100 protein-coding genes, 1 tRNA gene and 1 pseudogene (1 of these 102 running past the window's edge) are annotated in these 115343 nt (G+C 62.3%); 42 read left to right on the plus strand and 60 right to left on the minus strand.

Annotated features, from left to right (window positions below; translation table 11 throughout):
* A protein-coding gene (locus FHX10_RS27870; protein WP_063475316.1) for a VOC family protein crosses the window boundary here: on the plus strand, nt 1-321 show its 3' portion. The gene continues 78 nt to the left of window position 1, outside the view; 321 of the gene's 399 nt are visible here — the last part of the coding sequence; the start codon falls outside the window, past its left edge; its stop codon occupies nt 319-321.
* A gap of 15 nt (nt 322-336) precedes the next feature.
* Here the strand turns inward: FHX10_RS27870 and FHX10_RS27875 are convergent, their stop codons facing one another.
* From FHX10_RS27875 to FHX10_RS27940, 14 genes are all read right to left on the minus strand, one after another.
* The gene (locus FHX10_RS27875) at nt 337-825 is read right to left on the minus strand and encodes a MaoC family dehydratase (RefSeq protein WP_028756868.1); all 489 of its coding nucleotides are present in this window, start codon (nt 823-825) and stop codon (nt 337-339) included.
* Between the two features lie 90 nt (nt 826-915).
* On the minus strand, nt 916-2895 hold the full coding sequence (glgX, locus tag FHX10_RS27880; protein ID WP_063475317.1) for a glycogen debranching protein GlgX: 1980 nt from the start codon (nt 2893-2895) through the stop codon (nt 916-918).
* Nucleotides 2896-2907: 12 nt separating this feature from the next.
* On the minus strand, nt 2908-4539 hold the full coding sequence (locus tag FHX10_RS27885) for an alpha-D-glucose phosphate-specific phosphoglucomutase (RefSeq protein ID WP_028756866.1): 1632 nt from the start codon (nt 4537-4539) through the stop codon (nt 2908-2910).
* A gap of 6 nt (nt 4540-4545) precedes the next feature.
* Nucleotides 4546-5988 (minus strand): glycogen synthase GlgA, encoded by a 1443-nt coding sequence (glgA, locus tag FHX10_RS27890; protein ID WP_063475318.1) that lies wholly within the window; start codon nt 5986-5988, stop codon nt 4546-4548.
* Nucleotides 5989-5991: 3 nt separating this feature from the next.
* A complete protein-coding gene (glgC, locus tag FHX10_RS27895; RefSeq protein ID WP_028756864.1) occupies nt 5992-7254 on the minus strand; it encodes a glucose-1-phosphate adenylyltransferase in 1263 nt (420 codons plus the stop codon).
* A 19-nt stretch (nt 7255-7273) separates the two neighbouring features.
* Nucleotides 7274-9481: a 1,4-alpha-glucan branching protein GlgB gene (gene glgB / locus FHX10_RS27900; RefSeq protein WP_063475319.1), complete on the minus strand. Its 2208-nt coding sequence runs from the start codon at nt 9479-9481 to the stop codon at nt 7274-7276.
* Nucleotides 9478-11940 carry a glycogen/starch/alpha-glucan phosphorylase gene (locus FHX10_RS27905; protein ID WP_063475320.1) on the minus strand — a complete coding sequence of 821 codons (2463 nt, stop codon included), beginning with the start codon at nt 11938-11940 and terminating at the stop codon, nt 9478-9480. Before FHX10_RS27905 ends, glgB begins: the two co-directional genes overlap by 4 nt.
* 276 nt (nt 11941-12216) lie before the next feature.
* Nucleotides 12217-13437, minus strand: a complete 1221-nt coding sequence (locus FHX10_RS27910) for a TadE/TadG family type IV pilus assembly protein (RefSeq protein WP_063475321.1) — start codon at nt 13435-13437, stop codon at nt 12217-12219.
* Between the two features lie 115 nt (nt 13438-13552).
* Nucleotides 13553-14431 (minus strand): transglutaminase domain-containing protein, encoded by an 879-nt coding sequence (locus FHX10_RS27915; RefSeq protein WP_063475322.1) that lies wholly within the window; start codon nt 14429-14431, stop codon nt 13553-13555.
* Between the two features lie 5 nt (nt 14432-14436).
* Complete coding sequence (locus FHX10_RS27920; RefSeq protein WP_047616384.1) at nt 14437-16851, minus strand: circularly permuted type 2 ATP-grasp protein; 2415 nt, start codon at nt 16849-16851, stop codon at nt 14437-14439.
* Between the two features lie 39 nt (nt 16852-16890).
* Nucleotides 16891-20217, minus strand: coding sequence for a DUF2126 domain-containing protein (locus FHX10_RS27925; RefSeq protein ID WP_063475323.1), 3327 nt, complete (start codon nt 20215-20217; stop codon nt 16891-16893).
* A gap of 112 nt (nt 20218-20329) precedes the next feature.
* Nucleotides 20330-21712: a sensor histidine kinase gene (locus tag FHX10_RS27930; protein WP_063475324.1), complete on the minus strand. Its 1383-nt coding sequence runs from the start codon at nt 21710-21712 to the stop codon at nt 20330-20332.
* Nucleotides 21709-22386, minus strand: a complete 678-nt coding sequence (locus FHX10_RS27935) for a response regulator transcription factor (RefSeq protein WP_025570656.1) — start codon at nt 22384-22386, stop codon at nt 21709-21711. The genes FHX10_RS27930 and FHX10_RS27935 overlap by 4 nt, the downstream gene beginning before the upstream one ends.
* A 193-nt stretch (nt 22387-22579) precedes the next feature.
* On the minus strand, nt 22580-24448 hold the full coding sequence (locus FHX10_RS27940) for an adenylate/guanylate cyclase domain-containing protein (protein ID WP_025570654.1): 1869 nt from the start codon (nt 24446-24448) through the stop codon (nt 22580-22582).
* A 427-nt stretch (nt 24449-24875) separates the two neighbouring features.
* On the opposite strand from FHX10_RS27940, the gene FHX10_RS27945 reads away from it, so the two are divergent.
* From FHX10_RS27945 to FHX10_RS27970, 6 genes are all read left to right on the plus strand, one after another.
* Nucleotides 24876-25745, plus strand: coding sequence for an ornithine carbamoyltransferase (locus FHX10_RS27945; protein ID WP_063475325.1), 870 nt, complete (start codon nt 24876-24878; stop codon nt 25743-25745).
* A gap of 62 nt (nt 25746-25807) precedes the next feature.
* Nucleotides 25808-26854, plus strand: coding sequence for an ABC transporter substrate-binding protein (locus tag FHX10_RS27950; RefSeq protein WP_063475326.1), 1047 nt, complete (start codon nt 25808-25810; stop codon nt 26852-26854).
* 286 nt (nt 26855-27140) lie between these two features.
* The gene (locus FHX10_RS27955; RefSeq protein ID WP_025570433.1) at nt 27141-28085 is read left to right on the plus strand and encodes a Bug family tripartite tricarboxylate transporter substrate binding protein; all 945 of its coding nucleotides are present in this window, start codon (nt 27141-27143) and stop codon (nt 28083-28085) included.
* Nucleotides 28082-28573 carry a tripartite tricarboxylate transporter TctB family protein gene (locus FHX10_RS27960; protein WP_063475327.1) on the plus strand — a complete coding sequence of 164 codons (492 nt, stop codon included), beginning with the start codon at nt 28082-28084 and terminating at the stop codon, nt 28571-28573. The genes FHX10_RS27955 and FHX10_RS27960 overlap by 4 nt, the downstream gene beginning before the upstream one ends.
* Before the next feature lie 87 nt (nt 28574-28660).
* Complete coding sequence (locus FHX10_RS27965) at nt 28661-30178, plus strand: tripartite tricarboxylate transporter permease (protein WP_025570437.1); 1518 nt, start codon at nt 28661-28663, stop codon at nt 30176-30178.
* A gap of 258 nt (nt 30179-30436) precedes the next feature.
* The gene (locus FHX10_RS27970; protein WP_088930351.1) at nt 30437-30607 is read left to right on the plus strand and encodes a hypothetical protein; all 171 of its coding nucleotides are present in this window, start codon (nt 30437-30439) and stop codon (nt 30605-30607) included.
* Between the two features lie 98 nt (nt 30608-30705).
* On the opposite strand, the gene FHX10_RS27975 is transcribed toward FHX10_RS27970, so the two are convergent.
* Nucleotides 30706-31797 (minus strand): DUF475 domain-containing protein, encoded by a 1092-nt coding sequence (locus tag FHX10_RS27975; protein WP_063475328.1) that lies wholly within the window; start codon nt 31795-31797, stop codon nt 30706-30708.
* Nucleotides 31798-32150: 353 nt separating this feature from the next.
* Between FHX10_RS27975 and FHX10_RS27980 the strand changes: the two genes are divergently transcribed.
* Nucleotides 32151-32381 carry a hypothetical protein gene (locus tag FHX10_RS27980; protein WP_025570441.1) on the plus strand — a complete coding sequence of 77 codons (231 nt, stop codon included), beginning with the start codon at nt 32151-32153 and terminating at the stop codon, nt 32379-32381.
* 58 nt (nt 32382-32439) lie between these two features.
* Nucleotides 32440-32619: a hypothetical protein gene (locus FHX10_RS27985; RefSeq protein WP_029868306.1), complete on the plus strand. Its 180-nt coding sequence runs from the start codon at nt 32440-32442 to the stop codon at nt 32617-32619.
* A gap of 53 nt (nt 32620-32672) precedes the next feature.
* On the opposite strand, the gene FHX10_RS27990 is transcribed toward FHX10_RS27985, so the two are convergent.
* Entirely contained in the window at nt 32673-33185 is a 513-nt protein-coding gene (locus FHX10_RS27990; protein WP_029868307.1) for an MgtC/SapB family protein, read from the minus strand.
* Nucleotides 33186-33416: 231 nt separating this feature from the next.
* On the opposite strand from FHX10_RS27990, the gene FHX10_RS27995 reads away from it, so the two are divergent.
* Nucleotides 33417-34142 carry a hypothetical protein gene (locus FHX10_RS27995; protein WP_029868308.1) on the plus strand — a complete coding sequence of 242 codons (726 nt, stop codon included), beginning with the start codon at nt 33417-33419 and terminating at the stop codon, nt 34140-34142.
* A gap of 129 nt (nt 34143-34271) precedes the next feature.
* Here FHX10_RS27995 and FHX10_RS28000 read toward each other — a convergent pair whose 3' ends face one another.
* From FHX10_RS28000 to cpdR1, 4 genes are all read right to left on the minus strand, one after another.
* Nucleotides 34272-34763, minus strand: coding sequence for a hypothetical protein (locus FHX10_RS28000; protein WP_245294586.1), 492 nt, complete (start codon nt 34761-34763; stop codon nt 34272-34274).
* A 121-nt stretch (nt 34764-34884) separates the two neighbouring features.
* Entirely contained in the window at nt 34885-35079 is a 195-nt protein-coding gene (locus FHX10_RS35625) for a hypothetical protein (RefSeq protein ID WP_028755908.1), read from the minus strand.
* Nucleotides 35080-35257: 178 nt separating this feature from the next.
* Nucleotides 35258-35332, minus strand: a tRNA-Val gene (locus FHX10_RS28010).
* Nucleotides 35333-35416: 84 nt separating this feature from the next.
* On the minus strand, nt 35417-35779 hold the full coding sequence (gene cpdR1, locus FHX10_RS28015; protein ID WP_003542883.1) for a response regulator CpdR1: 363 nt from the start codon (nt 35777-35779) through the stop codon (nt 35417-35419).
* A 187-nt stretch (nt 35780-35966) separates the two neighbouring features.
* On the opposite strand from cpdR1, the gene FHX10_RS28020 reads away from it, so the two are divergent.
* Nucleotides 35967-36848, plus strand: coding sequence for an N-formylglutamate amidohydrolase (locus FHX10_RS28020; protein ID WP_025570459.1), 882 nt, complete (start codon nt 35967-35969; stop codon nt 36846-36848).
* Nucleotides 36849-37125: 277 nt separating this feature from the next.
* Nucleotides 37126-37899, plus strand: coding sequence for a histidinol-phosphatase (gene hisN / locus FHX10_RS28025; RefSeq protein WP_028755893.1), 774 nt, complete (start codon nt 37126-37128; stop codon nt 37897-37899).
* A 65-nt stretch (nt 37900-37964) separates the two neighbouring features.
* Here the strand turns inward: hisN and FHX10_RS28030 are convergent, their stop codons facing one another.
* Nucleotides 37965-38939, minus strand: coding sequence for an alpha/beta fold hydrolase (locus FHX10_RS28030; RefSeq protein WP_028755892.1), 975 nt, complete (start codon nt 38937-38939; stop codon nt 37965-37967).
* A 420-nt stretch (nt 38940-39359) separates the two neighbouring features.
* Between FHX10_RS28030 and FHX10_RS28035 the strand changes: the two genes are divergently transcribed.
* Nucleotides 39360-39830 carry an Hsp20 family protein gene (locus FHX10_RS28035; RefSeq protein WP_028755891.1) on the plus strand — a complete coding sequence of 157 codons (471 nt, stop codon included), beginning with the start codon at nt 39360-39362 and terminating at the stop codon, nt 39828-39830.
* 129 nt (nt 39831-39959) lie between these two features.
* On the opposite strand, the gene FHX10_RS28040 is transcribed toward FHX10_RS28035, so the two are convergent.
* Nucleotides 39960-40964 carry a bile acid:sodium symporter family protein gene (locus FHX10_RS28040; protein ID WP_028755890.1) on the minus strand — a complete coding sequence of 335 codons (1005 nt, stop codon included), beginning with the start codon at nt 40962-40964 and terminating at the stop codon, nt 39960-39962.
* Nucleotides 40965-41055: 91 nt separating this feature from the next.
* Between FHX10_RS28040 and FHX10_RS28045 the strand changes: the two genes are divergently transcribed.
* Nucleotides 41056-41910, plus strand: coding sequence for a LysR substrate-binding domain-containing protein (locus FHX10_RS28045; protein ID WP_028755889.1), 855 nt, complete (start codon nt 41056-41058; stop codon nt 41908-41910).
* Nucleotides 41911-41930: 20 nt separating this feature from the next.
* On the opposite strand, the gene FHX10_RS28050 is transcribed toward FHX10_RS28045, so the two are convergent.
* Nucleotides 41931-42983 (minus strand): threonine aldolase family protein, encoded by a 1053-nt coding sequence (locus FHX10_RS28050; protein WP_028755888.1) that lies wholly within the window; start codon nt 42981-42983, stop codon nt 41931-41933.
* 539 nt (nt 42984-43522) lie between these two features.
* Between FHX10_RS28050 and gltB the strand changes: the two genes are divergently transcribed.
* Together gltB and FHX10_RS28060 are read left to right on the plus strand one after the other, a co-directional pair.
* Entirely contained in the window at nt 43523-48247 is a 4725-nt protein-coding gene (gene gltB / locus FHX10_RS28055; RefSeq protein WP_176707375.1) for a glutamate synthase large subunit, read from the plus strand.
* A gap of 223 nt (nt 48248-48470) precedes the next feature.
* Nucleotides 48471-49925, plus strand: coding sequence for a glutamate synthase subunit beta (locus FHX10_RS28060; protein WP_028756675.1), 1455 nt, complete (start codon nt 48471-48473; stop codon nt 49923-49925).
* 445 nt (nt 49926-50370) lie between these two features.
* Here FHX10_RS28060 and FHX10_RS28065 read toward each other — a convergent pair whose 3' ends face one another.
* Entirely contained in the window at nt 50371-51606 is a 1236-nt protein-coding gene (locus tag FHX10_RS28065) for an SGNH family hydrolase (RefSeq protein ID WP_028756674.1), read from the minus strand.
* A 171-nt stretch (nt 51607-51777) separates the two neighbouring features.
* Nucleotides 51778-53001 (minus strand): lytic murein transglycosylase, encoded by a 1224-nt coding sequence (locus tag FHX10_RS28070; RefSeq protein ID WP_063475330.1) that lies wholly within the window; start codon nt 52999-53001, stop codon nt 51778-51780.
* 204 nt (nt 53002-53205) lie between these two features.
* Here FHX10_RS28070 and galU point away from each other — a divergent pair, with 204 nt between their 5' ends.
* Nucleotides 53206-54093 (plus strand): UTP--glucose-1-phosphate uridylyltransferase GalU, encoded by an 888-nt coding sequence (galU, locus tag FHX10_RS28075; protein ID WP_063475331.1) that lies wholly within the window; start codon nt 53206-53208, stop codon nt 54091-54093.
* Nucleotides 54094-54153: 60 nt separating this feature from the next.
* On the opposite strand, the gene FHX10_RS28080 is transcribed toward galU, so the two are convergent.
* A complete protein-coding gene (locus FHX10_RS28080; protein WP_097595161.1) occupies nt 54154-55698 on the minus strand; it encodes an outer membrane beta-barrel protein in 1545 nt (514 codons plus the stop codon).
* Between the two features lie 143 nt (nt 55699-55841).
* Between FHX10_RS28080 and FHX10_RS28085 the strand changes: the two genes are divergently transcribed.
* A complete protein-coding gene (locus FHX10_RS28085) occupies nt 55842-56837 on the plus strand; it encodes an SIS domain-containing protein (RefSeq protein ID WP_047616405.1) in 996 nt (331 codons plus the stop codon).
* Nucleotides 56838-56865: 28 nt separating this feature from the next.
* On the opposite strand, the gene FHX10_RS28090 is transcribed toward FHX10_RS28085, so the two are convergent.
* From FHX10_RS28090 to FHX10_RS28140, 11 genes and pseudogenes are all read right to left on the minus strand, one after another.
* On the minus strand, nt 56866-57321 hold the full coding sequence (locus FHX10_RS28090) for an NfeD family protein (RefSeq protein WP_028756670.1): 456 nt from the start codon (nt 57319-57321) through the stop codon (nt 56866-56868).
* 3 nt (nt 57322-57324) lie between these two features.
* Nucleotides 57325-58365, minus strand: coding sequence for an SPFH domain-containing protein (locus FHX10_RS28095; protein WP_028756669.1), 1041 nt, complete (start codon nt 58363-58365; stop codon nt 57325-57327).
* A gap of 180 nt (nt 58366-58545) precedes the next feature.
* Nucleotides 58546-59580 carry a ferrochelatase gene (gene hemH / locus FHX10_RS28100; RefSeq protein ID WP_028758602.1) on the minus strand — a complete coding sequence of 345 codons (1035 nt, stop codon included), beginning with the start codon at nt 59578-59580 and terminating at the stop codon, nt 58546-58548.
* Between the two features lie 125 nt (nt 59581-59705).
* A complete protein-coding gene (locus FHX10_RS28105) occupies nt 59706-61649 on the minus strand; it encodes a bifunctional metallophosphatase/5'-nucleotidase (RefSeq protein ID WP_063475333.1) in 1944 nt (647 codons plus the stop codon).
* A 176-nt stretch (nt 61650-61825) separates the two neighbouring features.
* Nucleotides 61826-62146 (minus strand): hypothetical protein, encoded by a 321-nt coding sequence (locus tag FHX10_RS28110; RefSeq protein WP_028756666.1) that lies wholly within the window; start codon nt 62144-62146, stop codon nt 61826-61828.
* A 27-nt stretch (nt 62147-62173) separates the two neighbouring features.
* Complete coding sequence (gene omp10 / locus FHX10_RS28115; protein WP_028756665.1) at nt 62174-62542, minus strand: outer membrane lipoprotein Omp10; 369 nt, start codon at nt 62540-62542, stop codon at nt 62174-62176.
* Nucleotides 62543-62713: 171 nt separating this feature from the next.
* Nucleotides 62714-64165, minus strand: coding sequence for a homospermidine synthase (locus tag FHX10_RS28120; RefSeq protein WP_063475334.1), 1452 nt, complete (start codon nt 64163-64165; stop codon nt 62714-62716).
* Between the two features lie 188 nt (nt 64166-64353).
* Nucleotides 64354-64638, minus strand: coding sequence for a YciI family protein (locus FHX10_RS28125; protein ID WP_047616412.1), 285 nt, complete (start codon nt 64636-64638; stop codon nt 64354-64356).
* Between the two features lie 8 nt (nt 64639-64646).
* Nucleotides 64647-65270 (minus strand): annotated as a pseudogene (locus FHX10_RS28130) (aminotransferase class IV family protein); the annotation flags it as partial.
* The gene (locus FHX10_RS28135; RefSeq protein WP_210294485.1) at nt 65267-66373 is read right to left on the minus strand and encodes an aminodeoxychorismate synthase component I; all 1107 of its coding nucleotides are present in this window, start codon (nt 66371-66373) and stop codon (nt 65267-65269) included. The pseudogene FHX10_RS28130 and the gene FHX10_RS28135, both read right to left, overlap by 4 nt.
* Nucleotides 66374-66667: 294 nt before the next feature.
* Entirely contained in the window at nt 66668-68521 is a 1854-nt protein-coding gene (locus FHX10_RS28140) for a M3 family oligoendopeptidase (protein WP_029867998.1), read from the minus strand.
* Nucleotides 68522-68832: 311 nt separating this feature from the next.
* Between FHX10_RS28140 and FHX10_RS28145 the strand changes: the two genes are divergently transcribed.
* Together FHX10_RS28145 and FHX10_RS28150 are read left to right on the plus strand one after the other, a co-directional pair.
* Entirely contained in the window at nt 68833-70380 is a 1548-nt protein-coding gene (locus tag FHX10_RS28145; RefSeq protein WP_028755997.1) for a sigma-54-dependent transcriptional regulator, read from the plus strand.
* Nucleotides 70381-70558: 178 nt separating this feature from the next.
* Nucleotides 70559-72415, plus strand: coding sequence for a DUF882 domain-containing protein (locus FHX10_RS28150; RefSeq protein WP_028755996.1), 1857 nt, complete (start codon nt 70559-70561; stop codon nt 72413-72415).
* 166 nt (nt 72416-72581) lie between these two features.
* Here FHX10_RS28150 and FHX10_RS28155 read toward each other — a convergent pair whose 3' ends face one another.
* The 3 genes from FHX10_RS28155 to FHX10_RS28165 form a co-directional block, all read right to left on the minus strand.
* Nucleotides 72582-72845, minus strand: coding sequence for a DUF2312 domain-containing protein (locus tag FHX10_RS28155; RefSeq protein ID WP_008533181.1), 264 nt, complete (start codon nt 72843-72845; stop codon nt 72582-72584).
* A gap of 91 nt (nt 72846-72936) precedes the next feature.
* Nucleotides 72937-73242: a DUF1244 domain-containing protein gene (locus FHX10_RS28160; protein ID WP_028755995.1), complete on the minus strand. Its 306-nt coding sequence runs from the start codon at nt 73240-73242 to the stop codon at nt 72937-72939.
* Between the two features lie 15 nt (nt 73243-73257).
* Nucleotides 73258-74046 (minus strand): N-formylglutamate amidohydrolase, encoded by a 789-nt coding sequence (locus FHX10_RS28165; protein WP_028755994.1) that lies wholly within the window; start codon nt 74044-74046, stop codon nt 73258-73260.
* Between the two features lie 202 nt (nt 74047-74248).
* Here FHX10_RS28165 and FHX10_RS28170 point away from each other — a divergent pair, with 202 nt between their 5' ends.
* The 3 genes from FHX10_RS28170 to FHX10_RS28180 all read left to right on the plus strand — a co-directional run bounded on the left by FHX10_RS28170 (nt 74249) and on the right by FHX10_RS28180 (nt 76948).
* Nucleotides 74249-74734, plus strand: coding sequence for a DUF1036 domain-containing protein (locus tag FHX10_RS28170; RefSeq protein ID WP_017967841.1), 486 nt, complete (start codon nt 74249-74251; stop codon nt 74732-74734).
* Entirely contained in the window at nt 74734-76173 is a 1440-nt protein-coding gene (pyk, locus tag FHX10_RS28175) for a pyruvate kinase (RefSeq protein ID WP_028755993.1), read from the plus strand. The genes FHX10_RS28170 and pyk overlap by 1 nt, the downstream gene beginning before the upstream one ends.
* Before the next feature lie 139 nt (nt 76174-76312).
* Nucleotides 76313-76948, plus strand: a complete 636-nt coding sequence (locus tag FHX10_RS28180) for a LysE family translocator (protein ID WP_028755992.1) — start codon at nt 76313-76315, stop codon at nt 76946-76948.
* 2 nt (nt 76949-76950) lie between these two features.
* Here the strand turns inward: FHX10_RS28180 and FHX10_RS28185 are convergent, their stop codons facing one another.
* The 3 genes from FHX10_RS28185 to FHX10_RS28195 are packed head-to-tail and all read right to left on the minus strand — an operon-like array spanning nt 76951 to nt 78325.
* Nucleotides 76951-77508, minus strand: coding sequence for a DUF4865 family protein (locus FHX10_RS28185; RefSeq protein WP_028755991.1), 558 nt, complete (start codon nt 77506-77508; stop codon nt 76951-76953).
* Nucleotides 77505-77909, minus strand: a complete 405-nt coding sequence (locus tag FHX10_RS28190; RefSeq protein WP_028755990.1) for a cupin domain-containing protein — start codon at nt 77907-77909, stop codon at nt 77505-77507. Before FHX10_RS28190 ends, FHX10_RS28185 begins: the two co-directional genes overlap by 4 nt.
* The gene (locus FHX10_RS28195; RefSeq protein WP_028755989.1) at nt 77906-78325 is read right to left on the minus strand and encodes a tautomerase family protein; all 420 of its coding nucleotides are present in this window, start codon (nt 78323-78325) and stop codon (nt 77906-77908) included. The genes FHX10_RS28190 and FHX10_RS28195 overlap by 4 nt, the downstream gene beginning before the upstream one ends.
* Before the next feature lie 117 nt (nt 78326-78442).
* On the opposite strand from FHX10_RS28195, the gene FHX10_RS28200 reads away from it, so the two are divergent.
* Together FHX10_RS28200 and FHX10_RS28205 are read left to right on the plus strand one after the other, a co-directional pair.
* Entirely contained in the window at nt 78443-79339 is an 897-nt protein-coding gene (locus FHX10_RS28200; RefSeq protein WP_028755988.1) for a LysR substrate-binding domain-containing protein, read from the plus strand.
* A gap of 230 nt (nt 79340-79569) precedes the next feature.
* Nucleotides 79570-80376: a phytanoyl-CoA dioxygenase family protein gene (locus FHX10_RS28205; protein ID WP_028755987.1), complete on the plus strand. Its 807-nt coding sequence runs from the start codon at nt 79570-79572 to the stop codon at nt 80374-80376.
* A 93-nt stretch (nt 80377-80469) separates the two neighbouring features.
* On the opposite strand, the gene FHX10_RS28210 is transcribed toward FHX10_RS28205, so the two are convergent.
* The 3 genes from FHX10_RS28210 to FHX10_RS28220 form a co-directional block, all read right to left on the minus strand.
* The gene (locus FHX10_RS28210; protein ID WP_028755986.1) at nt 80470-81444 is read right to left on the minus strand and encodes a threonine/serine dehydratase; all 975 of its coding nucleotides are present in this window, start codon (nt 81442-81444) and stop codon (nt 80470-80472) included.
* A 154-nt stretch (nt 81445-81598) separates the two neighbouring features.
* On the minus strand, nt 81599-83335 hold the full coding sequence (ggt, locus tag FHX10_RS28215) for a gamma-glutamyltransferase (RefSeq protein ID WP_028755985.1): 1737 nt from the start codon (nt 83333-83335) through the stop codon (nt 81599-81601).
* Nucleotides 83336-83408: 73 nt separating this feature from the next.
* Entirely contained in the window at nt 83409-84263 is an 855-nt protein-coding gene (locus FHX10_RS28220) for a helix-turn-helix transcriptional regulator (RefSeq protein WP_028755984.1), read from the minus strand.
* A gap of 116 nt (nt 84264-84379) precedes the next feature.
* Between FHX10_RS28220 and FHX10_RS28225 the strand changes: the two genes are divergently transcribed.
* Entirely contained in the window at nt 84380-85096 is a 717-nt protein-coding gene (locus tag FHX10_RS28225; protein WP_028755983.1) for an SDR family oxidoreductase, read from the plus strand.
* A gap of 25 nt (nt 85097-85121) precedes the next feature.
* Here FHX10_RS28225 and FHX10_RS28230 read toward each other — a convergent pair whose 3' ends face one another.
* From FHX10_RS28230 to FHX10_RS28255, 6 genes are all read right to left on the minus strand, one after another.
* Nucleotides 85122-86177 carry an alpha/beta fold hydrolase gene (locus tag FHX10_RS28230; RefSeq protein WP_029867997.1) on the minus strand — a complete coding sequence of 352 codons (1056 nt, stop codon included), beginning with the start codon at nt 86175-86177 and terminating at the stop codon, nt 85122-85124.
* 118 nt (nt 86178-86295) lie between these two features.
* Nucleotides 86296-86910, minus strand: coding sequence for a tetratricopeptide repeat protein (locus FHX10_RS28235; RefSeq protein WP_028755487.1), 615 nt, complete (start codon nt 86908-86910; stop codon nt 86296-86298).
* Between the two features lie 112 nt (nt 86911-87022).
* The gene (ykgO, locus tag FHX10_RS28240) at nt 87023-87148 is read right to left on the minus strand and encodes a type B 50S ribosomal protein L36 (RefSeq protein ID WP_003582204.1); all 126 of its coding nucleotides are present in this window, start codon (nt 87146-87148) and stop codon (nt 87023-87025) included.
* Between the two features lie 164 nt (nt 87149-87312).
* Nucleotides 87313-88389: a 5-(carboxyamino)imidazole ribonucleotide synthase gene (locus FHX10_RS28245; RefSeq protein WP_029867995.1), complete on the minus strand. Its 1077-nt coding sequence runs from the start codon at nt 88387-88389 to the stop codon at nt 87313-87315.
* Nucleotides 88386-88880 carry a 5-(carboxyamino)imidazole ribonucleotide mutase gene (gene purE / locus FHX10_RS28250; protein WP_028755489.1) on the minus strand — a complete coding sequence of 165 codons (495 nt, stop codon included), beginning with the start codon at nt 88878-88880 and terminating at the stop codon, nt 88386-88388. Before purE ends, FHX10_RS28245 begins: the two co-directional genes overlap by 4 nt.
* An 18-nt stretch (nt 88881-88898) precedes the next feature.
* Nucleotides 88899-89102: a YdcH family protein gene (locus tag FHX10_RS28255; protein ID WP_017968168.1), complete on the minus strand. Its 204-nt coding sequence runs from the start codon at nt 89100-89102 to the stop codon at nt 88899-88901.
* Nucleotides 89103-89330: 228 nt separating this feature from the next.
* Here FHX10_RS28255 and FHX10_RS28260 point away from each other — a divergent pair, with 228 nt between their 5' ends.
* Complete coding sequence (locus FHX10_RS28260; protein ID WP_003542831.1) at nt 89331-89504, plus strand: YdcH family protein; 174 nt, start codon at nt 89331-89333, stop codon at nt 89502-89504.
* Nucleotides 89505-89778: 274 nt separating this feature from the next.
* On the opposite strand, the gene FHX10_RS28265 is transcribed toward FHX10_RS28260, so the two are convergent.
* The gene (locus tag FHX10_RS28265) at nt 89779-90039 is read right to left on the minus strand and encodes an ArsR/SmtB family transcription factor (RefSeq protein WP_017962043.1); all 261 of its coding nucleotides are present in this window, start codon (nt 90037-90039) and stop codon (nt 89779-89781) included.
* A gap of 121 nt (nt 90040-90160) precedes the next feature.
* Complete coding sequence (locus tag FHX10_RS28270) at nt 90161-90925, minus strand: sulfite exporter TauE/SafE family protein (protein WP_028755490.1); 765 nt, start codon at nt 90923-90925, stop codon at nt 90161-90163.
* Between the two features lie 107 nt (nt 90926-91032).
* Here FHX10_RS28270 and FHX10_RS28275 point away from each other — a divergent pair, with 107 nt between their 5' ends.
* A complete protein-coding gene (locus FHX10_RS28275) occupies nt 91033-91686 on the plus strand; it encodes a thiamine phosphate synthase (RefSeq protein WP_028755491.1) in 654 nt (217 codons plus the stop codon).
* A 10-nt stretch (nt 91687-91696) separates the two neighbouring features.
* The gene (locus FHX10_RS28280; protein ID WP_028755492.1) at nt 91697-92779 is read left to right on the plus strand and encodes a tetratricopeptide repeat protein; all 1083 of its coding nucleotides are present in this window, start codon (nt 91697-91699) and stop codon (nt 92777-92779) included.
* A 19-nt stretch (nt 92780-92798) separates the two neighbouring features.
* Here the strand turns inward: FHX10_RS28280 and FHX10_RS28285 are convergent, their stop codons facing one another.
* Nucleotides 92799-94547, minus strand: coding sequence for a hypothetical protein (locus FHX10_RS28285; protein ID WP_028755493.1), 1749 nt, complete (start codon nt 94545-94547; stop codon nt 92799-92801).
* A gap of 341 nt (nt 94548-94888) precedes the next feature.
* Between FHX10_RS28285 and FHX10_RS28290 the strand changes: the two genes are divergently transcribed.
* From FHX10_RS28290 to FHX10_RS28350, 13 genes are all read left to right on the plus strand, one after another.
* The gene (locus tag FHX10_RS28290; RefSeq protein ID WP_028755494.1) at nt 94889-95218 is read left to right on the plus strand and encodes an STAS domain-containing protein; all 330 of its coding nucleotides are present in this window, start codon (nt 94889-94891) and stop codon (nt 95216-95218) included.
* A complete protein-coding gene (locus tag FHX10_RS28295; protein WP_028755495.1) occupies nt 95215-95583 on the plus strand; it encodes a response regulator in 369 nt (122 codons plus the stop codon). The genes FHX10_RS28290 and FHX10_RS28295 overlap by 4 nt, the downstream gene beginning before the upstream one ends.
* Nucleotides 95580-97634 (plus strand): chemotaxis protein CheA, encoded by a 2055-nt coding sequence (locus FHX10_RS28300; RefSeq protein WP_028755496.1) that lies wholly within the window; start codon nt 95580-95582, stop codon nt 97632-97634. Before FHX10_RS28295 ends, FHX10_RS28300 begins: the two co-directional genes overlap by 4 nt.
* Complete coding sequence (locus FHX10_RS28305) at nt 97631-98140, plus strand: chemotaxis protein CheW (RefSeq protein ID WP_028755497.1); 510 nt, start codon at nt 97631-97633, stop codon at nt 98138-98140. Before FHX10_RS28300 ends, FHX10_RS28305 begins: the two co-directional genes overlap by 4 nt.
* A 31-nt stretch (nt 98141-98171) precedes the next feature.
* Nucleotides 98172-99881 (plus strand): methyl-accepting chemotaxis protein, encoded by a 1710-nt coding sequence (locus FHX10_RS28310; protein ID WP_183845191.1) that lies wholly within the window; start codon nt 98172-98174, stop codon nt 99879-99881.
* Nucleotides 99882-100104: 223 nt separating this feature from the next.
* Nucleotides 100105-102027 (plus strand): methyl-accepting chemotaxis protein, encoded by a 1923-nt coding sequence (locus FHX10_RS28315; RefSeq protein ID WP_028755499.1) that lies wholly within the window; start codon nt 100105-100107, stop codon nt 102025-102027.
* A gap of 220 nt (nt 102028-102247) precedes the next feature.
* Entirely contained in the window at nt 102248-104053 is a 1806-nt protein-coding gene (locus FHX10_RS28320) for a methyl-accepting chemotaxis protein (RefSeq protein WP_184390638.1), read from the plus strand.
* Entirely contained in the window at nt 104050-104532 is a 483-nt protein-coding gene (locus tag FHX10_RS28325; RefSeq protein WP_028755501.1) for a chemotaxis protein CheW, read from the plus strand. The genes FHX10_RS28320 and FHX10_RS28325 overlap by 4 nt, the downstream gene beginning before the upstream one ends.
* Nucleotides 104533-104562: 30 nt before the next feature.
* On the plus strand, nt 104563-105417 hold the full coding sequence (locus FHX10_RS28330; protein ID WP_028755502.1) for a CheR family methyltransferase: 855 nt from the start codon (nt 104563-104565) through the stop codon (nt 105415-105417).
* 120 nt (nt 105418-105537) lie between these two features.
* A complete protein-coding gene (locus tag FHX10_RS28335) occupies nt 105538-106635 on the plus strand; it encodes a chemotaxis response regulator protein-glutamate methylesterase (RefSeq protein WP_028755503.1) in 1098 nt (365 codons plus the stop codon).
* 245 nt (nt 106636-106880) lie between these two features.
* Entirely contained in the window at nt 106881-107681 is an 801-nt protein-coding gene (locus tag FHX10_RS28340; RefSeq protein ID WP_097630729.1) for an inositol monophosphatase family protein, read from the plus strand.
* 111 nt (nt 107682-107792) lie between these two features.
* Nucleotides 107793-108896, plus strand: coding sequence for a hypothetical protein (locus tag FHX10_RS28345; RefSeq protein WP_028755505.1), 1104 nt, complete (start codon nt 107793-107795; stop codon nt 108894-108896).
* Between the two features lie 3 nt (nt 108897-108899).
* Nucleotides 108900-109931, plus strand: coding sequence for a peptidoglycan -binding protein (locus FHX10_RS28350; RefSeq protein ID WP_028755506.1), 1032 nt, complete (start codon nt 108900-108902; stop codon nt 109929-109931).
* Here the strand turns inward: FHX10_RS28350 and FHX10_RS28355 are convergent, their stop codons facing one another.
* The 5 genes from FHX10_RS28355 to FHX10_RS28375 all read right to left on the minus strand — a co-directional run bounded on the left by FHX10_RS28355 (nt 109932) and on the right by FHX10_RS28375 (nt 115152).
* The gene (locus FHX10_RS28355; protein WP_097630730.1) at nt 109932-111170 is read right to left on the minus strand and encodes an RNA polymerase sigma factor; all 1239 of its coding nucleotides are present in this window, start codon (nt 111168-111170) and stop codon (nt 109932-109934) included.
* A 7-nt stretch (nt 111171-111177) separates the two neighbouring features.
* Nucleotides 111178-111516, minus strand: coding sequence for a YciI family protein (locus tag FHX10_RS28360; RefSeq protein ID WP_028755508.1), 339 nt, complete (start codon nt 111514-111516; stop codon nt 111178-111180).
* Between the two features lie 270 nt (nt 111517-111786).
* The gene (locus tag FHX10_RS28365) at nt 111787-111975 is read right to left on the minus strand and encodes a YegP family protein (protein ID WP_028755509.1); all 189 of its coding nucleotides are present in this window, start codon (nt 111973-111975) and stop codon (nt 111787-111789) included.
* A 237-nt stretch (nt 111976-112212) separates the two neighbouring features.
* Nucleotides 112213-113205 carry a Bug family tripartite tricarboxylate transporter substrate binding protein gene (locus FHX10_RS28370; protein ID WP_097630732.1) on the minus strand — a complete coding sequence of 331 codons (993 nt, stop codon included), beginning with the start codon at nt 113203-113205 and terminating at the stop codon, nt 112213-112215.
* Nucleotides 113206-113349: 144 nt separating this feature from the next.
* Nucleotides 113350-115152 carry an ABC transporter transmembrane domain-containing protein gene (locus tag FHX10_RS28375; RefSeq protein ID WP_097630733.1) on the minus strand — a complete coding sequence of 601 codons (1803 nt, stop codon included), beginning with the start codon at nt 115150-115152 and terminating at the stop codon, nt 113350-113352.
* Between the last annotated feature and the right edge of the window lie 191 nt (nt 115153-115343).

Below are 115343 nucleotides of genomic sequence, written 5' to 3' on the forward strand. Positions count from 1 at the left end.
GGTTACGTCAGGGTCTGGGACGATATCCGGCCGGGGCAAACGGGGCAGGCAATCGGCTATGGCCTTCCCGGCGGCGGGGACAAACTGGCGATCAAGCATCGCCCGGATGGCCAGCGTCCAGCCGGCCCGGGTTTTCATCTGGCTTTTGCCGCCCCGAACCGCCAGGCGGTCGATCGGTTTCATGCGGCGGCCATCGCGCATGGCGGCGGTGACAATGGCCGGCCCGGCCTGCGGCCCCATTACGGTGAGCACTATTACGCGGCGTTCGTCACGGATCCCGACGGACATGCTCTCGAAGCTGTGTTCAATTCGGCCGAGTAGCAAAAGCAGTTTTGCTTAGACGTCCTCGGGACGGTCCTTCGGGTCGAATTGGATGATGGTGATCCATTTTGCCGTCAGCGCCGGCTTCTTCTCGTTTTCGATCTCGATCGAGACGTCATAGGTGGTCATCAGCATGCCGGCGCCGCGGAAGCGGGCCTCGGAGAGCAGGAAGCGGCCGCGGACGCGGGCGCCGCTCTTCACCGGCGTCATGAAGCGGACGCGCTCGAAGCCGTAGTTGATGCCCATGGTCTGCTCGCGCACTTTCGGCAGGCAGTTGTAGTTCATCGTCGACAGCAGAGACAGTGTCAGGAAGCCGTGAGCGATGGTGCCGCCGAAGGGGCTCTCGGCTGCCGCGCGTGCGGGATCAACGTGAATGAACTGATGATCGTCGGTCGCCGCCGCGAAGGCATCGATCATCGACTGGTCGACGGTGATCCAATCCGATAGGCCCGTTTCCATGCCGATCAATCCCCGCACGTCGGAGAGTGAAATTTCCGTGACCATAAATTCCTCGTGAAACAAGCCGTCGCGGCAAAGCCTTATCGCGCATTTGTGACGATTGCGACAAGGATTTGCGCAAGCGAAGGCAGGCGGTCAATTTTCTACGAAAAAGGCGACGGAGCGCGGCTCGACGGCTGCACTCTTGCCGGCTTTCTGCGCTCCTTCAGGCGTCAACTGGCGCCAGCCCGGTTCGCCCCGGGAAGGGAGCGTGAAAAATTGGCGGCTCCCCGAGCGGTTGAAAAGCACGGCAAGCCGGGTCTGCCTGCCGCCGGCGGAGCGGTCCTCGGTCGACAGAAGCATGCCGAGGGTGGAAAGCGACGGCGTCTCCCATTCGGCAACGGTCATCGGCTCGCCGGAGAGCGAAATCCATTCGACGTCGCCATTTCCTGACAGGAAACCCGTTTCGGAGAAGACGGTGAAGCGGCGGCGCAGTTCCGCAACGAAGGCGGTGTGGGCGATGAGATTCCCGTCCAACGCGTTCCAGTCCAGCCAGGTGATCTCGTTGTCCTGGCAATAGGCGTTGTTGTTGCCGTGCTGGCTGCGGCCGCCCTCGTCGCCTGCCGTCAGCATAATGCTGCCGCGGGTGGCAAAGAGGGTTGATAGCAGCGCCATCACGTCGTCACGGCGACGCTTGCGGATGGTGGGATAGAGGGTTTCCCCCTCGACGCCGTTGTTCCAGGAGTGGTTTTCGTTGTGGCCGTCGCGATTGTGTTCGCCGTTGGCATCGTTATGCTTTCCGGCGTAGGAGACGAGATCGATCAGCGTGAAGCCGTCATGGGCGGCGAGGAAGTTGACGCTGCGCGTTTGCCTGCCGTCGTTGCGGGAGAAGATGTCGGAGGAGCCGGCGAGTGCGGTTGCCAGCGCGCCGGTCTTCCAATCGTCGCCGCGCCAGTAACAGCGCAGGTCGTCGCGGACCCGGTCGTTCCATTCCAGGAAGGACGCCGGGAAATTGCCGAGCTGATAGCCGCCCGGGCCGATATCCCAAGGTTCGGCGATCATGATCCGGTCGGCAAGCACATCGTCGGCGAGGATCGCGGCAAGCGTTCCGCCGTCGCGCTCGAAGCCCGTTGCGGTGCGGCCGAGCACGGGGGCGAGATCGAAGCGAAAACCGTCGACGCCAGCGTTGAGCACGAAATGGCGCAGGCTGTCGATGACGAGGCGGCGGACCTCGGGATGATCGCAGGCAAGCGTGTTGCCAGTGCCTGTGTCGTTGATGAGCTCGCCCGGCCAATTCTGGGCGTGGCGATAATAATGCAGATTGTCGAGGCCGCGCAGCGACAGCGTCGCGCCGTAACGGTCGCTCTCGCCGGTATGGTTGAAGACGAGGTCGAGGATGACGGCGATGCCTTCGGCATGGAGGGCCGCGACCGTCTCGCGCAGCTCCGTCATGCCGCCGGGGACAAGCCGCGGATCGAGCGCCATGAAGGCGACGGGATTGTATCCCCAGCCGTTGGTGAGGCCGAGCGGCGGCAGGTGGCGCTCGTCGATCCAGGCGGTGATCGGCATCAGTTCGACGGCGTCGACACCGATCCGCTTCAGGTGTGCGATGACGGAGGGATGAGCAAGGGCTGCAACCGTGCCGCGCTCTGCCTCCGGCACGTCGGGATGGAGAATGGTGAAGGGCCGCACCGCCACCTCATAGATAAAGCCGCCCGGATTGAAGAGCGGCTTGCTGACCAAGGCGGGTATATCGGCAGTGACGATCGCCTTCGGCATCAGATCCTGGCTGTCTTCGCCATAGATGCCGAGACGGGGATCGTAGCGGAACGGCCTGTCGATCTCCTTGGCATAGGGATCGATCAACAGTTTGGAGGGGTCATACCAGAGACCGTTATCGGGCGCGTAGATGCCATCGGCGCGATAACCATAGCGCGCGCCGGCCTTCAGCCCGTCGACAAAGAGACGATGGATGTGATTGCTGTCGCGCGCCATCGGCAGGCGCGCGAATTCCCTGTTGCCGTCATCCTCGAAGAGGCAGAGCTCGATCTGTGCGGCATCACGCGACCACACCGCAAATTCGACGCCGGTCTCGAAAACGATCGCGCCGGCTTGCGCCGCACTGCTTCCCCGCATGTTCCCCCCGGATCAGGTGATCACGGTTGGCGCGTCGCGTCCCGTGCGTTCCCGAATGCTGGCAATGCTTTCGGCGGCCGCGATCAGATCGGCGAGCGCTTCCTGCGTTTCGATGTTGTGGCGAGTCGAATCCGGCTCGTAACGCTCGATATAGACACGCAAGGTTGCGCCAGACGTGCCAGTGCCGGACAGGCGGAAGACGACGCGGGAGCCGCCCTCGAAGAGCACGCGGATACCCTGATGTTCGCTGACCGATTTGTCGATCGGATCGTGATAGGCGAAGTCGTCTGCCTTCTCGACCTTCAGGCTGCCGAAGCTCTTGCCGGCCAGGGTGGAAAGCTGGCTGCGGAGATTGTCGACCAAGCCGTTTGCCGCATCGGTGTCGAGGCCTTCATAGTCATGGCGCGAATAATAGTTGCGGCCGTAGGTCTGCCAGTGCTGGGTGACGATATCGGCGACACTCTCGCCGCGCACGGCAAGAATATTCAGCCACAGCAGCACGGCCCAGAGGCCATCCTTTTCGCGGACATGATTGGAGCCGGTACCGGAGCTTTCCTCACCGCAGATCGTCGCCATGCCGGCATCGAGCAGGTTGCCGAAGAATTTCCAGCCGGTTGGCGTCTCGTACATACCGATGCCGCGCTTTTCGGCGACGCGGTCGGCAGCACCCGATGTCGGCATCGAGCGGGCGATGCCGGCGAGGCCGCCGGAATAGCCGGGGGCGAGATTGGCGTTGGCGGCAAGGATCGCCAGGCTGTCGGACGGCGTGACGAAGATGCCGCGGCCGATGATCAGATTGCGGTCGCCGTCGCCGTCGGAAGCGGCGCCGAAATCGGGCGCATCATCGCCCATCATCTCGTCGAAGAGTTCCTTGCAGTGAACCGGGTTCGGGTCGGGATGATGGCCGCCGAAATCCGGCAGCGGCATGAAGTTGCGCACGGAGCCCGAGGGAGCGCCGAGACGATTTTCGAAGATTTCCTTGGCATAGGGGCCGGTGACGGCGCTCATCCCATCGAAGGCAATGCGGAAGCCGAGGCTGATCAGGTTGCGGATGGCGCCGAAATCGAACAGTTCTTCCATCAGTGCGGCATAGTCCTCGACCGGGTCGATGACCGAGAGGATCGTGCCGCCGGGAAGCTCGTCCTTGCCGATGCGGTCGAGATTGACGTCGGCGAAATCGGCGATCTTGTAGCTGTCGATCGTCTTGGAACGCGCATAGATCGCGTCGGTGATCTTTTCCGGCGCCGGGCCGCCATTGTTGATGTTGTATTTGATGCCGAAGTCTTCGGTCGGGCCGCCGGGATTGTGGCTGGCGGAGAGGATGATGCCGCCGAAAGCCTTGTATTTGCGGATGATGTGGGAGGCGGCCGGCGTCGACAGGATGCCGCCCTTGCCGACCATGACCTTGCCGAAGCCATTGGCAGCGGCCATCTTGACGGCCTTCTGGATGACTTCGCGATTGTAGTAGCGTCCGTCGCCGCCGATGACGAGGCACTTGCCCTGATAGCCTTCCAGCGAATCGAAGATCGACTGGATGAAGTTCTCCGCATAATTCGGTTGCTGGAAGACTGGAACCTTCTTGCGCAGGCCCGACGTGCCGGGTTTCTGGTCCAGATAGGGCGTGGTGGGTACGGACTTGATCATTTTAGGTCACATGCCTTTCGAGACGAGGCTTGAATAGAGGGCAGCGTAGCGTTCGGCGCTCTTCTCCCAGGAGACATCCGATTTCATGCCCTGCTTTTGCAATTGGGTCCAGAGTTTTCGGTCCTGGTAAAAATGCATCGCACGGCGGATTGCCTGTAGCATGCCTGTTTCTGTCACGGGGGCAAATTGTATGCCGGTTGCGACTTTCGCTGCAAGTGCGGCGTGATTGGCGTCGATCACCGTGTCATTCAATCCGCCGGTGCGGGCGACGATCGGCACGCAGCCGTAACGCAGCCCGTAAAGCTGGGTCAGGCCGCAGGGTTCGAAGCGCGAGGGGATGATGATCGCATCGCAGCCGGCCTGCATCAGGTGCGACATCGGCTCGTTATAACCGATCGAGACGCCGATGCGGCCGGGATGGCGGCTGGCGGAGGCGAGCAGCGCGCCTTCAAGCGCCGCTTCACCGGAGCCGAGCACGACGAGCTTGCCGCCCATGGCGACGATCTCATCGGCGACGTTGGCGACGATATCCATGCCCTTCTGCCAAGTGAGACGGCTGATGACGCAGAAGATCGGGGCGTCGTCATTGTCGAGATGGAAGAATTCGGCGATCGAGCGACGGTTCTCCTCGCGGTTCTTGAGCGTCGTCGGGCCGTAATGGGTGTGGACGACGGGATCGGTCGCCGGGTTCCAGACATCGGTGTCGATGCCGTTGACGATGCCGTGCAGATTGTCGATGCGGCTGGCGATGACGCCCTCGAGCCCCATGCCGAATTCCGAGGTCAGGATCTCATCGGCATAGGTCGGGCTGACCGTCGTGATCGCATGAGCGGTCTTGAGGCCGCCCTTGAGGAAGCCGACAGTGCCGTAATATTCGATGCTTTCGGTGGCAAAGGCATGGGCGGGCAGGCGCAGGCCGGGAAAGATCTCGGAACCGAACTGGCCCTGGAAGGCGATATTGTGGATGGTCAGCACGCTCGGCAGTTCCGGCGTCGGGTAATAGCGCATATAGACCGACGTCAGCGCCGCCTGCCAGTCGTGGGTGTGGACGAGATCCGGCCGCCACCCGGGCATCAGGCCGGCGGCAATCTCGGAGGCGGCAAGCGACAGAGCGGCAAACCGGCGCCAGTTGTCCGGATAGTCCTTGCCGAGCGGATCGAGATAGGGGCCGCCCGGCCTGTCGTAATAGGCCGGCGCATCGAGGATGAGCAGATCGAGGCCTTCGTGCTCAACCTCGAGCACCGTCGCCCGCTCGCCGAGCAGGTCGGCGAATTCGAGCCTGGCGACCGGGTTGCGAATGACCTTCATGACGGCGGGATAGCCGGGCAGAAGGGTCTTGGTCTCGACCCCGAAGGCTTTGAGAGTAATCGGCAGGGCGCCTGACACATCGGCCAGGCCCCCTGTCTTGATCAAAGGGAAGACTTCGGACGAAACCGAAAGAACTTTCATAAGTCAGATATCCAGCTTGTCGATCATCGGTTGCGTGATCAGGCAGATGCCGCTTTCCGTCCGCCGGAAACGCTTGGCGTCGAGCTCGGGATCCTCGCCGACAACCAAGCCTTCCGGAATGACGACACCATGGTCGATCACCACATTCTTGAGCTGCGCGCGCCGTCCGATCTTTACGTTCGGCAGGATGACGGCGCCTTCCATCTTGGAGAAGGAGTTGGCCCTGACACCGGTGAAGAGCAGGCTGTTGTTCAGGCTGGCGCCGGAGATGATGCAGTCGCCCGATACGACGGAGGAGGTGGCCGAGCCGCGGCGATCCTCGTCGTCATGGACGAATTTCGCCGGCGGGGTGATCTCGGCATAGGTCCAGATCGGCCAGGACTTGTCGTAGATGTCGAGCTCCGGAACGATCGCCGTCAGGTCGATATTGGCCTGCCAATAGGCGTCGATCGTGCCGACGTCGCGCCAGTAAGGCTCGTGCTCGAAATCGGACCGGACGCAGGACTTGGCGAAGCGGTGGGCGACCGCCTTACCGTTCTTGACGATATAGGGGATGATGTCCTTGCCGAAGTCGCGGCTCGAGTTCGGATCGGCGGCGTCGCGGCGCAGCGCATCGAGCAGGAACTTGGTGTGGAAGACGTAGATGCCCATCGAGGCGAGGGCGAAATCCGGCTTGTCGGGAATGGGCGGCGGATCGGCCGGCTTCTCGACGAAGGCGATGATCTCGTCCTTCGCGTTGACATGCATGACACCGAAGCCGGTCGCTTCCATGCGCGGCACTTCCAGGCAGCCGATGGTGACGTCGGCGCCGGAATCGACGTGCTGCTGCAGCATCCATTCATAGTCCATCTTGTAGACGTGGTCGCCGGCAAGCACGACCATGTATTCGACGCCGTAATCCTGGATGATGTCGATGTTCTGATAGACGGCGTCGGCGGTGCCCTCGTACCATTGCGTCTCGGAGACGCGCTGGCTGGCGGGCAGGATGTCGAAGCTCTCGTTGCGCTCGGGGCGGAAGAAGTTCCAGCCACGCTGCATGTGGCGGATCAGCGAATGCGCCTTGTATTGCGTGGCGACGCCGATGCGGCGGATACCGGAATTCAGGGCGTTCGACAGGGCGAAATCGATGATGCGAGCCTTGCCGCCGAAATAGACGGCCGGCTTGGCACGCCGGTCGGTGAGTTCCTTGAGACGGCTTCCCCTACCGCCCGCCAGAACATAAGCCATTGCATCGCGGGCAAGTGGCTGAACGCGTTTTTCTACCATTTTCTCCTCCCACCAGTCACTAATTTTCAGGTTCAAGCATGATTGTCGCCAAGGGCGGCAAGGTGATCGAGCAGGTGATGTTGCCGCCGGCATCGACGGCCTGCACGCGCCCGCCATTGCCCTTGCCGCTGCCGCCGTAGATGTCGGCATCGGTGTTCAGGATTTCCCGCCAGCGGCCTGCGGACGGCAGGCGGATCGAGTAGTTCTCGCGGTAGACAGGGGTGAAATTGGTGATGACGGCGACCGGCTTCTGGCCCGGCGCCTTGCGCAGCCAGGCAAAGACGGAATTCTGATGGTCGTCGGCGACCAGCCATTCGAAGCCTTCGCCTTCGCAGTCACGCTCATGCAGAGCCGGCTTGCTGCGATAGGTGAAATTGAGGTCGCGCACCAGGCGCCGCATGCCCTCGTGCATACGATACTGAAGCAGGTTCCAGTCGAGCGACTTCTCCTCGCTCCACTCGCTCCACTGGGCGAATTCCTGGCCCATGAACAAGAGCTTCTTGCCGGGATAGCCCCACATATAGGCGTAGTAGGCGCGCAGATTGGCGAATTTCTGCCAGTCGTCGCCCGGCATCTTGGCGATCAGCGAACCTTTTCCATGGACGACCTCGTCATGCGAGAGCGGCAGGACGAAATTTTCCGAATAGGCGTAGAGCAGGCCGAAGGTCAGCTCGTTGTGATGGTGCCCGCGGTAGATGGGATCGCGGCTCATGTAGCTCAGCGTGTCATGCATGAAGCCCATGTTCCACTTGAAGCCGAAGCCCAGGCCGCCTTCATGAACGGGCTGCGAGACCTTCGGCCAGGAGGTCGATTCCTCGGCGATGGTCATGACGTTGGAATGCTGGCCGTAGATGCGGATGTTGAGATCCTGCAGAAAGCGGACCGCTTCGAGGTTCTCGTTGCCACCATATTCGTTGGGGATCCATTCGCCGTGTTTGCGCGAATAATCGAGATAGAGCATCGAGGCGACGGCATCGACGCGCAGGCCGTCGAGATGGAATTTTTCGGCCCAGTAAAGCGCATTGTTGACGAGATAGGAAACGACCTCGGTGCGGCCGAAATTGTAGATCGCCGTGCTCCAGTCGGGATGGAAGCCCTTGCGCGGGTCTTCGTGCTCGTAGAGTGCGGTACCGTCGAACCAGCCGAGGCCGTGTTCGTCGGTCGGGAAATGCGCCGGCACCCAGTCGAGAATGACGCCGATGCCGACCTTGTGGCAGCCGTTGACGAAACGGGCGAAACCTTCCGGTTCGCCGAAACGAGCGGTCGGCGCGTAGAGGCCGGTCGTCTGGTAACCCCAGGAGGGGTCGTAGGGGTGCTCGGTGATCGGCAGGAACTCGATATGGGTGAAGCCCATATCGGCGCAATAGGGGATGAGGCTGGAGGCGAGCTCGTCCCAGGACAGCATCGTGCCGTCCTGCCGGCGCTGCCAGGAGGCGGCATGCACCTCGTAGATCGAGATCGGCTGGCGGCGCTTGTCGGTTTCGCGCCAGTGCTTGAGGTGGGCTTCGTCTTCCCACTCCTGCACCAGTTCGGCGGCGGTGATGGAGGCGGTCTTCGGCCGGAGTTCGCTGCGCCGCGCGAAGGGGTCGGCTTTCAGGGGCAGCAATACGCCATCCTGGCCGCGGATCTCGAACTTGTAGCCAACGCCGATCGGCACATCCGGGGCGAAGATTTCCCAGATGCCGCTATCGGCGCGGAAGCGCATCACGTGGCGGCGGCCGTCCCAATTGTTGAAATCGCCGACGACCGAGACGCGCTGCGCATTCGGGGCCCAGACGGCGAAATGGATACCCTGGGCGCCATCATGCTTGATGAGATGGGCGCCCATCTTGTCGAACAGCCGCAGGTGCGAGCCCTGGCGGGCGAAATAATCGTCCATCGGCCCGAGCACCGGACCGAAACTGTAAGGATCGGTGACAGCCCATTCGGCATCGCCGCGCCGGGCGCGATAGCGCACCGGCTGGAGCTTGGTCAGGGAAACCGGGCCGGCGAAGACGCCGTCGGCATGGAGCTGTTTCAACTCGCCGATGACGCTGCCATCGAGCGTCATGGCGGTCACTTCCTCGGCGCCCGGGATGAAACACCGGGCGACGAAAACGTCGCCGGCCTGGTGCACACCGAGGACGGCAAAGGGATTGGAATGCGAGCCGGCAAGGATCGCCGCGATTTCATCTGCCGAAATTTCCCAGGAAAGCTTTACTTCAGGGACGGTTTTCGGCGTTTTCATCCGGCTCTCCAGATTTCGTCTGCATATTGCCTGATCGTACGGTCGGAAGAAAACCAGCCCATCCGCGCCGTATTGTTGATCGTCTTTGTGTACCAGGCGGACTGGTTGGTCCAGATCTGGTCGACTTCGCGCTGTGCCTGGGCATAGGCGTCGAAATCGGCGGCGACCATGAACCAGTCGTGCGAATAGATGCCGTCGATCAGTGCGGTGTAGCGATTGCGGTCATCAGGCGAGAAGACGCCGGAGCCGATGGCGGCGAGCGCCTGGGCGAGCTCGCGCGACCCCTCGATGATGGCGCGGGGATTGTGGCCATCACTGCGGACCTTCGACACCTCGTCGGCCTTGAGGCCGAAGATGACGATGTTGTCCTCGCCGACATTGTCGCGCATCTCGACATTGGCGCCATCGAGCGTGCCGATCGTCAGTGCGCCGTTGAGGCCGAACTTCATGTTGCCGGTGCCGGATGCTTCCATGCCGGCGGTCGAAATCTGCTCGGACAGGTCGGCGGCCGGAACCATGACTTCGGCGAGCGAAACATTGTAGTTCGGTACGAAGACGACCTTCAGGAGGCCGCGGACCGACGGGTCGTTGTTGATCGTGCGGGCGACGTCGTTGATCAGCTTGATGATCAGCTTGGCATTGTAATAACTCGGCGCTGCCTTGCCGGCGAAGAGTTTTACACGCGGCACCCAATCCAACTCCGGATGCGAGCGGATCTGGTCGTAGAGCGCGACGGCCTCGATGATGTTCAGCAGCTGGCGCTTGTATTCGTGGATGCGCTTGATCTGGATGTCGAACATCGCCGAGGGATCAAGCTTCACGCCCATGCGGCTGGCAACGAGATTGGAGAGCGCTACCTTGTTGGCCCGCTTCACCGCGGCGAACTTCTGCTGGAAGGTCGGGTCGGAGGCGAACTTGTCGAGCGGCGTCAGCTTCTCGGCATCGTCAAGGAATTCGTCGCCGATCGCCTCGCGAATCAGGCTGGTGAGACCCGGATTGCACTGCTGCAGCCAGCGGCGCGGCGTGATGCCGTTGGTCTTGTTGTTGATACGGTCGGGATAGAGCTTGTGCAGGTCGGCAAAGACCGTGACCTTCATCAGGTCGGTGTGCAGGGCCGAGACGCCGTTGATCGAATGCGAGCCGACGAAAGCGAGGTTGCCCATGCGCACGCGGCGGTCGCCGCTTTCATCGATCAGCGAGATCGAGCGGATTTCCCCATCGGTGAAATTCTTGCCCTTGCGCGCGTCGATCAGGATCTTGGCATTGATCGCATAGATGATCTGCATGTGGCGCGGCAGCAGACGCTCGAACAGCGGCACCGACCAACTTTCCAGCGCTTCGGGCAGAAGTGTGTGGTTGGTGTAGGAGAAGGTATGGCGGGTGATTTCCCAGGCCTGGTCGAAATCCATTCCGTGGACGTCACAGAGCAGGCGCATGAGTTCGGCGACCGAGACGGCGGGATGGGTGTCGTTCAGCTGGATTGCCACCTTGTCCGGCAGCGAGGTGAAATCGTCATATTGCTGCAGATGGCGGCGCAGGATGTCCTGCAGCGAGGCCGACGAGAAGAAGAATTCCTGGCGCAGGCGCAGTTCCTGACCGGCCGGGGTGGCGTCGGCGGGATAGAGAACCCGGGTCAGGCTTTCGGCCTTGTTGCTTTCACGCAGCGCTCCGATGTGGTCGCCGGCGTTGAAGGCATCGAGCAGGATCGGATCGATCGGCTGCGCCGACCAGAGGCGCAGCGTGTTGACGCGCTTGCCGCGCCAGCCGACGGCCGGCGTGTCGAAGGCGGCGGCGATGACGCGCTCGGCCGGTTTCCAGACGTAGCGCGGCTGGTCGTCATGGGTGGTGATGAATTCGACGGCGCCGCCGAAGCCGATTTCATAGGAGCTTTCGCGGCGCTCGAACTCCCAGGGATTGCCGTGGGCGAGCCAGTTTTCCGGCAGTTCCACCTGCCAGCCGTCGGCCATCTGCTGGCGAAACAGGCCGTGGACATAGCGGATGCCGTAACCATAGGCGGGCACGTCGACGGTTGCCATGCTTTCCATGAAACAGGCCGCCAGACGACCGAGGCCGCCGTTGCCGAGTGCGGCATCCGGCTCCAGCCCGGCGATGACGTTGACGTCGACGCCGAGCGAGGCGAGGGCATCGCGCACCTCCTCCATCAGGCCGAGGTTCGAGACGGCGTCGCGCATCAGGCGGCCGATCAGGAATTCGAGGGAGAGATAATAGACGCGCTTGGCGCCGGTCGCATAAACCTCGCGGGTGGAGGCCATCCACCGATCGATGATGCGGTCGCGGACCACCAGGATCGTCGCCGTCAGCCAGTCATGCGGCTTTGCCACCTTGGCGTCCTTGCCGATGCGGTAGGTCAGGCGTTCGATGATTTCTTCGGCGAGAATTTCCGGCCTTGAACTGCGGGGAGCGGGAGAGGGGATAACCGGCTTGGAAACGGTATTCATGGTCAGATCTCGCCAATTTTAATTTGGTTTCAGGATGTTATGCCTGATTTAATCGATTTGTCGCCTGTGCTCCGACAGTTTATGCATCGTTAGGAAGCACTTGCAACAAAGGATTTGGACAAACGAAAAATTTGCGAAACCTTCATATTCACGGGGCTTGAGGGTATTGATTTCAATCGCTTTTCCCGATCAGATGGGGTTGGACGAGAATAACGAAAAGCCGCGCCGGTTTGTTCCGGAGCGGCTTTTCCTTTGCCCTTTTTCGTAGCGGTATGCTCAGTTCGTCAGACGTGTCAGCTGAGCGGAGGCTTTCGCACCGATCGCCTGAAAGGCCGCAAGGAGGTCTTCCATTTTTTCAGCCTGGAAATAATGGGAGTCGTCGGAGGCGCAATAATGCAACAGCGCCTGTCCGCCTGCGGGTGCCATAAAGGCAATCGTATAGATTTCGATGCCTTTAGATTTCGCGTCGTCGCATGTCTTCTTCGTCGCGGTGTCGTAGGAACGGCCGCCGCCGCTATCATTGTTATTGTCGCCGTCGGTCATAAAGACGATGTACTTCTTGGGCACTTGCCCGGTCTTCTGCCGGTGGGCGGCGTCTTCGGCGTCATTGCCCGCGGCGTTCTTGGCGGTGAGAGACGTGTAAGCCGTGTTCACTGCGCCGCTGGAATTCGTGCCACCTCCCGACTGAAGCGCGTTGACATAGCTCGTGACAGCGGCAGTTCCCCAGGCGAGGCTGCTGGCGGGGTATTCAACAATATCATAGGATACCGCGCCTGTGCGCACATATTCGGCATTGGGATCCGCGCTATCGAGCTGACCAAAGAGTTTGTCGGCGGCGAGCTTCAGCGCTTCTATCTTTGTGTAATAACGCGTACGCGTGCCGGTGCAGGTGTCGTAGATTGTCTTACCGTTTTTGTTGGGGTGAGGGTTGCATTTGTAGGTGTACGATTCCGTCGTGAGGGTCGCGGTATCCTCTCCCATCGACCCCGACTTATCGAGTGCGAGGAACATAGAGATCGAGCCCTGGGTCTGTGAGTGACCACCGACCGTCGTGCCTGACGTCGAGAGATGCTGCGTGCTGAAGCCGACCGCCTGCATCAGCGGGTTGACCGTGAGGTCGTAACTCGGTGAAACCGTCACCTGATAGGATGTCGACTTGCCCGATGTCGTCGTCTGGACACTGACGCTCGTCGTGTTCTTGATATCGGTGCCGCTCTGCAGGTAATTCGCCATTTGCCCGGCAACGAAATTCTGCGCAAAGGCCTCGGCCTGCGACGTTTGGATCGTGCCGTTCGCCAGGGCGGTGGCGGTCGCGAGCGCCGCCGAATCAGCGGCCTCCTGCAACTGCTGCTTCGAGAGCAGCATATCGCCCACCTGGATCGCCATGCCGGCTGCTCCGAAAAGGACGGGCAGCAGGATAGCCGTCATCATACCGAAATTACCGCCACGGTCGCTCAACATGCGACGCAGGCAGGGATGCAAAAAGGAGGTGCTCATCATGTTCACCCAACTGGAAACCCTGTGAGGTGATATTAGGCACGTCTCTCCTTTCCGCGGGCCTTACGGCGTCAATAGAATTTTAACGAATCGGCGGATTTTTCCAGTTTTGGGATTATTTCAGCGGGATGACGTCGACCGCCTGGACAGCGCGCTGGCCGCCATAGCTTTTCAGCACGCCGATGACGGGAACGACGTCGGAATAGTCCCGGCCATAGGCGACGACGATGTGGTCCATGCCAGCGGGGATGTTGTTGGTCGGGTCGAGTTCGATCCAGCCGATCGTCTCGCCGCACCAGATCCGCACCCAGGCATGCATGGCGTCGGCCCCTTCCAGCCGCTCCTTGCCGGGTGGCGGGATGGTGCGCAGGAAGCCGGAGACGTAGCCGGCCGGAATGCCGAGGCTTCGAAGCGCCAGGATCATGATGTGGGTGAAATCCTGGCAGACGCCGCGCTTCAATCGGAACGCCTCGAGCGGTGTCGTGTCCACCGTCGTCGCATCGGGATCATAGGTGAAATCCTTGTTGATGCGGGCACAGAGCGCATGGGCGATCTGCATGGCTGTCAGCGTCGGCAGGGCACAGCCTCGCGCATAGTCGCTGATCTCGCGTGCCTGGGTGAGGCGCGGGCTGTCGCCAAGGAAGTGGTGCGGCGAATCCGGTGCCAACGACCAGATGCCTGATATCTCCTCCGGCAGGTCGGCAAGCAGCGGCGAGAAATCGGCGGCGATCGGCTGGCTTTCCACCTGCACGCGGGCCTGCATGCGAATGTCGAGTGTTTCGTGCGGCGCACGCAGCATGAAGGAGGTGGCGGGATGATGGAAGAAATCGACGAAATGCGCCTGCTCATCCGGCGTCGGCGAGACGGTGATCGAGCCGGCGACCAGGCGCTGGCGGTTGGTCAGCGACAGCGGCATCAGCCGCATGACGTGGCGGGCGCCGGAGGCCGGCACGTCGTAGCTGTAACCCATGCGGAGAGTGAGATCGTAGAGCATTGATGTCACCCGAGATAGGTCTGGGCGAGCAGATCGGAAAGCTGTTCCAGTTCGCGTTCGAGCCGTTGATAGACCTCGACACCCATGCCCTCCGGGGTCATCACCGCCAGGCCGGAATGGAGCCGCATCGCTTCGCGGTAGAAGGGTGACATCTGGCCGTTGATCAGGGCATTGGGCAACTGCTCGACCTCGTGGTGGATCTCGTTCACCTGGAAGAGGACCGAGCGCGGGTTGAGGGGGTCGAGCGCCAAGAGGTCGGTGACCGTCAGCCGCGCCGTGTTGACGTTGTAGCGGCGGCGGTGGGTCATGACGCTGTCGCCGATCTCGAGCAGCATGTCGAGGGCGCCGTCCGGCGCTTCCGGGCCGGACATGTGGCCGAGCAGGCGCGTCATGTGCAGGCCGCGCTCGATATAGCGGCCGAGCGAGAGGAAGCGCCAGCCGGTGAAGCGGTACATGTTCTCGTGCACAAGGCCGGCGAAGCCCGCGAGCTTGCGCAGAAGGATCGTCATCGCATGGCTGGCGTCATCGCCGGCAGAGACGGTGACGTGAAAGCGGCGGGCGGTCTTGGCGAGGTCGTTGAGGGCCAGCCAGCCGTCCGGCGAGAAACGGTCGCGGATGTTGCTTGCCGAATAAACGGCGCTGTCGATGTTGCGCAGGAGCGTTTCCGGCACGGGTTCGGCGGTATCGATATCGACGGCCGTCAGATATTCGGAGACATCGGCTAGCAGCGGCTGGCTTGGATCGGCGGCTTCGGCGAAACGTGCATGCCAGGCGCGCAGGATGCGCAGCGCCCCTTCGGCGCGTTCGATGTAACGGCCGAGCCAGAACAGATTGTCGGCCGCCCGGCTCGGCAAGCTGCCCGGCATGTTGCGGGTGAAGCTGCCCTCGGCCGGCAGCAGCGTGTGGCGTTCGACCGGCTTGTCGCTGACGATCCAGACGTCGGCGGCCGCGCCGCCCGACTGCATGGCGATCGCCGCGACATCGGCGCCGGAGCCGATACGGGCAAAACCGCCGGGCATGATCTGCCAGCCGTTTGCCGTGCGGGCGGCGAAAACGCGCAGCGACATCGGCCGCGGCACGAGCTTGCCGTCCACCCAGGCGGGCGTGGTCGAGAGCGTGACGACTTCCTGGCCGACCAGTTTCGGGCCGTCCGAACTCAGCCAGTCGGTGATGGAATCCTTGGCCGTCGCACGCAGCGACGAGCCGAGCACGGATTCGCCGTTGTCGTCGAAGAAGGGTGCCCGGGAATAGGCCGGGCCGATCACCATCTTCTCGATGTTTTTTGCGACGTGCTCGCGCTCTTCCTTCTGGCCGCACCACCAGGTGGCGATCGAGGGGAGGTGCAGATCCTCGCCCAGCAGGCGGCGACAGATGGTCGGCATGAAGGCCAGAAGCGCCCGGGTTTCGAGAACCCCGGTGCCGAGCGCATTGACGATGGTGACGCTTTCGGCGCGCAGCGCTTCCACGAGGCCGGGCGTGCCGATATGCGAATTCTGGTTCAACTCCAGCGGGTCGGCAAAGGCCGAATCGAGACGGCGCCAGAGCACGCCGATCGGCTTCAGGCCGGCGACGGTGCGCACCATGACGCGGCCCTTGACGACGGTGAGGTCCTCGCCCTCGAGCAGCATGAAGCCGAGGTAGCGTGCGATGTAGGCGTGCTCGTAATAGGTCTCGTTGGCGGGGCCGGGCGTCAGCACGGCGATGCGGTCGTCGCCCGAATGTTTCATGCCCTGCAGCGCGTCGCGGAAGGCGCCGAAGAAGGAGGCGAGGCGGTGGACCGGCGTTTCGGCGTAGATATCCGAGAAGGCCCGGGTCGTCGCAACGCGGCTTTCCAGCGCGAAGCCGGCGCCTGACGGCGCCTGCGTCCTGTCGGCCAGCACCCACCAGTTGCCGTCAGGTCCGCGGCCGATCTCGAAGGCGCAGAAATGCAGATAGTGGCCGGAACCCGGCCGGATGCCGGCGAGCGGTCGCTGGAATTCGGGATTGGCGGCGATCAGTGCCGGCGGCAGGACGCCTTCCTCCACCAGCCGGTTGTCGCCGTAGATATCGGCAACGATCGCCTCCAGCAGGTCGGCGCGCTGGACGAGGCCCGCCGACAGCGTCTGCCATTCGCGCTCATCGATCAGCACGGGGATGTGCGAAATCGGCCAGGCGCGTTCGCCGGTGCCCTTGCTGCCATAGGCGCGGTAGAAGACGCCGGCATCGCGCAGGTAGCGGTCGGCGCGGGCGAAGCGCTCGGCGAGATCCTTTTCCGGCATTGCGCTCAGATGCGAGAGGAAACGCTGCCAGACGGGGCGGACCACGCCTTTGTTGTCGACCATCTCGTCAGCGGTACCAGGAAGCGGCGCATAGTCGAAGGCCGCATCCTTGATGCGGTCCTCTGCCTCTCCCCTGCGTTCCACTGCCGGCCTCTTACCCATCAAAACCCAAGCCCTAAACCCCCGGCCCTCACCTCAGCCTTAAATTCCGGCGGGCCGCCGCAGATCCAGCGTCAGCGGGAATTCAAGCGAACCCGTCTCGGCGCGCGGGATATAGCCGCCCGCCGTATGTCCCCACGGCTCGAAGCGGGCGAGCCGCCTTGCTTCCGCCTCGTTGCCGTTGACCGGGAAGGTGTCATAGGTCCGGCCGCCCGGATGGGCAACATGATAGATGCAGCCGCCGATCGAACGCTTCGACCATGTATCATAAATGTCAAAAGTCAAAGGTGTGTTGATCGGCAGGACGGGATGCAGGCCGGAGGCAGGCTGCCACGCCTTGTAACGGACGCCGGCGACCGACACGCCCGACGTGCCGGTTGGTGTCAGCGGCAGGGTGCGGCCATTGCAGGTGACGGTATAGCGCGCCGTATTGCTGGTTTCGAGCCGCACCTGAAGGCGTTCGACAGAGCTGTCGACGTAGCGCACGGTGCCGCCCGGCGCGCCTTCCTCACCCATGACGTGCCAGGGCTCCAGCGCCTGGCGCAGTTCCAGCTTCGAGCCCTCATATTCGACTTCGCCGCAGAAGGGGAAGCGGAATTCAAGCTGGGCCTTGAACCATTCCGGGCTGACGTCGAAGCCGTTTTCGCGAAGGTCGGCCAGCACGTCGAGGAAATCGGTCCAGACGAAATGCGGCAGCATGAAACGGTCGTGCAGGGTCGTGCCCCAGCGGACGAATTTGCCGTCGACGGGATTGACCCAGAAGCGGGCGATCAGTGCCCGCACCAGCAATTGCTGGGCAAGCGACATGCGGGCATTCGGCGGCATCTCGAAGCCGCGGAACTCGATGAGGCCGAGCCGTCCGGTCGGGCCCTCGGGCGAGAACAGCTTGTCGATGCAGATCTCGGCGCGATGGGTGTTGCCGGTGACGTCGGTCAACAGGTTGCGGAACAGGCGATCGACGAGCCAGGGCAACGGCTGCTGGCCGCGGCCGGGGGCAGCGATCTGCGCCATGGCGATCTCCAGCTCGTAGAGGCTGTCGTGACGGGCCTCGTCGATGCGCGGCGCCTGGCTGGTCGGCCCGATGAACATGCCGGAGAAGAGGTAGGAGAGCGAGGGATGGCGCTGCCAGTGGAGGACGACGCTCTTTAAGAGATCGGGACGGCGCAGGAAGGGACTATTGTTCGGATTGGCGCTGCCGACGACGACGTGGTTGCCGCCGCCGGTGCCGGTGTGGCGGCCGTCGATCATGAACTTGTCGGCGCCGAGACGGGTGGCGCGCGCCTCTTCGTAGATCGCCGTGGTGATATCGACGCACTCCTTCCAGTTCGATGCCGGATGGATGTTGACCTCGATGACGCCGGGATCCGGGGCGACGCGGATGACGTTGATGCGCTCATCCTGCGGCGGCGGATAACCTTCGATATGGACGGGAAGCTTGAGTTCGGCGGCGGCGTTTTCGGCAGCGGCAATCAGCTCGAGATAGTCTTCGATGCGTTCGACCGGCGGCATGAAGACGCAGAGCCTGCCGTCGCGCGGCTCGACCGACATGGCGGTGCGCACGGCGCCGCCGATTTCACCGAGCGTCTGTTCGATGCGGCCGCGATTGCTCTCGTCGGCGTGGAAGGAGGCTTCCGGCATGGCGCGACCGGCCGGCACGAAAACATCGGGCAGCGGTTCGCGCGGGATGGTCGGATCGGCGGGGTGGATATAGGGATAACGCGCCGGGGGAACATAGGGCAGCGTGCCGAGCGGCAGGCGGTAACCGATCGGGCTGTCGCCTGGAACGAGGAAGATCTTGCCGCGGCGAGTGCGCCATTTCTCGCTGATCCAGACGCGTGTTTCGGCCGCCCTGGCGTTCCATGCCTGAACCGGAAGGAGGTAACCTGTGGGGACGGTGAGGCCACGGGCAAAGACGCGAGCGATGCGGTTGCGCTCCTCGGGATCTTTCAGTTTCGAATTCGCGGGATCGACATTGTCGGGAAGATTGCCTTCCTTGATAATCCAGTCGGCAGTATCCTCATAGGCCGGCTGCACCATGTCAGGCTTGATCGCCAGTTCCTTGGCGATCGCCGTCAGGAGCTTTTCGGCATCCTCGGCCGCAACACCGGTATCCTTGCCTTCGGCGGCGACCAGATCGAGGTTCTGCCAGATCGGCTTGCCGTCGCGGCGCCAGTACAGCGAGAAGGTCCAGCGCGGCAGACTTTCGCCCGGATACCATTTGCCCTGGCCGTAATGCAGGAAGCCGCCGGGGGCGAAGCGTTCGTGCAGCCGGCGGATCAGGCTGTCGGCCTTTTCGCGCTTGGTCGGGCCGACGGCGGCGGTGTTCCATTCCTCGGACTGGAAGTCGTCGATCGAAACGAAGGTCGGCTCGCCGCCCATCGTCAGATGCACGTCCTCGGCTTCGAGGACACGGTCGACCTTCTCGCCGAGTTCGTTGAGCTCGTCCCAGCTTTCATCGGAGAAGGGCTTGGTGATGCGCGGGTGTTCGGCAACGCGCGAGACCTTCATGTCGAAGGCGAATTCGGTTTCGGCCTCGCCGAAATAACCGCCGGAGATCGGAGCGGCGTTGCGGTAATGCGGCGTGGCGGCAAGCGGGATATGGCTTTCGCCGGTCAAGAGGCCGGAGGTCGGATCGAGGCCGACCCAGCCGGCGCCGGGCAGATAGACTTCCGCCCAGGCATGCAGGTCGGTGAAATCGACTTCGGTGCCGGAGGGCCCGTCGAGCGCCTTCAGATCAGGCGTCAGCTGAATGAGGTAACCGGAAACGAAGCGGGCGGCCAGGCCGAGATGGCGAAGGATCTGCACGAGCAGCCAGCTGGTGTCGCGGCAGGAGCCTTTGGCGCTTTCCAGCGTCTCCTCCGGCGTCTGCACGCCGGTTTCCATGCGGATGACATAGCCGATCTGCCGCTGCAGACGGGCATTCAGGCCGACGATCATATCGACCGTCGGCTGACCGGGCGACCAGTCGAGCGTCGGCAGCAGCGCCTTCAGGCGCGGGCCGGCCGGCTCCGGCGTCATGTAGATCGACAGATCCTCCTGGATCGTTTCCGGATATCCGAAGGGCCACTTGGTCGCCTCTTCCTCGACGAAGAAGTCGAAGGGATTATAAACCGTCATGTCGGCGACGAGATCGACCTCGATCTTGAACTCCGTCACCGGATCCGGAAAGACGTAGCGGGCAAGGTAATTGCCGTAGGGATCCTGCTGCAGGTTGACGAAATGGTTGGAGGGCGTGATCTTCAGCGAGTGGCTGAGCACCCGTGTCTTCGAATGCGAGGCAGGTTTCAGCCGGATGATCTGTGGGCCGAGGCGGACCGGCTTGTCATAGGTGTAATGCGTCAGATGATAGATGCTGGCTTTGATCGACATATTTCTCTTTTTATCCGGCTCGCATCGTCGTGCGGCTTGCTGTTCCCGAAAATCAGTGTGTGCAATGCAGCGAAAGAAAGCAAGGTGGAAAGGTCAAACGAGCCGAAGGCTTTTACGCTGCCTTGGCGAAGGTGACGGCCGCCTTCAGGCCCTTGCCGTCCGTACCCGGCTCCAGCGTCAGGTCGGCATTGAAAAGATTGGCGATTTCTTCGACGATCGGCAGGCCGAGGCCGGCGCCGGGCGCGCCGGAATCATGGCCGCGCGAAAAACGCTGGCGTACCGCCTCCAGCTTCTCGCGCGGAATGCCGGGGCCATTATCCTCGACTTCGAGGCGGATCGTCTCTGACGCAGCGATAATGCGGACGGTGACCTCAGCCCCGTTGCCGGCATAGGCGATGGCATTGCCGGCGAGGTTGCGCAGCATTTCGCCGATCAGCAGCGGCTCGGCGCGGATCATCGCCGGGCTCTCGCCCTCGAAGCCGAGATCGATGCCGGCGACGGCCGCCGTCGGGATCTGCTCGCCGGTGATTTCCTGGGCGATTGCGGCAAGATCGATGGCGGAGGCGGTCAGCGCTTCCTTGGCTGTGGCGGCGTCGATCTTGGCCATCAGGAGCAACTGGGCGAGGATGCGCTCGGCATGCGCCACCGCCTGATCGCCCTTCAGCGCCGCCGCCTGCGCCTCATCCAGCGAGCCGGCGCGGGCGGAAAGAGCAAGCTGGGTGCGGATGATCGCCAGCGGTGTGCGCAGCTGATGGCTGGCATTGCCGGTGAAATGGCGCAGCGCATCGAGCGCCGATTGCAGGCGGACCATGAAGGAATTGACCGTATCGACCAGCGGCTCGACCTCGCTTGGCACAGTCTGCTTGATCGGATGCAGGTCATCGGGGCTGCGTTCGCCGATGGCGTCGCCGAGCTTATAGAGCGGGCGGAGCGCCACCGTGACCGAAATCCAGACGATGACGGCCGCGCCCGCAATCATGAAGGCGAGGCGCAATGCCGAGCGGACGAGGATTGCCCGCGCCAGCTGGCGGCGGGCGATGGTGGTTTCGGCGACCGTTACCACGAAGGGCACGGAGCGGATGCCCGTCGAGGCTGAGCGTTCGAGTGTGGCGACACGGATCGGCTCGCCGCGGAAGGTGTCGTCGGCGAAGGCGGCAGCATTGGGCGGCGTCTTCTTCAGGACCGGCAACGACTGGTAGCCGGTGATGAATTGGCCCGGCGGGCCGTCGACGCGATAGAAGACGCGATCCTGCGCGGCAGAGGTCAGCATTTCAAGCGCGACATAGGGGATATCGACCTGCAGCGTGCCGTCCTCGGCGACGACGACGCGTTCGGCGATCGCCAGCGCCGAACCGGCGAGCACGCGGTCGGAGACGATGTTCGAGGTCTGGACCGCCTCGCGATAGGTATCGGCAAGCGCCAGCGTGCCGATCACGGCGGTGGAGACGAGCAGCCAGAAGAGCAGCCGGCGCCGGAGGGAATAGGCGGCTTTCATGAGGCCTCGGGCAGCTTGTCGAGATAATAGCCGATGCCGCGGGCAGTCTTGACGGTCAGGCCGTGCGGCGAGAGACGCTTTCTCAAGCGGCTGACATATTGCTCGATGGCGTTTGCGGAAATGTCGTCGTCGAAGGCCGTCAGCGACTGGATGATCGCTTCCTTGGCGACGACCTTGCCGGCCCGCATGAAGAGGATTTCGAGCAGGCCGAGCTCGCGGGCGGGAATATCGAGGGGTGCGGCGCCTGATGAAAAGGTGCGGGAATTGAGATCGAAAGAAATGCCGCCGAAACCGACGGTCGCCGAACGCAGCCCCGCCTGGCGGCGCAGTAATACCCGCACACGCGCCTCGAATTCGGCGATGTCGAAGGGTTTGATCAGGTAATCGTCAGCGCCGAGGTCGAGGCCCTTCACCCTTTCTTCCGGCGTGCCGCGCGCCGTCAGGATGAGGACGGCAGCCTGGTTCTGGCGGGCGCGCATGGCACGCAGCACGTCGAGCCCGTCCATCTCGGGCAGGTTGAGGTCGAGAATCACCAGATCGAAATTTTCCGCAGCAATGACCGCATTGGCGGATGCGCCGTCATGGACGACATCGACGGCGTGGCCCGTGCCGCGCAAGATCGCCGACAGGCCGTCGGCCAGCGCGATATTGTCTTCGGTGAGCAGGATGCGCACGAATGTCCCCCTGTTTTTCAAAGGAGATTACAGAGGTGGCGGAGCGATGTCACAGCGATTTTGCAGCTTACAGCGCAGCGGGTCCTTCAGACGCGCAAAATACGCTGTGGCACTTTAATCCTCGCATCGAGCTTTTCGAAAATCGATTCCGATTTCCGGCCGATGCGCCACCGAATGCCGGGAAAGACCGGCGTCAGCTCCCGGTCCTTTCGATTCGTTCGCGCTGCGTCATTGCGGCGTTGAGGAGTCTTCGGAAGCGGGGATCGTCGCGGATGTTGTCGAGGTCGGAATCATTGTCGAACCATTTGATATGGTAGACGGAGCTGTTCGGCAGCAGCTTCTCGAGAAGGTCGATCGCCTGGTCGGCGTCGCCGAGGACGGAATAGACGCAGGCGAGATTATACTGGGCGACGATATCGTCGGGATCGATGGCGATCGCGCGGGCCGCCCAGTCGCGGGCTCTCGTCACATCGCCCATATGGGCAAGCGCCAGCGCGCCGCGATGGGCGGGGCCGGAATTTTCCGGATTGAGGTTCAGCGCGCGTTCGGCGCGCAGCAGGCCGAGCCGCGCCCAGTTTTCCGTGTCCAGCACACGGCCGAGCGAGCGGTAGGCGGACATCAGGTGGATCGGCGAGACATAGTCGTCAGGGCGGATCTCGGCGGCGCGGGTGAAGTATTGAACCGATTCGGCAAAGTTGCCGTGCATGAAGAAGAACCGGGCATAGTGGAAATTCGCCTCGAAGAGGTTGGGGTCGAGCGCCAAAGCCCGTTCGAAGGCCGCCGCCGCCCTGTCGTCATAGCCGCTCTGATGCAAGGCGAGACCATGGGAAGCGTGGGCCTCGGGAAGGTCGGGATCAAGTTCCAGGGCGCGGGCGCTCATCTCGAGGATGCGCCTCAGCGGCACGTCGTCCGGTGCCCAATCGCGGATCGCCGCATCGCAGTCGGCGATGCCGGCATAGGCGCGGGCATAGTCCGGGTCGAGCTCGACCGCCTTGCAGAACATCCGCCTTGCAAGCTGCAGATAGGATTTGGTCCAGGTGTGGGAGAGCTGGCGGCCCCTGAGGTAATAGGTATAGGCCTCGACATTGGCGGTCGGCTCATTGGCGATCGCCTTCTTCTCTTCCGGCAGCAGACGCACCTTCAACTGGCCGACGATCGCGTGGGTGATCTCGTCCTGAATGGCGAAGATGTCGGTCAGGTCGCGGTCGTAACGCTCGGCCCAGAGATGGTCGCCATTGGCGGTGTCGATCAGCTGACCGGAGATGCGCACGCGATTGCCGAAGATGCGCACGCTTCCCTCGAGCACGTAGCGCACGCCGAGTTCCTGGGCGAGCCGCTTCACTTTCACCGATATGCCCTTGTAGGTGAAGATGGTGTTGCGCGGCACGACGTGCAGGCTGGAGATCTTGGAGAGATCGGTGATGATGTCTTCGGTGATGCCGTCGGAGAAATAGTCCTGGTCGGCATCGCCGCTCATATTGGTGAAGGGCAGCACCGCAATGAAGCACGTGTTGCGGTTCTGCGCGACCAATTTCGCCGAGGAGGGCGGCGCCAAGCTGACAGTATAGACCTGAACGGGCTGCCTGATGTTCTTCAGCGTATGTTCGCCGATGAACTCGAAGCCGAGATTGAGGCGCGAGCCGACCTGATCGCGCACCGAGGCGGACACGGCGATGCCGCCTGGCGCCGCGATACGCTCGAGTCTGGCGGCGAGATTGACGCCATCGCCGAATATGTCGCCATTCTCGACCACGACGTCGCCGAGATTGATGCCGATGCGGAATTCGACGCGCTCGTCCTTGGGCACGCTCTCGTTGCGGGCCGCCATGCTGCGCTGGATCTCGGCGGCGCAGGCGACCGCATTCACCACGCTCTGGAATTCGGCAAGGATGCCGTCGCCGGTGAGTTTGACGATCCGGCCCTTGTAGTCGGCAATACGAATATCGACCAGTTCGCAGCGATGGCGGTTCAGCGCCTGCAACGTGCCGGATTCATCGATGCCCATCAGTCGGCTGTAGCCGACGACATCCGCAGCGAGAATAGCGCTCAGTCGTCGTTCCATGACCCCTCCCAGGATCTTCCCAGTTTAGTCTAGCTTTTTATAGAGTTTTTGTTGCGCGGAGTCGTCCCCCGAATAAGAAATTCGGGCGGTTTCGACGTTTTGACGCGGCAGGGCGACCATATAAGGTCGCCGATCTTCATCAATACTCTGAATGGGTGAAGGGTGGCGTTCGGCTCTAATCCTTTGTGATGAAAAGGTAATTCTAATCGAAGAAATGCGGGTTTATTTCATCGCTCGATACTTCGGGCGTGGCACTATAAAAGTGGCGGTCGATCGGTTTGGGGCTTGAAGCGGAGCCAGGGGTTGGGCCGGAAGACTATTGCGAGGGGTATCCACCGTATGATTGTGATTCGCGGCTGCTTCGATGGTTGCGACGAGGCCGGCGCCGGCTATTGTGGCGATGTTTCATGCGCGGCGGAGATTTTGGATGACAGGTTCGGCCCGGAATTTTCTGGAGTTTCACGATATTCCGGAGGCCGGGCTCCGATCGATTGTCGCCCGCGCCGGCGAACTCGCCAAAAGCTGGGATGAGCGCACCGTGCCGCAGAGCCTTGCGGGCAAACGTGTCGCGCTGATTGCCGACGACGGCGGCTGGCGTAATACCACCGCCTTCGATCTCGGCATCCAGGCGATGGGCGGTATCTGCGCGCATGTGCCGATCGGTTTCGATGTCAGGGAGCAGACCGGCGACCTTGCGGGCTATCTCGGCAACTGGTTCGATATGCTGGTGATCCGCACCAAGGCGCTTGCGACATTGAAGGCGACGGCGGCAGTCTCGCCGGTGCCTGTCATCAATGCGCGCACACGCTCCAACCACCCTTGCGAGACGCTCGGTGACCTTGCCTATATTAGGAGCCGGCGCGGCTCGATCGACGGGTTGAAGGTCGTTGGCGTGGCGGCGGACGCAAATATCCTCCGCTCCTGGGCCGAAGCCTCGATTGCGCTGCCGATAGAGGTTGTGCAGGTCTACCCCGAACGCTGGCACATCCGTGACGCTGCACTGCTCAACGGGCGTTTCCGCGTGAGCGCCGATATGGGCGAGCTATCGGACGCCGACGTCGTCATCACCGATTCATGGCCGGGCGATGCCGCCTCGGAGGCGCTCGCCGGCTACCGGATCGGCGCCGACCTGCTCGATCGTTTGTCGGAGGATGCGATCTTCCTGCCGTGCCCGCCGGTCAGGCGTGGCCAGGAGGTGACGGCCGAAGCGATGGAGCATCCGCTCTGCCAGAGCCACATCGCCAAAGCCTTTCTGCTGCACGCGCAGAATGCGCTGATGGAGTGGGTCGCCGCCTAGTCGGCGGCCTTGCTCCTCCCGGCGCGCTCAGGCATTGTTGCGGCATGAGGAGAGTTTTCATTTTGCTGCTGGCCTTCTGGCCGGGCTTCGCGCTCGCCGATCAGGCCTTCTATCCGGCGAAGTCGGGTCAGGCCGATGCGGCGGTGCTGACGGTTTACTCCTCGCTCGACGAGCCGCTGGCGCGGCCGATGATCCGCGGTTTCCAGGATGCCAATCCCGACGTTGCGGTCAAATACGAGGATATGCTGACCGGCGACATCTACGACCGGATCGTCAAGGAGACGGATGCCGGCGAGAAGACGGCGGATTTCGCTTTTTCCTCGGCGATGGATCTGCAGGTGAAGCTTTCCAACGACGGATATGCGCAGGTCAGCAACCTGCCGATGAGTGCAGCATGGCCGAAATGGGCGAACTGGCGCAACACCGCCTATGCGCTCACCTTCGAGCCGGCGGTGTTCGTCTATCACAAGCCGAGCTTTGTACATGAGCCGGTGCCGAGTTCGCGGGCGGAATTCGTCGACTATCTGAAACGCAAGGGCAACAAGGTCTATGGCCGGATCAGCACCTACGATATCGAACGCTCCGGGGTCGGCTTTCTGTTCATGGCGCGCGACCAGGAGCAATTCGGCGACATCTGGTCGGTGATCGGGGCGATGGGGGCTGCCGGCGTCAAGCTCTATTCGACGAGCTCGGCAATCCTCGAGCGCGTCGCCGACGGGCGCTTCGTGCTCGGCTACAACATTCTCGGCTCCTATGCGGCGGACTGGGCCTCGCGCTATCCCGAGGTCGGCATCGTTCTGCCGAAGGATTACACGGTGGTGATGTCGCGGATCGGGCTGGTGCCGCAGGCGGCCGCCGAGCCGGAGCTCGGGCGGCGGTATCTCGCCTTCTTCATGTCGAAGGCGGGTCAGACGATCATGGCGCGGGAGCTGCAGATCCCGGCCGTCAGTCCTGAGGTGGCGGGGGAGAATACCGCCAATACGCTGCAGGAGCTGCTGGGCGCCCAGCTTCGGCCGGTGCCGGTCAGCCCCGGGCTGATGGTCTATCTCGACCAGGTGAAGCGGGCACGGCTCATCGCGCATTGGAATGAGGTCTTGCGCGCGCAGTGAAGGTGTTCCGCTTCCAGCTGCTTCGTCCTTTGAAGCTGGAAATCGGACTGCCGTCCGCCAATTACGGCAAAAAAGTGTCCGCTGCTGCTGGATATCTTGCCGATGTCAGCTAAATGACAGCTTGTTGTGGTGCCTTTGGCTACTTCTTCTCCGTGGAGGCGGAGAGCTGAAGCCTTGGGAGGTATTCCGCTCGTCATTCAGGACACTTGTGTCCGCTGATCAGCCATCCTCCCGATTCCCTGGAGAATAACGGGCGGTTTGCTCAGCCGCCGACGGAGGACACATCGTGAAGCATACGTTCATCGCAACCCTTTTTGCAGCTGCTATCGCGCTGCCGGCCTATGCGGCCGACTACACCATCATCGCGCCGGCCGCTCCCGGCGGCGGCTGGGACCAGACGGCTCGTTCGCTGCAGACCGCGCTGCAGCAGGAGAAGATCTCCGGCAACGTGCAGGTCCAGAACGTTCCGGGCGCCGGCGGCACCATCGGGCTTGCGCAGTTCAGCAGCCAGGCTGCAGGCAACCCGAATTCGCTGATCGTCGGCGGCTATGTGATGGTCGGCGCGATCCTCACCAACAAGTCGCCGGTGACGCTCAAGGACGTTACGCCGATTGCCCGGCTGACCGGCGAGTACGAAGCCGTCGTCGTTCCCGCCGCATCCGAGATCAAGACCATGGCCGATCTGGTTGCGGCGCTGAAGAAGGATCCGGGTTCGGTTTCCTGGGGCGGCGGTTCGGCCGGCGGTACCGATCACATCACCGTCGGCCTGATCGCTAAGGCGTCCGGCGTTGATCCGACCAAGATCAACTATGTCGCCTTCTCCGGCGGCGGTGAAGCACTCGCCGCCATTCTCGGCGGCCAGGTCACGGCCGGCGTCTCGAGCTACAGCGAGTTCCAATCGCAAGTGAAATCCGGCACGCTCCGCCTTCTCGCCGTTTCCAGCGACAAGCGTATCGACGGCGTCGATGCCCCGACGCTGAAGGAAGCCGGCACCGACGTCACCATCCAGAACTGGCGCATGGTTGCGGCTGCCCCCGGCCTGTCGGCTGAACAGGTCGCCGCCGTCACCGCCGATTTCGAGAAGCTGCATAGCTCGGCCACCTGGCAGGAAACCCTGAAGACCAAGGGCTGGGCCGACACCTATCTGTCCGGCGACGCCTTCAAGGCGCAGCTCGAAAAGGACGTCTCCGCCACCGAAGGCATTCTCAAAGAGATCGGACTTGTTCAATGAGCGAGGATAACACCTCCTCGGCAACCGAGCGCCGCCCTGATTGGGCGGCGTTCATCATTGCCGTTTTCCTCTTCGTCGTCGCCGGCGTGATGGCCTGGGATGCCTCGCATCTGAAAACGATCGCGCAATACGACCGCATCGGCCCGGCAACGGTGCCTGAAGTGGTGGCGTTCGGGCTCTTCTGTCTTGGGGTCTGGACCGTCGCCGAAGCTGGGCGCGGCGAGTTTCCGGAACGCGACCGGCAGGAAGTGGCGCCGGTCATCTGGATCGTCGCCGGTCTTGCCGCCCAGATGCTGCTTCTGCGCACCGCCGGCTTCTCGATTGCCACCGGTGTGCTGTTCGCACTGACGGCGCGCGGCTTCGGCAAGCGCAAGCTCTGGATCTCGCTGCCGTTCGGCATCGTTTTCAGCTTCGTCGTCTGGGCGATCTTCTCGCAGTTGCTGCAGCTGACGCTGCCGGCCGGCCCGCTCGAACATCTGTTCTTCTGACCGCGCCAGGCGCTGTCAGCTCTTTTGATTTTGCGCGGCGCCTGACCCCGAAACCGCAGGGTCGGGAATGCCGCTTGGGACACCAAGATGAGCACATTCGAATTTCTATGGCAGGGTATCCTGGTTGCGATGCAGCCGATGAACCTGGTTTATGCGCTGGTCGGCGTCACACTCGGCACCGCCGTCGGCGTGCTTCCCGGTATCGGCCCGGCCCTTACCGTGGCGCTGCTGTTGCCCGCCACCTACAAGCTCGATCCCGGCGGTTCGCTGATCATGTTCGCCGGCATCTACTATGGCGGCATGTATGGCGGCTCGACGACCTCGATCCTGCTCAACACGCCGGGTGAAAGCGCCTCGATCGTCACCGCGCTCGAGGGTAACAAGATGGCGCGCGCCGGCCGCGGCGGACCGGCGCTGGCGACGGCGGCGATCGGCTCCTTCGTCGCCGGCCTGCTCGCCACGCTCGGGCTTGCCTTCATCGCGCCCTATATCGTCAAGCTGGCGCTGGTCTTCGGACCACGCGAATATTTCGCGCTGATGGTGCTTGCCTTCGTCACCGTCTCCTCGGCCTTCGGCGATTCGGCATTGAGGGGTCTGACCTCTCTGTTCATCGGTTTTGCGCTTGCCATGGTCGGCATCGACCAGCAGACGGGCCAGGCACGGCTTTCCTTCGGCATCCCCGACCTGCTCGACGGAGTCGAGGTCACGACGCTGGCGGTGGCCATGTTTGCCATCGGCGAGACGCTCTACATCGCCGCGCAGGGCAACCGGATCGCGGAGAAGGTCGAGGCGGTCAAGGGTTCGCTGTGGATGAACGCGCAGGATTGGTCGCGCTCGTGGAAACCGTGGCTGCGCGGCACGCTGATCGGGTTCCCGATCGGCGCGATGCCGGCGGGCGGCGCCGAAATCGGCACCTTCCTCTCCTATGCCACTGAAAAGCGGCTGGCAAAGAACCCGGAAGAGTTCGGCCATGGCGCAATCGAAGGCGTGGCCGGTCCCGAGGCGGCCAACAACGCGTCGGCCGCCGGTACGCTGGTGCCGCTTCTGACGCTCGGCCTGCCGACGACGGCGACGGCGGCGATCATGCTTGCCGGCTTCCAGCAATACGGGCTGCAGCCCGGACCGCTGCTGTTTGCCACCAATCCGCAACTCGTCTGGGGCCTGATCGCCAGCCTGCTCATCGCCAATGCGATGCTCCTGGTGCTGAACCTGCCGATGATCGGGCTCTGGGTGCGGCTGCTGACCATTCCGAAACCGTGGCTGTACGCCGGCATCCTGCTGTTTGCAACGCTTGGGACGATCGGCGCCAATCCGTCGGTGTTCGAGCTCGGTATGCTGCTCGCCTTCGGCTTGCTCGGCTATGTGATGCGGCTCTTCGGCTATCCGATTGCGCCTGCCGTCGTCGGCCTGATCCTCGGGCCGCTGGCCGAACAGCAGCTGCGCCGTGCGCTGGCGATCAGCCAGGGCGACGTCACGACGCTGGTGATGTCGCCGATCGCGGCCGGTCTGCTCATCGTTGCGGCGGCCGCCTTCCTCATCCCGCTGATCCTGCGGCTGCGCGGCAGGGGCCAGGTGCTGTCGCAACTGGCGGCAAACGAAGACTAGCGCATCGGCCCGAAAATCGGAATCGATTTTCGGAAAACACGATGCGGGGATTGAAAGTGTTAGAGCGTCCTTTGTGGTCCGAAGAGACGCGGCGCTCTAAGAAGAAAAAGACGACCTTACCCCTCCCTCGAGGCCGGCCATGGAGACATGCGCCGGCCTCTCGTTTTTGCATGGCTGAGGTGATTTTCTGAGCATTGTGGAGGTATGGGCGCGATGCCATCTATAGGTAGTCAATCATAGAGCAAGAGGAAAAGGACAATGTCCGCCATCCGCAATTCAGTCCGTACAGGTTTCTTTGGCCGCGCCTTTGCCGTGCTGGGCGCCGCAAACGCCGTCAGCGCCGCCGTTGAAGCCGGCCGCCGCCCGCGTGCCAGCGACCTCAAGGAACTCGGCATCGACCCGGCCTCCTTCGGTCCGGCTTCCCGCTAAGGCCTTCAAGCCATGCATGAATGAATTAGCCCGCAACCGGATGGTCGCGGGCTTTGTTTTTAACCGCAAGGCTGTTGCGCACTGCGGTTCCTGCATCGTCAGGCGTGAAGCTCCTCCCGCTCGGCGCCGTGCTCCTCCACTCGTTCGCGCATGTTGTGGCGGATGGACGACCAGAGCGACAGGCCGATCAGGGCCGCGCCGCCGAGCCCGGTGATAACCTCGGGGATGTGCATCAAGGTCTGCGCATACATGATCACCGACAGGATCAGGATGGCGTAGAAGGCGCCATGCTCGAGATAGCGGTATTCGGCAAGCGTTCCCTTCTCCACCAGCATGATCGTCATCGAGCGCACATACATGGCGCCGATGCCGAGGCCGATCGCGATGACGAATAGGTTCTGCGTCAGGGCAAAGGCGCCGATGACGCCGTCGAAGGAAAAGCTCGCATCCAGCACCTCCAGATAGATGAAAGCGCCAAGACCACCCTTGGCGGCAGCGCTCATCGTCTGCTGCGAAGCATCGAGCAACTCGCCAACGACCTCGACCGCGAGGAAGGTGAGCAGGCCGTAAATGGCGCAATGAACGAAGACGCTAGCCTCCTCGCCGCCGATCAACCAGGAGAAAACCAGCATCAGCGCCAGCACGAAAGCGATCTCGATACCTCGGATGGTAGCCGAGCGTGCCATCACCTTTTCCAGGCCGCGAAACCAATGGATCTTCTTTTCATGGTCGAAGAAATAGCTGAGGCCAACCATCATCAGGAAGGTACCACCGAAGGCTGCGATCGGCAGATGCGCGTCGTTCATGATGCGGGCATATTCCTCGGGTTCGCGGGCAGCCAGCACCAGCGCGTCCCAAGGGCCGATCCGCGCCGCGATCGCGACGATCGCCAGCGGAAAGACGATGCGCATGCCGAAGACGGCGATGATGATGCCCCAGGTGAGGAAGCGCTTCTGCCAGACGGGCGTCATCTCCTTCAGCTTGTTGGCATTGACGATGGCATTGTCGAAGGAGAGCGAGATCTCCAGCACGGCAAGCACCGTGCAGATGAAGAAGACAGTTGCCATGCCGCCGATCGTGCCGGTCGTCTGCCAGCCGAGCACGGCGCCGAGAACGAGGCCGAGGGCAGTGACGATGAAAGCCCAGCGGAAATAGCCGAGCGAGGATTGAGGGACTACGGGCTGATTCATGGCCGCACCTCGTGGCCGCAAATCGTGTTGAAGAGGGTGGATATATTGGAAAGACGCGGCACGCCACAACGGGCATGCGGGTCAGGCATGGTGAGTTTGTTCATCGATGAAAAATCCGCCGGCTAAGCTGCAGGCGGTACCGACATCACGAGAGCGCCGTAAAAACTCTCGCCAGAGGGGCCCGGCACCAAAGTTCCCCGTCAGCCGATGTCTGGAAGGCTGCGGGATAGGCTCTAGTTAATGAACTTCCCCGGCCAGTCAAGGCTCCGGGCACACCGGAGATCAGGCAATTTTTTTGGAACCATCCCGATGCCCGCCCGTTAGGCTCTGGTTGAGCTTAAAAAAGGAGGCCGATGATGCACACTTCGACCCATATTCCCGACAAACGCACGGAGGCATCCGACCGCATGAAGCGGGCGAAGCCGAACCGCATGCAGAAGGCGCAGGTGCTGCCGCCGCATCATGTCGACCTGACGCTGACGCCCGGTGTCTATCACGACATTCATGTGCCGGCCCATGTTACCGGTGCGGATCTTTCCAAGGGTGGCCCGGACATCAAGAGCAATGCAGAGACCAAGAAATAACCAGCATTCCCGCCTCTTTGGCGCGCTGACGGTCGATTTGAAACAGGGTGAGAAACATATGACGATCAACTTTGTGCCCCGCGAGATCTTCATCCGGCACGAAAAAGAATGGCAGGCCATACGCGAGGCGGCGGACGAGCGCATTCAGATCGGCAAACGGCAGAAGCCGCTTGCCTCGTCCATCGGCGACGCGACGCCGGTGGAGAAAAACGATCTTTCGGCCGCATGCTCCGAATAACCGACAGACAGTCACGCTGACACAAACGCCCGGCATGATGCCGGGCGTTTTTTCTATCGATGTTCATCCCGGTCGACCCGCTGTCCGGAATTATAGCCGAAGTGTTGTTCGAGTTTGCCGAAGGCGAAGAGCACGCAGATGGCGGCAATCGTCGTGAAGAAGGCGATCGGCCAATAGCCGAAGCCCATGGCGAGGCCGATCGCGCCGGAGAGCCACATGCCGGCGCCGGTCGTCAGCCCGTGCACCCGGCCTCTTGCAAAGACGATCATGCCGGCGGCAAGGAAGGCGACGCCGGCGGTCACCGCTTCGATGACGCGCAGCGGATCGATGCGCACCTGCTCATCATCGGCGAAACCCGGCATGTGCACGGCCTCGATCGAGATGATGGCGAAGAGGGCAGCGGCAAGACTGATCAGGATATGGGTTCGGAAGCCTGCCGGGCGGTCGCGGGCCTCGCGTTCGAAACCGATCAGTCCGCCGAAGAGGATGGCGCCGATCAGGCGGGCGAAGATGACAGGATAGTGGATGCGTGACGCCGGTATCATGTCGGCGATGATGAGATCCATGGATTTTCCCCAGAACATACGGAATTTTTCGCTGGCTAACGTATGAGCGCGGGATTTGTTCAGCTTTTTCCCCTCACGCGTTTCGGCCGCCACGCTGGCCTCCCCGATAGGCGCCGACGCTTGTATGCCATTCGAGGGAAAGATCGGCGGATCAAGCATCATCCTGCCGCCGCGCCAACCTTTCAGAAAGGATTGGGCGGCGATAATTGCGGCCTCACAGGAATCGGACAGATGGCCAAGACAGCGACACGCGGCCGCCGCAAGGCGCCGGCGAGAGGAAAGAGCAGAGCACGCAGCAGCGGTGGCGGATTGCTGCCCTGGGCGGTGATCGGCATTGCCGCGATCGGCGGCATCGTCGCCCACGACAATTGGAAGAGCATCCAGCCGATGCTTGCAAGGCAGGCAACGCCGGTCACGCGGGAAACGGCGGAGCTGAAACCTTCAGTCAGGAAGGACGTGCCGGCGAAGCAGGTGGCGCTGGCCACACCGACGCCGAAAGCTGCACCGCCGGTGCAACAGTCGCAACCGTTACCGCCAGCCGCGATCCCGACGCCGGCGATCCAGCCGATAAAGGCGGTGCCGTCGCCGGCCTCCCCGGCCGTGTCGGAAACTGGGACGGTGGCCTTCGGCTATTGCGGGCAGGGCGCCCATATCAATTGCGTCGGCGATGGCGGTGTCTTCTGGTACAAGGGCGAGAAGATCGTGATCGCCGACATGGCAAGCCCTGTCGTCGACCAGGCGCGTTGCGACGGCGAACGCCGGGTGGCCTTTGCCGCCAAGTCGCGGCTGCTGGCGCTTCTGAACGCCGGACCGTTCACGATGAATGCTGCGGGCAAAGCCGAGCCTTCAGGCGCGCCGCGCGTCGTCTCGCGCGACGGGCGCTCTTTCGGCGCACAGCTGATCAATGAGGGGCTGGCACGCAAGCCGGGGGCTGCCGGCGCCGCCTGGTGCGCCTAGACCGGTTCAGCTTTTAACGGAAGCGCCGAACCGCTCGATCCTTTTGTTTTTCGCATTCCCGGCAAAAGCGCTTCGCGCTTTGCCTTGGAAAACCGCTTCGCACTTTTCCTGGAACTGCTCTGACGGGGACTATTTGCCCTTCTTCACCAGCTTGCCGCCGGTGCGGAAGCTGCCGGTAAAGGAGGAATCCTTGCTTTCGGCGGTGCATTCGATTGCGATCGGCTTGCCCGAATAGGGATTGCCGAAGGTGCAGAAGCCAGCGACCTTGACCTCCCCGGTCATCTTGTTGCCGACACCCGTGGTGACGAGGCTGAGCGGCAGGCGGGCATTGCCGTTGGATGCGGGTTTGATGCCGGCGCCGTCGCCCTGGAAGCCGAGCGCCTTGCCGTCAGAGGTGAAGATGAAGGTCACCAGGCCATTGGCCAGCGTGACGCTGGCAAGCTCGTTCTTGCAGCCTTTGGTGGCGTCGAATTTGGCGACAACAAGCTTGGCGCATTTGCCGGAAAGGGTAATGACGCCGGGTGCGCCCGGAAACGTCTCGGGAGCAACTGGTGCTGCAGAGACCGGCAAGGTGAAGGCGGCGGAAAAAATGGCGGCGGCTGCCGGTGCGAAAAATCTCATTCTCTGTCTCAACCCCATCTGTCTGCGACGGCGAATCGGCCATGCGTTGGATAATCAGGCATTGGCACCGTTCTGTGACTTATTTTGGTCTTGTCCGGCGCTGTTCGGCGTCGAACGGGCGTTAGGGATTTTTGAAATCATCCCAGAGGATCGCCACCGCAGCCGCGAATATCGTGGTCGGAATCAGCCAAAACTTGATGCTGATCGGTTCGACGACATGAAACTGCATATAACCGAAACCGAAGAGGCCAGTCCCAACCAGGGCGAGGCCGAGGATTATCGATATCGCTTTCCGTGTCCGCGTTCTTTGCGCCATACATCCCCCCAATTTCCCACGTGTGCGGGTGACCGCACAGCCGACTGAAATCCGCCCGGACATAATCCGAGTTAAAAAGCCCTTGCGCCCGTAAAGTGTCGGATTGGGAGCGCATGCCAGCCGCAAGAACGAAAAATCCCCGAAGCGGGGATTTATCAACGATGTCAGGGGGATCGGATGGTGGGCGTGACAGGGATTGAACCTGTGACCCCTACGATGTCAACGTAGTGCTCTCCCGCTGAGCTACACGCCCATCCGATGGCGGCGCATAGATCACAAAACCTTTGGAGCCGTCAATAGGCTTTTTTCAGTTTTGTGACGCGCCGCCCGGCAAGCCTTACGCGGCAAGCATTTTGTTGACCTCGTCGACGAGGTCGCGCAGGTGGAAGGGCTTGGAAAGGACCTTGGCATCCTTCGGCGCCTTCGAATCGGGGTTCAGCGCCACGGCGGCAAAACCGGTGATGAACATCACCTTCAGGTCGGGGTCGAGCTCGGTAGCGCGGCGCGCCAGCTCGATACCGTCCATTTCGGGCATGACGATATCGGTCAGCAGCAGGGAAAACGGCTCCTCGCGCAGCCGGTCATAGGCGCTGGCGCCGTTGTCATAGGAAAGGACCTTGTAGCCGGCCTTTTCGAGCGCTTTCACCAGGAAGCGGCGCATGTCATTGTCGTCTTCTGCGAGAAGTATCTTCTGAGTCATTAATCCAGACCGCTGATCAATAAGTTTTGGTGGGCTGCCAGCCGTTTACACTAGTCTTGAGCCGGTAAACAACCGGTGAATTGCCTGTGCGTGATTGCCATCCCTTCTACATAGTATGGACTTGAGGCCGGGCAACTGGCAACATGGGCGCAGCAGCCAGTTCATGACATGGTAAAGAGGGCCGAAAGTGCCGGAAATACGCGAATACGAGCTTTTTGAGGTTCATGAGCCCGTGTCGCAGACCATTCCCTTCGTCTACAACTCCCCCCATAGCGGCCGCATTTATCCACCGGAATTTATTGCCCAGTCGCGGCTCGAGGGCATCGCCATCCGCCGTTCCGAGGATCACTATGTCGACGAGCTCTTCGGCTCTGCCGTCGCACTCGGCGCGCCGCTGCTCGCAGCCAACTTCCCCCGCGCCTATCTCGACGTCAATCGCGAGCCCTACGAGCTCGATCCGCGGATGTTCGACGGGCTGTTGCCGCCCTATGCCAATGTCAATTCGCTGCGCGTCGCCGGCGGGCTCGGCACCATTCCGCGCATCGTCGCCGAAAATATGGAAATCTATGCACGTCGTCTTCCTGTGCAGGAGGGGCTCGACCGGGTCGAAGCGGTCTATAAACCCTATCATGCGGCGCTGCGCCGGCTGATCGCGCGGACGCATGTGCAGTTCGGCTTCGGCGTGCTGATCGACTGCCACTCGATGCCCGGCAATGTGCGCGTCGCCGGCAACGTTGGGCGGCCTGATTTCATCATCGGCGATCGTTACGGCACCAGTGCTTCGGCCGAGCTTTCGCGGGCGGCCATCGCCATTCTCGAGGAAATGGGCTTTGCGGCAATCCGCAACAAACCCTATGCCGGCGGCTTCATCACCGAACATTACGGCCGGCCGTCGCGGGGCCTGCATGCACTGCAGATCGAGGTGAACCGGGCGATCTATGTCGATGAAGTGACGCTGGAGAAACGCGAGGATTTCGCCGCAGTTGCCGATGCCGTCACCGCCTTCATGCGGCAGATGGCGGATTACGTCGAGAAATTCGCCGGCGATCGGGCGCTGGCCGCCGAATAAATCTCTTTTTCGATTTCGCTGCTGTCAGGCCTAGTCCTCCCTGGTCAAAAAAAACCGCGCTTGTGAGCGCGGCTAAGTCTAGGGAGGAAACACCCAAGGAGGGTATTTACAGTCAGAAGACTGTACGGAAGAAGCTACTATTGCATTGCACAAATGTCAAGCAATATATTGCGCTGCGACATCTTTGGGCAGTTAGATTGAAATTGCCTGCTACGTTTGCATTCCCGTTGCTTTTCGCTATGAAAAGCGCCACTCCCGCCAGCCAAACGGATAAATCATGCTTCCTGACCGTTCGTTCTTCAACCGCCTGGCGGAAGCCGCCCGAGCCGAGACGCTGCCGCGATTCCGCTCCGGTCTCGATGTCACCAACAAGCTCTCCTCCGGTTTCGATCCGGTGACGGAGGGCGACCAGGCGGCCGAACTCGCCATCCGGGCGCTGATCGAGGAGAGTTTTCCCGGCCACGGCATTCTCGGCGAGGAACACGGCAATGTCGGGCTCGACCGCGAATATGTCTGGGTGATCGATCCGATCGACGGTACGCGCGCCTTCATCTCCGGCGTGCCGGTGTGGGGAACGCTGATCGGTCTGCAGAGAGAGGGCCGGGCGATCATGGGCATGATCGAACAGCCCTTTACCGGTGAGCGTTATTTCGCCGACCAGAACGGCTCGATCTATACAGGACCGGAGGGCGAACGGCGGCTGGTGACGCGCCAGTGCGACGCGCTGTCGAACGCCATCCTGTTCACAACCTCGCCGCATCTCTTTGCCGGCGAGGAGATGGAAAAATACCGCGAGATCGAGAGCCAAGTACGGCTCTTCCGCTACGGCTGCGACTGCTACGCCTATGCGCTGCTTGCCGCCGGCCATATCGATCTCGTCGTCGAAAACAGCCTGAAGCCCTATGACGTCGGCGGCATCATTCCCGTCATCGAAGGGGCGGGCGGCATCATCACCACCTGGGACGGCGGACGGCCGGAAAATGGCGGCTCGATCATCGCCGCCGGCAGCCGGGCGGTCTACGAGCAGGCGATCGCCATCCTGCAGCGCTAATCCGGATCAGCCCTGCTGATCCTTGATCAGTTTTGCTAATCGCCCGGTCAGCAACAGCGGTCGGGTCACGTGCCGAGGGCGGCGACGTCCTGGTTTTCTTCGGCGTCGCTGCCGGGAATGAAGGCGTGGAAGGCGGCAAGAGCGGCGGCGCGGTAGGTATCCCGTTCCTGGAAGATCTCGTGACGGGAGCCGTTGATTGGCACCAACTGGCCGGCGCGGAAATAACGCGAGAGCCGCTCCTGCGCCGTGTAGGGCACGACACCGTCCCGCGTCGGGGCGATGACGATGGTCGGGATGGTGATCGAGAAGAGATGGTCGGGCGAGGTGACCCGGTCCATCGTGCGAAAAGCCTCGATCAGCCAGCGGGCTGTCGGCGGCCCGAGCGTCAGTTCCGGATGGTCCTTCATCATCGCGACGTTGCGCTCGAAGCGGAGTTCGTCGGAGGTCAGCGGATTGTCGTGGAAATCCGGCTCCTTCAGTTTCGAGGTCAACGGCAGAAAGCCCAGGCCGATGGCGTTCAGCGTGCCGGCCACAGCGCGGATGACACGGGGCGAAGCCGCTTGGCCGGTCAGGCCGATGAAGGGCGCCGACAGCACCATCCGGTCGATACGGGTGGTGAGATAGGGCGCGGCCGAGAGCGCGATCAGCCCGCCTGTGGAATGGGCGAGCAGGTAGAAGGGCAGGCGGGTATCCGGCAGCACCACCTTTTCAAGGAAGATGTCGAGATCACGCTCGTAATCGGCAAAGCGGCGGATGTGGCCGTGGTTGCGGTGCTTCAGCAGCCGTGACGAACCGCCCTGGCCGCGCATGTCGAAAGTCGCCACCCAGAGGCCTTTGGCCGTCAGGTCGCGGATCGTCTCGAAATATTTCTCGATATATTCGTTGCGGCCATGAAGGATGACGACCGTGCCCCTGGCCATCTGGGCGCTCGAGCGGAAGACGGCGTAACGCAGCCGGTGGCCGTCATGGGTTTCGAAGAACCCCTCGGTGCGGTTTTCCGGGGCGGGATTGTCGGGCGTCGAATAGAGAACCTGATCCATGACCTTGCCAATGCGCCGCTGCTGACTGCTTCGCCTATCAGGGATAGCGCATGGTATCCGCCTTGGAAAGCGGTGCGCCCGCAAGGCGCGGGAAAAGGGCCGGCAGGAGCATGAGGGTGCTCGCGGCCGGCCGAAGTTGAGACTGAAGAAGAAGGGACGATGCACTTCAGCCATCGGGACCAGATTCACCCGACGCTGAAATTCCTAAGCGAATGCGCCTGAACGCGTGCCGAACCGGTCGTTCATGCGGGGTTCACTGGCCGATCAAGGCGATTCCCAAAAGGTCTTGAACTCGTCAAATCCCATCACCATCTCCTTCCTGCGGGCGCCGGAAAGGGCCCGCGCAACCGTCCCGAGGCCGCCAAAGATGGGGTTTCAGGGGCATTTCATCGCAACACGTCGCTTCCACAGGAGGACATCATGCGTCACGTAGACTTCTCTCCCCTTTATCGTTCGACCGTCGGTTTCGACCGGCTCTTCACCATGCTCGACAGCCTTGCCCAGCCGGAGCAGGCGCAGACCTATCCGCCCTATAATATCGAGCGCACCGGTGAAAACACCTATCGCATCACCATGGCGGTCGCCGGTTTCGACGAGACCGAACTTTCGATCGAAGCCCATGCCCATGTTCTGTCCGTGAAGGGCGAAAAGAACGAGGAACCTGCCGAAGGTGGCGAATTCCTCTATCGCGGCATTGCCAAGCGCGCCTTCGAGCGCCGCTTCCAGCTTGCCGACCATGTCGAGGTGACTGCCGCTTCGCTGAAGAACGGCCTGCTGCACATCGACCTTCTGCGCAATATTCCCGAGGCCATGAAGCCCCGCAAGATCGCGATTGCCGCAGAACCGGTTGAGGCTCCGAGGGCCATCGAAGCGCAGATCATCAACGGCTGATCGATCCCTTACGGGTAAAACGGACGGCGCTCCCATCGGGGCGCCGTTTTTTATTTGTCGCCCAAAGCGCGCCGCGATCCTTCAGATTCGCTCCTCGCGCTTTAGCTCCTTATTTTTGCGCGACCTGCTCTATGCCGGGCTGGCTGCCTCGTCCATTTCCTTTTCCGTTGCGCGGCGGGCCGCGGCGGCGGCGTATTTCTGGGCGATGACGGCGCAGACCATCAGCTGGATCTGGTGGAAGAGCATCAGCGGCAGCACGATCGCGCCGATCGACTGGCCGGCGAAGATGACATTTGCCATCGGCACGCCGCTGGCAAGGCTCTTCTTCGAGCCGCAGAAGGTGATGGTAATCTGGTCGGGCTTGTTGAAACCGAGCCAGCGGCTGCCGAACATCGTCAAAACAAGAACAAGTGCCAACAGCACGATGTCGGCTGCGATGACGACGGCGATATCGGCGATCGAGAAAGTGTGCCACAGGCCTTCGACCACCGCCGTGCTGAAGGCGAGATAGACGACCATCAGGATCGAGCCGCGGTCGACAGGCATCAGGATCTTCTTCTTGGCGCGGATCCAGTCGCCGATCCAGGGCTGCAGGATCTGGCCGACGATGAAGGGGGCAAGCAGCTGCAGCAGGATCTGCTCCAAGGCGTCGAAAGAGAAGCCGCCATGGCCGCCGACGGAAAACAGCAAGCCGACGAGCAGCGGTGTCAGGAACATGCCGAAGATGTTGGACGCCGAGGCCGAGCAGATGGCGGCAGGCACATTGCCGCCGGCCATCGAGGTGAAGGCGATCGACGACTGCACCGTCGATGGCAGCACGCAGAGGAAGAGAATGCCGAGATAAAGCGGCTGCGGCAGGATCGTGTCCGGGATCAGTCCGAGCGCCATCCCGAGCAGCGGGAAGATGCCGAAGGTCGTCAGCAGGATGACGAGATGCAGCCGCCAGTGCAGCAGGCCTGCTATGACGACGTCGCGCGAGAGGCGGGCGCCATGCAGGAAGAACAGCAGGGCGATGGCAAGATCGGTGGCGATGCCGAAATAATCCGCGAATGTGCCGCTCGCCGGAAACAAGGAGGCGAGGATGACGGTGCAGACGAGCAGGATGGTGAATGTATCGGGCAGAAAGCGGCGCATGGCGGTCTCGCGGCGTGATAAAAACAGTCGTTGTTCTGTCGTCCATTATGATCCAGGATGCAAGAAATAACAGTTATCGAGAATCTGGATCATGCTGGACCTTTCGCAATTGCGCAGTTTCGTCGCCGTCGAACAGATGGGCAGTTTCACCCTTGCTGCGGAGAGGCTTGGCTTGGGGCAATCGACGGTCAGCCAGCATATCCAGCGGCTGGAGACGGCCCTGGGGCGCAAGCTGCTGGCGCGCGACACGCATAAGGTGATGCTGACCGGCGATGGCGAGGCGTTGCTCTCGCATGCGCGCGCCATGCTTTCGATCGAGGGGCAGGTGCAGTCATTGTTTAAGAGCCACAGCCTGCGCGGCAGCCTGCGGCTCGGCGTGTCGGAGGACTTTGTCACCAGCCAGTTGCCGGCGGTGCTGGAAGATTTCGTTCGTTCGCATCCCTCCGTCGATCTGGAACTGACGGTGGCGCTATCAGGCGTTCTCTACGAGATGCAGGATAATGGTGAGATCGATTTGGTGCTCGCCAAGCGCCGGCTCGGCGATGCACGCGGAAAACTCGTCTATCGCGAGCCGCTCGTCTGGCTGGCGCGCGATCCCGAGCGCGTGCTCGCCTCCGGCCCTCTGCCTCTGATCGCCTTTCCGCCGCCGAGCGTCACACGGGTGATCGCCCTGGAAGCGCTCGGGCGAAACGGCGTGCCGTGGCGGATCGTCTGCACCTGCGGCAGCCTGAGTGGGTTGACGGCGGCGGCGCGGGCCGGGATGGGCGTGCTGGTGCAGCCGCGCAGCATGGCACCATCAGGCCTGAAGGAGATTGCTGCGGGAAAACTTCCGGCGCTAGAGGACGTCGAATTCGTGCTGGTGCCGCGCAAGGGAGCGGATCAGGCGCTGGTCTCAGCACTTTCCGACGATATTCTGCAAAAGGTGAGGGGACTGAAATCGGCGTGAAGCATTGCCAATCGGGGCAATCAGGCAACCAGGCACTTCAGGAAACCATCCACATCCGCTTCCGTCGTCGCGAAGCTGGTGACGAGACGGATCAGGATTTCGCTTTCGGAAACGAGCTCGGGCGTTGCCGCCGGAACCGGCCATTCGTAGAATTTCGCGCCCTTTTCCTCCGCGGTTTTCGCAGCGCTTTTGCTGATAACGGCAAAGACTTCGTTGGAGGCGGTCGGCCAGGCGAGGCGGGCGGCGTTGCTGTCTCTGATGCCGGCGCGCAGCCCGTCGGCCATGCCGTTCGAATGGCGGGCGAGATCGAGCCAGAGACCGTTTTCGAAATAGGCATCGAACTGGGCGGCGATGAAGCGCGACTTGGAAAAGAGCTGGGCGGCGCGCTTGCGGATGAAGGGCATTTCCCGGGCCTGATCCGGATTGAAGAAGACGATCGCTTCCGCACACCAGCAACCATTCTTGGTGCCGCCGAAGGAGAGCATGTCGACGCCGCGCTTCCAGGTCATTTCGGCCGGGGTGGCGCCGAGCGCGATCAGCGCATTGGCGAAGCGGGCGCCATCCATATGGAGCGGCAGATTGCGTTTTTTTGATATGGCGGCGATCTCGCCGATCTCCGGCAGCGAATAGACGGTGCCGATCTCGGTTGCCTGGGTGATCGTCACCGCGCTGGCGCGGCCATGACGGAGGGCGTCTTCGGGATAATGCGCGATCTTTGCCGAGAGCCCGGCCGGATCGATCTTGCCGGCTTCGCCGTCGACGGCAACGAGGCGGGCGGAGCCGGAGAAGAATTCCGGCGCGCCGCATTCATCCTCGATCACATGGGCTTCCGAATGGCAGAAGGTGATGCCGCCGGGGCGCTGGACGCTTGCCAGCGACAGCGAGTTGGCGGCCGTGCCGGTGGCGACGAAAAAGACCGAAACCTCGCGTTCGAAAATCTCGGAAAAGCGGGCTTCGACCTTCCTGTCGAGGTCGCCGGCGCCATAGGCGGCGGCAAAACCGGCCGATTCCGTCAGCAGACGTTCGGCAATGGATTGATGGGCGCCGGCCCAGTTATCGGAAGCAAAGAACATGGGGGAAACCGTTGGGGAAGGATAAGGTTGGCAAGTCCGCAGCGGACATTACGCCAAAGCTTCACAGGATCAAGGTTGTCGCCCGTGACACATCACAGAAATTGAACTACGCAATCAATAAACAAAATAGTGTGGCTTTGCGTAATTTTATTTCGCCATGCCGACTGATCTGGCAATCTTCAGTCGCAAATTGATGTTTTTTGACAGAGCGCTCTTGCGGAGCCGAATGCTTTCTGGCATAGAACTGATGAATTAGGACAGTGTTGCTGTCCTATTTTGGCCTTTGTGGCCGAAGAGGCGCCGAAAGCCCTGGAACAGACCGGCTTTCACGCTATAGTTCTTCCGAGCGTCAAAGCCTTGCCGGCGGCGCGCGGAGGCGAATGGCAGGCGCGGAACGCGACGGTTTGCTTTCCTTTGAAGCAGATGTCTGCGGCCGATCTTCACACTGCAACAGCGCTGTCACGCGCCGAACCTATCTTCGGGTTGCGGCGCATGACGAAAAGCCGCCCGCGGCCCCGCGGGCTTCGACAGGAGGAAAGATGATGACGAAGACGCCATCCATGGAATTTGACCGGTTTGCTGCTGCCGAGGTGCGCGCGACGGCCAATATCTCCACATCCGCCTCCGGCCTGCCGAAGAAACAGGGCCTCTACGATCCGCGCAACGAACACGATGCCTGCGGCGTCGGCTTCGTCGCGCATATGAAGGGCCAGAAGTCGCACCAGATCGTCAAGGACGGCCTGTTCATCCTCGAGAACCTGACGCATCGCGGCGCCGTCGGCGCCGATCCGCTGATGGGTGACGGCGCCGGCATCCTGGTGCAGATCCCCGACCGTTTCTTCCGCGAGGAGATGGCCGAGCAGGGCATCACCCTGCCGCCGATCGGCGAATATGGCGTCGGCCATATCTTCATGCCGCGCGATGAAAAGCAGATCGAGCACTTCAAGAAGGTGATCCAAGACGTCATCACCGAGGAAGGCCAGGTCTTCATCGGCTTTCGCGACGTGCCGGTCGACAATTCCTCGCTCTCCAAGGCGCCGGCGATTGCCGCAACCGAGCCGCATCATGTGCAGGTCTTCATCGGCGCCGGCGAGGATGCCGAAAACAACGACGAGTTCGAGCGCCGGCTGTTCACGCTGCGCAAGGTGATCTCCAACCGTATCTATGATGAGTTCGACGGCGAGGAGAGCAATTTCTATCCGGTGTCGCTGTCGTCGGCGACGGTGGTCTACAAGGGCATGTTCCTGGCCTATCAGGTCGGCGTCTATTACAAGGACCTGTCGGATCCGCGCTTCGAAAGCGCGGTCGCCCTGGTGCACCAGCGTTTCTCGACCAACACCTTCCCGTCGTGGAAGCTCGCGCATCCCTACCGCATGGTCGCCCATAACGGCGAGATCAACACGCTGCGCGGCAACGTCAACTGGATGGCGGCGCGCCAGGCGTCGGTCTCCTCGCCGCTGTTCGGTGAGGACATTTCCAAGCTCTGGCCGATTTCCTATGAGGGTCAGTCGGATACGGCCTGTTTCGACAACGCGCTCGAATTCCTGGTGCGCGGCGGTTATTCGATGGCACATGCGGTGATGATGCTGATCCCGGAAGCCTGGGCCGGCAACCAATCGATGGCGGCCGACCGCAAGGCGTTCTACGAATATCATGCCGCTCTGATGGAGCCCTGGGACGGTCCGGCTGCCGTGGCCTTCACCGATGGCAAGCAGATCGGTGCTACGCTCGACCGCAACGGCCTGCGGCCGGCGCGCTACCTCGTCACCGATGACGACCGCGTCATCATGGCGTCCGAAGCCGGCGTGCTGCCGGTTCCGGAAGAGAAGATCATCCAGAAGTGGCGCCTGCAGCCGGGCAAGATGCTGCTGATTGACATGGAGGAAGGCCGCATCATCTCCGACGACGAGGTGAAGTCGCAGCTGGCGACGGCGCATCCCTATCGCAGCTGGCTGAACCGCACCCAGCTCATCCTCGAAGATCTGAAGCCGGTGGAGCCACGGGCGCTGCGCCGCGACGTGTCGTTGCTCGATCGCCAGCAGGCCTTCGGCTACACGCTCGAGGATACTCGCATCCTGATGTCGCCGATGGCGACGACGGGCCAGGAGGCGATCGGCTCGATGGGCACGGATACGCCGATCTCGGCGATGTCGGAAAAGCCGAAGCTGCTCTACACTTATTTCAAGCAGAACTTCGCGCAGGTGACCAACCCGCCGATCGACCCGATCCGCGAGGAACTGGTCATGAGCCTGGTGTCCTTCATCGGGCCGCGGCCGAACATTCTCGACCACGAGGGCGCGGCGAACGCCAAGCGGCTTGAAGTGCGTCAGCCGATCCTGACCAACGGCGATCTCGAGAAGATCCGCTCGATCGGCCATACGGAAGATCGTTTCGACACTAAGACGCTTGATTTCACCTATGATATCGAGCGTGGCGCCGAAGGCATGCCGGAGATGCTCGACCGACTCTGCGAGCGCGCGGAAGCGGCCGTCAAGGGCGGCTACAACATCATCGTGCTCTCCGACCGCCAGATTGGCCCGGACCGGATCGCCATTCCGGCGCTGCTGGCGACGGCGGCCGTACACCATCACCTGATCCGCAAGGGGCTCCGCACCTCGGTCGGTCTCGTCGTCGAGACCGGCGAACCGCGCGAAGTGCATCATTTCTGCCTGCTCGCCGGCTACGGCGCCGAGGCAATCAACCCCTATCTCGCCTTCGACACGCTGCTCGACATGCATGCCAAGGGCGAATTCCCGAAGGAAGTGGATGCTTCCGAAATCGTCTACCGCTACATCAAGGCGGTCGGCAAAGGCATCCTCAAGGTCATGTCGAAGATGGGTATCTCGACCTATCAATCCTATTGCGGGGCGCAGATCTTCGATGCGATCGGCCTGCAGTCGGAACTCATCGACAAATATTTCTTCGGGACCGCGACGATGATCGAAGGTGTCGGCCTCGAGGCGATTGCCGCCGAAACCGTCGCCCGCCATAACTCGGCCTTCGGCAAGGATCCGCTTCTTGCGACGACGCTCGACATCGGCGGCGAATATGCCTACCGCATGCGCGGCGAAAGCCACGCCTGGACGCCGGATGCAGTCGCTGCCCTTCAGCATGCGGTGCGCGGCAATGCCGAGGATCGCTACCGCGAATTCGCCGAGATGGTGAACAATTCAGCGCTGCGCATGAACACGATCCGCGGCCTCTTCAGGATGAAGAGCGCCGAGGCGCTCGGCCGCACGCCGGTTTCGATCGACGAGGTCGAGCCGGCGGCCGATATCGTCAGGCGTTTCTCGACGGGAGCGATGTCCTTCGGCTCGATCTCCAGGGAGGCGCATACGACGTTGGCGATCGCCATGAACCGGATCGGCGGCAAGTCGAACACCGGCGAGGGCGGCGAGGAATCCGACCGCTACATGCCGCTGGCCGACGGTTCGATGAACCCGGAACGTTCGGCGATCAAGCAGATTGCCTCGGGCCGCTTCGGCGTCACCACCGAATATCTCGTCAATGCCGACGTGCTGCAGATCAAGGTGGCGCAAGGCGCCAAGCCTGGCGAAGGCGGCCAGCTGCCGGGTCACAAGGTTGACGCGACGGTTGCCAAGACCCGCCACTCGACGCCGGGTGTCGGCCTGATTTCGCCGCCGCCGCACCACGACATCTATTCCATCGAAGATCTGGCGCAGCTGATCTACGATCTAAAGAACGTCAATCCGACCTCGGATGTCTCGGTCAAGCTCGTCTCCGAAGTCGGCGTCGGCACGGTCGCCGCCGGCGTCGCCAAAGCGCGTGCCGACCATATCACGGTCGCCGGCTTCGATGGCGGCACGGGTGCATCGCCGCTGACTTCGCTCAAGCATGCCGGCAGCCCCTGGGAAATCGGCCTTGCCGAGACCCAGCAGACGTTGGTGCTGAACGGCTTGCGCTCGCGTGTCGCATTGCAGGTGGACGGCGGGTTGAAGACCGGCCGCGACGTCATCATCGGGGCGCTGCTCGGCGCTGACGAGTTCGGCTTCGCCACCGCGCCGCTGATCGCGGCTGGCTGCATCATGATGCGCAAGTGCCATCTCAACACCTGTCCGGTGGGCGTGGCAACCCAGGATCCGGTGCTGCGCAAGCGCTTCAAGGGCACGCCGGAGCACGTCATCAACTACTTCTTCTTCGTCGCCAACGAAGTGCGCGAAATTCTCGCCTCGCTCGGCTTTACCCGGCTCGACGAGATCATCGGCGCTTCGGAGCTGTTGGAGAAGGACGAGATGCTGGCGCACTGGAAGGCCAAGGGCCTCGACTTCAGCCGCATCTTCCATAAGGTCGATGCCGCCAAGGAAGAGACCTTCTGGACGAGCCGGCAGCAGCACCCGATCGACGATATTCTCGACCGCGTGCTGATCGAGCAGGCACAGCCGGCGCTGACCGCCAAGACACCCGTTGCCTTCGAGGTCGGCATCAAGAACGTCGACCGTTCGGCGGGCGCGATGCTCTCCGGCGAGGTCGCCAAGCGCTTCCGCCATCGCGGGCTGAAGGAAGACACGATCAATGTCACACTTCGCGGTACGGCGGGGCAGAGCTTCGGCGCCTTCCTGGCGCGTGGCGTCACCTTCAACCTGATCGGCGACGGCAACGACTATGTCGGCAAGGGGCTTTCGGGCGGCAAGATCATCATCCGGCCGCCGGAGAATTCACGGATCGTGGCCGAGAACTCGATCATCGTCGGCAACACCGTGCTTTACGGTGCGACCGAGGGCGAATGCTACTTCCGGGGTGTTGCGGGCGAACGTTTCGCCGTGCGCAATTCGGGTGCGATCGCCATCGTTGAGGGTGTCGGCGACCATGGCTGCGAATATATGACCGGCGGCGTCGTCGTCGTGCTTGGCGCCACGGGCCGTAACTTCGCGGCCGGCATGTCCGGCGGTGTTGCCTATGTGCTCGATGAAACCGGCGATTTCGCCAGCCGCTGCAACATGGCGATGGTCGAACTCGAGCCGGTGCCCGAGGAGGACGACATGCTGGAGAAGCTGCATCATCACGGCGGCGATCTCATGCACAAGGGACGTGTCGACGTTTCCGGCGACATGACGCGCCACGACGAGGAGCGCCTCTACCAGCTGATCTCCAACCATCTGCACTATACGGGTTCGACCCGCGCCAAGCAGATCCTCGACAGCTGGGCCGACTACCGTCCGAAGTTCCGCAAGGTCATGCCGGTCGAATACCGCCGTGCGCTCGAGGAAATGGAGCGCAGCCGGATGGGCATCGCCGCGGAATGATTTGCACTGGGACATCCGTCACCTGCTGACCGCAGGTGACGGATGACGAAAATATCTCGATGACTCCGATCATGCCGGCAGCGAAACCTGTCCAGATCGTACGGATGTCTTCCAGGGGATATGCGCCAATGACGGTCAAGAGAAGCAACTTGCCCCGGATACCGGGACTGACGATAGACAGATTGGCTGCGGTGAGGCGGTCATGAGGGTAAGGGACGAAAGCATGGGTAAGGTAACAGGGTTTCTGGAAATCGACCGGCAGGTAGCGAAGTATCAGCCGGCGTCGGATCGTATCCGTCATTTCCGCGAGTTCACGATCCCGATGTCGGACCCGGAAGTGCAGAAACAGGCCGCGCGCTGCATGGACTGTGGCATCCCCTATTGTCACGGCCCGACCGGATGCCCGGTTCACAACCAGATTCCCGATTGGAACGACCTCGTCTACAACAACAACTGGGAAGCGGCGATCCAGAACCTGCATTCGACCAACAACTTCCCTGAGTTCACCGGCCGCGTCTGCCCGGCACCCTGCGAGGAAGCCTGCACGCTGAATCTCGAGGATGCGCCTGTTGCCATCAAGACGGTCGAACAGGCGATCGCCGACAAGGCCTATGAGCTCGGCTTCATCCGGCCGCAGCCGGCGACGGTGCATACCGGCAAGAAGGTCGCCGTCATCGGCTCCGGCCCCGCCGGCATGGCGGCCGCCCAGCAGCTCGGCCGCGCCGGCCACGAGGTGCATGTCTACGAGCGCGAGACAAAGCCGGGCGGGCTGCTGCGCTACGGCATCCCCGATTTCAAGATGGAGAAGAACTTCATCGACCGCCGCGTCGAGCAGATGAAGGGCGAGGGCGTCACCTTCCATTGCGGCGTCAATGTCGGCGTCGATGTCAAGGTCGAGCAGCTACTCGCCGATCATGACGCCGTTCTTTACTGCGGCGGCTCCGAGACGCCGCGCGAGGCGGGCATTCCCGGCACCGAGCTTGCGGGCGTCCACGATGCGATGCCCTATCTCGTCCAGCAGAACCGTCGCGTCGGTCGCGAGAACATCGACAGCGTCGGCTGGCCATCGGACCCGATCCTTGCCGGCGCCAAACATATCGTCGTCGTCGGCGGCGGCGATACGGCTTCGGACTGCGTCGGCACGGCGTTCCGCCAGGGAGCCGTCAAGGTTACCCAGCTCGACATCCGGCCGCAGCCGCCGGAGAAGGAAGACAAGCTTGCCGTCTGGCCGTTCTGGGCGACGAAGATGCGCACCTCCTCCTCGCAGGCCGAAGGCGCCGTGCGGGAATTCCAGGTAGCCACCCTCGAGTTCGTCGGCGAAGACGGCGTGCTGACCGGCGTCAAGTGCTGCGAGGTCGATGAGCGCCGGCGGCCGGTTCCGGGCACGGAATTCGTCATCCGGGCCGATCTCGCCTTCATCGCCATCGGTTTCCGCGGCCCGTTCACATCAAGCGTGCTGAAGGAACTCGAAGGCAAGCTGACGCTCAACACCGACAAGCGCGGCTCGACCAACGTCGTCGCCAACGACCGCGACTACAAGACGTCGATCGACAAGTTCTGGACGGCCGGCGACGTGCGCCGCGGTCAGTCGCTGGTGGTCTGGGCGATCCGTGAAGGCCGCCAGGCGGCGCGCGCGATCGACGAGGCATTGATGGGCTCGACCGTCCTGCCGAACTGACCGCCGGCCGCTCGCACCTTCAAGAAGACAAGAACTCCGCCCTTTCGGCGGAGTTTTTTCATGGAGCGCCGCGCGTCCGCCAGGACGTGATGCGACCGCTTGCCACGGAAACCGTGCCGCAAAGCTCGGACAACGGCAAGGATATCGATGTCAGCAGCCGGATCGACTTCAGACGGACGACAGCGATGCCTTCTTCGGCCTATCGGCTCCAACCATTATTATTTGAGCTGGCCGTAGGCGGCGACCTAGACGGGAAGGGAGCGAAAGGCTGCTTCACGCACAGCGCGTTGCCGACTGATCTACGATCTAGAGCTAGCCGAATTGCAGGACGCTGTTACGCAGGAGATGTGCTTTTATGCTCGCCGAAGAGCAGCTTGTAACCGCAAGCACAATGCCGCCCGCCGCGATTGATCGCTGATCCAGCGCAGCAGAGCGGGCGGTCTCTTTATTTGACCGAGACTTCGGCCGGCGCCTTTGCGGCAGGCAGGCGGTAATCGTCAACGCGGCCGGGAGGTGCTGGCGTCATTTCGCCCTGCTCGACCAGGAGGTCGCGCGGCGACCGCGTCAAAGCCACAGGCGGCGGCCTGGCGCCGAGAAGCTCGGCGCCGCCGTCGAGATTGGGATCGGAGAGGCTGATCGGCACGGTATGTTCGACCGGATTGGCGGGGAGGCCGAGGCCGGGCAGATTGCTGGAGTCGAGGCGAATTAGGTCGGGGCTTGCCTGGGTGCCGAGAAGACGCCGGGCCGGCTTTTCCACATAGAAGGCGAGCTTTCGCCGGCCGGCTTGCGTAAGATTAATGCCGTCGGAGGTGCGCAGGCGCACCTGCTGGCCGTTCACATCCGAACCAGTGACGATGAAGGTGCCGTTTTCGTCGACGAAACCATCCCAGATGTCGACGAATTCGCCGCCGATGCTTTCAACCTGGTTGCGGTAAAGCTGATTCATCTGGACGGCATCGGCCGTCATCGAATCGGACTGGAAAGCGGGAAGGCCGACCCAGAGCAGCGGGATCTTGCGGGCGGTGACCTCCTTGCCGAAGGAAAGGACACGGCGGCGATATTCGGTAAACCAGCCATCGGTGCGGAATTTTTCCTTGGCGGTGTCGGTCACCATCTGCTGGCGGTCGTTGGCGCCGATCATGACGACGACCATCGCCGGCTTCAGCTCGTCGATCATCTTCGGCAGCTGTGCCGGCCAGTCGTAATAATCGTCACGAACCAGGCCCGAGGAGACGTTGCCGCGGGCTTCGACGACGACGCCGGGCGAGGTCTCGAAGGCGGCGGTGAGGCCGTCGCCGAGGCCGCTCGCCAGGAAATCGCCGACGATCAGGATCTTACGGGCGTCGCCGAGCTTCTGCACCGCCGGCTCCTCCTGCACGGGAGCGCGGACCGGCGGCGCGGTGCGGGTATTGACGATGGCTTTCTGCGCCGGCGGGCGCTTGCGCTGCTGGCGTCTCGGCTGCTGGACATCAGGCGCCTGCGGTGCGTCGTCGAGATAGCGCCGGCCGAGGAGGAAATCGAGGATCGACCGGCGCTGGTAGCGCTGCTCCTGGGCTTCGGCAACCTGCATCGGCGCAAGCGCGCCAACGAATAGCGAAGCCGCCGTCAAGGCGAGCATGAGCCAACGGATTGGGGTGCGATCAGTTTTCTTCGTCATGGGCAGTTCCGCATCTGCCGGCATCTTGCACGTGGGGTAGGCCAGCGTCCACTCTCGCTATCTAGGTCAAGGTTCTGGCTGTTGTAGAGCAGCATGCCGAAAAGTGTGTGTGGTTTTCGGGCGGTGTCATGCCCTACTTTCTTGATCCAAATGCGGGTTCAGCTTCCCGGCGGATTCGGCCGGGATCATCCCGATCTAGCGACGCAGCGCGTTCAGAAGCGGCAAGGAGGGCTCGCCGTCCGGCTGCATGCCGATGCGCTCCTGCACGGCTGATATCGCCGCCTTCGAACCCGAGCCGAAATTGCCGTCGACCTCGCCATTGTAATAGCCGAGTGTCTTCAGACGCGTTTGCAGCTCGAATTTCTCAGTGATATCAAGGGCGCCGTCCGGGCGCGGCCAGCGCTGCTGCATGCCGCCGTAGCCGGCGATCTGGTCGGCCAGCAGGCCGACGGCAAGCGCATAGCTGTCCGAGGCATTGTAGTTCTTGATGGTGAAGAAGTTGGCGGTCATCACGAAGCCGGGGCCACCGGCTCCGGCCGGCATCTTCAGCATGGCTTTGGTGCCGCCGTCGCGGAAGGCCTTGCCGTTCGGGCGTGTCAGGCCGAGCGCTGCCCATTGGGCCAGCGTATGGGTCTTGCCGGCCTGCTTGGCCGCGGCCGCGGGAACGACGACCTCGTAGCCCCAGGTCTTGCCGGTGTCCCAGCCGTTCTTCATCAGGAGATTGGCCGAAGTCGCCAGCGCATCCGGCACCGAGTTCCAGATATCGCGATGGCCGTTGCCGTCGGCATCGACGGCATAAAGCAGGTAGCTTGTCGGGATGAACTGGGTGTGGCCCATGGCGCCGGCCCAGGAGCCGGTCATTTCGCGAGCCGGCACGTCACCGTTCTGCAGGATCTTCAGCGCGGCGACCAGCTGCTTCTTAGCGAATTTGGCGCGGCTCGGATCGGCATAGGCCAGCGTTGCCAGCGCGCGCGGCACATAGTGCAGCCGGTCGTCCTTGTCGAGAATCGCGCCGTAATTCGATTCCATCGACCAGATGGCGAGCAGAATGGTCTTGTCGACGCCGAATCGCCGCTCGATCGCATCGAGTGTTCTTGCGTGTTTGGCGGCCATCTCGCGGCCGATCTTGACCGTGTAGGGATTGACGCGGGAATCGACATAGTCCCAGATCTTCGAGGTGAATTCCGGCTGATAGGCGGCCTTTTCGAGCACGGTCGGATCAGGCTCGCTCACCCCGGAAAAGGCCTTTTGATAAGTTGCCTTACTGATGCCACTCTGAGCGGCTGTTTGGTAAAAATCCGCGATCCATTTCTGGAACCGGGAATCAGCTCTAGCGTTGTCGGGGACCAGCCCCACCTGGGCGGCGACAATGAGGGCGAGAGCAAGACCACGAAGGGAGTTTTTGTGATTCTGGGTCATCGACAGTCGTATCCGTCATCTTCAGTTTCCGGGGACAGCGAGGCATCATGTCCGCGCCAGAACCAAGACTACAGGAACGGAGTCAACAAATTCTTTACCATAGCGAACCGCTGCGGTCACCATTGCAAAACAGTAGCAATTCTATACTAGTTAAGGCTAAAAAGCCCTATTTCCAAAGCGATATGATCGAAGCAGGAGGCCGGTGTGGCTCAACACAACAAAGTTCGTAAAGCAGTATTTCCGGTGGCCGGATTGGGGACGCGATTCCTGCCGGCGACAAAGGCTGTTCCGAAGGAAATGTTGACCGTCGTCGACAAGCCAATCATTCAGTATGTCGTCGATGAGGCGATCGAGGCCGGGATCGAACATCTGGTGTTCGTCACCGGACGCAATAAGCACGTCATCGAAGACTATTTCGACATCCATTTCGAGCTGGAACAGACGCTGCGCGAGCGCGCCAAGAAGGCGGAGATCACCCTTCTGGCCCAGCAATTGCCGAAGGCCGGCACGGTGAGCTTCACCCGACAGCAGGAGCCGCTCGGCCTCGGCCACGCCGTGTGGTGCGCCCGCGAGATCGTCGGCGACGAGCCCTTCGCATTGCTGCTGCCCGATATGATCATGAAGGGCGACAAGGGCTGCATGAAGGGCATGATCGAACTTTACGCCCAGAGCGGCGGCAATATCATCGCCGTCGAGGAATGCGCGCCCGACCAGGCGCATAAATACGGCATCGTCGGCGTCGGCGAAGCGATCGGTGACGGCTTCCGCATCACCGGCATGGTGGAAAAGCCTGCCAAGGGGACGGCACCTTCCAACTTCTTCATCAACGGCCGCTACATCCTGCAGCCGGAGATCTTCAAGATCCTCGAAACCCAGGAGCGCGGCGCCGGCAACGAGATCCAGCTCACCGACGGCATGCTGAAGCTGCTGAAGGAACAGGATTTCGCCGGTTACCACTTCCGCGGCGCGACCTACGACTGCGGCGCCAAGGACGGCTTCATCCTGGCAAACGTCGCCTTCGCTCTCGAACGCGCCGATATTCGTCCCTCCGTCGAAGGCGGCTTCAGGGAATTGCTTGCCGGCCTGAAGTAAGGGCTACGCCTGGATTATGAAGTGACAGAACGCCGCGCATCCGGGCTGGATGCGCGGCGTTTAACGTTTCAGCTTGAGGCCGACGCCGGCACGAAATTGCTGCGAGTCGGTGCCTTCCTTGCGCGTCGTCAGCTCGTAGCCGAGCGTGCTGGTCAAATCGAGATAGCGGTTGATGTTCCAGGTCAGGCCGGTCGCGGCGGTATAGACGAGCTCGTCGTTGATGGTGCTATCCGTGGGATAGTCGCGCCATATTACCCCGCCGATCATCGTCCCGACCAGATTGTCGCGCAGCTGGTGGGTGAGCGTCGTCGTCAGTGCGTGCGAGACGTAGCCGCTCTCACCGGCAGTCGTTGAGGGCTGAATGCTGGTTTGCAGGTCGAAATTGACGTCGGTTCCGCGGATCGGCGACCAGAGCAGGCTTGCATCGAGTGTCGCCGTATCGATCGAGGACAGGCGGCTGTCTTCGAAATCGGCCTGCTCGTAACCGACGCCGACTTCACCCTTCAGTTTCTCGCCGAGATCGACTTCGACGCCCACCTTGGCGCCATAGCTGTGCCCCGAGCGCTCATAGCCGGCCGAGTCGCGCGTTTCGTCATAGATCGTGCGGCCGATGTTGGCTTCGATGAAGGGGATGAGCGCGGGGGACAGCTCGTAGCCGACGCGGCCGCGCAGCGTACCCGTCGTCTGGTCGCGATCGCTGAGGGTGACGGTCGTGCCGTTCGAAAGCTTGGCATCCGAATAAATCGAGCGGGTCATGGCAAGGGCCGTCGTCCCGCGTAGAATGCCGAAATCGCGCTGGACGGAGGCGCCGGCCGAAAATTCCTGTACATCAGACTGCTGCGCGGCATTGGCGATGGCGTCGGGATCGTCCGTATCCTCGCGGTAGAAATTGTAACCGGCGGTCAGGTGCGCCGTGGTGTCGTCGGGAAGATCGAGCCTGAGGTCGCTGTTGATCTTGAAGGAGGGCTGTTCTTCGCCCTCGCCACTGATATTCCTCTGATAGGCACCTTCCGAGGTTACGGACAGTTGATGGCGGCCCCAGTCGGAGGTCAAGGTCGCTGCCGCGTCTGTTTCGAAAAAGGCGCGCCGCTGTCGGGTATTGCCGTCCTTGGTGGTCTCGGTGTTGATGCTCTGGGTGACGCTCGGGCGGAGCACGAACGTGCCGATCGGGATTCCCGGCGTTTCCTCCGTCGAGGCGCTTGTGGCAGCCCTGCGGCGCGGCAGCGTCTCGTCGAGCGGCGCTTCGCGGGTGTTCAGCCGGCGTATGTCCTCGTCGAGGATGGAGCCGGTAATGTCGTCGCCGGCCTGCGCATCCGGTATGGCTGGCCTCTGCTGGGCATCGTCGGCATTCGCGGTCGCACCATTTGCCGCAGGCGCGGCGGCACCGTCGGTCTCGTCATCGAAACCGGTGGCGGCGGCGTTGTTCGTGGTGCTTTTGTCCTGATTGGCCGCGGAGCGGCTGTTTGCCATCCCTGCCGGCTGTGCGGCGGACTGCGCAAGGGCTGCCGTCTGGGCAAGAATCAGGCCTCCGAACGCGGCAAAAGAGACGGCACGGCTCATGGCGCGGAGCGGCGTCACACTGCTCGTCTGTTTTGGCTGGCCCATGCAATTCGCGCCTGACATGCTTTCGGTTCTTACCCAAAGGTAAAGCCTTGTGGTTAATCATTCGTTGCCGTCAGCGGGCGCCGTTCACATTTCGGAAAGAGTGCGGGGTGGACTTGGAAAGTGAAAAGGTCTAACGCAACTTCATGAACAGAAGAGCGATAAACCTCGTTGAAAACAGCGTGCTCGAATCGGCAAAACGCACGATAGAGACCGAAAGACGCGGTCTTGAAGCGCTGGAACGGGCCCTTGACAATGGCTTGGCCGATCCTCTGACACGGGCCGTCGAAGTCATCGGCGACATCTCCGGCCGCGTCATCGTCACCGGCGTCGGCAAGAGCGGCCATATCGGGGCCAAGCTCGCGGCGACATTCGCTTCAACCGGGACACCTGCCTTTTTCGTGCATGCGGCCGAAGCCAATCACGGCGACCTCGGCATGATCGAGCGCGACGATGTCGTGCTGGCGATTTCCAAAGGCGGCGAGAGCGCCGAGCTCAAGAGCATCATCTCCTTCACCCGGCGCTTCTCCATTCCGCTGATCGCAATCACCTGCAGCGACCGTTCCTCGCTGGCGACCGCCGCCGATATCGTCCTTCTTGTGCCGAACGAACAGGAGGCCTGCCCCAATGGGCTGGCGCCGACGACCTCGACGCTGATGCAGCTTGCGCTCGGCGACGCGCTGGCAGTGGCGCTCCTGGAAGCGCGCGGCTTTACCGCCACGGATTTCCATGTCTTCCATCCCGGCGGCAAGCTGGGCGCCAGCCTGATGCATGTCGCCGATATCATGCATACCGGCGAGCGGCTGCCGCTCGTTGCCAAGGGCACGCCGATGCCGGAGGCGATCACGGTGTTATCGCGCAAGCATTTCGGCTGCGTCGGCGTGCTGGATGAGGATGGCCGGCTTTGCGGTATCGTCACCGAAGGCGATATGGCGCGCAATCTGACCCGCAATCTGGCCGAGCTCGCGGTCGACGATATCATGACCAAGACGCCGAAGACGGTGAAGCCGACGATACTGGCGACCGCGGCGCTGGCGCTGCTCAACCAGCATCATATCGGCGCGCTGATCGTCATCGACGACGACCGCCGGCCGGTCGGACTGGTGCATTTCCACGACCTGCTGCGCATCGGCGTCGCCTGATCAAGCTCGTTCGATCAAGCTCGTTTGATCAGATGGGCTCGACCGTCAGGTCGCGGCCGTTGCTTGAAACCACCTTCACCTGTGTTCCCACCGGCAGGTCCGGTCCCATCACCTGCCATAGCGTATCGTCGAGGCGGATGCGGCCGCGGCCCTCGCGGATCGGTTCGTGCAGCGTCGCCGTGCGGCCGACGAGGCTCGCGCCGCGCTGATTGAGGAAGGGCTCGTCGGTCGTTGCATTGCGCAGCGTCAGCCGCCGGCCGGCGAAGGTCGTGGCAACGGCGAGCAGCGCAAAAAGGATCGCCTGCAATTCCCAGACCCAGAAGGCGCTGTCCCAGAAGAGCAGCGACAGCGCGCCGACGATCAAGGCGGCAAGGCCGATCCAGACTAGGAAGAAGCCGGGTACGATCATTTCCGCGGCGAGCAGCACGAGGCCTGCGACCCACCAACTCCACGGACCGAGTTCGGCGATGATCTTCGCCAGCATGGCTTATCGCTCCTGATCGGGATTGAAAGGATTGGGAGTCGACGGATTGATCGGCGGCGTCGAGCGCGCCGGTGCGGGGCGCGGACGCGGCGGCAGCGGCGGCGGGGTTGCCGGGCTGTTGCCGGCATCGCCGAAGACCTCGCGGGCAATGGCGCCGATGCCGCCGAGCGAACTCAAGATGGAAGAGGCTTCCATCGGCATCATGACGATCTTGGAATTGGGCGCCGAACCGATCGAGGTGAGCGCTTCGGTGTATTTCTGCGCAACGAAATAGTTGATCGCCTGGATGTCGCCGGCGGCGATCGCCTCGGAGACCATTTTCGTCGCCTTGGCTTCGGCTTCGGCCAGGCGTTCGCGGGCTTCTGCGTTGCGGAAGGCGGCCTCGCGCTGGCCTTCGGCCTGGAGAATGGCGGATTGCTTGGCGCCTTCGGCTCGGAGGATCTGCGCGTTGCGCGAGCCTTCGGCCTCCAGCACCTGCGCCCGCTTCTCGCGCTCGGCCTTCATCTGGCGGGCCATCGCGTCGACGAGGTCGCGCGGCGGCTGGATGTCCTTGATCTCGACGCGGGTGACCTTGATGCCCCAGGGATGCACGGCCTCGTCGACGACGCGCAGCAGCCGGTCGTTGATCGCATCGCGGTTGGAAAGCAGTTCGTCGAGATCCATCGAACCCATGACCGAACGGATATTGGTCATGGTGAGATTGAGGATGGCGTTTTCGAGGTTGGAGACCTGATAGGCGGCCTGGGCGGCGTTCAGCACCTGATAGAAGGAGACGGCATCCGCCGAAACCGAGGCATTGTCCTTGGTGATCACCTCCTGGGTCGGCACGTTCAGCACCTGTTCCATCACGTTCAGCTTGGCGCCGACGCGCTCGATGAACGGGGTGATCAGGTTGAGGCCGGGCTCCAGCGTGCGGGTATACCGCCCGAAGCGCTCGATCGTATAGCGGTAGCCCTGCGGCACGGTCTTGATCCCGGCAAAGAGCACGAGGATGACGAAGATGACCAGCACGATGACGACAATGTCGAAGCCGCCGAACAACATGAAGAATTCCTCCTATCGGCGCATGCGCCCATACACTGATGTGGTGGGGTAGCATGTTCTTTGCGAGGAAGAAATGCCGTATGGATGCTACACATCCGTGTGAGGTGGAGGTTTCCTCTCGGTTGGGTTATTTGGATCTTCGCCAGCTATCCGTGCGGCGATGCTTTCTGAAAAGATCTCTCAGGTCCAGCCCTGCAATTCGCGGCGCACGACCTTTTCCAGCACCTTCATGCCGTCCTCGCCGTCGTTGAGGCAGGGGATATGCGCGAACTTCTCTCCACCGTTCTCATGGAAAGAATGGGCAGCCTGCTCGGCGATCTCCTCGAGCGTCTCCAGACAGTCGGAGACGAAGCCCGGATTGATGACGGCGATGCGCTTGACGCCGTCCTTGGCGAGCTTCTCCACCGTCTTGTCGGTATAGGGCTGCAGCCATTCCTCCGGCCCGAAGCGGGACTGAAAGGTGACCATGAAGTTTTCCTCGGTCAATCCGAGCCGCTCGCGCAGCAGCCGGCCGGTCTTCTGGCATTGACAGTAATAGGGATCACCCTGCTTGAAATAGGACATGGGGATGCCGTGGAAGGAGGCGAGCAGCATCTCGGGCTTCCAGTCGAGCGTCGAAAGATGTCTTTCGACGGAACTGGCGAGTGCCTCGATATAGGTCTCGTCGTCGTGATAGTCGGGCACGGTGCGCAGCGCCGGCTGCCAGCGCATAGAGAGCAGCTTCTGGAAGGCCTTGTCGTTGACGGTGGCGGTCGTTGCCGCCGCATATTGCGGATAAAGCGGGAAGAGCACGATACGGTCGCATCCCTCTTGCTTCAGCGCGTCGATGCGCGAAGCGATCGACGGCGTACCATAGCGCATCGCCCAGTCGACTTTGACGCTATCAAGATCCTTCAGGCGCTCGGCCATCAGCTCCGATTGGTTGCGGGTGTAGGTGCGGAGATAACTTTCGTTCTTCTCCTTATTCCAGATCAGCTCATAGGCCTTGCCGACCTTCTGCGGGCGGGTGTTGAGCACGATGCCGAACAGGATCGGGTACCACTTCCAGGGCGACCATTCGATGACGCGGCGATCGGTCAGAAATTCCCTGAGATAGCGGCGCATCGACGTGTAATCGGTGCCATCGGGCGTGCCGAGATTGACCAGCAGGACACCGACCTTGCCTGATTTTACGGCCGGATGGTCCGCCGGGCGGAGTGAAATATCTGCTGTCATTCTGGCCCCAACGCTTTTTTTGTCTCGTCAGCTCATACGCAGCCTGGAGATCGTGGTTCACCCTATAGAAAGAAAAGCCGGCCCGGGAAACCCCGGACCGGCCAGTGGCATCGGGACAAATCGTCTTACTTGGCGGGAACCTCGATCTCCTTGCCAACCGTCAGGTGACGTGGGTTCGGCTTGCCGTTGGCATCCGACAGCTTCCGCCACAACGTGCCGTCGCCATAGAAGGTTACGGCGAGATCCCAGAATGTGTCGCCGGCGGCAATGACGTGGGTGGACGGCGTCGTTGCGGCAGGTGCGGAGGCTGCCGGCGCCGGTGTGGGTTCCGCAGCGGGCGCGGGGGCTGCTGGTGCCGGAGCGGCAGGTGCCGGTGCAGCGGGTGCGGGAGCCGGCTCTGTGGATGGAGCAGGAGCAGCCGGTGCAGCAGGCGCCGGTTCGGAAGCGGAGGGGGCCGGCGCTGCCTGCGCCAGTTCCGCGATGCGGCCATCCGTGTATGGCTTATAGGGCGAATGCGCGGCGACGTATGCCGCAGTCACATCGGCAAGATCCGGGCCGAAATCATAGGCGTTCTGGCCCTCCTTGAAGATCGAATAGCCGTCGCCGCCGGCCCGCATGAAGTTGTTGGTGGCGAGTTTGTAGGTCTTGGCCGAATCGATCGGCGCGAAATTGGCGCCGTCCTTCACCTGAACATCGCTGACACGGCTGCCCGCGGGCTTCGACGGGTCGAAGGAGAATTTCAGGCCGGCGACCTGCGGAAAGCGGCCGGCGCTCTGGTCGATCTGGCTGACGCCGTTTTCGAGCGCCTTGACGACGTCTGCGCCGGTCAATTCAAAAGTGGCGAGCGTGTTCTGGAAAGGCAGGACGGTGATGACCTCGCCCTGGGTGACCTCGCCGCCGTCGATCGACGCGCGCAGGCCGCCGCCGTTCTGGACGGCGATGGTGACGCCCTGGTTCTTCGTACGGTCGAGCATGGCGTCAGCCACCAGATTGCCCATCGAGCATTCCTTGACGCGGCAGACCTTGCGATCGCCCTCGATCGGGCTTTCGGAGGAGCCGATGACCTTGTTGCGCAGTTCCTCGATCGGCTTTGCCAGTTCGGCGATGCGGGTAATGACAGCCGGATCGGGCGTGAAGGTGGAATCGATCAGGATTGGATCGCCCTTGGCATCCTTGACGACGCCGTTGTCGTCGAAATTGACGACGAGATCGCCGAGATACTTGCTGTAGGAAGCGGCCTGGACGACCGGCACCTTGTAGCCGCCGGGATTGTCGACCATCGTCGGATAGGGGCCTTCGGCCTTCGGATCGGTGTTGGAGAGCAGGCTATGGGAGTGGCCGCCGACGACGACATCGACGTCCGGAATCTTGGCGATCAGGGCGAGATCGCGGGGATAACCGACATGGGTCAGCGCGATGATCTTGTTGACGCCCTGGCCCTTCAGATCCTGGACGGCTGACGTAATGGCCTGGACGTCATCTGATATCGTGACGTTCGGACCGGGGGAGGACAGCTCGGGGGTATCATTGGTGACGGCGCCGACGATGCCGATCTTCTGGCCGCCGACATCAAGCACCAGCGAGGGCTTGATGCGGTCGCCGAGCTTAGAGGCAGCCGTCGCCTTGACGTTCGCCGTCACGACAGGGAACTGCACCTTGTCGAGGAAGGTCGCAAGCCCGTCCTCGCTGTCGTCGAATTCATGATTGCCGACGGTCATGGCGTCGAACTTCATCAGGTTGAGGAATTCGGCTTCGGCCGCTCCCTTGTAGGTCGTGTAGAACAGCGAGCCCTGGAAATTGTCGCCGGCGTTCAGGAGGACGACGTTCTTGCCGGATAGCGCCTGACGGCGCTGGTCGATCGCGGTCTTCAGGCGGGCAGCACCCCCGAAGCATTCCTTCTTGCCTTCCTCCTCGGCCGAGCAGGTGGAGTCGAATTTGTTGATCGATTCGATGCGCGAATGGAAATCGTTGATATGAAGAATATTAAGTTCGTAATCCGCAAAGGCGGCGCCCGCGCTCAGCGCCAGCATGGACGCGGTCAAAAGACCGAAGCTGAAAGACTTCGTCATCCCTGTTCTCCTGATTGAGGCGAAAGATTCCCCTGATCCCTCGCCGTTCCCTTTCATTGTGCGCCGGGGCGATTGCCCGGCCTTCGGATTGTTCCATCAGACGATGTGCAACCGCAAGAGAAAGCTGGGCCAGGCAGGGCGCTTTCCAAGGGGACAGGGCAAAAAAGCCGGGCTGCTTATCCCTGGCATTCGCCATCGGCCGCGTTTCGGTAGAGTTCGTGTACGGCCTCGGCAATATTCGGAACTGTCGCCAGCGCGATGACCAAACAGAAAAGGGCAAAGAGGCGATGAAAGCGCCGGCCGGTCCGGTAGACCAGAAATGCGCCCGCACCATAAATCAGGATTGCCGGTACGGCGAAGATCAACACCTGCAGCGGCCCGTCGCAATCGGGAGCGGCGATGCCCTGGGCACGATAGACATTGGCCGGCAAAATAACGGCAAGTGCCGCAAGCGGCATTGCAAGCAGCAGAACGAGGTAAAAGGCGAAGGCCCGCATGGTGTGCCTAGCCTATCGCCTCATCTTTCAGCCGCGGCGGGAAAGCGTGAACTGTGCGCCGGAATCGGAGGTGCAGTTCAACTGGCTCGGATTGACGAGAGCGCAATTGACCTTGGACTGGGTCTTGCGCACCAGCGAGGTCATGTTGATCTCCACCAGGGTCGGCGAAGTGTTGATATAGGTGCCTGAGGCGAGAAGCTGGTTGCTATCGGTGGTGCGGGTGGTGAAAGTGCCGCCCTGGAAGGTGGAAACGATGCCGTTCGGATCGCTCCAATTGCCTTCGACGCCGGTGGCGACGGGTGCGGTTGCAACCGGCAGGCGACGCGGCTCCGATGAAACACAGGCGGCAAGAGCGGCGGCTGCGCCGACAAGAACGAGACCAGTTCTGATTTTCATAAGGCTTCTCCCGGCGAATCGGCGCGGCGGACACCCGCCAAGTTCGGGCAAAACATGGCGCGCGCCCGGCTTGAAGGCAAGCCTTGGAGGGGCAGCGGCCAGCATTTAGACAGCAGGCGTTACAAAAATGCCCGCCTTGCGGCGGGCATTGTCAAAGCCGAGGAAATGATCTCAGCGAACCAGAATGTTCCGGAACTGCCACGGATCCTTGGTGTCGATATCTTCCGGGAAGAGGCCCGGACGGCCGTCGAGGGGTGTCCAGTCGGTGTAATGACCTTCGACCGGGCCGAGATAGGGCATCTGCACTTCGAGGCAGCGCTTGTAGTCGATCTCGTCGGCTTCGACGATGCCGGCTGTCGGGTTTTCCAGCGCCCAGACCATGCCGGCGAGAACGGCTGATGTGACCTGCAGGCCGGTGGCGTTCTGGTAGGGCGCGATGCGGCGGGTTTCTTCCAGCGACAGCCGCGAGCCGTACCAGTAGGCGTTCTTCTCATGACCGTAGAGCAGGACGCCGAGTTCGTCGATGCCGTCCTCCAGCTCGTCCTCGTCGAGAACGTGATGGACCGGCTGCGGGGTGCCGCCATTGCCGAACATCTCATGCAGCGAGAGCACGGCGTCGTTGGCCGGGTGGTAGGCATAGTGGCAGGTCGGGCGGAAGGTCACTTCGCCGTCCTTGTCGCGCACGGTGAAATAGTCGGCGATCGAGATCGACTCATTGTGGGTGACGAGGAAGCCATATTGCGGGCCGGGCGTCGGGCACCAGGTCCGCACGCGGGTGTTGGCGCCCGGCTGTTCCAGGTAGATCGCCGCCTTGTTGCCCTTCTTGTGCTTCTTGGCATTCTTCGGCATCCACTCTTCATGGGTGCCCCAGCCGAGTTCGGCCGGCTGCATGCCTTCGGAGATGAAGCCTTCGACGGACCAGGTGTTCCAGAAGACGTTGAGCGGCTTCGGATGCTTGGTGCGCTGGGTATCACGCTCGGCGATGTGGACGCCCTTGACGCCGAGTTTCTTCATCAGCTTTGCCCAGCCTTCGCGATCGTGCTGGTCCGGCTCGTCGAATTTCAGGCCGGTGTCGTTGGCGAGGTTGACGAGCGCCTGCTTGACGAACCAGGAGACCATGCCCGGATTGGCGCCGCAGGTGGAGACGGCGGTGGCGCCGCCCGGGTTCTTCGCCTTTTCCTTGCGCACGGTTTCGCGCAGCGCATAGTTGGTGCGGTCGGCATTGCTCATACCCTTGTCGAAATAGAAGCCGAGCCAGGGTTCGACGACGGTGTCGACGTAGAGCACGTCATGCTTGCGGCAGAGCTTGATGAGGTCGAGCGAGGAGGTGTCGACCGAGAGGTTGACGCAGAAACCCTGGCCTTCGCCTTCCGTCAGCAGCGGCTTCAGCAGTTCCTTGTAATTCTCCTTAGTGACATATTCCTTGATGTGGCGAACGCCGTGCTTCTTCAGGATCTCCATGTCAGAGGGATCTTCGCGCGGGTCGATGACGACCATCCGGCTCTTGTCGAATTTGAAATGGCGCTCGATCAGGGGCAGGGTGCCGCGGCCGATGGAGCCAAAGCCGATCATCACGATCGGACCGGTAATTTCGGCATATACCGGATAGTTCTGTTCCGTCATTCTTTTCTCCTGTGGAAGGCGACGAAGGCGTTCAGCCCGAAGAATTATTTGAAATTGCCGCAGAGAGTGCGAGGTGACCGGCTCTAATCACAAAACGACGTCACAATAAAGAGCGTTGACGGGGAAAGGCCAAATATCGGTCGGGCGATGGAGGCCGGCGCGACTATCCACGATCGGTTCGCGTAGATTCAGCGCTTCAGGATTTCCAGCCCTTCGACCACCGTCGTTACGGCAAGCTCGGTGATTTCGTATTCGGCGATGCCGTGGATGGTGAAGGGATCGGCGGCGACATAGGCCTCGATCCCAGCGCGCTCGCCGATCGCCAGGATGACGCCGCCGGTGCGCGGCACCTTGCGGCCGGAGGCGAGGAACCAACCCTTCGCATAACCCTCCTTCACCCAGGCCATATGCGGCTCCATCTGCCCGTCGGCTTCATCGTTGGACTTGAGATAGGTGAGGGAGAGAATGAACATGGTGAGTGCCTCAGAAGGTTTGCGCGGATCAGGCCACGCAGCGAGTTGCCGATATAAAGCGTGCCGGCATCGAGATCGGCAAGCGTGAGGCGGCCGACGCGGGCCCTGCGCTGGCAGATGAGTTCGGTGCGCAGCACGCCGGCGAGCAGGCCGCAGGAGATGGGCGGGGTGCGCAGAATGCCGCTCCCGTCGTCGAGGAAGATCGAGGTGATGGTGCCCTCGCAGACTTCGTCGTGCTCGTTCAACAGGATGACTTCATCGGCCTCATAGGGCCCATATTCGGCGCGGGCTCTCTCGTAGACGGCACGGCGTGTGGTCTTGACCCGAAGCAGCCTGTCGGCGGAATCCAGACGGGTCTCGGCGAGGCGGACGATCCAGGTGGTATCGGGCGCCAGCGGCACGAAAGCGGCGCTCGTCACCTCGATGCGGCCTTGCGCGTCGAAAGTCAGGCGGATGCGCAGCGGACCGGTAGCGCCTGCAACGGCTTGGTCGAGCTTGGCCGCCGCGTCGACCGGTTGCGGGAAGCCGAGGCGACCGGCGGAGCGGGAAAGCCGGGCGAGATGCAACTGCCGCCGGATGAAGCCCTCGCCCGGCTGCCAGCGCAGCGTCTCGATCAACGAAAAATCGATCATCGTGCAATCCAATGATCGCCGACAGCGAAGCGGGCCTTGAGCAGGCATTCCTCATATTCGGCCTCGGCGGTCGAATCGAAGACGATGCCGCCGCCGACATTGAAGACGGCCCTGCCGCCCTCAAAAAGCGTGATGGTGCGGATGGCGACGGAAAAACGCATGGCGCCGGCGGGCGAGATCATGCCGATTGCGCCGCAATAGGCGTCGCGCGGGGCATCCTCGAGCGCATGGAGAATTTCCATTGCCCGCATCTTTGGCGCGCCGGTGATCGAGCCGCAGGGAAAAAGCGCGGAAAAGATGTCGCGGATCGAAAGATCGGGGCGGAGCCTTGCCTGCACATGGCTCACCATCTGGTGGACGGTCGGATAGGTCTCGATGTCGAAAAGCTTCGGGACGTCGAGCGTGCCGACTTCGGTGATGCGGGAGATATCGTTGCGCAGGAGATCGACGATCATGCGGTTTTCCGCCTGCGTCTTGATATCGCGGCGCATGGCCTCGATGATTTCGGCATCCTCGGCGGCGGTGGCGCCGCGTTTCGCCGTACCCTTCATCGGATGGGTCTCGATCCAGCCCTGTTCGTCGGTGCGGAAGAAAAGCTCGGGCGACCGCGAAAGGATGACCGGACCGCCGAGATCAACCAGCGCGCCGTATTTGACCGGCTGGCGTTCGATCAGCGACCAGAAGGCGGCACGGGGATCGCCGTTCCAGCGGGCTTCGACCGGCATGGTGAGGTTCGCCTGATAGGCGTCGCCGAGCCGCAGATGCTGGTGGAGGCGGTCGAAGCGCTCCTTATATATAGCGAAATCCCAGGCAGCTTTCGGAGCAGTGAGGAATTCCTCGTTTTCGAGACGCTGTTTGGGCTGGGCAAGCGGATGCGCATCCGGCTGCGGCGCATCGAAGACGCCGAAGCAAAGCAGCGGTGTTTCGCGGTGTTCCCCAGCGAAGGGGGCGAGTTTCTCCTCAAAGAAGTATCCGGCCTCGTAGGCCATATAGCCGGCAAGCCATTTGCCCTCGGCCTTGGCCTGCTCCATCCGGGTAAGACCCGCAAAGAACTCGGCGCGCGTGCTGGCAACGATGATCTCGGCCGGCTCGGCGAAAAGCATCACCTGTCCGGTCGTGTCGTCGCGGAAGAGAATGTAGGGTTGGTCAGCCACGCGCCGCTTTCAATTTGTTCTGCTCCTCATTGCTCAAAATCCAATGGGAGCGTGAGGCATTTTTCCGCTTCTCCCCACGGGGGAGAAGATGCCCAAAGGGCAGATGAGCGGGCGGAGCGGAGCGACGTCCTGAGCACATGCGAAGGACAGGTTCAGCCGTGTCGCCCCCCATCCGCCTGCCGGCACCTTCTCCCGAGGGGAGAAGAGACCCGTTGCTGCCCTTCCGCCTTTGGAGAAGAGATCTCAGCCTCTATCCAACGCTTCCAACTCGTCGATCAGCCCTTCGATCATCGACAGGCCCTGGCTCCAGAACGACGGATCGGTGGCGTCGAGGCCGAAAGGCTTCAGCAATTCCGAGTGATGCTTGGTGCCGCCGGCCCTCAGCAGTTCGAAATACTTCTCCTGGAAGCCTTTCTCGGCCTTCTGGTAGACGGCATAGAGCGAATTCACCAGGCAATCGCCAAAGGCATAGGCGTAGACATAGAAGGGCGAGTGGATGAAGTGGGGGATATAGGCCCAGTAGGTCTCGTAACCCTCCGAAATGTTGATCGCCGGCCCGAGGCTTTCCGACTGGACGGAGAGCCAGAGTTCACCGATGTCGTCGGCTGTCAGTTCGCCTGATTTGCGGGCGGTGTGGAGCTTGCGCTCGAATTCGTAGAAGGCGATCTGGCGCACGACCGTGTTGATCATGTCCTCGACCTTCTGGGCGAGCATCGCCTTGCGCTCGCGCGTGTCGGTGGTCTTTTGCAGAAGCGCGCGGAAGGTCAGCATCTCGCCGAAGACGGACGCGGTTTCGGCAAGCGTCAGCGGCGTCTGGCACATCAGCGCCCCTTGCGCACCGGCGAGAACCTGGTGCACGCCGTGCCCGAGTTCATGGGCAAGCGTCATTACGTCGCGCGGCTTGCCCATATAATTGACGAGCACATAGGGATGGGCCGAGGGAACCGTCGGATGGGCGAAGGCGCCTGGCGCCTTGCCGGGACGGACCGGGGCGTCGATCCATTGTTCGTCGAAGAAGCGCTTGGCGATGGCAGCCATCTCCGGGGCGAAATTGCTGTAGGCCGAAAGCACCGTGTCCTTTGCCTCCGGCCAGGAGATGATGGCGCTGGAGGTTTCCGGCAGCGGCGCGTTGCGATCCCAGAAATTCATCTGCTCCATGCCGAGCCATTTCGCCTTCATCTTGTAATAGCGATGCGAAAGGCGGGGATAGGCTTCACGGACGGCCGCGGCCAGCGCATCGACGACCTCGCGCTCCACCCGGTTTGCCAGGTGGCGACTGTCGGCGATGTCTTCGAAGCCGCGCCAGCGATCGGCGATCTCCTTGTCCTTGGCAAGCGTGTTGGTGATCAGCGTGAAAGTGCGGATATTCGCCTTGAAGGTTTCGGCGAGCGCCATAGCCGCTTTGCGGCGGACTTCAGGGTCCTTTTCCTGCAGCCTGTTCAGCGCCACTTCGAGCGGCACTTTCTCGCCATCGATGTCGTAGCGAAGTTCCGCCATGGTTTCGTCGAAGAGGCGGTTGAAGGCGGCGGCCGATGTCATCGACTTCTCGAGGAAGAGCTGTTCCAGCCTGTCGTCGAGCTGGTAGGGCTTGTCCTTCCTGAGATCGAGCAGCCAAGGGCGATAGTGTCCGGCGGCGGAATCGCTCGCCATGCAGGCGTCGACCACCGCGTCGTCGATGCGGTTCAGCTCCAGCGCGAAAAACAGGAGGTGGCCGGAAAATTCGGTGATCTTGGCCTGCACGTCGCCGTAGAGCTTGCCGTTTGCCGGGTTGGTGGTGTCGGAGAAATAGGTGAGGCCGGCAAAGGAGCCGAGGCGGCCGATGATATCGTCAAGCGCCTCATATTCCTTCAGCGCCGCGCCGATGCCCTCGGCACCAGTCTTCGTCGCGGCCTCAGCGAGTTTGCCCTTCCATTTTTCTTCAAAGGCGATTGCGGCCTTGCCGGCCTTTTCCATGTCGGCGACGAAAGCGGTCGACGTGGCGGAGGGGTAGAGATCTTGCAGCTTCCAGACCGGCAGATCGCCGAGCGCCGGATCGGCGGCTCCAGCTGGCGCTGCTGCCGACAAAAGAAGGCGGGCGTGCGGGAGCTTGATTTTCATGGGTGCAATTCCTCTCCACTTTCATAACAGGTCTGATTGTCTAGCGCATCGGCCCGAAAATCGGAATCGATTTTCGGAAAGCACGATGCGCAGGTTCAAAGTGTTACAGCGTCCTTTGCGCGTCTGAAAAGACGCGCGGCGCTGTAAGCGTGAGAAGCCCCCGCATCAAGGGATTTTCGGCGCATGAAAGGCGTCGCTTCGGCATGAAAATGACCCGTTCCAATCGTTAAAATGCAATTGTTTCTCAAAACTGGATGTTCAAGCCTTTCTGTCAGAGTGCGCTTTATGGTTTCGCATGAAGTGAGGCGACAATGACCGGTTACAATGAGCTCAAGGGAGCAGGGCAAATCCTCGTGGTCGAGGACGACCCGGTGCAGCGCCGCCTGCTCAAGAACGCAATCGAGCGTCACGGCCATGTCGTGCACCAGGCGGAGAACGGCCGTATCGGCCTGGAAATGGTCAAACGCGACGGCGGCCTTTTCAACGTCATCGTGCTCGACCTGATGATGCCGGAGATGACCGGCCTCGAATTCCTCGACGCGCTCCACGAGTTCGGCACGCAGATCCCGGTCATCGTGCAGACGGGCCAGGGCGGTATCGAAACGGTGGTGCAGGCAATGCGCGCCGGCGCCTTCGATTTCGTCGTCAAGCCGGTCTCGCCTGAACGCATCGCCACGTCGATCTCGAACGCGATGAAACTCGACCAGCGCGAGGTCAAGGCGCGGGCCGGACGCCGGTCGCGCTCAGGCTCGGTCGGCTTCGACGACATCGTATCGGCAAGCCCGGCGATGATCCGCGTCATCGATCTCGCCCAGCGGGCGGCCCAATCCAACATTCCCGTCGTGCTCGAAGGCGAATCCGGCGTCGGCAAGGAGCTGGTGGCGCGCGCCATTCAGTCCGGCGGCGACCGCTCGAACAAGCCCTTCGTCACCGTCAATTGCGGGGCGATCCCGCATAATCTCGTCGAGAGCATTCTCTTCGGTCACGAGAAGGGCGCGTTTACCGGCGCGACCGAACGCCATATCGGCAAATTCATGGAAGCCGACGGCGGCACCATTTTCCTCGACGAGATCGGCGACCTGCCGCTCGAAGTCCAGGTGAAGCTCCTGCGCGCCGTGCAGCAGGGCGAAATCGAGACCGTCGGTGCGCGCACCGCGCATAAGGTCAATGTCCGACTGATCTCGGCGACCAACAAGGATCTGATCGAGGAGGTCAAGAACGGCCATTTCCGCGAGGATCTCTACTATCGCCTCAATGTCTTCCCGATCACCATTCCGGCGCTGCGCAAACGCAAGGAAGATATTCCCAATCTGGTGCGCGTCTTTGCCGATCGCTTCTCCAGCGAACAGAAGAGCGGCCGCCGTATGACGGTGAACTCAGGCGCGCTGGCGTTGCTGACCGCCTATGACTGGCCGGGCAATATCCGCCAGCTCGAAAACGCGATCTTCCGCGCGGTCGTTCTGGCCGAAGGGCCGGAGCTGACCGAAGCGGACTTCCCGCAGATCGCTGCCCAGCTTCCGGAATACGAGGTGGTGGATCACCTGGCGCTGGTTGCCGACAATACCGGCCTCGATCCCGACGATAGCTATGGTGAGGAGTTCCGGGCGTCGATATCGGGGGAGGTGCACCACCACCGCCTGTCCGAAGCCTCGGAAAACGCGATCGCCAGCGTCAATCCCGCCGGAGATGTGCGCAAGCTTGCCGATGTCGAGGAAGAACTCATCCGATTCGCACTCAAATTCTATCGCGGGCAGATGAGTCAAGTGGCACGGAAGCTCGGCATTGGCCGATCCACACTTTATCGCAAGCTCAAGGATTACGGTATCGATCCCGATAATCCCCAGAAAGATGCGGCTTAAGCGCTTTTTGTTAAGACTAAGGCAACCACGATTTGTTACCGGTCATAAACCACTTGTTAGTGGCTCGTTCACTATGTAAAGAAAAGGTTGATCATGTGTGGCATTTTTGCCATCGTGTGACCGCATTTGACAGTCATCTGAGACAGTACGGGACATTGTCTGTCTGACGGGGATCGAGTTGCCGAATCTGAATGGGAATTCTAAGCCTTCGCGCTTGAGCTGGCGTTCGTTGGGCGCCAACATTTGCGGAAAGGCAATAAGGACGGTAGCGGCCGCCCTTCTTGCGCTTGCGGTTTCCTCACCGGTATTCGTTGGTACACCTTCGCAGGCAGCGGGCGACACCCGCAGCCTGAAGCTCTATTTCATTCATACCGGCGAAAAAGCCGTCATCACCTACAAGCGCAACGGCAAGTTCGACCCCAAGGGTCTGGAGCAGCTGAACCGCTTCCTGCGCGACTGGCGCAAGAACCAGCCGACGAAGATGGACCCGCGCCTGTTCGACCTGATCTGGGAAGTCTATCGCCAGAGCGGTTCGAGGGACTATATCAACGTCGTCTGCGGTTTCCGTTCGCCGGGAACCAACGAGATGCTGCGCGGCCGCTCGCGCAATTCCGGGGTCGCCGAAAAGAGCCAGCATATGCTCGGCAAGGCGATGGATTTCTTCATTCCCGACGTCAAGCTGGCGACGCTGCGCGCCATCGGCATGAAGATGCAGGTCGGTGGCGTTGGTTTCTATCCGAAGTCGGGCTCGCCCTTCGTGCACATGGATGTCGGTGGTGTTCGCGCCTGGCCGCGCATGAGCCGCGACGAGCTGGTCCGGCTCTTCCCCAACGGCAATACCATTCATATTCCGGCTGACGGCAAGCCGCTACCGGGCTACCAGCAGGCGATGGCCGACTATAAGCGCCGCGCCAGCGGCACGCAGATAGAGATCGCCAGCGCTTCCGAATCGGCGCCAAAACATAAGACGCTGTTTGCCGCGCTGTTTGGCGGCGGAGCGGACGAGCAGGAAGACGAGTCGGATGATTCGACGCCTGTTGCCGTCGCCAAGGCGACGCCGCCGAAGGCGGAGCCCGCCCCGGCTGAGCCCGCTCCGGTCGAGCCGCAGCAGACCGAAGTCGCCGATCTGAACGCGCCCGTGCCGCAGGTTCGCCCCGCATTCAGCGGTCAGCCGGCCGGCAGCGAAGTGGCGAGCGCGCTCGTCGCACCGCCTTCGGGTAATGCCGCACAGCAGGCTCTTGCGGCGGCCCTTCCGGCCGACCAGGCGCCGCCGCAGCAATTCGCCGATCTCAGCGCCTACAGCATTCCGGTTCCCTCGCTTCTCGGCCCGCGCCGCGCGCCCGGCGACGCCGAGGTCGCGTCCGTCGATCCTAGCGTGCTGACGGGTGCGAACGGATTGCCGGTTCCGACGCCGATCGAACGCCCCTCCGTTGCCGAGAACCTGCTTGCCGCCGCCGATGCCGATCCGGAAGCAGATGCCGACGAAGCCGATCAGGACGCGCTGTCTCCTGCCGTCGCCGATGCGCTCGAGCAGCAGCGGAATGAGGGTGAAAGCGAGATCGCGTCGAAGGGGCCGGTCACGGTGGAGCAGGCGATCAACGCCGCGATGACGCAAAAGCCGGCTGCAAAGCCGCCGCTCGAGCTTGCAGCTTTGGCGCCGATGACCAAGTCGGCAAGCTTCGGCGATGGTTTCGACGAGCCGGCCGCCGAAAGCGCCGTGGCACAGGGCCTTCCCACCAAGGGTGGTCGCCCGACGCAGAAGGAAGCCGCAGCAGCGGATGCCAGCCGCACGACGGTGCGCACCGAGCCGAAGCTGACGGAAAAGATGATTTCGCAGTGGGCGCTTACCAACGCTCGGCTCGAAATGGCTTCCAAGCAGGTCAAGGCGCCGCGTTTCGTCAGCCAGACGATGCGCGCCCAGCCGACCGCCGTCTACGCCGAGGGCTTCAATATCAAGACCGCCTCGGTCGACCCGGCCCGCTTCAGCGGCACGGCTGTGAACTTCATGGAAGTGCGCAAGTTCAACACGAATTGAGCCGGCCAATCACGGAAATATCGAAAAACCGCCGGAGCGATCCGGCGGTTTTTCTTTTGGCTGCTTCGATCGGGCAAGATGGCCGTTTGGCCAAGCGGATTCTAAGCAAAAGAAAAGCCGCCGGGCGAAGGCCCGGCGGCTTGGTCGACATCAGTATGCCGGCGGATCAGCCTTCCGGCGGCGCCTCGATCATCCCGAGCGCGTGCAGATAGGTGTCGAGGATTGCTTCCTCTTCCATGCGCTCCTGCTCGTCCTTCTTGCGCAGCGCCACGACCTTCTTCAGGATCTTGGTGTCGAAGCCCATTCCCTTGGCTTCGCCATAGACGTCCTTGATATCGTCGGCGATGGTCTTCTTTTCTTCTTCCAGCCGTTCAATGCGCTCGATGAAAGCGCGAAGCTGATCGCGGGCGACGCCATGAGCATCAGACATCGTGTTCTCCTGATTTTCCGGTGATTAATTTTGGATGCACGTGACTGCCGCGAAGCGGCGTCACGGTCAAGCCTGTTCGGGGCAAGCCGGGCTATTTGTGTGGGTTGTTCAGTTCAAAAGCAGCCTTTTGCACAGGCGAGGCCTCGTTCTGGTGAAGATTCTTCCAGTCCTCATAGGGCATGCCATAGACCATCTCGCGCGATTCGTCCCTGGTAACGGCGACACCTTCGGCCTCGGCGGCTTCGCGATACCAGTTCGACAGGCAGTTGCGGCAGAAGCCGGCCAGATTCATCAGATCGATGTTCTGAACGTCGCTGCGTTCACGAAGATGTGCGACGAGGCGGCGGAAGGCGGCGGCCTCGAATTCGGTCTGCTGTTCCTTGCTGAGCGTGGTCATTTCGCTCTCCTTCGTTCAATAGGGACCGGTGCGTGAGAGGTGGACGTCGTATTCGTGCAAGGCGGGATCGGCATTCATCGCCGCAAAGATCGGCGCCAGGCGTCCGGCCCATGCCGATATGCCGGCGTCGTCTCCCATCAGATCCTGGCGCACCTCGAGCAGCGCGTGCGGAATGCCCGTAATCATGCAGTGGCGGTACATGGTATCGCCCTTCAGCGCCCCGTCATAGGGTTCGTTGTCACCGACCACGAGATCGGGATCGGCGCGCAGCATGTCAAGCAGCGGGCCGACGGCGCGATGATCGCTGTCCCAGAGTACGGCGGCGTGCCAGGGGCGGGGAGTACCTTTCCAGGCCGGGGTGAAGGAGTGCAGCGACAGCACCAGCGGAGCCCGGCCGGTGGCATTCGCCACGCTGTCGATCGTTGCGGCCACGGCATCGTGATAGGGGCGATGGAAGGTTTCGATGCGGTGGTCCCACTCTTCCTGGGTGATCGGATGGTTGCCGGATATGACGGCGCCGTCTGATATTTTCATGATCAGCGTCGGATCGTCCTCGCCGCGGTTCGGGTCGATCAGCAGGCGCGAGAAGCCGCCGAGCACGGCGGGCACGCCGAGTCTTGCCGAAAGCTGCCGCGTCAGGCCCTCGATGCCGATGTCATAGGCGATGTGGCGGGCAAAAGCCGCGTCGGGCAGTCCGAGCCGGCCATATCGCGCGGGGAGGCGGTTCATCGCGTGATCTGCGAGGATCACCATGCCTTTGTCATGTTTGCCGGATAGGATTTCGAAGGATTGGAAGTCGTCCATCAGGGAATTGCCGTTCGTCATTGCGCCGTCGGGCGCAGTGATCGCATGCACCTGCGGCGGGTTCAAGCGCGGCAGGTGGGGAGAGGTCGAGCCGCACCCTCGACAGGCGGTATATGAAAGGAAATATAATCGATTAGCATTGCGTTGACTTTCGCTTGACGGCGGCGCAAGAAGACACGGATACGAATAACCGTGGAGCTATTTGGGAGCCGTGTTGATCCAAGCCGCGCCAAGTTTCCTCACGCGGTCCGGGCCGCTGGTCCGTCTCGCTCTGTTCGCTCTTGCAGCTGCCATGCCGTTTTTTATCGCAGATGCCGCACGCGCCGATTTTCGCGTCTGCAACGGAACACAGAATCTCGTCGGCGTCGCCATCGGATACCGGGCCAAGGATGGCTGGGTGACGGAGGGCTGGTGGCAGGTGCCGGCAACGACCTGCGCTACGTTGATCGAGGGAGAATTGCAGTCGCGCTATTATTACCTCTACGCAGAGGACGCCGCCCGGGGGGGACGATGGACGGGTGACGTGCAGATGTGCGTGGCGGAAAACGAATTCAAGATCACGGGTGTGCAGGATTGTTATGCCCGCGGTTACCAGAAAATGGGATTCAAGGAATATGATACGGGCCGCCAGGGTAGCTGGATGGTTCAGCTCTCCGACACCCCAGGGACGCAAGAAAGCCAGAATTGATGAAGCGCAATCGCAAAATTAAAATCCTCGCCACCCTCGGGCCAGCCTCCTCCGAGGAATCGATGATCGAGAAGCTGCACCAGGCCGGTGCGGATGTCTTCCGCATCAATATGAGCCATGCGAGCCACGACCTGATGCGTACGCTCATCCAGCGCATCCGCTCGGTCGAGGCGCGCTCCGGCCGGCCGATCGGCATTCTCGCCGACCTGCAGGGGCCGAAACTGCGCGTCGGCAAGTTCGTCGACAGCAAGGTGGACCTGAAGCCCGGCCAGACCTTCACGCTCGACAACAACGAAGCGCTTGGCGATCAGAACCGCGTCTATCTGCCGCATCCGGAGATCCTGGAATCGGTGCAGCCCGGCCACCGCCTGCTGATCGACGACGGCAAGCTCGCTCTGCGCGCAGAAAAATGCGACGGCAAGAGCATCGTCACGACAGTTATTTCGGGCACGCGCATTTCCGACCGCAAGGGCGTCAGCCTTCCCGACACGCTGCTCGGCGTCGGCGCATTGACGGATAAGGACCGCGCCGACCTCGACGCCGTGCTCGCCACCGACGATGTCGACTGGGTGGCACTGTCCTTCGTCCAGCGTCCGGACGACCTTGCCGAAGTGCGCAAGATCGCCCGCGGCCGTGTCGGCCTGATGTCGAAGATCGAGAAGCCGCAAGCTCTCGAACGCATCGAGGAAATCATCGAGCTTTCCGACGCGTTGATGGTCGCCCGCGGCGATCTCGGCGTCGAAATGCCGCTCGAATCGGTTCCCGGCATCCAGAAGCAGTTGATCCGCGCCTGCCGCCGTTCGGGCAAGCCGGTGGTCGTCGCCACCCAGATGCTGGAATCGATGATCTCGGCGCCGGTGCCGACGCGCGCTGAAGTTTCCGACGTCGCGACCGCCGTCTTCGAAGGTGCGGATGCCGTCATGCTTTCGGCCGAATCGGCCTCGGGCGACTACCCCGTCGAAGCCGTTTCGACGATGGCGTCGATTGCCACCGCCATCGAGCGCGAGCCGCATTATCCCGGCATCATCTATGCTCAGCGAGCCCAGCCGGAAGCGACCGGCGCCGACGCGATCTCGCTTGCCGCCCGCCAAATCGCCGAGACGCTGAAACTGTCGGCAATCGTCTGCTACACCTCGTCGGGCACCACAGGCCTTCGCGCTTCGCGCGAGCGTCCGCAGGTGCCGATCCTGGCGCTGTCGCCGATCATCAAGACGGCGCGCCGGCTTGCCATCGTCTGGGGCCTGCATTGCGTCGTCACCCATGATGCGACCGATCTTGACGACATGGTCAATCGTGCCTGCCGCATCGTCGCCGACGAAGGTTTCGGCAAGCCGGGCGATCGCATCATCATCTCGGCCGGCGTGCCGCTCGGCACGCCCGGCGCCACCAATATGATCCGCATTGCCTATATCGGCTCCGACGGCCAGAGCGGCGTCTGATCCGATCGTGTCCCTTCGAAAGCCCGCTGCCTCAAGAGGCGGCGGGCTTTTTCGTTGAAGGGCCGGCATTGCCAAGGTTGGCGACACGTGCAAATTTCGAACCTAGCGCTGGAATTGCTCCAGGTTCGGAGGGATCATCATGGATATCGTCACGCTTCTGGCTTTTGCAGCTGTTTCCTTCGTCGGCATCGCGACGCCGGGGCCGACGGTGCTGCTGGCATTGACCAACGGTTCGAGGCACGGCCTGCGCCGGGCGATTGCCGGCATGATCGGCGCGGTGCTGTCCGATTTCGTGCTGATCGGCGCCGTCGCGATCGGGCTCGGTGCGCTGCTGGCGGCATCGGAATTCTGGTTCTCGATGCTGAAATGGGCGGGTGCTGCCTATCTCACTTTTCTCGGTATCATGCTGCTGCGCTCGAAGGGCACGATCGACGCGGCGTTGAAGTCCGGGGCGCCTGCGGGTGCGACATCGCCCTTCTCGATCGGACTGAAAAGCTTCATGGTCGCGGCGACCAATCCGAAGGGCTATCTGTTCTTCTCGGCCTTCCTGCCGCAGTTCATCGATCCGGCCCTGCCGCAGGCAACGCAATATGCGCTGCTTGCGCTGGTCTTTGCCGCACTCGATTTCCTCATCATGTTCGGCTACGCCTTCTTCGGCTCGCAAGCGGTGCGTTTCCTGAAAACCTCAGGCGCCATGTGGCTGGAGCGAGCCTGTGGTGGTGCGCTGCTGGCGCTTGCCGGTTCGCTGGCCTTCTACCGCCGGGCAACTGTCTGAGTTCAGGATCGGGCCAGGGATAGATGGCCGACGCGATAGGCCTGCGTTTGCTCGTCAATCTCGGGAATCTCTCGCCAGAGCCTGAAGCGCACCCGTGTCCAGTTCGTCGGTTCGAAGGCGGAGACCGAGGCGAGCGCGCCGGCTGTCGCAACGTCGGCTGCAGCCTCTGCGCTTTCGGCGCGGCGGATATCGGCGAGCAGCGCGTAAGGCTCTATCCGCAGGATATCGCGTGTGGCGAACCTGGCTGAGGCGATATCGGACGAGATTTCTGCCTGCCAGACGATCCAGGTCCTCACCTGCGGCCAGCCGAAGGCGCTGGTGAGAGCCTCGAACCCGGGGCCGCAGAGGAAGTCGCTTGCTCCTTCCGGCTTCTGCCAGAGATAGAAGGGCGCGTAGAGATTGTCGCGGCTGCCGAACTCCCCCTTGCGAGCGCTGAGATAGGCTTTGAAACCGAGATTGGGAAAGCCGTCGAGCAGCGGACCCTTGTCGCGGATGCGGCGATCGATGATTGACATGTCGTAATCGCCGGGCAGGGTGAAGCCGTATTGCATGGCGATCATGACCGTTTCTCCACCGGTTGCAGCCATTCGACGACGCTGCTGTTTTCCGTGGGCTGGACACTGATATAGCTGAAGGGGCTGTCATCGGCGGCGCCATGCCAGTGACGCTCGCCGGGCGCAAACCAGACGGCATCGCCGGCACGCAATGCTTCGATCGGGCCGCCGTCGTTCTGCGCCAACCCATGACCTGAGAGCACATAGAGCAATTGACCCCTGGGATGGGTGTGCCAACGGGTGATGGTGCCGGGATCGAGCGTCGCCCGCATCGCGGTGTTCTCGCCATCGGCGCTGCCTTCGAGCAGCATCTCGACCCAGAAGGGCGCCGTCGCGACGCCCTCTGGCGAGCGGACCGCCTTGCCGGAGCGTCTAACAGTCGTGATCTTCGGGTTCGAAACGCTCATTGCCGGCCTCCGACCGCACGCAGCCGCCAGTCGGGGTCGGTCATCTGGGCGATGCCGTCGCCGAAGGACCAGTCTTCCGGGGCGCTGGTGCTGATGACGATCATCACATCCTCGGGCCGAAGGCCCGGCGATTGCGCCAGGAGTTCGGCGAGCCGCCGATAGAGCGCCGCCTTCATCTCGGCCGTGCGAGGCCTGCCGATCGTGATGGAGATGTAGACGAAATCGGCGGAGCGCGGGCCGGAGAGGTAGGTGCGGTCGAAGATCAGCTCGTTCTCGTCATGCTGGTGTATAGTCTGGAAACGGTCGTTTTCGGGCACGTCGAAGGTCTCGACCAGTGCACGCTGGATGCTGTCGGCTAGCGCCGTGAGATAGTCCGGCGACTTGCCTTTGCGAAGAGAAATGCGAACGAAGGGCATCGGGATCTCCATGGTTAGGGCCGTCTGTCGGCCTTGACAGCAGAACCATCGCACGGCACGATGATACTGAAAATCAGAATTTTATGGATTAATGATCCTGAAAAATAGGATTATAAGATGCGGCGGACGATCTTCGATCTTGATGTGCTTCGAACCTTTTCGACCGGCATGGAGCTCGGTAATTTCGCCAAGGCGGCCGAGCGGCTCGGGCGGTCGACCTCGGCAGTGAGCGCGCAGCTGAAGAAGCTGGAGGAACAGGCGGGCACGCCGATCTTCCGCAAGGCCGGGCGCGGGCTGGCGCTGACCGATGCCGGCGAGACGATGCTCGGCTATGCCAGGCGGCTGCTGGAACTCAACGACGAGGCGGCTGCGGCTGTTCACAGCGTCGAGCTGGAGGGCTGGGTGCGGCTCGGCCTGCAGGAGGACTTCGGCGAAAGCCTGTTGCCGGAGGTGCTCGGCCGCTTCGCGCGTGCCCATCCGAAGGTTCGCATCGAAGCGCGGGTGGTGCGCAATGCCGAGCTGCTCGAGCGTGTCACATCAGGCAAGCTTGATCTGGCGCTTGCCTGGAGCGATGGCACGCTGACCGCCCATTGCGAGCGGATCGGCGAGGTGCCGATGCGCTGGATCGGACCTGCCGAGGGGCCGCCGGGCTGGCAGGCCGCAAGTGGTGAGCCGATGCCGCTTGCCTCGCTGGAGGCGCCGTGCCTGTTGCGGAGCGCAGCAACCAGGGCGCTTGATGCGGCGGGCATTTCCTGGCGGCTCGCTTTCGTCAGCCCCAGCCTGGGCGGTCTCTGGGCCGCGACGGCGGCAGGCCTCGGTCTCACCATCCGCACGCCGATCGGTCTGCCGGCGAAGGTGCGGCCGCTGGCGCCCGAGACGGTCGGCCTGCCCGATTTGCCGAAGCTCGGTCTGATCCTGCACCGGGCGGAAGCCGAGCCGCAGCCGGCGGCGGCACGCCTTGCCGAGCTCGTACTGCAGTCGGTGCATGGTGCGTTGCGCGAGGTGCTGGCCTGACATCTCCGCATTGACCCTTCGAGCGCGAGCCTGTAGCTTCGCACCGCTATGAAGACGATCACCCTCAATATCGCGACAATCTTCTTCTTGAGCCTCTAAAGGCTCTGCCTTCGGGCATCAGAAGATGCGGCTACTGACCAGCCTTCGCGGCTGGCTCGTTGCCGTTGTTGTAACCACCCTGCGTCTGGCCAAGGAAAGAGCCGGCAGGTTTGGCGATAGAGAGAGCTTTCATGACATCAGCTGTTTACCCGCCGGCGCTGAGCGCTGCGCAGATCGAGCAATTCATCGAAGACGGCTTCATCAGGATCGACGACGCTTTTCCCCGCGCATTGGCCGAGGAAGCTCGTGCCATCATGTGGCGCGATATTCCCTTCGATGCCGATGATCCAAGCACGTGGACGCAGCCCGTCGTGTGGCTTGCCGGTTATGGCGGCGGACCGTTCGAGAAAGCCGTCAATACGCCGGTATTGCATCTGGCCTTCGACCAGCTCGTCGGCAAGGGACGCTGGCAACCACGCGATGGGCTTGGCAGCTTCCCGGTCCGCTTTCCCCATCCCGATGATCCCGGCGATGCGGGCTGGCATGTCGACCTCAGCTTCCCCGGCGAGGATGGCGATCCGAACGAGCAACGGGACTTTTCGGCATGGCGGGTGAACATCACCTCGCGCGGGCGGGCGTTGCTGATGCTCTTCCTGTTTTCGGATGTCGGGGAGGAGGATGCGCCGACCCGTATCCGCGTCGGTTCGCACAAGGATATCGCCCGCCTTCTGGCGCCGGCGGGCGAAGCGGGAATGGCGCATCTCTGGTTGGAACATGTCGGCGAAGAGCGACCGCTGGCCTTGGCGACAGGGCCGGCGGGCACTGTTTATCTCTGCCATCCGTTCCTGATCCATGCAGCGCAGATGCATCGCGGCGGGGAGCCGCGTTTCATGGCGCAGCCCGGCCTTGCGCCTTGCGAACCGCTTCGCCTCGAACGGCAGGACGGCGCCTATTCGCCGGTCGAAATCGCAATCCGCCGGGCGCTTCGGGAGCATTAGCAGAGACGGGATGCATTCGGCCGCGCAAACCGGCTGCATGACATCTGCAGTTTCCATCTCCAGGCGGGCGGCTGGCGGTCGCCCGCGCGCTATCTAGCCGAAGCGTTCGAGCGCCATGGCGAAGATATCAGCGTCGACGTTGCCACCTGAGGTGACGGCGACGACCGTGTCGCTTTCCAGCGCCTCGCCATGGAAGAGAGCGGCCGCCAGCGCCACGGCGCCGCCGGGCTCGACGACGATCTTCAGCCGTGTGAAGGCGAGCGCCATGGCGCGCAGCGCTTCCTCGTCGGTGACGACGATGCCGGCGCCGGCGAGACGCTTGAGGATCGGGAAGGTGATGTTGCCGGGCTGCGGCGTGACGATCGCATCGCAGATCGAGCCTGACACCGAGGCGTTGCGTTCGATCCCGCCGGAGGCGAGCGAGCGGGTGGTGTCGTCGAAATCCTTCGGCTCGCAAGGGCGGACGCGGAAGCCGGGGGCACTGGCTTCCAGGGCGAGCGCGATTCCGGAGGTCAATCCGCCGCCGCCGCAGGGAACGAGAACTTCGGCTGATGTCACGCCTTCCTCTTCGGCCTGTTCGGAGATTTCGAGACCGGTCGTGCCCTGGCCGGCAATGACAAGCGGTTCGTCGAAGGGTTTGATCAGCGTCAGGCCGCGCTCGGCCGAAAGTTTCGCGCCGATCTCGTCGCGGTCCTCGTTGACGCGGTCGTAAAGGACGACTTCGGCGCCGAAGGCGCGGGTGTTCGCGATCTTCAGCTTCGGCGCATCGCTCGGCATGATGATGACGGAGGGGACGTTGTGCAGCTTGGCCGCAAGCGCAACACCCTGGGCGTGGTTGCCGGAGGAGAAGGCGATGACGCCCTTCGAGCGCACCGCCGGATCGAGCCCGGAGACCGCCGACCAGCCGCCGCGAAACTTGAACGAACCGGTATGCTGCAGGCATTCCGCCTTCACGAACAGACGCCGGCCGGCGATCTCGTTGAGGAAGGGGGAAGAGAGAAGCGGCGTGCGTCTGATATGACCGCGCAGGCGGGCGCGGGCTGCGACAATCATTTCAATGCTGGCCATGCGGGAATCTTTCTGCTTGCGGGTTCGCTCATGCATAGGGCGCGGCCAGCCAATTGTGAACGGCGACTTTGTCACGGTGACATGAATATGGCGATGCTGCCTTTGCGGCTCTTGGAGCCGCATCGTGCCTGGTCGATCAGGCGATCCGCCGTCGTCAGTAACCGTTCGCCGACCCCTCCGCCGCGCGGCTGTCCATGGCGCCGTTATATCGGGCGCCGCCACCCTTTTCGATGGCGGCAAGGCTTTTGCCGCCGACGAGGATGCCCGCGGCTTGGCCCCATTGTGGCGCGTCATTGCCGCCATCGAAACTGTAGCCCATGGCGGCGAGCGTCTTTTCGGTATCGGGCGAAAGCGCATAGGGTTCGAGATAGATCTTGTCGGGCTGCCATTGATGGTGCACACGCGGAGCATTGACCGCCTGGCTGATATCCATGCCGAAATCAACGACGTTGAGGATCGCTTCCAGCGTGATGGTGATGATGCGCGAGCCGCCGGGGCTGCCGATCACCATGAAGGGTTTGCCGTCCCGGGTCACGATCGTCGGGCTCATCGAGGAGAGCGGCGTCTTCTTCGGGGCGATGGCATTGGCCTCGCCCTGCACCAGTCCGTAGAGGTTCGGCACGCCTGTTTTGGAGGTGAAATCGTCCATCTCGTTGTTGAGCAGGACGCCGGTGCCCGGCGCCACGACGGCGGCGCCGAAGGAGCCGTTCAGCGTATAGGTGACGGCAACCGCGTTGCCCTCGTCGTCGATGATCGAATAATGCGTCGTCTCGGTGCTTTCCTTGCCGCCGAGCGGTTTGAGGTTCGCCGAGGTGCCGGCCTTGTACGGATCGATCTTGGCGGCGATTTCCAAGGCATACTTCTTGTCGAGCAGTTTCGTGACCGGGTTTTCGACGAAATCGGGATCACCGAGTGCGGCATTGCGGTCGACATAGGCATAGCGCATCGCCTCGACCATGATGTGTACGGTTTCGGCCGAATTGTAGCCGAGATAGGAGAGCGGATAGCCTTCGAGAACATTGAGGATCTCGCAGATGATCACGCCGCCGGAGGAGGGCGGCGGCGAGGAGATGATGTCGTAGCCGCGGTAATTGCACTCGATCGGCTTCAACTCGCGCACGGCATATTGCTCGAAATCCTCCTTGGCGAGAATGCCGCCCTGGGCTTGGCTCGCCTTGACGATCGCTTCGGCGGGCGCGGCCTTGTAGAAGGCGTCGGGACCTTTTTCGGAGATGCCGGCCAGGACGGCGGCAAGGTCCGGCTGCAGGAGTTTCTCACCCGATGCATAGGGCTTGCCGTCGGGTTTCAGGAAGATCTTCGCTGCCGCATCATCCTTGGCGAGGCGCTTGGCGCTGCCGGCGAAACTTGCAGCGTCACCCTGTTCCAGCGTGAAGCCCTCTTTGGCGAAACGGAGTGCCGGCGCGATCAGATCCTGGCGCGATTTCGTGCCGTATTTTTCGCGTGCGGTCTCCAATCCCATGACGGAGCCGGGCACGCCGACGGCGAGATAACCGTCGAGGCTGGCGCGCGGCACGATATCGCCCTTGGCATCGAGATACATGGTCTTCGTCGCGGCAAGCGGCGCGCGTTCGCGGAAGTCGAGGAAGGTCTTCGTACCGTCTTTCAGGCGGATGGTCATGAAACCGCCGCCGCCAAGATTGCCGGCCGAGGGATAGACGACCGCCAGGGCATAACCGACGGCGACCGCCGCATCGACGGCGTTGCCGCCGCTCTTCAGCACCTCGACGCCGACATCGGTCGCCAGATGCTGGGCGGTGACGACCATGCCGTGCTCGGCTTCGACTGGTGCGGGCGAGGCGGCGAAAGCCGAGGTCAGGCCCAGCGACAATGCTGATATGACGGAGATCGTCCCGATATGCAGGCGGCCCATGATTTCCCTCCTATGGACAATGATGGAAAACATATGGGGCTGCGGCAGTTCGCGGCAATGCAAGGGATCAGCTTTAGGTGAGGAGTTCGGCGAGTTTTCTGTTGGTCTCGTCGTCATCGAGGGGCGTATAGACGATGAGCTTCATCTCCGGCCGGTTCGTGAGTGTCAGGCCGGTATGCTCGAAGGACATGCGGCCCTTGACGGGATGGTCGATACGCTTGATGCCGGACAGCGGGCTGATGACCTCGTGGCGCTGCCACCAGTCGCGAAATTCAGGGCTTGCCTCTTTCAGCAGTGCGATCAGCCGTTCAAAATCCGGATCACCGGCATAACGCGCGCTGTCGGCCCGGAACGTCGCCAGCGAGACGCGGGCAACCGATTCCCAATCGACGAGCAGCCGGCGATGCGCGGGGTCGGCGAAGAGACGGTGCATGATGTTGCGTTCGTCGCGGTCGAGCGTGTCATAACCGCCGAAAAGCACGTCGGCGGCACGGTTCCAGGCAAGCACGTCCCATCGACGGCCGAGCACATAAGCCGGCTGGTGGGTCAGATTGGCGAGCATGCGCTGCAGCGGTTCGTCGACGCATTCGGGAGCAGAAGACGTTGGTTGTGGCGCCTGGCGATTGTTGAGGGTGAAGAGATGCCGTCGCTCGGCCTCGTCGAGGCGCAGCGCATCGGCAAGGGCGTTGAGGACCTGCACGGAAGGCCTGATGTCGCGGCCCTGTTCCAGCCATGTGTACCAGGTGGTGCCGACGCCAGCGAGCATGGCGAGTTCCTCGCGCCTCAGACCCGGCGTGCGCCGACGAAGTCCCTCCGGCAGGCCGACCTCGGAGGGCGTCAGCCGCTCGCGGCGGGATCGCAGGAAGGCCGCGAACTCGCGGCGGCGGGCTTCGAATGTGTCGGCTCTTTGGTCCATGGCAGTATTCATATCAGTATCGATACCAGGATAAAACTGGAACTGGTTGCCGTTTCCAGGCCACGCATGATGCCGGTGTCGCAGGTGCTTGAAGCGCCTGCAGCCCGATCAATTCAAGGAGCAGCATCATGTCTTTGCAGCATGTGGTCGTCATCGGCGGTTCTTCCGGCATCGGCCTCGCCACGGCGACATTACTTTTGAAACAAGGATATAGGGTCACTATTGCAGGCCGTGACGGCGAAAAACTCGCGGCGGTCAAGGCTTCGCTCGATGGTAATCTGCGCAGCCTGGTGCTCGATGCGACGCAGCTTTCCACGCTCGGGCAGGCTTTTGCCGGGATCGGCGCGTTCGACCATCTGGTGCTGGCGATGGGCAGCGGCCATGGCGCCGGACCTTTTGCATCGCTCGATATGGCGGATCTGCTTGCCGGGTTCCAGACCAAGCTCATTCCGCATGCCGCGGTAACCCAGGCGGCGTTGCCGCTGTTGCAGCCGGGCGGCAGCATCACTTTCGTTTCGGCGGTCAGCGCGCAGGCCGCGATGCCCGGTACGGCTGGGCTTGCTGCCGTCAATGCCGGCATCGAGGCGATGGTGCCGGTGCTGGCGGCCGAGTTGAAGCCGTTGCGTGTCAACGGCGTTTCCCCTGGGGTCGTCGATACGCCTTGGTGGAGTTTCCTGCCGCCTGAGCAGCGCGGCAGCGTCTTTGCAGATTTCGCAGGCCGCACGCCGGTCGGCCGTGTCGGCAGGCCGGAGGATATTGCGGAGGCGATCGCCTTCCTGGTCGGAAACACCTTCATGAGCGGCCATATCATCACCTGCGATGGCGGCGTGCGTCTTGGCGCCTGAGGCAGGTAAATTCAAACCGGAGAGGTCATGCGCCGTGCAGGGCGCCTGGCCCCAATGGCGACACGGCTGCGACCTTTCGATCACGTGATGCGGCGGCAAGCCTTTCCTCGGCGCTGCGGGCGATTGCCTGCAGGTCGCGCGGCTTGCCTGATATCTTCTCCATGGCGGCGATGACGACATCGGTTGCGAGGTAGTCCGGCTTATGGCCGACGCCGCGAACGGTGATGAGCTCGGAGCCCGATATGTCGCGGGCAAGGCCGCGCGAATGCAGGTGCTCCCAGACGATCTCGTCGCGGTCGCCTGTTATGATGACGGTCGGCGCGGTGATCTGCGAGTAGAGCGGCGACTGTTCCTTCACATAGGCCAGCAGTCTTTTGAAATCGGCGGCGTTATTGTGGAAGGCGCGGGGCCGCAGCACCAGTGACGGGCCGGTTTTTTCGATATAGTCGGCCGGGCGCGGATTGGGGCGGAAGACGTTCAGCGTGCCGCGCTCCAGCCGGCTCAGCCCGAGCGGCACGACGATCGCATGGTTGAAGAGCCAGCCGACGACCGGCACGGTTGCGACATGATAATACCAGTCGATGCCGCCCGGCCATGGATGGGTGGCGGGTGCGAGGAACAGCAGGCCTGATGTCTTATCGGGATGGCGCAGGCCGAAGGCGGCGGTGATCGCGCCGCCGAAGGAATGGCCGACAATGATCGCCTTCTCGATGCCGCGCTTTTCCATCAGCCTGGCGATCGCATCGGCCTGGCCGGAGGGAACGGCGTTCTCAGGGCCGCCGCGCTCGGAATAACCATGACCGGGACGATCAACGAACAGCATTTCCGCCCGGCCTTCGAGTGCTGCGTGAAAGGCGACGACCTGGTCGAGCAGATTGCCGCTGGCGCCATGAATGAAGACAAGCGGCGGCAGATCCGCATTTTCGGGACGCTTGATGTGGACGGCATTCATGCAGTAGCCGCCGACATCCGTCAGTTCGCCGATATTGGGATAGGCGTGTTCGAATTGCCGCGCCTTATAGGATGAGTAACCGATGGCGGCGGCGAGCGGGGCGAGAAGAGCGGAAACTTCTGCAAGCATGATGTTAACAACGAGCGACAGTTGCGGGATGAGCTGCGGGCGAACAAACCGCTACATCATTCCCTCTATATTCTAAAATTGCGCGACGTGATCCGACGTCAAGATGTCAGCCCGGGAATCAGGTGCGGTTGCCGGCGAGTTTTTCGGCAAGCGTGTTGACCTGTTCCTGCGCGGTGCGTTCGGCGGGATAGACATCGAGGAAACGCTCCCAGGCCTTCAAGGTCAGTTGGTCGTTGCCGGAATTGCTAAGAATCGCCGCCATGCCGGAGAGTGCGCCGAAATGGCGCGGCTCGAGATCGAGCACACGTTCGATGTCGGACATCGACTTGCGATAATTGCCCATGACGAAATTCAGCGTGGCGCGGCGGTTCCAGCTTTCGGCATAATCGGGCTTCAGCGCGATCGCCTCGTCGAGGAAGTCGAGGGCAGCCGGATTGCGCTTTTCCTCGATCGCCTTGTCGGCCCACTGCATCAGCAGATTGATGGTGGCGCTGCCGGAATCGTTCCATTCCATGCGGATTTCATTGGCGATGCTGCTGGCCTTGTCGGGGTCGCGCTCACGCTTCAACTGGCTGAAGAGCTGGTCGAGGTGCTGCTTCGGCGAACTGCTGACATCCGTCTGTTCGACGATGACGTCCTTTTCCGCGGCGGTGGCCGGAAAAGTGGCGGAGAGGAGAATGAGGGCGAGCGGCAGCGCCGCTGATGTCAAAGCAAAAAAGCGCATGGCGGACATATTAGCCCGCCAACGCCGAAGATCAAACAAATTTGACGTGATCACCATAGTGACCCACCGGATATATCCGCCGGCGCAAGCTCACGCGGCGCGGCGATCCGGATGCGCGAAATCAGCCCTGACGAGCCTTGTAGCGCGGGTTCAGCTTGTTGATGATGTAGATGCGGCCCTTGCGGCGAACCAGACGGTTGTCACGGTGACGAGCCTTGAGCGACTTGAGCGAATTCTTGATCTTCATTTTTCTGATCCGCGATCTCTATGGGGGAATTCACATTCGCCCGTATCTTTAACAATCAAAAGCGCGCCATCGGGCGCGCTCTTTAGGTGGGGGAGCAGATACCTCTTCACCTTTTCCATGTCAACCGCATGAAGGTGTTTTTCCCAAGGCGTCGCGGTGTTTTCTCAAGCCGAAACCGGTGATTTCGGCGTCAAGGTGGTGACGTGGCCCATCTTGCGGCCGGAGCGCCACTCGGTCTTGCCATAGAGATGAACCAGCGTATCGGGACGCTGCAACCAGTCGGGAACGGCAAGGATATCGTCGCCGATCAGGTTCTGCATGACGCAGTCGGAATGACGCTCGCCATTGCCGAGCGGCAGGCCGGCGACGGCGCGGATATGCTGCTCGAACTGGCTGACGACGCAGGCGGCTTCCGTCCAGTGACCGGAGTTGTGGACACGCGGCGCCATCTCGTTGGCGATCAGACCACCGTCGCGCAGCACGAAGAATTCGATGCCGATGACGCCGACATAGTTCAAGGCGGCGAGGATCTTTTCGGCCGATCGGCGCGCAATATCCGCCGTCGCTGGCGAGATCGTAGCGGGAACCGTCGAGGTGTGAAGGATGCCGCTGCGGTGGACATTCTCGGCGGGATCGAAGCAGACGACCGTGCCGTCGGTGGCCCGCGCGGCGATGATCGAGACCTCGCGCTCGAAGGCGACGAAACTTTCGAGGATGAGTGGCACGCCGCCGAGCGCGGCATAGGCGCCATCTGCGCTGTCGGCCACGGAGCGGAAAACCATCTGGCCCTTGCCGTCATAACCGAGACGGCGCGTCTTCAGCACGCCCTGACCGCCGAAATCCTTCAGTGCCATCTCGAGATCGGCCTGGCTGTCGACCGCATGGAAGCGGGCGGTCGATATGCCGCAGCCATTGAGAAAGCGCTTTTCGACGAGGCGGTCCTGGGCGGCTTCCAGTGCCTTCGGCGGCGGATAGACGGACACGCTCGCCGAGAGCGTCTCGGCAGCTGCGACGGGCACGTTCTCGAATTCGTAGGTGACGACATCGCAGATATCAGCGAGTTCGGCGAGTGCCGCCGGATCGTCATAGGCGGCGGTAATCTGCCGGTTGGCGAGCTGGGCGGCCGGGCAGTCCGCCTGCGGCTCGAGGATGATCGTGCGAAAATTCAATCTGGCGGCGGCAATGGCCAGCATGCGGCCAAGCTGGCCGCCGCCGATTATGCCGATCGTTCTTGCCGTCATAGGTCGTCCATCGGGTATTCGGCGACGGCGGCACTCTGGCGCTCGCGCCATTCGTCGAGCCGGTCGGCGATTTCTTCGTCGGAAAGGGCAAGGACGGCTGCGGCGAGAAGGGCGGCATTGACCGCGCCGGCCTTGCCGATGGCGAGCGTGCCCACCGGAATGCCGGCCGGCATCTGCACGATGGAAAGAAGGCTGTCCTGGCCGGACATGGTCTTTGACTGGACCGGCACGCCGAAGACCGGCAGCGGCGTCATCGATGCGGCCATACCCGGCAGGTGGGCAGCGCCGCCGGCGCCGGCGATGATGACCTTGAAGCCCTCCGCCCGCGCTCCCTTGGCGAAATTGACCAGCCGGTCGGGTGTGCGGTGCGCCGAAATGATGCGCGCATCGTAAGGGATCTCAAGCGCCTCCAGCGTGTCGGCGGCGTTCTTCATGGTCTCCCAGTCGGACTGGCTGCCCATGATGATGGCGACGGGCGGTCTGTCTGTCATCGTTGCTGCTATTCCCTCTCAGGCGATGATGTCAGGGATGATCTGATCTTCCAGCTTGGAGAGCCTGTCCTTGATGACGAGCTTCTTCTTTTTCATACGCTGGATCCGCAGAGCATCGCATCCGGTCTGGATCATGGCGTTGATCGCGGCGTCGAAATCCTCATGCTCCTGGCGCAGACGCGCCACTGTGAGCCTGATTTCCGCCTGTTCCTGATCGGCCATATGCAATCCCCGTTATCGTGCTCGGACGTTGTCCGATCTGCCGATGATTTCCGCAAGCTCCTATCACCAAATACAGGTAACGGCTAGTTAGTCTTGATCATGAAATTGCCATCCAGTCTTCATCTTTTGGCCTTCGACAAGCCTTCAAAAATATGTCACAGTCCCCGCCGTTGACACCTTGATCCCCGACGATGTTGGCCGGGGAGGGTAAGAGGAAGGAAGGGTCATATGACTGTTCAAGCTCATCTTGAGTCACTCCAGAAAAAGCATGTTGCTCTCGAGGAGGAGTTGCACGCGCTCAGAACATCTCCCTCTATTTCCGATACGGAACTTGCCGAATGCAAGCGCCGCAAGCTGCGCATCAAGGACGAGATTCAGCGTCTTAAGTCATCCGTCCACTGATCTTCCCAAGGGTCGCCGGACGATCATCTTGCGCAAAGAGGTAAATCCATCCATTCCGCCTAAAATCAGCAAGAACCGGTGATCACACACTCGATTTGCGCCAGTCCGATGCCCGCCGCATCGCGGCTGGCGCTTTTGGTTCGTCAAGCTTCAAAGGGGCTGATGATCCGTGTCGAGTTTCCGGCCGGCATAATTTAACCCTGAAGCGGAACTGCTCGGGATAAAATTATGCAATTCAAAGTGATAAAACGTCCTCAGAGACGCGTGACGTGCATCAGGCCCAGAATTGATCAAGCCATAAATTGAGCGTGTCGAAGCCGCGGTTGTTGACCGCGTAGATGCGCTTCGTGCCTTCGGATGTCACCGAAACAAGATTGCTGTCCAACAGCGCTTTCAGGTGTTGCGAAACGGCGGGGCGGCTGATCGGCAGACCCTCGGCGAGCTCATTGACCGTCCGTGGTGCGCGGCGCAGTTCCTCCAGCAGAAACCGCCGGTTCGGATCGGCAATCGCAGAGAAAGGGTCCGTGTTCGACATGGCGGGAACGCTACGTCAAACCGGGCGCTCCAGCAAGGAAATTGTGCATTGCAGCGTGCGGCAATTCAAAGTGCTGCAGCGTTCCTCGCGCGTCTCAAAAGAAGCGCGGCGCTCCAGGGTTTCACCAACCAAGGCCCTCGTGCACGATCAGGAAGGCAGCGATCAGCGCCATCGCATACATGAAGGGATAGAAGATCTGTGGCCTCATGCGGCGCACGCACCATGCGCCGGCAAAGGTGGCGAGCGGGGCGAAGGGCAGGAGCGTCGCGGAGGTCGCAAGGTTCTGGGTGTCGAGTTGGCCGAGCGCGAAATAGGGGATCAGCTTGATGGCGTTGAGGATCGCAAAGAAGCGCACGCTGGTGCCGGTATATTCGCGTGGCTGCAATTTGAGCGGCAGGGCATAGATCTGGAAGGGCGCGCCGCCGGCATGGGCGACGAAGCTGCCGTAGCCGGAAAATGTGCCCCAGAGGCTGGCGGCCACCGGCCGCTGGCCGCGCGGCGGGACCACCTTGCCGGCGCCCGGGCCGAAATTATTCCAGAAATAGCGCAGGCAGAAGAGGATGGTCACCGCGCCGATGACAATGCGCAGCATGCTGCCCGGAACGAGCGCCGAGGTCGCCCAGCCGAGCGCGATGCCGAAGACTGCGCCCGGCAGCATGATCTTCAGCGTCGCCCAGTCGCCATGCTTGCGCCAGATGACGAGCGAGATCATGTCCATGAAGACCAGGATCGGCAGCAAGATCGCTGCCGCTTCGACCGGCGAGACGACGAGGGCGAGGAAAGGCAAGCCGATCAGCGACAAAGCGTCGCCCATGCCGCCCTTTGCGAGGCCCACCAGCAGAACCGCGGGCACGGCGGCGTAGTAGAATGACAAATCCTGCGGCATGCTTTCGACGTCCTCCTCTTGCAAGCCTCGTCTAACGGAACTACTCACACAAAACGAGTGCGGATCCCTCATTTCGAAGGGGAATTCGCCGGAAACGGAAAGACCTCATGACCGAACCGGAAAACCGCTGCCGCCTTGTGCTCATCGCACCTGATATTGCCGATGCCGATGAACAGGCAAAGATCGTCGCCGACGCGCTGAAGGGCGGCGACGTCGCTTCGGTGATCGTGCCGCAATACGGGCTCGACGACGGCGCCTTCCAGAAACATGCCGAAAAGCTGGTGCCGCTGATCCAGGATGCCGGAGCGGCTGCGCTGATTTCAGGCGACAGCCGCGTCGCAGGCCGGGCGAAGGCCGATGGCCTGCATCTTTCCGGCAATGCTGAGGCGCTTTCGGAAGCGATCGACAAACACGCGCCGAAGCTGATCATCGGCGGCGGCAACGCGGCTGACCGCCACCACGCGCTGGAGATCGGCGAAGTCAGGCCGGACTATATCTTTTTTGGCAAGCTCGACGGCGACATCAAGCCGGAGGCGCATCCGAAGAACCTTGCGCTCGGCGAATGGTGGGCCTCGATGATCGAGATTCCCTGTATCGTCATGGGCGGCACCGATCCGGCCTCGGCGCTTGCCGTTGCCGAGACCGGAGCGGAGTTCGTGGCGCTGCGGCTGGCGGTCTTCGGCGAGCCCGGCCGGGCGCCGTCGATCGTCGCCGAAATCAACGCGTTGCTTGACGAAAAAGCGCCACGGTTTGAGGATTGAAATCGCCCTCATGCCGATCCCGCCCGTCCGCCTTTTGAAATTTGCCCTTGCCAGCGTGGCGGCCTTGGTTGCTGCCGGGCCGGACGTCGCTTTGGCGCAGGCGCCGGACAGCGTCATCAGCCAGCCGGGCACGGCGCCGGCATCGACCTTCCGCACCGACCGGCCCACTGGCCCGGATGTCAAGCCCTCCGATGGTGTTGGCGTGTTCGACCGTATGGGCGCGAAGCTGCCGGACCTGCCGCCGGAAAAGGATTACAAGGGGCCGATCGACGAGGCTTACGGCGCCTTCCAGCGCGGTTATTACCTGACGGCAATGGACAAGGCGCTGCCGCGCGCCCAGCTCGGCGATCCGGCGGCGCAAACGCTGATCGGCGAAATCCTCTCGCAGGGCCTCGGCGTCAAGAAGGACGTGAAGAATGCCGCCTTCTGGTATGGCAAGGCGGCCGAAGGCGGCGATGCGGCAGCCATGTTTAAATATGCGCTGATCCTGATGGAAGGCCAGGGCGTGCCGCGTGACAAGGTCAAGGCCGACGACTACATGCGCAAGGCGGCCGAGGCGGGCAATCCTTCAGCGGAGTTCAACTGGGCGCAGCTTCTCATCGCCGACAATCCCGGCGAGAAGGGGCTGAAGCTTGCGCTGCCGTTCTACGAGAAATCGGCCGAGCAGGGCATTGCCGATTCGCAATATGCGGTGGCGCAGATCTATGCGACGCTGAAGGACCTGCCGGAGGAAAAGAAGCAGCTCGCCCGCGAGTGGATGGCGCGGGCGGCGCGCGCCGGCTTCGACACCGCCCAGCTCGATCTCGGCATCTGGCTCGTCAATGGCGTCGGCGGACCGAAGGATTACGTCAAGGGTTTCGAATGGCTGAAACTTGCCGCCAATGGCGGCAATGTCGTGGCGCAGAACAAGCTCGCCCATCTCTACATCAACGCCATCGGCACGCCGCCCGATCCGATCGAGGCAGCGAAGTGGTACGTGCTGTCTCGGCGTGCCGGGCTTGCCGATCCGTCGCTTGAGGATTTCTATCTCGGTATCGAGGACGATCAGCAGAAGGCGGCGATTGAGGCCGCCAATAAGTTCCGGCGGCGATAGCGGCCCGACGCGACGCGCTTTAAAAAAGCGCGTCGGCGAACAGATCTTCGTCGTTTTCGGCTTTGGCGGTCTCGGTGGGGGCGGGGGCGGGAGCGCTGTCCGCGGCCGCCGGGATGATGTCGCGATGAATGCTGCGCTCCTGGACCATCGTGTAGTGCTTGAAGATCGTGCGGTCGAGCGGCGCGATCGTCTCGGCGAGATCCGAGATATCTTCGATATCGCTGCCGGCGATGCCTTCGAGCAGATCGGCGCAGCGGCCAAGGACTTCGCCGAGATCATGCTGGAAATCGAGCTTGCCGATCAGCAGGCTGATCTTCGTGGCGACCTCGCGGCCGTTCTCGGCGAGCACTTTCAGTTCATCTTCCATCACGTTGGCCGCGGAGCGGATGTTGCCGACGGCTGACGTCAGGCTCTCCCCGAGGTTGCCGGCCCCGGCGCCGGCAGCGGGGGCGACGCGTCCGGCCGCGGCTTCGAGCGCCGGCAGGCCGTTGACGATGGCGTCGGCGGAATCGTCGAGCTTGCCGGCGAAGATGCGCAGCTCGGCGGTGACGACGTTGATCGACTTGCCTTCCTCGCCGAGACGGCTACAGCGCAGGTTGGTATTCAAGGCCATATAATGGATGTCGGTCTTGACGGCGCGGATATTTGCGATGGCTTCGGAGAGCTTGGCGGCCGTGCCGATCGTCGACTGGCTCACCTGGTCGGCCTGGCGGCTTGCCGTGTCGACCTGCTTGACGATTTCGTGAGCGGCCGAAACGCTGGATTCGAGCGCGCGCATGAAGTTGCCGCCGGCTTCGCCGCTCTGCCCGCTCATCTGATCGCGAAGCTTGAGGATCTCCCGCATGTCGTGGCCGAAACTCGCGATCGTCTTGACGACGTTCTCTGAATCCCGCTGGAAATTGGCGCACATGTCGCGCATCTGCGCTGCGGTTAGATGGTGAATGACGTTCTGAAGGCGCTGGCGGGCGCTAGCGTCGAGCCTTGCGCCATCCTCGCCGGCAAAGAAATCGTCGAGCGACGAAAATGTGGCCTGCACATGCTCGATGCGCTGGCGGGTAATGTCGCCGATCTGCAGGGCAGACAGCGTCGAGCCGACCTTGCTCTGGACATCGCGGGCAATCGCGCCGACCTCGCGGGCGATGACGCCGAGATCCTTGCGGTGTGCGGCGATCTTGGCGGCATCATCGCGCAGGGCTGCGGCGACGGCCGGAACGGTCTCGGCATAACCCTTGGAAACGCTGGCGCCAAAGGAGGCGGCGAGCTTGACCTCCTTGTCGAGGCTATCGAGATGCGTGGCGAAACGGTTGACTTCGTCGGTGCCGGAATAGATGCGTTCGAGGATCTCCTGGGCGAATCCGGCGAATTCGGCAAGGCCGGCACCGGTGATCTTCACGGTCACGGCGAAGGTTCTGAGATAACGCATCGTCTCCTGCATGTCGGAAACGTGCTTGCGCAGTTCCCTGCCGGTATGCGCCAGCGAGACCAACGCCTGCTGACGGTTTTCCTCGGTGACGGGCAACGCCTTCAGGCTCTCCACCGTGGCGCGGAGATCGGCGGTGGTATCGCTGGCTTCCTTGTTGTCGAGCGCCGTGGTCACACTCTCAAGCGAGTTCAACAGGCGGTTGAGGACATCCATCACCGACAGCAGTACGGTGCCGCCTTCGAGAAAACGCTCCTCGACCTGGTTGCGGGCGGATTCCAAGGTCCGGCTGATGTCCCGCCCCGACGAGTAGGCTGCAGCGTTCGGCGATACCAGAGCGTGTGCCAATTTTATACCTTTTCTTAAAATACAGGCAATTCGATTCTATTTTTACGGGCAGGATGGAAACGTCCGGTAAACGCGCCGGACTCGCCAGCGTTGTGATTAACGAAAGATGTCGATGCGACCCAGGGCAAAGTGTCAGGGCCGAGAAATGCAATTTAACACGCTGTTTTTACTTTATTTATTTCTAATTTTTGAGAAAAAAATACAACTTATCTCGGATGAGAATTGGGAGTCTCGGGACTCGTTATACGGCAGTTTCCTACAACCGCTGTTTACCCCGCATTAACGCTGCCATGAGAGTCCTTTTAGGGTCATCAAGTATTTCTCTGGCCCAGGAGGCGGCATTGGATACTCCGAAGCAATATTACGAATCTATAAATTTGCCGGATGTGCTCAGCATTCGCAACGTTTCAGAACTATATTCCAAGCTTACTGATGAATTTCATAGTCGTGATTCAATCATCATCAGCATTCCGGAAGGCGCGGAAGCGGATCTGAGTTTCGTTCAACTCATCGAATCCTCGCGCTGCCAAGCAAAATCCCAAGGAAAGACGTTCAAACTTTCTTCGCCGGCCAGTGGTTCGGTCCTGAAGGTACTTGAGCGCGCCGGTTTCATCGAATCTTTCGATCAAGAAGATGCAAATTTCTGGTTGCATAAAGAGGTAACGTTATGAGTGCAAATATCCTGACCGTCGACGATTCCGCCAGCATTCGTCTGACTACCAAGGTCACGCTGACCAATGCCGGCTATAGCGTCACCGAGGCAGTCAACGGGGCAGAGGGCCTCGCGACGGCCAAGGGCAGCACCTTCGATCTGATTGTGACCGATCTCAACATGCCTGTCATGGACGGGCTGACGATGATCGAGGAGCTGCGCAAGCTGCCGGCGCAGGCCGGCGTTCCGATCATCTTCCTGACGACGGAATCGGATGCCGATCTCAAGGCGCGTGCCAAGGCCGCCGGCGCCACCGGCTGGCTGACCAAGCCGTTCGACCCCGAAAGTCTGGTGAAAATCGTGAAAAAGGTTCTCGGACGATGAGCACGATCGATCCTGTCGCCGTATTCCGCATGGAGGCCGCCGAATGCCTCGAAGCGATCGAGGCCGGTCTTCTCGACCTGACCCACCAACTCGACAACAAGGATCTCGTCGACGCCGTGTTCCGCGGTCTCCACACGCTCAAGGGCTCCGGCGCGATGTTCGGTTTCGAGGCGCTCGCCGCCTTCACCCATCATTGCGAAACAGCCTTCGACCGCGTCCGCAAGGGTGAAGTCGCAGCGACCAGCGAACTCGTCGCCGCCGTTCTCGCCGCCCAGGACCATATGCGTGCCCTTGTCGACCAGCCGGACGCCGATCACGGCGATACCGGACATAAGCTTCTGGCGCAGCTGCAGGCCGCCGTCGGCGGCAAGGCGGCAGCGGTAGCTGCCCCTGTGGTCGCCGTTCCCCCACCCGTGGCCGTGCGCGAGGCACCGGCGAAGAGGAAGAACAGCTGGCGCATTCACTTCAGCCTGCCCGCCAATTCGATGGCCAACGGCACCAATCCGCTCGGCCTGCTGGACGAGCTGCGCGATCTCGGCGAATGCACCGTGCGCGCCAATAGCTCGGCTATTCCGCCGCTCGACGAGCTCACTCCGACAGAACTCCATATCTCCTGGGACGTGACGCTGGTGAGTGACCAGGACCGTTCGGCGATCGACGACGTCTTCATCTTCGTACTCGATGATATGGAACTCAGCGTCGAGGAAATCGACGCGCCGGCAGCGGCAACGGTCGCGGCCATCGAGGAAAAGACAGCATCTGCAACTGCCGCCGCATCGACGGCGCCCGTTCCACCGGCCGCCGTTCCGGAATTTCGTCCTGTCGAGGCGGTTCCGGCCAAGCGCGAGGCGCCCGTTGCCGTCAGCCAGGCGAAGGCGGCCGAGAACGTCCGCGTTCCGGCCGAACGTCTCGACGAGCTGATGGACCGCGTCGGCGAACTCGTCATTGCGCAATCGCGCCTCAGCCAGCTCGCCAGCGCCAGCACCGATATCGCGCTACGCTCCGTCTCGGAAGAAATCGAACGCCTCTCTGGCGAATTGCGCGACACGATGATGGTGCTGCGCATGGTGCCGGTCGCCACCCTCTTCTCTCGCTTCCGCCGCCTCGTCCACGATCTCGCCCGCGAGACCGGCAAGGTGATCGAGCTGGTGACGGAGGGCGAGAGCACCGAAGTCGACAAGACGGTCATCGAGCGCCTGGCCGATCCGCTGGTGCATCTGGTGCGCAACTCGATCGACCACGGCCTCGAAACGCCGGCCGATCGACTTGCCTCCGGCAAGACCGAAGCCGGCACGGTGACGCTTTCGGCCCGCCAGGCCGGTGGCGAGGTGATCATCTCGATCAAGGACGACGGCCGCGGCATCAATCGTGACCGGGTTCGCGCCAAGGCGGAATCTTCCGGCCTCATCCACCCCGGGCAGCCGCTTTCCGACTCCGAGCTGCTGCAACTGATCTTCGCCCCCGGCTTCTCGACAGCCGCGGCGATCACCAATCTGTCCGGCCGCGGGGTCGGCATGGACGTGGTCAAAAAGACGGTCGAAGCGCTTCGCGGCGCAATCGACATCGTCAGTGTGCCCGGACAGGGTTCGGAAGTGTCGCTGCGCATCCCGCTGACGCTTGCCATCATCGATGGCCTGCTGGTGCGGGTCGGTTCCGGCCGCTACGTCATCCCGCTCTCGGCGGTCGAGGAATGCCTCGAACTGTCGCTCGAGGAAGATCTCCGTTCGCGCGGCCGCAGCTTCATCTCACTGCGCGACAGCCTGGTGCCGTTCCTGCGCCTGCGCGATCTCTTCCGCACCGGCACCAAGCCCGACGTGCACCAGAAGGTCGTCGTCATCTCGACCGGCACCGAGCGTGTCGGCCTCGTCGTCGACCAGATCATCGGTGACCACCAGACGGTCATCAAGTCGATGTCGAAACTGCACAATAACGTTGCGACCTTCTCGGGCGCCACCATTCTCGGCGACGGCAGCGTCGCTCTCATTCTCGACGTCGGGCACCTGGTTGCCGCGGGTCAGCAACAGGAGGCGCAATTGCGTGTAGCAGGATGAGTGCAACAGCAGCAGCCGAACGATTTGACAATCACTGGAGCTATGCCGAAGAGGTGGAGGTCCTGACCTTCGATCTCAACGGCGAAACCTTCGCGCTGGAAGCGGTCATCGTCCAGGAAATCCTGGACCTGCTTCCTGAGACAGCGGTCCCGGGCAGCCAGCCCTTCGTCGCCAGCGTCATCAACTTTCGCGGCAAGGTCATTCCGCTCGCCGATCTGCGCCTCGCCTTCGGGATGGAAGCGGCAGAAGCGACGATCGACAGCCGCATCATCGTCATCGAGATCGATCTGCAGGGCGAGCAGACGCTCGTCGGCCTCAGAACCGACAAGGTGAACGAAGTGACGACGCTTGCAAAGACCGCGAGCGAGGCACCACCGAGCGTCGGCATGCGCTGGCGCGCCGACTACATCAATTGCCTCGTGAAGAGGGGCGGAGAATTCATCATTCTCCCTAATCTGCAGGCGATTTTCTCATCGAGGCACGATGCGGCGGGAGCCGTTAATTGACGCCGGATGAATTCAACGAGGGGTTTGGACCATGCGACTGACAATCAAGACGAAACTGGTGACCGCGTTCACCTTCATCATTCTGATGCTCATGGGCACCGCCGCTTACGGTGTCCTCAGCCTTGGATCGCTGAACGATACGATCGATAAGCTTCTCTCCGGCCCGGCAGCCCGCCTCGATCTCGCGCAGCAGATCAACATCGCCCAGCTCGAGGCCATCCGCCAGCAGAAGAACCTGCTCACCGCCCGGACCGCGGACGAGTCGGCCGGGGCAATCGCCAAGGGCAACCAGGCCCGCAAGGAATTCGCCGACGCCTTCAGCCATGTGCTGGCGCTGGCAACGGAAGAGGGCAAAGTGCGCTGGGCACGCATCGCCGAGCTGTCCAAGACCTTCAATGCGGCCGACGATCAGATCCGCGAATATGTGAAGGCCGGCAATGCCGAAGGCGCAAATGCCATCTCCGTCTCGACGGCCCGGGCCGCTGCCAACGACATCGACTCGACACTCAGCGAAATCCTGGCGCTTGAAAAGCAGCGTATGAAGGCTGCCGATGACGGCGCCGAAGCGCAGTACACGACGACCCGCACGACGATGATGGCGGTCGCCGCCGTCGCGCTGCTGATCGCTGCTCTCACCGCCTTCTGGATCGCCAGCACGATCAGCAAGGGACTTAGCCGCGCCAACACCGTGGTTCGCGAGGTGTCGGAAGGCGATCTGACGAAGATGGCCGATATCACCAGCCATGACGAAATCGGCGAGCTTCTGGGTAATGTCAATACGATGATCGAACGCCTGCGCGGCGTCGTCGCCGACGCATTGTCGGCTGCCGACAACGTCTCTTCCGGCAGCCAGGAACTTTCGGCGAGCTCGGAACAGGTCTCGCAGGGCGCCACCGAACAGGCGGCGTCGGCTGAAGAGGCGTCGGCCTCGATGGAGCAGATGGCCGCCAACATCAAGCAGAACGCCGACAACGCCGCCCAGACGGAAAAGATTGCCCGCCAGTCGGCCAAGGACGCGGAAGCCAGCGGTGAAGCGGTGACGCGTGCCGTCGACGCCATGCGCACGATCGCTCAGAAGATCGGCATCGTCCAGGAGATCGCCCGCCAGACCGATCTCTTGGCTCTCAACGCGGCTGTGGAAGCAGCACGTGCCGGCGAACACGGCAAGGGTTTTGCGGTCGTCGCCTCCGAGGTTCGCAAACTCGCCGAACGCAGCCAGTCGGCCGCCGCCGAAATCAGCTCGATGTCGAGCGATACGGTCAAGGCCGCCGCCGATGCCGGCGACATGCTTGGCCGGCTGGTGCCCGACATCCGCAAGACGGCAGAGTTGGTCTCCGAGATCAGTGCAGCCTGCCGCGAACAGGATATCGGCGCTTCGCAGATCAATGAGGCGATCCAGCAACTCGACAAGGTGACCCAGCAGAATGCCGGCGCCTCCGAGCAGATGTCGGCGACCTCCGAGGAGCTCGCCTCCCAGGCCGAAGAACTGCAGGCCTCGATCGCCTTCTTCAAGGTCGATACGGCGGGTAGTGCGCGGCCCGGCGCCCAGAAGGCACAGCCAAAAGCTTCGGCCAAGGTGGCCAAAGCCCCGGCCACTGTCCGCAAATCCGCCCCGCAAGGCCATGGACAGGGTCGCGGCCAGACGGTTTCGGCTCAGCAGCAGCGTCTCAAGGGCTTTGCTCTCGACATGTCGATGGGTGGTCCAGACGCCAGCGACGACGACTTTAGGGAGCGCGCATAAGCGCTCCTGCCCTCAATGTGATCCCTCGGGCTGCTCCGGCGGCCCGAGGAGGGAATATCCCCCAACGCATGTAGGCGTTGGCGCTGCGATGGATAGATGTCCGGCTGCCGGGAAGTGAATGTAATCGCTTTTCCCCGTTTCAACACATCAGTTCCAAGCTCGACGTCCCGCCAAGGGGACATGTCTCTCTCCATTCGTTTTGACCGCAAATCGGGGGTATCACATGCGTTTCACCATTAAACTCAAACTGGGTCTTGCCTTCGGCATCATGACGCTGCTGCTAATCGGCATCGCGGTTTATGGAAGCCTCAGCCTCGGCACTTTGAACGAGGCGAGCAGCAATATGATCGACGGCCCGATGCGCCGCCTGGAACTGGCGCTGAATGCCAATGTCGCCGAAGTCAACGCCATCCGCGCTCAGAAGAACGCGCTGCTTTCCACGGATCCCGACGCGGCCGCCGCTTTCTACAAGGAAGCCGATCAGAACCTGCAGGCCATGTTCGATGCTGTCGACGCCGGTTTTGCCATCGCCACCGCTGAAGGCAAGCCTCATTGGGAAAAGCTGCGGACGGTCGGTGGGAAATTCCGTGAAAAATCCACTGAGTTGCAGCAACTTGACGCGAAGGGCGACAAATCAGGCGCGCTGGCGCTTTCACTCGGCGACCTTCGAGCGATGACCAATGACATGGGCGATGCAATCGCCGCCCTTACGGAGATCCAGCGCAAGGGCATGCAGGCAACCAACCACTCGAACACCGATCTTTATAATTCGACCAAGCTGATCCTCACTGCTGCTTCCGGCATCGCCGTGCTCGTCGCACTCGCCGCCGCATTGTGGATCACGCTCGGAATCAACAACGGCTTGCGGAAGATCACGACCGTCGCAAACGCCGTCGCAATCGGTGATCTCAACCAGAGGGTCGACGTCAAGACCAATGACGAGATCAAGGATCTCATCAACACGGTCAATACCATGACCGCCAATCTGCGCGCCACGGCAGCCCTTGCCGACCAGATCGCCATGGGCGACCTCAGCACCGACGCCAAGCCGCTTTCGGACAAGGATACGCTCGGCATCGCGATGCAGAGCATGATCTCCAACCTACGAACCACCGCCGGCATCGCCGATCAGATCGCAAACGGCGACCTGACGGTGTCTCCGAAGCCGCTCTCCGACAAGGATGCGCTGGGCCTCGCCCTGGAGCAGATGGTCGAGCGCCTGCGCGGCGTCGTCGCCGACGCAATCTCCGCGGCCGAGAACGTCTCGTCCGGCAGCCAGGAGCTTTCGGCAAGCTCCGAGCAGGTCTCGCAGGGTGCCACCGAACAGGCGGCTTCCGCCGAAGAGGCTTCCGCTTCGATGGAAGAGATGGCCTCCAACATCAAGCAGAACGCCGACAACGCCGCCCAGACGGAAAAGATCGCCCGTCAGTCGGCCAAGGATGCGGAAGCCAGTGGTGAAGCCGTCTCCCGTGCCGTCGACGCCATGCGCACGATCGCTCAGAAGATCGGCATCGTCCAGGAAATCGCCCGGCAGACCGATCTGCTGGCTTTGAACGCCGCAGTCGAAGCGGCGCGCGCCGGTGAACACGGCAAGGGATTTGCGGTCGTCGCCTCCGAGGTTCGCAAACTCGCCGAACGCAGCCAGTCGGCGGCCGCCGAAATCAGCGCCATGTCGAGCGATACCGTGACAGCCGCCCAGGAAGCCGGCGAAATGCTCGGCCGGCTGGTGCCCGATATCCGCAAGACGGCCGAGTTGGTCTCCGAGATCAGCGCCGCCTGCCGCGAACAGGATATCGGGGCGGCCCAGATCAATGAAGCGATCCAACAGCTCGACAAGGTGACGCAGCAGAATGCTGGCGCTTCCGAGCAGATGTCGGCGACCTCCGAGGAGCTCGCCTCCCAGGCCGAAGAGCTGCAGACGTCGATCGCTTTCTTCAAGGTCGATACGGCCGGCAGTCGCCGTGACCGCGCCCCGGCGGCAAAACTCGCCGCCCGCAGCCGGGTTCAGGCGGCACCACGCAAACCGGGCGGCAAGACGCCGGCCAATACGGTCGCCGGCCAGCAGGCCCGCGTGAAAGGATTTGCCCTCGACATGTCGATGGGCGGTCCCGACATGGCCGATGACGAGTTTAGGGAGAGCGCATAGCGCTCCCTTGGAGAAAGCGCATAGGTGCTCTCTCCGTTTGCAACTGTCGTGGGCCAGCCAACATGGCCCGCGACGCAGGCTTCCGGTGCTCGAGGGGATAGGCACGGAACCTATTCATTTCTTTCCGTTGGATGCTTTTGCCTGATGGAATTTCTTTGCTGCATGACGCCGCGCCACCTGGACCATATTTATTGCTTCGCTCTCTGAGAGGAATATTGAGATGCGTATTACGATCAAACTTAAGCTCGCGGCCGCATTCGGCTTTGTCATATTGTTGCTGGTGGGTAGCGCGGTTTATGGAATCATCAGCCTCAGCTTGCTGAACGACGCTGTTGGCGACCTTGTTTCCGGGCCTGCAAAAAGGCTGGAACTGGCTCTGGAGGCGCAAACTGCCGAGCTCGATGCCGTCCGCTGGCAAAAGAACGCGCTTCTGGAAATGGATTCCGAAATCGTCAAAAAGGATTATCAGAATTCGGCGAGAAGCGTGGATGAAATGCTCAGCTTCGCGACAAGCGGCCTACAGCTCGCAACTGCTGAAGGCAAGCCGCTCTGGGACAGGTTGATCGAACTGGCCAAGCGCTTCGATGAAGGCTCCAACAAAGTAGCCTCCATTCAACAAAGCGGCGACAGAGCGGCGGCCGTGGCCCTTTCCTCAGGGGAGGTTCGCGCCCTCGTCGCGGAAATGGAAGAGGTTTTCGGGAAACTCGTTACGCTTCAACAGAAGTCGATGGCGCAAGCCGATAGCGATACCGATGCTCTTTATAGCTCAACAAAGAACATGTTGATCGGTATCGCAATCGGGGCTTCCCTTATCGCCTTCGCCGCCGCGCTTTGGATCGCGCTCGGTGTCAACAGCGGCCTGCGCAAGATCATGAACGTTGCCAGCGCCGTCGCCATCGGCGACCTGAACCAAAAGGTCGAGATCAGGACCAACGACGAGATCAAGGATCTGGTCAACATGATCAACACCATGACGGACAACCTTCGCGTCACCGCCAACATTGCGGCACAGATCGCTGACGGCGATCTGACGGTGTCTCCGAAGCCGCTTTCGGAGAAGGATACGCTCGGCATTGCGCTCGACCAGATGGTCGAGCGCCTGCGTGGCGTTGTCGCCGATGCGGTCGCGGCCGCCGAAAATGTTTCGGCCGGCAGCCAGGAACTGTCCTCGAGCTCCGAACAGGTGTCGCAGGGCGCCAGCGAACAGGCGGCTTCGGCCGAAGAGGCGTCGGCCTCGATGGAGGAGATGGCCGCCAACATCAAGCAGAACGCCGACAACGCCGCCCAGACGGAAAAGATCGCCCGCCAGTCCGCCAAGGATGCGGAAATGAGTGGCGAAGCGGTGTCGCGCGCCGTGCAGGCGATGCGGACCATTGCCGAGAAGATCAGCATCGTCCAGGAAATTGCCCGCCAGACCGATCTTCTGGCGCTCAACGCCGCCGTCGAAGCGGCGCGCGCCGGTGAACACGGCAAGGGTTTTGCGGTCGTCGCCTCCGAGGTTCGCAAGCTTGCCGAACGCAGCCAGTCGGCCGCCGCCGAAATCAGCTCGATGTCGAGCGATACGGTCAAGGCCGCCCAGGACGCTGGCGACATGCTCGGCCGCCTGGTGCCCGACATCCGCAAGACGGCCGAACTGGTTTCCGAAATCAGTGCGGCCTGCCGCGAACAGGATGTGGGCGCCTCGCAGATCAACGACGCGATCCAGCAGCTCGATCGGGTGACGCAGCAGAATGCCGGCGCGTCCGAGCAAATGTCTGCGACCTCGGAAGAGCTCGCGAGCCAAGCCGAAGAACTGCAGGCCTCGATCGCCTTCTTCAAGGTGGATACCGCAGGCGCCAGCCAATCCCGCGTGCCCGCTGCCAGGGCGACTGTCCGCAGCTCGGCGCCCGCCGGCCGCAACCTCGGCACCAGGAAACTCGCCGCCAACAGCGTCGCCGGTCAGCAGGCGCGGGCAAAGGGTTTTGCTCTCGATCTCTCCATGGGCGGTCCCGATGATGGGGACGTCGAATTTAAGGAAAGTGCATGATCATGGCCACGACATCCCTGGAAGCGCAATTCGTGACCTTCAGCCTCGGCGAGGAGATCTTCGCCGTGCCGGTCGAGGTGGTACGGGAAATCCTCGACTATGCGGAAGCTTTCAAGATTCCGAATGGTCCCGACTATCTGCTCGGTCTGCGTGACGTGCGCGGACAGGGCGTGCCGACGATCGATCTTCGATTGAAGCTCGGCATGACGAAGACCGTGCCGACGCCGCACACACGCGTGCTCGTCCTCGACGTGCCGATGGAAAGCCGGCTGCTGACGCTCGGCCTCGTCGCCGACCGCGTCTTCGAGGTGACGCCGTTCCGGCGCGAACAGATCGAGGCGGCGCCTGATATCGGCGTGCGCTGGCGCTCGGATTATATTGCCGGCGTCGTTCGCCGTGAAAACGGTTTCGTCGTCATCATCGATCTTGCCCGGTTGCTGTCGCACGAGGACGCCTCGGCACTGCAATCGGCGGCCTGACCCGCGCATCAACTGGGAGTACGGCGTTCTATGAGTATGGCAGCGGTGGAAACCCAATTGCCGGGGGACCGGATCAGCAAGCGCAATTTCGACAAGCTTGCCCGGTTCATCTACGACTATAGCGGCATCAAGATGCCGCCGACCAAGCTGACGATGCTCGAAGGGCGGCTGAGGCGCCGCCTTCGCGCAACCAACCATTCGACCTTCGACGATTATTGCGACTTCCTGTTCAATCACGACGGCCTCGCCCAGGAAACCGTCTACCTGATCGACGTGGTGACGACGAACAAGACCGACTTCTTCCGCGAAGCCAAGCATTTCGATTACTTGCAGAGCGTGGCGTTGCCGGCGATCGCCAATAGCGGCGTGCGGACCATCCGCACCTGGAGTTCGGCCTGCTCGACAGGGGCGGAACCCTATACGATGGCGATGGTGTTGGCGGAATTCACCGAAGGCCGCAACGACGTCTCCTACAGCGTGCTTGCCACCGACCTTTCCACCGACGTGCTACAGACGGCGCGCCGGGGCATCTACCCGGAAGACCTCATCGCGCCTGTGCCGCGTGACCTGCAGCGCAAATACGTGCTGACGGCCAAGCAGCCGGATCGGCGGGAGGTGCGCATCACGCCGAAATTGCGCAGCAAGATTGGTTTTGCCCGCATGAACCTGATGGACGAGAAATACCCGATCGGCGAGGCGATGAACGTCATCTTCTGCCGCAACGTGCTCATCTACTTCGACAAGCAGACTCAGGCCGGCGTGCTCAACCGCCTCTGCGACTGCCTGGCGAAGGGCGGCTACATGTTCATCGGTCATTCCGAATCGATTACCGGCTTCGACCTGCCATTGAAACAGGTCTCGAATACGGTGTTTCAGCGCATCTAGAGCATGTCCGTTTTCTTCCAATCACGGGCGTGCTCTATCTCTTTGTGTCACTAAAGAGTTAGAGCATGATGTCGTCCGAAAATTGCCAATTCTTTTCGGCATCATGCTCTAGGAGCATTCATGGCTAAAAAAATCCGCGTTCTGATCATCGACGATTCTGCCAGCGTCCGTCAGACACTGACCCATGTCTTGGAGCAGGATCCCGATATCGAGATCATGGCGGTCGCATCCGACCCCTTCGTGGCGGCGCGGAAGCTGCTGGAGGAGATCCCCGACGTCATCACGCTCGATGTGGAAATGCCGCGCATGGACGGCATTACCTTCCTGCGCAAGCTGATGTCGCAGCGGCCGATCCCCGTCGTGATGTGCTCGTCGCTGACGGAAGCGGGTTCGGAAACGCTGATCCAGGCGCTGGAGGCCGGCGCCGTCGACGTCATCCTGAAATCGAAGATCGGCGCCGCCGACAGCCTTGCCGACGATGCGATGCGCATTCGCGAAGTCGTCAAGAGCGCCTCGCATGCGCGGCTTACCACGGTGCGTCGCGCCGCCGGAACCATCCGCTCGGCTTCGGCGGAAGGGCCGGCCAAGAAGCTGACGGCGGACGTGATGCTGCCGCCGCCGACGGGGCGGGCCATGGCGAAGACGACGGAGATGGTCGTCTGCGTCGGCGCCTCCACAGGCGGCACCGAGGCGCTGCGCGAATTCCTGGAGGAACTGCCGGCCAATGCACCCGGCATGGTGATCGTCCAGCATATGCCGGAGAAATTCACCGCCGCCTTCGCCAAGCGGCTGAACGGGCTCTGCGAGGTCGAGGTCAAGGAAGCCGTCGATGGCGATCCGGTGCTGCGCGGCCATGTGCTGATCGCGCCAGGCGACAAACACATGCTGCTCGAACGCCAGGGTGCGCGCTACTATGTGAGCGTGAAGACCGGACCGCTGGTGTCGCGCCACCGGCCTTCGGTCGACGTGCTTTTCCGCTCGGCGGCGCGCTCGGCCGGCTCGAATGCCATGGGCATCATCATGACCGGCATGGGCGACGACGGCGCGCGCGGCATGCTGGAAATGCATCAGGCCGGCGCCTACACGGTGGCGCAGGACGAGGCGAGTTCGGTTGTCTTCGGTATGCCGAAGGAGGCGATCGCCAAGGGCGGTGTCGACCGTATCCTGCCGCTCGATCAGATAGCTCGCGAAGTGCTGATAACGCAGCAGAAATTCTGAGATGAGTTTCGAGGGAAACCACGTAAAACGGGCGGTCCCGGAAGATGGCGCGGATTTAATCCGTTCAGCATAATCGGCGGTTTCCGGTGTCGCAGCGCAGCCATGCGCGCCTCCCCTTGAAATTTCCCTGATTTTGTGGTCTTGAGGCCGCCAATCTTTGCAGCGCCGCCTGTCATGCATGTTCAGGGACATTTCCCGCCCCCGGCAGTGCGCGCCCCGTATCAGTCCCAAGGAAAAATGCGCCGATGGCCCGTTCAGCTCTTCTCAATGTCATGGTTCAGGCTGCCCTCAAGGCAGGAAAATCGCTGGGACGTGATTTCGGCGAAGTGCAGAACCTGCAGGTTTCGGTGAAGGGACCCGGCGATTTCGTTTCCACTGCCGACCGCAAGGCCGAAAAGATCGTTCGGGAAGAACTGCTCAAGGCGCGTCCCACCTATGGCTTTCTCGGCGAGGAAAGCGACGAGATCAAGGGCACGGACGGCGCGCACCGCTGGATCGTCGACCCGCTCGACGGCACGACGAACTTCCTGCACGGCATTCCGGCCTTCGCTGTTTCGATCGCGCTCGAACGCAACGGCGAGATCGTTGCCGCCGTCGTCTTCAATCCGGCGACCGACGAGCTCTATACAGCCGAGCGCGGTGGCGGCGCCTTCCTCAACGACCGGCGCCTGCGCGTCGCTGCGCGCCGCGTGTTGTCGGATTGCGTCATCGGCTGCGGTGTGCCGGCGCTCGGCAAGCGTAATCACGGCAAGTTTCTGGTCGAGCTTCGCCACGTGATGGGCGAAGTGGCGGGCATCCGCCGCCTGGGCTCGCCGACACTCGATCTCGCCTATGTCGCCGCCGGGCGCTTCGACGGTTTCTGGGAAGCGGAGCTTGCGCCCTGGGACATGGCGGCCGGCATCCTGCTCATCCGTGAAGCCGGCGGGTTCGTCACCGATTGGGACGGCGGGACGGCCATTCTGGAGAGCGGCGCGATCGTCGCCGGCAACGAACTCATCCACAAGGCGCTGATCGAAGTCGTCAAGCGACCGATCCCCGCCAAGTAAGCGAACGAAAATCCGGCTGTTGTAAAGTCACGGTTTTCGCCCCGGCATACTTCAATTCGGCACAATGTTGCTCTAGTCTCCGCCAGCAATGACTCCGGAGGCAGCGACCCTATGGAAAATGTGAATGTGGCGGAGATCGGCTCCACCGAAAAGACGGCCGGCGGTTATGCCTACAGGCTTTCGAGCCCCATGCCCTTCCTCTGGACGATGCTGCTTTTCCTGGTCATCGTCGGCTTTATCGCCGCCATCCTCTTCCGCCAGACGCAGACCGCCTTCATGCACAATCCAGGCCTCAACGGCCTGATCGTCGGCGTTCTCGCGGTCGGAATCATCCTTGTTTTCAATCACGTGCTGGCGCTTCGCCCCGAAGTGCGCTGGTTCAACTCGTTCCGCGCCGCCGGCAGCGCCGACAAGGTCAGCCGCAATCCGCGGCTGCTTGCGCCGATGCGGGCGCTGATCGGCAGCCGCAAGACCTCGGTCGCGCTGTCGACGACGGCGCTGCGCTCGATCCTCGATTCGATCGCCACCCGCCTTGACGAATCGCGCGACGTTTCGCGCTACCTGATTGGCCTCCTGGTCTTCCTCGGCCTGCTCGGCACCTTCTGGGGCCTCATCGGCACGATCGGTTCGATCAGCATCGTCATCCAGTCGCTCGATGCCGGCTCGAACGGAACGGGGGATGTACTTTCGGCGCTGAAGGAAGGGCTTTCCATGCCGCTTTCGGGCATGGGCCAGGCCTTCTCCTCCTCGCTGCTCGGCCTCTCCGGTTCGCTCATTCTCGGTTTCCTCGATCTGCAGGCCGGCCGCGCGCAGAACCGCTTCTATATGGAACTGGAAAACTGGCTGTCCTCGGTCACAGATGTCGGCTCCGATCTTGCCCCGGCCCTCGACGCCGTTTCCGGCGCCTCCTCGGACGACATGCGCGCGCTCTCCGATTATCTGCGCAAGGTCTCCGAAGAGGGCGGCACCGGCAGCCAGCGCTCCGTCGCCGCCATGGCGAGCCTTGCCGAAGGCATTCAGGGCCTCGTCAAGAACATGCGCAACGAACAGCAGATGCTGCGCGACTGGATCGAGGCGCAGCAGGACGAGGCGAAGGCGATGCGCCGCACGCTTGACCGGCTGGCCGAACGCATCGGCGTGCAGGAGCGCGCAGGCGAGAGAGGCGAGCGCACGCGCGACCGCGCCAGCCAGACAGAAAAGAGCGAGGGCAAGTAAGCCATGGCTCTTGCCCGCAACCGCCGCCGCGAACGCACGGTGGATTATTGGCCGGGTTTCGTCGACGCGCTGTCGACGCTGCTCATCTCGATCATGTTCCTGCTGACGGTCTTCGTCGTCGGGCAGTTCATCCTCAGCCGCGAGATCACCGGACGCGACGAGGTGCTCAATCGCCTCAACAGCCAGATCAACGAGCTGACGCAGCTACTCGCGCTCGAAAAGGGCAGCAACCAGGATCTTCAGGATTCGGTCGCCAATCTGCAGGCCTCGCTTGCCAGTGCCGAAGGCGACCGTTCGCGGCTGCAGGCGCTGCTGAATGCCGGTTCGGGCGGTCAGGATGCAGCGCAGAAACGGATCGGTGCGATGACGCAGGAGCTCGACGAGCAGAAGCAGGTGAGCGAGCGGGCGCTCAGCCAGGTCGAACTGCTGAACCAGCAGATTGCAGCGCTTCGCAGCCAGATCGCCGCCGTCGAAGCTGCCCTTCAGGCGTCGGAGGAGAAAGACCGGGTCTCGCAGACCAAGATCGCCGACCTCGGCAGCCGCCTGAACGTCGCGCTCGCGGCGCGCGTGCAGGAACTGAACCGCTACCGTTCCGACTTCTTCGGCCGCCTGCGCGAGATCCTTTCGGACCGCGAGAATATCCGTATCGTCGGCGACCGGTTCGTCTTCCAGTCGGAAGTGCTGTTTCCCTCGGGCGGCGCCGATCTCAATCCGGAGGGGCAGACGGAGATGGCAAAGCTCGCCGCCGCCCTTCTCGATCTCGCCAAGGAAATTCCGCCGGAGATCAACTGGGTGCTGCGCGTCGACGGCCATACCGACAATGTGCCGCTTGGCGGAACGGGCCGCTATCGCGACAATTGGGAACTTTCCTCGGCGCGCGCGATCTCGGTCGTCAAGTTCCTGATCGCGCAAGGCGTGCCGGCCGACCGGCTCGTTGCCGCCGGCTTCGGCGAGTTTCAGCCGATCGCGCCAGGCGATACGCCGGACGCGCGCGCTACCAACCGCCGCATCGAGCTGAAGCTCACTGAGAAATGATTACAGCCGCGCCTCCTTTAGCCGGCCGGCGAGAAAATCGCGGACGGCGGGGCTGTCACTGAGGCCGATCGCTGTCATATAGGCGCCGGCCGCCGCGGTATCGTCGCCGGCCTGCGACAGAAGAAAGGCGCGCACCGCCCAGTAGGGCTGGTAGCTGGCGACAGCGCTCGGATCGAGCTGGTCGAGCCGTTTCAGGCCAGCGGCCGCATTCAGCGCCCTGCCGATCACCGCAGCCTGGCTGACATGTGCACCCAGCGTGGGTTTCATCATCACCAGCGCCGCGTAGAGTGTTGTCAACGCCTGCCAGTCGGTCTTTCCCGACAGCCGGCGCGCCGCATGCACGGACTGGATCGCCGCCTGGCACTGGAAGGGGCCGAAACGGTTGAAACTCCCGGCCTTGCGTAGCAGCGAATCCGCCTCGGCGATCATGATTGCGTTCCACGCAGCGGTATCCTGTTCGTCTAGCGGCACATATCGACCATCGCTGTCGCGCCGGGCGTTGCGGCGGGCTTCGCAGTGAAGCATCAACGAGAGGAGACCGATTGCCTCCGGTTCGTCCGGCAGTACCGCAAGAAGCGCTCGGCCGAGCCAGATCGCTTCGCCGGCAAGCGAATGGCGCTCTTCTTCGCCGTCGAGGCCGTCCCAGCCGAGGCCGTAGGCGGCGTAGATCGCCGAGAGCACCGCGGCGAGCCGCCCGGGCAAGGTGGGACGCTGCGGAACGGCGAAGGGAATGCCGGCATCCCGAATCTTCGCCTTGGCCCGCACCAGCCGTTGGCTCATCGTATCCGGCGAAATGACGAAGGTTCGCGCGATGGTTCGCGCCTCGATGCCGAGAACGGTCTGCAGCATCAGCGCCGTATGCACGGAGCTGTCGATGGCGGGATGGGTACAGGCAAAGAGCAGCTTCAGCCGCTCATCGGGAAAGACGGCCTTGCCGGCCTCGTTCATGCGTTCCTCTGCTTCTTCGAAGGCAATCAATATCGTCGTTTGCGCATTGACCTCGACGGTGCGGTGGCGGGTGGCCTGCATGAGGTTGCGGCGTGCAGCCACCAGCAGCCAGGCTTCCGGATTGCCGGGAATGCCGCGCTCTGGCCAAACGCGAAGGGCCGAGGCCAGCGCTTCCGACAATGCGTCTTCCGCCGCCGGCACGTCGCGCGAGCGGGCGGCGAGGAAAGCGATCAGCTTGCCGTAGGATTGACGCGCCACCTTTTCGGCAGCGCGCCCGGCATCAGGCGGCATCGTCGCCTCACATCTGCAGGCGCGGGCGCACCTCGACAGAACCCTTGTCGGAGATCGGAACGCGGGTCGCCCATTCAAGCGCGGTGTCGATGTCGGGGACGTCGATCAGATAGAAGCCGCCGAGTTGTTCCTTGCCTTCCGGATAGGGGCCGTCCTGAACATCGTGTTCCCCGCCTTTGCGGCGTACGATCGTGCCGGTCTCCGGGCCGGTCAGCCCGGCGCCGCCGGTCATGATCCCTGCCTGAGCAAGCGCCTTGCTGTAGGCGACCCAGCCATCTCGATAGGCCGGATCGCTGCGGCGCTCGAAATCCTCGGCGGCTTCGCGAATGATGAGAGCATATTGCATGGAAAACTCCTGATCTCGTTGTTGGCGTTGATCCGGGCATGCCGATATCGGGGACCGATATCCCGAGAGCTGTAAAGCCCGGCGGAGCGGAGGGCCGTTCCAAAACAATGAGGCGCGGCCATCGGTCGTTTCGACATGGTTTTCAAAAAATATGCGAAAAAGAAAATGGCGCCGAAAAATCACCAGCAAACGGGCAGACTCAAGGGTGCCGGCGCTGCTCAAAGGCGCGAAAGGGCAGGAGCTGCGTTGACGCCGCCCCTGCCGATCTGATCAGGATTCGGCCTTCGTCTGATCGACGATTTCGGCGCCGGGTGCGTTCTTCTTGATGGATTCGATGGCGTTCACGGCCGACGCCTTCGCCTTGTAGCCCTCGGACGAGAACATGGCTTCGCCGTTCGATGCCTTGAAGCGGAAGCGGAACTCGCCGGCCTTATCCTTATAAACTTCGAATTTATACATGGATGTCTCCCGAAACGCTGAATTGCAACCATCAGCGTAGCGGAGGCTAGATCAAAATGGCGAGCTTTTCCACTACCTTAATTTGAATTGAATTGCTTAGCGTCCAATTGTCACCATTTCCATTGGACGCTAGCAAAGGAGAGGCCGGACGCTTCGCCGCGACAACAAGAGATTTCAGGCCGGGCCGGCCTAAAATCCGAATCCTGTTCGCGATGGAAGAGGCATGATGCTCCGGCATCACTCCATCTGGATATTCGCCCCCTTGACGACCGGTCCCCATTTGGCGAGTTCGGCCTTCACATGGGTGGCAAGTTCTTCCGGCGTCGAGCCGACGATGGTGGCGCTGAATTCTTTCATCCGTTCGGCAACGGCCGGGTCGGCGAGCGCCTTTTTGGCCGAAGCATTGAGGCGCAAGACCACCTCGTCCGGCGTCTTGGCCGGGGCGAAAAGCGCGTTCCATGTATAGGTCTCGTAGCCTGGTATGCCCGACTCGGCGACCGTCGGCACATCGGGGAAGGAGGGCGCGCGCTGGGCCGTCGTCACCGCCAGCGCCCGCAGCGTACCGGCCTTGATGTGGCTCGATGAAGAGGGCAGGTTGTCGAACATGATCGGCACCTGGTTGCCGATGACGTCGTTCAATGCCGGGCCGGCACCCTTATAGGGGATGTGCTGCATGCTGACGCCGGCCATGGACTTGAAGAGTTCGCCGGAAAGATGCAGCGGCGTACCGTTGCCCGACGAAGCGTAACTGTATTTGTCGGGCTCGGCCTTCAACAGCGCGATCAACTCCTGCACGGTCTTTGCCGGCAATTCCGGATTGACGACCAGAACGTTGGGCACGATGACGAGCAGCGAGACCGGCGCGAAATCCTTCTCGGGATCGTATGGGGTCGATTTGAGGATCAGCGGGTTGAGGGCGTGGGTTGCGACCGTGCCCATCAGAATGGTGTAGCCGTCGGGTTCAGCGCGGGCGACATTGCCGGCGCCGAGATTGCCGCCGGCGCCGGCGACATTCTGGACGATCACCTGCTGGCCCAGATCCTCCGACATCTTCTGCGCGACGATGCGGGCAACGACATCGGTCGAGCCGCCGGCCGCGAAGGGCACGACCATGGTGATCGCGCGATCAGGAAAATCCGCGGCAGCGGCAGTTGCGCCGGCGGCAAAGGTCGCAAGCACACTGAAACCGAGCACAAGGCCCGCACGTCGCGTCATATCGGAAAGCGCCATTCCCATCTCCTCCCAAGAATTTCTACAGCGATATCCCCACCCCGGGGAATGAAGAGGGTAGGGCAGACCGCGCGAAAGGCAACCGCGGAGAGGTGCTGCGAGGTTCAGACTTTAGTCGCTTTTGGCTGGAGAGATGCGCGCCGGCTATTTGGCGGCGGCGAGTACATCCTCGTTGGCGGCGTCGAATTGCAGCCGTGCCAGCCGCGCATAGATACCGCCATGGCCGATCAGGCTCTTATGCGTGCCCTCCTCGACGACGCGGCCCTGATCCATGACCAGGATGCGATCGGCTTTCAGAACCGTTGCCAGGCGATGGGCGATGACCAGCGTCGTGCGGCCGTCGACAAGGCCGTCGAGGGCTTTCTGCACCAGCGTCTCGCTTTCGGCGTCGAGGGCGGAGGTCGCTTCGTCGAGCAGCAGCACGGGCGCGTTCTTCAGGATGGCGCGGGCAATGGCGATGCGCTGGCGCTGGCCGCCGGAGAGCGTGATGCCGCGTTCGCCGACTTCCGTCTCGTAGCCCCTATCCAATCGGGCGATGAATTCGTCAGCCTGGGCGGCAAGGGCTGCGGCGCGGACCTCGTCACGCGAGGCGCCGGGACGGCCGAAGGCGATGTTGTCATGGATCGAGGCGGCAAAGATGGTGACGTCCTGCGGCACGATGGCGATGCGCTGACGCAGCTCGTCGGGCGTGGTCAGCTGGGCGTCGACCCCGTCGATCTTCACGCTGCCCTGCTGCGGATCGTAGAAGCGCAGCAGCAGCGAAAAGACGGTGCTCTTGCCGGCACCGGAAGGGCCGACGATGGCAACGGTCTCGCCCGGCGTGATGGCGAAGTTTAAGCCATGCAGCGCCGATTTGCCGGGGCGTGAGGGATAGGCGAAATGCACGTCTGCGAATTCGACGCGGCCGCGGCCAGGGGACGGAAGCGGCTGCGGACTGGCGGGGGCGGCAATCGGCGAAACCTCGTCGAGAAGTTCGGTCAGCCGGTCGGCAGCGCCGGCTGCCTGCGAGAGTTCGCCCCAGACCTCCGACAGCGCGCCCAGCGAACCGGCGGAGATGACGGCATAGAGCAGAAACTGGCCGAGCGTGCCGGCAGAAAGGGTGCCGGCAAGAACGCTATGGGCTCCGACCCAGAGCACGGCGACGACGCTGCCGAAGATCAGCGTAATGGCGATCCCCGTCAGCAGCGCGCGCGAGCGGATGGCTGCCCGGGCGGCGTCATAGGCGGATTCGACGGCGGTGCCGTAACGCGTCGCTGCGGCATCCTCGCCGTTGAAGGCCTGGACGGTGCGGGTCGCGGCGATCGTCTCGTTGGCGAAGGCGGAGGCGTCGGCGAGCGTATCCTGGGCGGCGCGCGAGCGCTTGCGCACCGAGCGGCCGAAGGCGACGAGCGGGAAGACGATCAGCGGGATCGCTCCGATGACGAGGCTCGAAAGCTTCGGCGAGGTGACGATCATCATGCCCATGGCGCCGATACAGAGGATGAGGTTTCTGAGCGCCACCGAAGCGGTGGCGCCGACGGCGGACTTGATCTGAGTCGTATCGGCAGTCAGGCGCGAGACGATCTCGCCGGACTGGTTGACATCGAAGAACGAGGGCGACAGCCTCGTCACATGGGAGAAGACATCGCGGCGTAGATCGGCGACGATGCGCTCGCCGATGGTGATGACGAAATAATAGCGCAGCGCGCTCGCGACCGCGAGGACGATGGCCATGACCATCAGCATGGCGAAGTAGCTGTTGATGAAACGGCCGTCGGAATGAGTGAAGCCGTGATCGATCATGCGGCGCACGGCAAGCGGCAGCGCCAGCGAGGTGACGGCGGCAAGCGCCAGCGACATCAGCGCGCCGGCCACCATGGCGCGATAACGCATGACATAGGGCGTCAGCCTGCCGAGCGGTCGCAGCGACCGACTTTTGTTTTCTTCAGCCCGTGCCTGCTCTGCCAAATCGTCTCCGATCGCCCGCAGGACCCGCGCAATGCGGCCTGTTGGCTCTTGTTATCTAGGCGTCCTTCATGTATAGGCACCGCATCCTAATGGGAAGCCGTAGCCATCACGACTGCGGCTTCATTTATTCAATCGGTTCGTTGGCCGCAACTGCATGCGGCAAATTGAACTCCGGTATCGCAGGAAGATTG

This window comes from Rhizobium sp. BK591, from assembly GCF_014195045.1.
Lineage (GTDB): Bacteria > Pseudomonadota > Alphaproteobacteria > Rhizobiales > Rhizobiaceae > Rhizobium > Rhizobium anhuiense.

What these genes read in the sequence shown, in the direction of transcription:
- FHX10_RS27925 (WP_063475323.1), bottom strand. Translation starts at nt 20,217, where the DNA reads ATGTCGATCAAAGCCAGCATCTATCATCTGACGCATTACACCTATGAC.
- FHX10_RS28140 (WP_029867998.1), bottom strand. Translation starts at nt 68,521, where the DNA reads ATGAAAATCAAGCTCCCGCACGCCCGCCTTCTTTTGTCGGCAGCAGCG.
- FHX10_RS28200 (WP_028755988.1), top strand. Translation starts at nt 78,443, where the DNA reads ATGCGGCGGACGATCTTCGATCTTGATGTGCTTCGAACCTTTTCGACC.
- FHX10_RS28205 (WP_028755987.1), top strand. Translation starts at nt 79,570, where the DNA reads ATGACATCAGCTGTTTACCCGCCGGCGCTGAGCGCTGCGCAGATCGAG.
- cpdR1 (WP_003542883.1), bottom strand. Translation starts at nt 35,779, where the DNA reads ATGACTCAGAAGATACTTCTCGCAGAAGACGACAATGACATGCGCCGC.
- FHX10_RS28225 (WP_028755983.1), top strand. Translation starts at nt 84,380, where the DNA reads ATGTCTTTGCAGCATGTGGTCGTCATCGGCGGTTCTTCCGGCATCGGC.
- FHX10_RS28045 (WP_028755889.1), top strand. Translation starts at nt 41,056, where the DNA reads ATGCTGGACCTTTCGCAATTGCGCAGTTTCGTCGCCGTCGAACAGATG.
- FHX10_RS28190 (WP_028755990.1), bottom strand. Translation starts at nt 77,909, where the DNA reads ATGAGCGTTTCGAACCCGAAGATCACGACTGTTAGACGCTCCGGCAAG.
- FHX10_RS28340 (WP_097630729.1), top strand. Translation starts at nt 106,881, where the DNA reads ATGGCCCGTTCAGCTCTTCTCAATGTCATGGTTCAGGCTGCCCTCAAG.
- FHX10_RS28320 (WP_184390638.1), top strand. Translation starts at nt 102,248, where the DNA reads ATGCGTATTACGATCAAACTTAAGCTCGCGGCCGCATTCGGCTTTGTC.
- FHX10_RS28355 (WP_097630730.1), bottom strand. Translation starts at nt 111,170, where the DNA reads ATGCCGCCTGATGCCGGGCGCGCTGCCGAAAAGGTGGCGCGTCAATCC.
- FHX10_RS27915 (WP_063475322.1), bottom strand. Translation starts at nt 14,431, where the DNA reads ATGCTCTACGATCTCACTCTCCGCATGGGTTACAGCTACGACGTGCCG.
- FHX10_RS28315 (WP_028755499.1), top strand. Translation starts at nt 100,105, where the DNA reads ATGCGTTTCACCATTAAACTCAAACTGGGTCTTGCCTTCGGCATCATG.
- FHX10_RS28180 (WP_028755992.1), top strand. Translation starts at nt 76,313, where the DNA reads ATGGATATCGTCACGCTTCTGGCTTTTGCAGCTGTTTCCTTCGTCGGC.
- FHX10_RS28080 (WP_097595161.1), bottom strand. Translation starts at nt 55,698, where the DNA reads ATGGGCCAGCCAAAACAGACGAGCAGTGTGACGCCGCTCCGCGCCATG.
- FHX10_RS28090 (WP_028756670.1), bottom strand. Translation starts at nt 57,321, where the DNA reads ATGCTGGCGAAGATCATCGCCGAACTCGGTCCGTGGAGTTGGTGGGTC.
- FHX10_RS28275 (WP_028755491.1), top strand. Translation starts at nt 91,033, where the DNA reads ATGACCGAACCGGAAAACCGCTGCCGCCTTGTGCTCATCGCACCTGAT.
- FHX10_RS28110 (WP_028756666.1), bottom strand. Translation starts at nt 62,146, where the DNA reads ATGCGGGCCTTCGCCTTTTACCTCGTTCTGCTGCTTGCAATGCCGCTT.
- glgC (WP_028756864.1), bottom strand. Translation starts at nt 7,254, where the DNA reads ATGGTAGAAAAACGCGTTCAGCCACTTGCCCGCGATGCAATGGCTTAT.
- FHX10_RS28105 (WP_063475333.1), bottom strand. Translation starts at nt 61,649, where the DNA reads ATGACGAAGTCTTTCAGCTTCGGTCTTTTGACCGCGTCCATGCTGGCG.
- FHX10_RS28265 (WP_017962043.1), bottom strand. Translation starts at nt 90,039, where the DNA reads ATGTCGAACACGGACCCTTTCTCTGCGATTGCCGATCCGAACCGGCGG.
- FHX10_RS27990 (WP_029868307.1), bottom strand. Translation starts at nt 33,185, where the DNA reads ATGGATCTCATCATCGCCGACATGATACCGGCGTCACGCATCCACTAT.
- hisN (WP_028755893.1), top strand. Translation starts at nt 37,126, where the DNA reads ATGCTTCCTGACCGTTCGTTCTTCAACCGCCTGGCGGAAGCCGCCCGA.
- FHX10_RS28220 (WP_028755984.1), bottom strand. Translation starts at nt 84,263, where the DNA reads ATGAATACTGCCATGGACCAAAGAGCCGACACATTCGAAGCCCGCCGC.
- FHX10_RS28350 (WP_028755506.1), top strand. Translation starts at nt 108,900, where the DNA reads ATGGCTCTTGCCCGCAACCGCCGCCGCGAACGCACGGTGGATTATTGG.
- FHX10_RS28305 (WP_028755497.1), top strand. Translation starts at nt 97,631, where the DNA reads ATGAGTGCAACAGCAGCAGCCGAACGATTTGACAATCACTGGAGCTAT.
- FHX10_RS27985 (WP_029868306.1), top strand. Translation starts at nt 32,440, where the DNA reads ATGACGATCAACTTTGTGCCCCGCGAGATCTTCATCCGGCACGAAAAA.
- FHX10_RS28370 (WP_097630732.1), bottom strand. Translation starts at nt 113,205, where the DNA reads ATGGCGCTTTCCGATATGACGCGACGTGCGGGCCTTGTGCTCGGTTTC.
- FHX10_RS27940 (WP_025570654.1), bottom strand. Translation starts at nt 24,448, where the DNA reads ATGGAACGACGACTGAGCGCTATTCTCGCTGCGGATGTCGTCGGCTAC.
- FHX10_RS28060 (WP_028756675.1), top strand. Translation starts at nt 48,471, where the DNA reads ATGGGTAAGGTAACAGGGTTTCTGGAAATCGACCGGCAGGTAGCGAAG.
- pyk (WP_028755993.1), top strand. Translation starts at nt 74,734, where the DNA reads ATGAAGCGCAATCGCAAAATTAAAATCCTCGCCACCCTCGGGCCAGCC.
- FHX10_RS28065 (WP_028756674.1), bottom strand. Translation starts at nt 51,606, where the DNA reads ATGCCGGCAGATGCGGAACTGCCCATGACGAAGAAAACTGATCGCACC.
- FHX10_RS28270 (WP_028755490.1), bottom strand. Translation starts at nt 90,925, where the DNA reads ATGCCGCAGGATTTGTCATTCTACTACGCCGCCGTGCCCGCGGTTCTG.
- FHX10_RS28300 (WP_028755496.1), top strand. Translation starts at nt 95,580, where the DNA reads ATGAGCACGATCGATCCTGTCGCCGTATTCCGCATGGAGGCCGCCGAA.
- FHX10_RS28230 (WP_029867997.1), bottom strand. Translation starts at nt 86,177, where the DNA reads ATGCTTGCAGAAGTTTCCGCTCTTCTCGCCCCGCTCGCCGCCGCCATC.
- FHX10_RS28360 (WP_028755508.1), bottom strand. Translation starts at nt 111,516, where the DNA reads ATGCAATATGCTCTCATCATTCGCGAAGCCGCCGAGGATTTCGAGCGC.
- FHX10_RS28165 (WP_028755994.1), bottom strand. Translation starts at nt 74,046, where the DNA reads ATGGACGACTTCCAATCCTTCGAAATCCTATCCGGCAAACATGACAAA.
- FHX10_RS27905 (WP_063475320.1), bottom strand. Translation starts at nt 11,940, where the DNA reads ATGAATACCGTTTCCAAGCCGGTTATCCCCTCTCCCGCTCCCCGCAGT.
- FHX10_RS27970 (WP_088930351.1), top strand. Translation starts at nt 30,437, where the DNA reads ATGTCCGCCATCCGCAATTCAGTCCGTACAGGTTTCTTTGGCCGCGCC.
- FHX10_RS27910 (WP_063475321.1), bottom strand. Translation starts at nt 13,437, where the DNA reads ATGAGCACCTCCTTTTTGCATCCCTGCCTGCGTCGCATGTTGAGCGAC.
- FHX10_RS28000 (WP_245294586.1), bottom strand. Translation starts at nt 34,763, where the DNA reads ATGAGATTTTTCGCACCGGCAGCCGCCGCCATTTTTTCCGCCGCCTTC.
- FHX10_RS27975 (WP_063475328.1), bottom strand. Translation starts at nt 31,797, where the DNA reads ATGAATCAGCCCGTAGTCCCTCAATCCTCGCTCGGCTATTTCCGCTGG.
- FHX10_RS28330 (WP_028755502.1), top strand. Translation starts at nt 104,563, where the DNA reads ATGAGTATGGCAGCGGTGGAAACCCAATTGCCGGGGGACCGGATCAGC.
- FHX10_RS28345 (WP_028755505.1), top strand. Translation starts at nt 107,793, where the DNA reads ATGGAAAATGTGAATGTGGCGGAGATCGGCTCCACCGAAAAGACGGCC.
- hemH (WP_028758602.1), bottom strand. Translation starts at nt 59,580, where the DNA reads ATGACAGCAGATATTTCACTCCGCCCGGCGGACCATCCGGCCGTAAAA.
- FHX10_RS28145 (WP_028755997.1), top strand. Translation starts at nt 68,833, where the DNA reads ATGACCGGTTACAATGAGCTCAAGGGAGCAGGGCAAATCCTCGTGGTC.
- FHX10_RS27965 (WP_025570437.1), top strand. Translation starts at nt 28,661, where the DNA reads ATGAGCACATTCGAATTTCTATGGCAGGGTATCCTGGTTGCGATGCAG.
- FHX10_RS28040 (WP_028755890.1), bottom strand. Translation starts at nt 40,964, where the DNA reads ATGCGCCGCTTTCTGCCCGATACATTCACCATCCTGCTCGTCTGCACC.
- ykgO (WP_003582204.1), bottom strand. Translation starts at nt 87,148, where the DNA reads ATGAAGATCAAGAATTCGCTCAAGTCGCTCAAGGCTCGTCACCGTGAC.
- FHX10_RS28365 (WP_028755509.1), bottom strand. Translation starts at nt 111,975, where the DNA reads ATGTATAAATTCGAAGTTTATAAGGATAAGGCCGGCGAGTTCCGCTTC.
- glgA (WP_063475318.1), bottom strand. Translation starts at nt 5,988, where the DNA reads ATGAAAGTTCTTTCGGTTTCGTCCGAAGTCTTCCCTTTGATCAAGACA.
- FHX10_RS28160 (WP_028755995.1), bottom strand. Translation starts at nt 73,242, where the DNA reads ATGACCACGCTCAGCAAGGAACAGCAGACCGAATTCGAGGCCGCCGCC.
- FHX10_RS28155 (WP_008533181.1), bottom strand. Translation starts at nt 72,845, where the DNA reads ATGTCTGATGCTCATGGCGTCGCCCGCGATCAGCTTCGCGCTTTCATC.
- FHX10_RS28325 (WP_028755501.1), top strand. Translation starts at nt 104,050, where the DNA reads ATGATCATGGCCACGACATCCCTGGAAGCGCAATTCGTGACCTTCAGC.
- FHX10_RS27945 (WP_063475325.1), top strand. Translation starts at nt 24,876, where the DNA reads ATGACAGGTTCGGCCCGGAATTTTCTGGAGTTTCACGATATTCCGGAG.
- FHX10_RS27885 (WP_028756866.1), bottom strand. Translation starts at nt 4,539, where the DNA reads ATGATCAAGTCCGTACCCACCACGCCCTATCTGGACCAGAAACCCGGC.
- FHX10_RS28335 (WP_028755503.1), top strand. Translation starts at nt 105,538, where the DNA reads ATGGCTAAAAAAATCCGCGTTCTGATCATCGACGATTCTGCCAGCGTC.
- FHX10_RS28120 (WP_063475334.1), bottom strand. Translation starts at nt 64,165, where the DNA reads ATGACGGAACAGAACTATCCGGTATATGCCGAAATTACCGGTCCGATC.
- gltB (WP_176707375.1), top strand. Translation starts at nt 43,523, where the DNA reads ATGATGACGAAGACGCCATCCATGGAATTTGACCGGTTTGCTGCTGCC.
- FHX10_RS35625 (WP_028755908.1), bottom strand. Translation starts at nt 35,079, where the DNA reads ATGGCGCAAAGAACGCGGACACGGAAAGCGATATCGATAATCCTCGGC.
- FHX10_RS28070 (WP_063475330.1), bottom strand. Translation starts at nt 53,001, where the DNA reads ATGACCCAGAATCACAAAAACTCCCTTCGTGGTCTTGCTCTCGCCCTC.
- purE (WP_028755489.1), bottom strand. Translation starts at nt 88,880, where the DNA reads ATGACAGACAGACCGCCCGTCGCCATCATCATGGGCAGCCAGTCCGAC.
- FHX10_RS28245 (WP_029867995.1), bottom strand. Translation starts at nt 88,389, where the DNA reads ATGACGGCAAGAACGATCGGCATAATCGGCGGCGGCCAGCTTGGCCGC.
- FHX10_RS28095 (WP_028756669.1), bottom strand. Translation starts at nt 58,365, where the DNA reads ATGTTGTTCGGCGGCTTCGACATTGTCGTCATCGTGCTGGTCATCTTC.
- FHX10_RS28185 (WP_028755991.1), bottom strand. Translation starts at nt 77,508, where the DNA reads ATGATCGCCATGCAATACGGCTTCACCCTGCCCGGCGATTACGACATG.
- FHX10_RS28310 (WP_183845191.1), top strand. Translation starts at nt 98,172, where the DNA reads ATGCGACTGACAATCAAGACGAAACTGGTGACCGCGTTCACCTTCATC.
- FHX10_RS28030 (WP_028755892.1), bottom strand. Translation starts at nt 38,939, where the DNA reads ATGGATCAGGTTCTCTATTCGACGCCCGACAATCCCGCCCCGGAAAAC.
- FHX10_RS27930 (WP_063475324.1), bottom strand. Translation starts at nt 21,712, where the DNA reads ATGAAAGCCGCCTATTCCCTCCGGCGCCGGCTGCTCTTCTGGCTGCTC.
- glgX (WP_063475317.1), bottom strand. Translation starts at nt 2,895, where the DNA reads ATGCGGGGAAGCAGTGCGGCGCAAGCCGGCGCGATCGTTTTCGAGACC.
- FHX10_RS28280 (WP_028755492.1), top strand. Translation starts at nt 91,697, where the DNA reads ATGCCGATCCCGCCCGTCCGCCTTTTGAAATTTGCCCTTGCCAGCGTG.
- FHX10_RS28295 (WP_028755495.1), top strand. Translation starts at nt 95,215, where the DNA reads ATGAGTGCAAATATCCTGACCGTCGACGATTCCGCCAGCATTCGTCTG.
- FHX10_RS27960 (WP_063475327.1), top strand. Translation starts at nt 28,082, where the DNA reads ATGAGCGAGGATAACACCTCCTCGGCAACCGAGCGCCGCCCTGATTGG.
- FHX10_RS27980 (WP_025570441.1), top strand. Translation starts at nt 32,151, where the DNA reads ATGATGCACACTTCGACCCATATTCCCGACAAACGCACGGAGGCATCC.
- FHX10_RS28125 (WP_047616412.1), bottom strand. Translation starts at nt 64,638, where the DNA reads ATGTTCATTCTCTCCCTCACCTATCTCAAGTCCAACGATGAAGCCGAC.
- FHX10_RS28210 (WP_028755986.1), bottom strand. Translation starts at nt 81,444, where the DNA reads ATGGCCAGCATTGAAATGATTGTCGCAGCCCGCGCCCGCCTGCGCGGT.
- FHX10_RS28135 (WP_210294485.1), bottom strand. Translation starts at nt 66,373, where the DNA reads ATGCTTTTCGCCGAGCCGGCCGAGATCATCGTTGCCAGCACGCGCGCC.
- glgB (WP_063475319.1), bottom strand. Translation starts at nt 9,481, where the DNA reads ATGAAAACGCCGAAAACCGTCCCTGAAGTAAAGCTTTCCTGGGAAATT.
- FHX10_RS28260 (WP_003542831.1), top strand. Translation starts at nt 89,331, where the DNA reads ATGACTGTTCAAGCTCATCTTGAGTCACTCCAGAAAAAGCATGTTGCT.
- omp10 (WP_028756665.1), bottom strand. Translation starts at nt 62,542, where the DNA reads ATGAAAATCAGAACTGGTCTCGTTCTTGTCGGCGCAGCCGCCGCTCTT.
- FHX10_RS28235 (WP_028755487.1), bottom strand. Translation starts at nt 86,910, where the DNA reads ATGTCCGCCATGCGCTTTTTTGCTTTGACATCAGCGGCGCTGCCGCTC.
- FHX10_RS27995 (WP_029868308.1), top strand. Translation starts at nt 33,417, where the DNA reads ATGGCCAAGACAGCGACACGCGGCCGCCGCAAGGCGCCGGCGAGAGGA.
- FHX10_RS28035 (WP_028755891.1), top strand. Translation starts at nt 39,360, where the DNA reads ATGCGTCACGTAGACTTCTCTCCCCTTTATCGTTCGACCGTCGGTTTC.
- FHX10_RS28085 (WP_047616405.1), top strand. Translation starts at nt 55,842, where the DNA reads ATGAACAGAAGAGCGATAAACCTCGTTGAAAACAGCGTGCTCGAATCG.
- FHX10_RS28255 (WP_017968168.1), bottom strand. Translation starts at nt 89,102, where the DNA reads ATGGCCGATCAGGAACAGGCGGAAATCAGGCTCACAGTGGCGCGTCTG.
- FHX10_RS27920 (WP_047616384.1), bottom strand. Translation starts at nt 16,851, where the DNA reads ATGGGTAAGAGGCCGGCAGTGGAACGCAGGGGAGAGGCAGAGGACCGC.
- FHX10_RS27875 (WP_028756868.1), bottom strand. Translation starts at nt 825, where the DNA reads ATGGTCACGGAAATTTCACTCTCCGACGTGCGGGGATTGATCGGCATG.
- FHX10_RS28195 (WP_028755989.1), bottom strand. Translation starts at nt 78,325, where the DNA reads ATGCCCTTCGTTCGCATTTCTCTTCGCAAAGGCAAGTCGCCGGACTAT.
- FHX10_RS28050 (WP_028755888.1), bottom strand. Translation starts at nt 42,983, where the DNA reads ATGTTCTTTGCTTCCGATAACTGGGCCGGCGCCCATCAATCCATTGCC.
- ggt (WP_028755985.1), bottom strand. Translation starts at nt 83,335, where the DNA reads ATGGGCCGCCTGCATATCGGGACGATCTCCGTCATATCAGCATTGTCG.